Annotated in this window: 84 protein-coding genes and 3 pseudogenes; 45 read left to right on the forward strand and 42 right to left on the reverse strand. The window is 60.0% G+C overall.

Features of this window, described 5'->3' with window-relative positions:
* Together ACIOVB_RS03090 and ACIOVB_RS03095 are read left to right on the forward strand one after the other, a co-directional pair.
* A pseudogene (locus ACIOVB_RS03090) lies at positions 1 to 431 on the forward strand (aminotransferase class III-fold pyridoxal phosphate-dependent enzyme); the annotation flags it as partial.
* Between the two features lie 141 nt (positions 432 to 572).
* Positions 573 to 1,784 (forward strand): HDOD domain-containing protein, encoded by a 1,212-nt coding sequence (locus ACIOVB_RS03095; RefSeq protein WP_401264710.1) that lies wholly within the window; start codon positions 573 to 575, stop codon positions 1,782 to 1,784.
* A gap of 126 nt (positions 1,785 to 1,910) precedes the next feature.
* On the opposite strand, the gene ACIOVB_RS03100 is transcribed toward ACIOVB_RS03095, so the two are convergent.
* Together ACIOVB_RS03100 and desA are read right to left on the reverse strand one after the other, a co-directional pair.
* Positions 1,911 to 2,900 carry a GGDEF domain-containing protein gene (locus ACIOVB_RS03100; protein WP_401264711.1) on the reverse strand — a complete coding sequence of 330 codons (990 nt, stop codon included), beginning with the start codon at positions 2,898 to 2,900 and terminating at the stop codon, positions 1,911 to 1,913.
* Between the two features lie 143 nt (positions 2,901 to 3,043).
* Complete coding sequence (desA, locus tag ACIOVB_RS03105) at positions 3,044 to 4,228, reverse strand: delta-9 fatty acid desaturase DesA (protein WP_401264713.1); 1,185 nt, start codon at positions 4,226 to 4,228, stop codon at positions 3,044 to 3,046.
* 146 nt (positions 4,229 to 4,374) lie between these two features.
* Here desA and dibA point away from each other — a divergent pair, with 146 nt between their 5' ends.
* From dibA to ACIOVB_RS03135, 6 genes are all read left to right on the forward strand, one after another.
* A complete protein-coding gene (gene dibA, locus ACIOVB_RS03110) occupies positions 4,375 to 6,297 on the forward strand; it encodes a phosphodiesterase DibA (protein ID WP_401264716.1) in 1,923 nt (640 codons plus the stop codon).
* A gap of 306 nt (positions 6,298 to 6,603) precedes the next feature.
* Positions 6,604 to 6,786 carry a sulfur starvation response protein OscA gene (oscA, locus tag ACIOVB_RS03115; RefSeq protein WP_022643503.1) on the forward strand — a complete coding sequence of 61 codons (183 nt, stop codon included), beginning with the start codon at positions 6,604 to 6,606 and terminating at the stop codon, positions 6,784 to 6,786.
* A 148-nt stretch (positions 6,787 to 6,934) separates the two neighbouring features.
* On the forward strand, positions 6,935 to 7,948 hold the full coding sequence (locus ACIOVB_RS03120; protein ID WP_401264719.1) for a sulfate ABC transporter substrate-binding protein: 1,014 nt from the start codon (positions 6,935 to 6,937) through the stop codon (positions 7,946 to 7,948).
* Positions 7,949 to 8,018: 70 nt separating this feature from the next.
* A complete protein-coding gene (gene cysT / locus ACIOVB_RS03125) occupies positions 8,019 to 8,837 on the forward strand; it encodes a sulfate ABC transporter permease subunit CysT (protein ID WP_095191636.1) in 819 nt (272 codons plus the stop codon).
* A gap of 12 nt (positions 8,838 to 8,849) precedes the next feature.
* A complete protein-coding gene (gene cysW / locus ACIOVB_RS03130; protein WP_305440789.1) occupies positions 8,850 to 9,722 on the forward strand; it encodes a sulfate ABC transporter permease subunit CysW in 873 nt (290 codons plus the stop codon).
* 3 nt (positions 9,723 to 9,725) lie between these two features.
* Positions 9,726 to 10,715 carry a sulfate/molybdate ABC transporter ATP-binding protein gene (locus ACIOVB_RS03135; protein ID WP_401264721.1) on the forward strand — a complete coding sequence of 330 codons (990 nt, stop codon included), beginning with the start codon at positions 9,726 to 9,728 and terminating at the stop codon, positions 10,713 to 10,715.
* An 81-nt stretch (positions 10,716 to 10,796) separates the two neighbouring features.
* Here the strand turns inward: ACIOVB_RS03135 and ACIOVB_RS03140 are convergent, their stop codons facing one another.
* On the reverse strand, positions 10,797 to 11,321 hold the full coding sequence (locus tag ACIOVB_RS03140; protein ID WP_401264723.1) for a DUF962 domain-containing protein: 525 nt from the start codon (positions 11,319 to 11,321) through the stop codon (positions 10,797 to 10,799).
* Between the two features lie 82 nt (positions 11,322 to 11,403).
* On the opposite strand from ACIOVB_RS03140, the gene ACIOVB_RS03145 reads away from it, so the two are divergent.
* Positions 11,404 to 12,081 (forward strand): Crp/Fnr family transcriptional regulator, encoded by a 678-nt coding sequence (locus ACIOVB_RS03145; protein WP_187681339.1) that lies wholly within the window; start codon positions 11,404 to 11,406, stop codon positions 12,079 to 12,081.
* 172 nt (positions 12,082 to 12,253) lie between these two features.
* On the opposite strand, the gene uraH is transcribed toward ACIOVB_RS03145, so the two are convergent.
* Both uraH and ACIOVB_RS03155 read right to left on the reverse strand, forming a co-directional pair.
* A complete protein-coding gene (uraH, locus tag ACIOVB_RS03150; protein ID WP_401264726.1) occupies positions 12,254 to 12,664 on the reverse strand; it encodes a hydroxyisourate hydrolase in 411 nt (136 codons plus the stop codon).
* An 11-nt stretch (positions 12,665 to 12,675) separates the two neighbouring features.
* Positions 12,676 to 13,161, reverse strand: a complete 486-nt coding sequence (locus ACIOVB_RS03155) for a heme-binding protein (protein WP_401264728.1) — start codon at positions 13,159 to 13,161, stop codon at positions 12,676 to 12,678.
* A 136-nt stretch (positions 13,162 to 13,297) separates the two neighbouring features.
* Here ACIOVB_RS03155 and ACIOVB_RS03160 point away from each other — a divergent pair, with 136 nt between their 5' ends.
* The 4 genes from ACIOVB_RS03160 to ACIOVB_RS03175 all read left to right on the forward strand — a co-directional run bounded on the left by ACIOVB_RS03160 (position 13,298) and on the right by ACIOVB_RS03175 (position 16,933).
* Positions 13,298 to 13,978 carry a heavy metal response regulator transcription factor gene (locus ACIOVB_RS03160; RefSeq protein WP_095191643.1) on the forward strand — a complete coding sequence of 227 codons (681 nt, stop codon included), beginning with the start codon at positions 13,298 to 13,300 and terminating at the stop codon, positions 13,976 to 13,978.
* Positions 13,968 to 15,356 (forward strand): heavy metal sensor histidine kinase, encoded by a 1,389-nt coding sequence (locus ACIOVB_RS03165; protein ID WP_401264731.1) that lies wholly within the window; start codon positions 13,968 to 13,970, stop codon positions 15,354 to 15,356. Before ACIOVB_RS03160 ends, ACIOVB_RS03165 begins: the two co-directional genes overlap by 11 nt.
* 112 nt (positions 15,357 to 15,468) lie before the next feature.
* Positions 15,469 to 15,717 (forward strand): helix-turn-helix domain-containing protein, encoded by a 249-nt coding sequence (locus ACIOVB_RS03170; protein ID WP_187679347.1) that lies wholly within the window; start codon positions 15,469 to 15,471, stop codon positions 15,715 to 15,717.
* Positions 15,710 to 16,933: a type II toxin-antitoxin system HipA family toxin gene (locus ACIOVB_RS03175; RefSeq protein ID WP_401264734.1), complete on the forward strand. Its 1,224-nt coding sequence runs from the start codon at positions 15,710 to 15,712 to the stop codon at positions 16,931 to 16,933. Before ACIOVB_RS03170 ends, ACIOVB_RS03175 begins: the two co-directional genes overlap by 8 nt.
* 3 nt (positions 16,934 to 16,936) lie before the next feature.
* On the opposite strand, the gene ACIOVB_RS03180 is transcribed toward ACIOVB_RS03175, so the two are convergent.
* Entirely contained in the window at positions 16,937 to 17,941 is a 1,005-nt protein-coding gene (locus ACIOVB_RS03180) for an AraC family transcriptional regulator (RefSeq protein ID WP_401264736.1), read from the reverse strand.
* Between the two features lie 100 nt (positions 17,942 to 18,041).
* On the opposite strand from ACIOVB_RS03180, the gene ACIOVB_RS03185 reads away from it, so the two are divergent.
* Complete coding sequence (locus ACIOVB_RS03185; RefSeq protein WP_401264738.1) at positions 18,042 to 19,115, forward strand: fatty acid desaturase; 1,074 nt, start codon at positions 18,042 to 18,044, stop codon at positions 19,113 to 19,115.
* Between the two features lie 113 nt (positions 19,116 to 19,228).
* Here ACIOVB_RS03185 and ACIOVB_RS03190 read toward each other — a convergent pair whose 3' ends face one another.
* From ACIOVB_RS03190 to ACIOVB_RS03200, 3 genes are read right to left on the reverse strand one after another with little or no spacing between them, the layout of a single operon-like run.
* Positions 19,229 to 20,839: an arylsulfatase gene (locus ACIOVB_RS03190; protein WP_401264741.1), complete on the reverse strand. Its 1,611-nt coding sequence runs from the start codon at positions 20,837 to 20,839 to the stop codon at positions 19,229 to 19,231.
* Positions 20,840 to 20,852: 13 nt separating this feature from the next.
* On the reverse strand, positions 20,853 to 21,668 hold the full coding sequence (locus ACIOVB_RS03195) for an ABC transporter ATP-binding protein (RefSeq protein WP_401264744.1): 816 nt from the start codon (positions 21,666 to 21,668) through the stop codon (positions 20,853 to 20,855).
* Positions 21,665 to 23,263, reverse strand: a complete 1,599-nt coding sequence (locus ACIOVB_RS03200; RefSeq protein ID WP_401264746.1) for an ABC transporter permease — start codon at positions 23,261 to 23,263, stop codon at positions 21,665 to 21,667. The genes ACIOVB_RS03195 and ACIOVB_RS03200 overlap by 4 nt, the downstream gene beginning before the upstream one ends.
* Positions 23,264 to 23,558: 295 nt before the next feature.
* On the opposite strand from ACIOVB_RS03200, the gene ACIOVB_RS03205 reads away from it, so the two are divergent.
* Entirely contained in the window at positions 23,559 to 24,572 is a 1,014-nt protein-coding gene (locus tag ACIOVB_RS03205; protein ID WP_401264748.1) for an ABC transporter substrate-binding protein, read from the forward strand.
* An 83-nt stretch (positions 24,573 to 24,655) separates the two neighbouring features.
* Here the strand turns inward: ACIOVB_RS03205 and ACIOVB_RS03210 are convergent, their stop codons facing one another.
* On the reverse strand, positions 24,656 to 25,576 hold the full coding sequence (locus ACIOVB_RS03210; protein ID WP_401264751.1) for a LysR family transcriptional regulator: 921 nt from the start codon (positions 25,574 to 25,576) through the stop codon (positions 24,656 to 24,658).
* A gap of 181 nt (positions 25,577 to 25,757) precedes the next feature.
* Between ACIOVB_RS03210 and ACIOVB_RS03215 the strand changes: the two genes are divergently transcribed.
* A complete protein-coding gene (locus ACIOVB_RS03215) occupies positions 25,758 to 26,666 on the forward strand; it encodes a TauD/TfdA dioxygenase family protein (RefSeq protein WP_401264753.1) in 909 nt (302 codons plus the stop codon).
* Between the two features lie 198 nt (positions 26,667 to 26,864).
* Here ACIOVB_RS03215 and ACIOVB_RS03220 read toward each other — a convergent pair whose 3' ends face one another.
* A complete protein-coding gene (locus tag ACIOVB_RS03220) occupies positions 26,865 to 28,481 on the reverse strand; it encodes an alkaline phosphatase family protein (RefSeq protein ID WP_401264755.1) in 1,617 nt (538 codons plus the stop codon).
* Between the two features lie 107 nt (positions 28,482 to 28,588).
* Positions 28,589 to 29,533 (reverse strand): LysR family transcriptional regulator, encoded by a 945-nt coding sequence (locus ACIOVB_RS03225; protein ID WP_401264757.1) that lies wholly within the window; start codon positions 29,531 to 29,533, stop codon positions 28,589 to 28,591.
* Between the two features lie 165 nt (positions 29,534 to 29,698).
* Between ACIOVB_RS03225 and ACIOVB_RS03230 the strand changes: the two genes are divergently transcribed.
* The 11 genes from ACIOVB_RS03230 (at position 29,699) to ACIOVB_RS03280 (ending at position 40,773) form a co-directional block, all read left to right on the forward strand.
* Entirely contained in the window at positions 29,699 to 32,059 is a 2,361-nt protein-coding gene (locus ACIOVB_RS03230) for a TonB-dependent receptor (protein ID WP_401264760.1), read from the forward strand.
* Between the two features lie 305 nt (positions 32,060 to 32,364).
* Positions 32,365 to 33,177: an energy transducer TonB gene (locus tag ACIOVB_RS03235; RefSeq protein ID WP_401264762.1), complete on the forward strand. Its 813-nt coding sequence runs from the start codon at positions 32,365 to 32,367 to the stop codon at positions 33,175 to 33,177.
* Between the two features lie 45 nt (positions 33,178 to 33,222).
* Complete coding sequence (locus ACIOVB_RS03240) at positions 33,223 to 33,948, forward strand: MotA/TolQ/ExbB proton channel family protein (protein ID WP_401264765.1); 726 nt, start codon at positions 33,223 to 33,225, stop codon at positions 33,946 to 33,948.
* 1 nt (position 33,949) lies between these two features.
* Positions 33,950 to 34,351, forward strand: coding sequence for a biopolymer transporter ExbD (locus tag ACIOVB_RS03245; protein WP_085702758.1), 402 nt, complete (start codon positions 33,950 to 33,952; stop codon positions 34,349 to 34,351).
* 277 nt (positions 34,352 to 34,628) lie between these two features.
* Positions 34,629 to 35,210, forward strand: coding sequence for an alpha/beta hydrolase (locus tag ACIOVB_RS03250; protein ID WP_187679362.1), 582 nt, complete (start codon positions 34,629 to 34,631; stop codon positions 35,208 to 35,210).
* Between the two features lie 56 nt (positions 35,211 to 35,266).
* Entirely contained in the window at positions 35,267 to 36,199 is a 933-nt protein-coding gene (locus tag ACIOVB_RS03255) for a sigma 54-interacting transcriptional regulator (RefSeq protein ID WP_187679363.1), read from the forward strand.
* 167 nt (positions 36,200 to 36,366) lie between these two features.
* On the forward strand, positions 36,367 to 37,164 hold the full coding sequence (locus ACIOVB_RS03260; RefSeq protein WP_401264768.1) for a MetQ/NlpA family ABC transporter substrate-binding protein: 798 nt from the start codon (positions 36,367 to 36,369) through the stop codon (positions 37,162 to 37,164).
* A gap of 655 nt (positions 37,165 to 37,819) precedes the next feature.
* Positions 37,820 to 38,485 carry an amino acid ABC transporter permease gene (locus ACIOVB_RS03265; RefSeq protein WP_401264769.1) on the forward strand — a complete coding sequence of 222 codons (666 nt, stop codon included), beginning with the start codon at positions 37,820 to 37,822 and terminating at the stop codon, positions 38,483 to 38,485.
* Positions 38,466 to 39,125 carry an amino acid ABC transporter permease gene (locus ACIOVB_RS03270; protein WP_401264771.1) on the forward strand — a complete coding sequence of 220 codons (660 nt, stop codon included), beginning with the start codon at positions 38,466 to 38,468 and terminating at the stop codon, positions 39,123 to 39,125. Before ACIOVB_RS03265 ends, ACIOVB_RS03270 begins: the two co-directional genes overlap by 20 nt.
* The gene (locus ACIOVB_RS03275) at positions 39,122 to 39,904 is read left to right on the forward strand and encodes an amino acid ABC transporter ATP-binding protein (RefSeq protein WP_401264774.1); all 783 of its coding nucleotides are present in this window, start codon (positions 39,122 to 39,124) and stop codon (positions 39,902 to 39,904) included. The genes ACIOVB_RS03270 and ACIOVB_RS03275 overlap by 4 nt, the downstream gene beginning before the upstream one ends.
* Positions 39,901 to 40,773, forward strand: coding sequence for a transporter substrate-binding domain-containing protein (locus tag ACIOVB_RS03280; protein WP_401264777.1), 873 nt, complete (start codon positions 39,901 to 39,903; stop codon positions 40,771 to 40,773). The genes ACIOVB_RS03275 and ACIOVB_RS03280 overlap by 4 nt, the downstream gene beginning before the upstream one ends.
* A 226-nt stretch (positions 40,774 to 40,999) precedes the next feature.
* On the opposite strand, the gene ACIOVB_RS03285 is transcribed toward ACIOVB_RS03280, so the two are convergent.
* Positions 41,000 to 42,196 (reverse strand): AAA family ATPase, encoded by a 1,197-nt coding sequence (locus ACIOVB_RS03285; protein WP_401264779.1) that lies wholly within the window; start codon positions 42,194 to 42,196, stop codon positions 41,000 to 41,002.
* Positions 42,197 to 42,303: 107 nt separating this feature from the next.
* Between ACIOVB_RS03285 and ACIOVB_RS03290 the strand changes: the two genes are divergently transcribed.
* From ACIOVB_RS03290 to ACIOVB_RS03305, 4 genes are all read left to right on the forward strand, one after another.
* A complete protein-coding gene (locus ACIOVB_RS03290; protein ID WP_401264782.1) occupies positions 42,304 to 43,407 on the forward strand; it encodes an efflux RND transporter periplasmic adaptor subunit in 1,104 nt (367 codons plus the stop codon).
* Positions 43,404 to 44,468, forward strand: a complete 1,065-nt coding sequence (locus tag ACIOVB_RS03295) for an efflux RND transporter periplasmic adaptor subunit (RefSeq protein WP_401264783.1) — start codon at positions 43,404 to 43,406, stop codon at positions 44,466 to 44,468. The genes ACIOVB_RS03290 and ACIOVB_RS03295 overlap by 4 nt, the downstream gene beginning before the upstream one ends.
* Positions 44,465 to 47,530 (forward strand): efflux RND transporter permease subunit, encoded by a 3,066-nt coding sequence (locus ACIOVB_RS03300; protein WP_401264785.1) that lies wholly within the window; start codon positions 44,465 to 44,467, stop codon positions 47,528 to 47,530. The genes ACIOVB_RS03295 and ACIOVB_RS03300 overlap by 4 nt, the downstream gene beginning before the upstream one ends.
* A gap of 90 nt (positions 47,531 to 47,620) precedes the next feature.
* Positions 47,621 to 49,873 (forward strand): glycoside hydrolase, encoded by a 2,253-nt coding sequence (locus ACIOVB_RS03305; protein WP_401264788.1) that lies wholly within the window; start codon positions 47,621 to 47,623, stop codon positions 49,871 to 49,873.
* Position 49,874: 1 nt separating this feature from the next.
* Here ACIOVB_RS03305 and ACIOVB_RS03310 read toward each other — a convergent pair whose 3' ends face one another.
* Positions 49,875 to 50,501, reverse strand: coding sequence for a class I SAM-dependent methyltransferase (locus tag ACIOVB_RS03310; RefSeq protein ID WP_401264791.1), 627 nt, complete (start codon positions 50,499 to 50,501; stop codon positions 49,875 to 49,877).
* A gap of 142 nt (positions 50,502 to 50,643) precedes the next feature.
* Positions 50,644 to 51,000, reverse strand: a complete 357-nt coding sequence (locus ACIOVB_RS03315; RefSeq protein WP_401264792.1) for a DUF6124 family protein — start codon at positions 50,998 to 51,000, stop codon at positions 50,644 to 50,646.
* Between the two features lie 525 nt (positions 51,001 to 51,525).
* Here ACIOVB_RS03315 and ACIOVB_RS03320 point away from each other — a divergent pair.
* The gene (locus tag ACIOVB_RS03320; protein ID WP_401264794.1) at positions 51,526 to 52,935 is read left to right on the forward strand and encodes a hypothetical protein; all 1,410 of its coding nucleotides are present in this window, start codon (positions 51,526 to 51,528) and stop codon (positions 52,933 to 52,935) included.
* Between the two features lie 52 nt (positions 52,936 to 52,987).
* Here the strand turns inward: ACIOVB_RS03320 and ACIOVB_RS03325 are convergent, their stop codons facing one another.
* The 11 genes from ACIOVB_RS03325 to ACIOVB_RS03375 form a co-directional block, all read right to left on the reverse strand.
* Positions 52,988 to 53,632 carry a methionine ABC transporter permease gene (locus ACIOVB_RS03325; RefSeq protein WP_064116958.1) on the reverse strand — a complete coding sequence of 215 codons (645 nt, stop codon included), beginning with the start codon at positions 53,630 to 53,632 and terminating at the stop codon, positions 52,988 to 52,990.
* Positions 53,622 to 54,743 carry a methionine ABC transporter ATP-binding protein gene (locus ACIOVB_RS03330; RefSeq protein ID WP_401264796.1) on the reverse strand — a complete coding sequence of 374 codons (1,122 nt, stop codon included), beginning with the start codon at positions 54,741 to 54,743 and terminating at the stop codon, positions 53,622 to 53,624. The genes ACIOVB_RS03325 and ACIOVB_RS03330 overlap by 11 nt, the downstream gene beginning before the upstream one ends.
* A gap of 2 nt (positions 54,744 to 54,745) precedes the next feature.
* On the reverse strand, positions 54,746 to 55,555 hold the full coding sequence (locus ACIOVB_RS03335) for a MetQ/NlpA family ABC transporter substrate-binding protein (protein ID WP_401264798.1): 810 nt from the start codon (positions 55,553 to 55,555) through the stop codon (positions 54,746 to 54,748).
* A gap of 119 nt (positions 55,556 to 55,674) precedes the next feature.
* Positions 55,675 to 57,027, reverse strand: coding sequence for an LLM class flavin-dependent oxidoreductase (locus tag ACIOVB_RS03340; protein ID WP_401264799.1), 1,353 nt, complete (start codon positions 57,025 to 57,027; stop codon positions 55,675 to 55,677).
* The gene (locus tag ACIOVB_RS03345) at positions 57,027 to 58,220 is read right to left on the reverse strand and encodes an SfnB family sulfur acquisition oxidoreductase (RefSeq protein ID WP_401264801.1); all 1,194 of its coding nucleotides are present in this window, start codon (positions 58,218 to 58,220) and stop codon (positions 57,027 to 57,029) included. The genes ACIOVB_RS03340 and ACIOVB_RS03345 overlap by 1 nt, the downstream gene beginning before the upstream one ends.
* 20 nt (positions 58,221 to 58,240) lie before the next feature.
* Positions 58,241 to 59,482 carry an SfnB family sulfur acquisition oxidoreductase gene (locus ACIOVB_RS03350; RefSeq protein WP_401264803.1) on the reverse strand — a complete coding sequence of 414 codons (1,242 nt, stop codon included), beginning with the start codon at positions 59,480 to 59,482 and terminating at the stop codon, positions 58,241 to 58,243.
* 267 nt (positions 59,483 to 59,749) lie between these two features.
* Positions 59,750 to 60,514: a hypothetical protein gene (locus tag ACIOVB_RS03355; RefSeq protein WP_401264805.1), complete on the reverse strand. Its 765-nt coding sequence runs from the start codon at positions 60,512 to 60,514 to the stop codon at positions 59,750 to 59,752.
* A gap of 472 nt (positions 60,515 to 60,986) precedes the next feature.
* Positions 60,987 to 61,736, reverse strand: a complete 750-nt coding sequence (gene tcyN / locus ACIOVB_RS03360; protein WP_187679382.1) for an L-cystine ABC transporter ATP-binding protein TcyN — start codon at positions 61,734 to 61,736, stop codon at positions 60,987 to 60,989.
* 4 nt (positions 61,737 to 61,740) lie between these two features.
* Positions 61,741 to 62,406 (reverse strand): cystine ABC transporter permease, encoded by a 666-nt coding sequence (gene tcyL, locus ACIOVB_RS03365; RefSeq protein ID WP_187679423.1) that lies wholly within the window; start codon positions 62,404 to 62,406, stop codon positions 61,741 to 61,743.
* A 50-nt stretch (positions 62,407 to 62,456) separates the two neighbouring features.
* Positions 62,457 to 63,257 (reverse strand): cystine ABC transporter substrate-binding protein, encoded by an 801-nt coding sequence (gene tcyJ / locus ACIOVB_RS03370; protein ID WP_187679383.1) that lies wholly within the window; start codon positions 63,255 to 63,257, stop codon positions 62,457 to 62,459.
* 235 nt (positions 63,258 to 63,492) lie between these two features.
* On the reverse strand, positions 63,493 to 64,485 hold the full coding sequence (locus ACIOVB_RS03375; protein ID WP_401264807.1) for a D-cysteine desulfhydrase: 993 nt from the start codon (positions 64,483 to 64,485) through the stop codon (positions 63,493 to 63,495).
* 190 nt (positions 64,486 to 64,675) lie between these two features.
* Here ACIOVB_RS03375 and epsC point away from each other — a divergent pair, with 190 nt between their 5' ends.
* Positions 64,676 to 65,602 (forward strand): serine O-acetyltransferase EpsC, encoded by a 927-nt coding sequence (epsC, locus tag ACIOVB_RS03380; RefSeq protein WP_187679385.1) that lies wholly within the window; start codon positions 64,676 to 64,678, stop codon positions 65,600 to 65,602.
* 454 nt (positions 65,603 to 66,056) lie between these two features.
* Entirely contained in the window at positions 66,057 to 68,018 is a 1,962-nt protein-coding gene (gene betT, locus ACIOVB_RS03385) for a choline transporter BetT (RefSeq protein ID WP_401264849.1), read from the forward strand.
* A gap of 24 nt (positions 68,019 to 68,042) precedes the next feature.
* Here the strand turns inward: betT and ACIOVB_RS03390 are convergent, their stop codons facing one another.
* The 5 genes from ACIOVB_RS03390 to ACIOVB_RS03410 form a co-directional block, all read right to left on the reverse strand.
* Complete coding sequence (locus ACIOVB_RS03390; protein ID WP_401264810.1) at positions 68,043 to 68,303, reverse strand: hypothetical protein; 261 nt, start codon at positions 68,301 to 68,303, stop codon at positions 68,043 to 68,045.
* A 25-nt stretch (positions 68,304 to 68,328) separates the two neighbouring features.
* Positions 68,329 to 68,796 carry a DoxX family protein gene (locus tag ACIOVB_RS03395; protein ID WP_401264812.1) on the reverse strand — a complete coding sequence of 156 codons (468 nt, stop codon included), beginning with the start codon at positions 68,794 to 68,796 and terminating at the stop codon, positions 68,329 to 68,331.
* 75 nt (positions 68,797 to 68,871) lie between these two features.
* Entirely contained in the window at positions 68,872 to 69,009 is a 138-nt protein-coding gene (locus ACIOVB_RS03400) for a hypothetical protein (protein ID WP_401264813.1), read from the reverse strand.
* A gap of 30 nt (positions 69,010 to 69,039) precedes the next feature.
* Positions 69,040 to 69,546, reverse strand: a complete 507-nt coding sequence (locus ACIOVB_RS03405) for a DUF1097 domain-containing protein (protein WP_401264815.1) — start codon at positions 69,544 to 69,546, stop codon at positions 69,040 to 69,042.
* Positions 69,547 to 69,578: 32 nt separating this feature from the next.
* On the reverse strand, positions 69,579 to 70,319 hold the full coding sequence (locus tag ACIOVB_RS03410; RefSeq protein ID WP_401264816.1) for an SDR family oxidoreductase: 741 nt from the start codon (positions 70,317 to 70,319) through the stop codon (positions 69,579 to 69,581).
* 130 nt (positions 70,320 to 70,449) lie between these two features.
* Between ACIOVB_RS03410 and ACIOVB_RS03415 the strand changes: the two genes are divergently transcribed.
* The 3 genes and pseudogenes from ACIOVB_RS03415 to ACIOVB_RS03425 all read left to right on the forward strand — a co-directional run.
* Complete coding sequence (locus ACIOVB_RS03415; protein ID WP_401264819.1) at positions 70,450 to 71,340, forward strand: LysR family transcriptional regulator; 891 nt, start codon at positions 70,450 to 70,452, stop codon at positions 71,338 to 71,340.
* 129 nt (positions 71,341 to 71,469) lie between these two features.
* Positions 71,470 to 71,553, forward strand: a pseudogene (locus ACIOVB_RS03420) (type II toxin-antitoxin system HicA family toxin); the annotation flags it as partial.
* Between the two features lie 11 nt (positions 71,554 to 71,564).
* A pseudogene (locus ACIOVB_RS03425) lies at positions 71,565 to 71,709 on the forward strand (type II toxin-antitoxin system HicB family antitoxin); the annotation flags it as partial.
* A 42-nt stretch (positions 71,710 to 71,751) separates the two neighbouring features.
* Here the strand turns inward: ACIOVB_RS03425 and ACIOVB_RS03430 are convergent.
* The gene (locus ACIOVB_RS03430) at positions 71,752 to 72,789 is read right to left on the reverse strand and encodes a LacI family DNA-binding transcriptional regulator (protein WP_401264822.1); all 1,038 of its coding nucleotides are present in this window, start codon (positions 72,787 to 72,789) and stop codon (positions 71,752 to 71,754) included.
* Positions 72,790 to 72,994: 205 nt separating this feature from the next.
* Between ACIOVB_RS03430 and ACIOVB_RS03435 the strand changes: the two genes are divergently transcribed.
* The 3 genes from ACIOVB_RS03435 to mgrA all read left to right on the forward strand — a co-directional run bounded on the left by ACIOVB_RS03435 (position 72,995) and on the right by mgrA (position 77,689).
* On the forward strand, positions 72,995 to 75,220 hold the full coding sequence (locus ACIOVB_RS03435) for a TonB-dependent receptor (protein ID WP_401264825.1): 2,226 nt from the start codon (positions 72,995 to 72,997) through the stop codon (positions 75,218 to 75,220).
* Position 75,221: 1 nt separating this feature from the next.
* Positions 75,222 to 76,541: an LLM class flavin-dependent oxidoreductase gene (locus ACIOVB_RS03440; RefSeq protein WP_401264826.1), complete on the forward strand. Its 1,320-nt coding sequence runs from the start codon at positions 75,222 to 75,224 to the stop codon at positions 76,539 to 76,541.
* A gap of 110 nt (positions 76,542 to 76,651) precedes the next feature.
* Complete coding sequence (mgrA, locus tag ACIOVB_RS03445) at positions 76,652 to 77,689, forward strand: L-glyceraldehyde 3-phosphate reductase (protein WP_187679396.1); 1,038 nt, start codon at positions 76,652 to 76,654, stop codon at positions 77,687 to 77,689.
* 209 nt (positions 77,690 to 77,898) lie between these two features.
* On the opposite strand, the gene tauD is transcribed toward mgrA, so the two are convergent.
* From tauD to ACIOVB_RS03480, 7 genes are all read right to left on the reverse strand, one after another.
* Positions 77,899 to 78,741 carry a taurine dioxygenase gene (gene tauD / locus ACIOVB_RS03450; protein WP_401264829.1) on the reverse strand — a complete coding sequence of 281 codons (843 nt, stop codon included), beginning with the start codon at positions 78,739 to 78,741 and terminating at the stop codon, positions 77,899 to 77,901.
* A 143-nt stretch (positions 78,742 to 78,884) separates the two neighbouring features.
* On the reverse strand, positions 78,885 to 79,718 hold the full coding sequence (tauC, locus tag ACIOVB_RS03455) for a taurine ABC transporter permease TauC (protein WP_187679398.1): 834 nt from the start codon (positions 79,716 to 79,718) through the stop codon (positions 78,885 to 78,887).
* Positions 79,715 to 80,509, reverse strand: coding sequence for a taurine ABC transporter ATP-binding subunit (tauB, locus tag ACIOVB_RS03460; RefSeq protein ID WP_187679399.1), 795 nt, complete (start codon positions 80,507 to 80,509; stop codon positions 79,715 to 79,717). Before tauB ends, tauC begins: the two co-directional genes overlap by 4 nt.
* A gap of 16 nt (positions 80,510 to 80,525) precedes the next feature.
* Complete coding sequence (tauA, locus tag ACIOVB_RS03465; RefSeq protein ID WP_401264833.1) at positions 80,526 to 81,503, reverse strand: taurine ABC transporter substrate-binding protein; 978 nt, start codon at positions 81,501 to 81,503, stop codon at positions 80,526 to 80,528.
* A gap of 168 nt (positions 81,504 to 81,671) precedes the next feature.
* Entirely contained in the window at positions 81,672 to 83,255 is a 1,584-nt protein-coding gene (gene gshA, locus ACIOVB_RS03470) for a glutamate--cysteine ligase (protein ID WP_401264835.1), read from the reverse strand.
* Between the two features lie 269 nt (positions 83,256 to 83,524).
* Positions 83,525 to 83,908, reverse strand: coding sequence for a PaaI family thioesterase (locus ACIOVB_RS03475; RefSeq protein ID WP_187679402.1), 384 nt, complete (start codon positions 83,906 to 83,908; stop codon positions 83,525 to 83,527).
* Positions 83,908 to 86,232, reverse strand: coding sequence for a Tex family protein (locus tag ACIOVB_RS03480; RefSeq protein WP_401264837.1), 2,325 nt, complete (start codon positions 86,230 to 86,232; stop codon positions 83,908 to 83,910). Before ACIOVB_RS03480 ends, ACIOVB_RS03475 begins: the two co-directional genes overlap by 1 nt.
* 358 nt (positions 86,233 to 86,590) lie before the next feature.
* On the opposite strand from ACIOVB_RS03480, the gene ompR reads away from it, so the two are divergent.
* Positions 86,591 to 87,331: a two-component system response regulator OmpR gene (gene ompR / locus ACIOVB_RS03485; protein ID WP_016986271.1), complete on the forward strand. Its 741-nt coding sequence runs from the start codon at positions 86,591 to 86,593 to the stop codon at positions 87,329 to 87,331.
* Positions 87,332 to 87,446: 115 nt separating this feature from the next.
* The gene (locus ACIOVB_RS03490; RefSeq protein WP_187679404.1) at positions 87,447 to 88,760 is read left to right on the forward strand and encodes an ATP-binding protein; all 1,314 of its coding nucleotides are present in this window, start codon (positions 87,447 to 87,449) and stop codon (positions 88,758 to 88,760) included.
* An 85-nt stretch (positions 88,761 to 88,845) separates the two neighbouring features.
* Here ACIOVB_RS03490 and rimK read toward each other — a convergent pair whose 3' ends face one another.
* Both rimK and ACIOVB_RS03500 read right to left on the reverse strand, forming a co-directional pair.
* The gene (gene rimK / locus ACIOVB_RS03495) at positions 88,846 to 89,751 is read right to left on the reverse strand and encodes a 30S ribosomal protein S6--L-glutamate ligase (RefSeq protein ID WP_007949201.1); all 906 of its coding nucleotides are present in this window, start codon (positions 89,749 to 89,751) and stop codon (positions 88,846 to 88,848) included.
* Positions 89,748 to 90,209, reverse strand: a complete 462-nt coding sequence (locus ACIOVB_RS03500) for an ATP-dependent zinc protease (protein ID WP_175555634.1) — start codon at positions 90,207 to 90,209, stop codon at positions 89,748 to 89,750. Before ACIOVB_RS03500 ends, rimK begins: the two co-directional genes overlap by 4 nt.
* A gap of 234 nt (positions 90,210 to 90,443) precedes the next feature.
* Between ACIOVB_RS03500 and ACIOVB_RS03505 the strand changes: the two genes are divergently transcribed.
* Entirely contained in the window at positions 90,444 to 90,851 is a 408-nt protein-coding gene (locus tag ACIOVB_RS03505) for an RNA-binding S4 domain-containing protein (RefSeq protein ID WP_187679405.1), read from the forward strand.
* A gap of 113 nt (positions 90,852 to 90,964) precedes the next feature.
* On the opposite strand, the gene ACIOVB_RS03510 is transcribed toward ACIOVB_RS03505, so the two are convergent.
* Positions 90,965 to 91,765: a phosphatase PAP2 family protein gene (locus ACIOVB_RS03510; RefSeq protein ID WP_187679406.1), complete on the reverse strand. Its 801-nt coding sequence runs from the start codon at positions 91,763 to 91,765 to the stop codon at positions 90,965 to 90,967.
* Between the two features lie 105 nt (positions 91,766 to 91,870).
* On the opposite strand from ACIOVB_RS03510, the gene hslO reads away from it, so the two are divergent.
* Positions 91,871 to 92,773 (forward strand): Hsp33 family molecular chaperone HslO, encoded by a 903-nt coding sequence (gene hslO / locus ACIOVB_RS03515; protein ID WP_401264841.1) that lies wholly within the window; start codon positions 91,871 to 91,873, stop codon positions 92,771 to 92,773.
* A gap of 181 nt (positions 92,774 to 92,954) precedes the next feature.
* Positions 92,955 to 93,536: phosphoenolpyruvate carboxykinase (ATP) (locus ACIOVB_RS03520; protein ID WP_401264843.1), on the forward strand; the 582-nt coding region annotated here is incomplete at its 3' end.

Genomic DNA, 93,536 nt, shown 5'->3' on the forward strand with positions numbered 1-93,536 from the left:
AAGGCCGATACATGGACGCCATCGCTCCAGGCGGCCTGGGCGGCACCTACGCCGGTAGCCCGATCGCTTGCGCCGCGGCCCTGGCCGTGATGGAAGTGTTCGAAGAAGAACAACTGCTGGACCGCTGCAAGGCTGTTGGCGAGCGTCTGGTCATTGGCCTCAAAGCCATCCAGGCCAAGTACCCGGTGATCGGCGAAGTCCGTGCCCTGGGCGCGATGATTGCCGTCGAGCTGTTCGAAAACGGCGACAGCCACAAACCGAACGCTGCCGCTGTTGCGTCCGTTGTGGCCAAGGCTCGTGACAAGGGCCTGATCCTGCTGTCCTGCGGCACCTACGGCAACGTTCTGCGCGTACTCGTACCGCTGACCTCGCCGGACGAGCAACTGGACAAAGGTCTGGCGATCATCGAAGAGTGCTTCTCGGAGCTGTAAGGCCCGGCACCGTGTGATCGGATAGACAAAAAACCCGCTTCGGCGGGTTTTTTTCCGCCTCCTGAATCACATCCACAGGTTTAGTGCTGTATCGAATCGCCAGCATTGGCTAAGGTTCAGGCATTGCAAGGGAGAGCGCGCATGACTGCCGTTGTTTTACCCGCCGTACCCCGAGTGCTGATTGCCGAGGCCGACCCATGGTCTCGTGACCTGCTCAAACAAGTGTTGCTGAACGTGCGTTGCGATGCTCGTGTGGATCTGTGTGCCGACGGCCAGCAGGCCCTGGACATGCTGCGTGACGTGCCCTATGACCTGGCCATTGTTGATTGGGAATTGCCCGGTACCGATGGGCTGAACGTGCTGCGTAGCGTGCGTCAGCGTAAACGCAATCCGCCGCTGCCGTTCATTCTGATGAGCAGCCGTACCGATAGCGCCAGCGTGCGCGAAGCCCTGCCGCTGGCGCCGACCGCCTACCTCGCCAAGCCGTTGAACATGGAGAGCCTGACCGAGCGTTTGCAGGGTTTGCTGCTCAATGCCGGTGAAGAGGTGTTCTGTGAAGTGCCGACATTGGCGCCAGGCATGACCTTGTCGGTGTTCCTTGAGCGACGCCGCGAGCTGGCTGACGGCGCGCCATTGATGACCGATGTGCATGTGGCGGTCAAACGCAGCCTGAATCCCAACGGCCTTGATCTGAAGCTGCTGGAAGATGAGATAAAAACCGATCCGCAGATCACCGCCGTGTTGATCGCCGCCGCCAACAGTGCCGCGCAACACCATGGCACGGCGGTGCAGACGCTCGCGCAGGCGCTGCATCGGCTTGGCACTGGGCAGAGCATGAATCTGATTCTGGGTCTGGCGCTCAAGCGCAGCGCCAAGCTCAGTGATCCGTGTCTGGCGGATTACGCCGAGCGCTATTGGGGGTTGTCGCTGCACACCGCCGAGTACGCGCGCACCTTGGCGCGTCTGCTCGATCTGGATCAGGAGCGCTGCTATTGCGCAGGCATGCTGCATTGCTTGGGCGATCTCGCGCTGCTGCGCTGTTTGCAGGAGTGGAAGCAGGCGGGCGGTGAGTTGGATGAGTGGGAGGAAGTCGGCGACGCGTTAGCCGAATTCGGCGCGGCTTACGGTTCGGCGCTACGCACTCGCTGGCGGCTGCCGCTGGAGCTGCGCGAGTTGATTGCCTCGGTCTACCAGCTCGGTGGCGGAGTGTATTCCCGTGAGGCGCTGGTGATGAACATGGCGGCGCAAATGGCTCGCCTGACTGAGCATGAGGGCGTAGAGGAACTGGCGAAGAGTCGCACGGCGCGATTGCTCAAGATCGGGTTGCCGGAGTTGATGCGGATGCGTAAGTAACGTGCCTCGACAAACTCCAATCCTGTAGGAGCTGCGGCACGCTGCGATCTTTTGATCCTGTTTTTTAGAAGCAAGATCAAAAGATCGCAGCGTGCCGCAGCTCCTACATGGGTTATGTGTGGGGGGTCAGGCTGAGATGATCCGGTTCTTGCCCTGGCGCTTGGCTTCATACATCGCCGCATCCGCGCGGGCGAACAGGCTGTCGAGGCTCTCGTCCTCTACCGTGAGACTGGTCAGGCCCTGGCTCACGGTGATGCCAAAGGTCTGGCCTTCATGGCTGAAGTTCAAACGCTGAATCTGCTGTTGTAGCCGCTCGGCTACCTGCATGGCCATGTCTGGCGCGCAACCGGGAAACACCGCCGCAAACTCTTCGCCACCAATGCGCCCGAAAAGATCTCCCCGGCGTAGCGAGCCACGGCCGCACTCGGCGATCTGTTGCAACACGTTGTCGCCCTGCGGATGACCGTAACTGTCGTTGATCACTTTGAAGTCATCGATATCCAGCAGCAGAAAGGCCAGCTGCGCGCCTTGCAGGCGTGCCTGTTCGAATTCGTGATGGGCGCATTCGAAGAAGTGTCGGCGGTTGCTGCTTTGAGTCAGCACGTCGGTGGTGGCCAGGCGTTGCAGTTCGGTTTCCATCTGCTTTTTGTCGGTGATGTCCTCGGCAATGCCGACGATAATCACCGGTTGCCCGGGTTCGTCCTGACGATTGATAAAGCATTTGTCGCTGAGCCAGCGCACCTGGCCGTCGGCGGCGATGATGCGGTACTCGCGATCTTCCACGGCGCCTTGGTGCAGCACTTCGGCGAGGCTGCGTTCGGCGTAGTCCAGATCATCAGGGTAGATGCTGTCGCGCCACTGGTTGTAGTCGGCGAGCAAGAGCCCCGCTGAGCGGCCGAAAATCCGCTCATAGGCCGGGCTGACGTACAGCACCTGACGGGTTTCCCAGTTGAAGGCCCATAGCACGGCGTTGACGCTGACCAGAAGCGAGCTGAACAGTTGTTCGCGCTCACTGAGGCGGGCGACTTCGCCTTGGGCGTGCATCAGCGCCATCAAGGTTTGCGCGGCCTCGGGCCACTGCGGGAGGGATGAGTCTTTTTGGTTGTTATTGACCATCGGCACAGATCTCAGAGAGCGTGCCGTGTCGACAACAACGGCCACGCCTAAACCCGCCGGAATGGCGAAGTCTTTGAGATAGGGGATTTAGGGTGAAGTTCCGAAGGGTGCGCCCGGGAGTTCGGGCGCACCGATCAACGGTCTCAGACTGCCGCAGGACGCAGCGAGTAGGTTTTCAACTGGTCGGCAAATTCGCGCAGGGACTGGATGCCACTGGCTTCGGCCTCGTGAATCCATTCTTTGATGGCGGCGAGCATGTCGTGGCCATTTGCGCTGGTCTTGACCCAGATCTGCTGCAGGGCCAGGCGTTTTTCGTAAATTACTTTCAACGACTGGCTGTGCTCGAGCATGTTCTGGATGCGTGCGTGATGACGATCTTCCAACAGGCTGGTTTCCCGCGACAACAGGCGTTTGGCCCGGTGGAACTGGTGACGCACCGAATGATCCACCTTGGCCAGTTCCTGCTTGACCAGCGGGCCGATGACCAACTTGCGGTATTGGGCCATGATCTGGAAGCGGTTGTTGAGGATCGCCATGGCGGTGTCCATGTCCAGATTGCCCTTGCCTTCGACGCGATGGGCAATCGGCGCTACACGTTGCACCTTGGCCAGACGCAGGAAGCTGAAGACTTTGATCCACGCCCAACCGAGGTCGAACTCCCACTTCTTCACCGACAGCTTGGCCGAGTTAGGGTAGGTGTGATGGTTGTTATGCAGTTCTTCGCCGCCGATCAGGATGCCCCACGGCACCAGATTGGTCGCCGCGTCACGGCATTCGAAATTGCGGTAACCGATGGCATGGCCCAGACCATTGACCACGCCGGCAGCCCATACCGGGATCCACATCATCTGGATCGCCCAGATGGTGATGCCGATGGTGCCGAACAGCAGCAGGTCGATAACGCCCATGATCGCCACGCCCAGCAGCGGATAGCGGCTGTAGACGTTGCGCTCGATCCAGTCTTCCGGGCAATTCTTGCCGTAGATGCGCAGGGTTTCCGGGTTTTCGGCCTCGGCGCGATACAGTTCGGCGCCTTTGCGCAGAACGGTGGACAAACCCTTGACGACCGGACTGTGCGGGTCATCTTCGGTTTCGCATTTGGCATGGTGTTTACGGTGGATGGCGGTCCACTCGCGGGTGTTCTGCGCCGTGGTCAACCACAGCCAGAAGCGGAAAAAGTGTTTCAGGCCAGCATTCAGCTCCAGTGAGCGATGGGCCGAGTAACGGTGCAGATAGACCGTGACGGCGACAATTGTCACATGGGTCATCAGCAGGGTGACTGCGACCAGTGACCAGGCCGACAAGCCAAGAAAACCTTCGTACCACATAGGCTATAGGGCCCTCGATAAAGATAAAAACAGCCGTTGCATTATCACCAAGCACACAGATAAAACCAGTCGCCCTTTCAGATAAGAGTCGCTGGATGTTTCTTGACCTATAATTCCAACCTTTTTGTAGGGACATGGACGGCCGAATGTATGCCACTTATCGCGATGCCTTGCGTGCATCGCTGCTCTATCTCGTACTTGCGGTGGTCTGGCTGCAAGGTACTGATTATTTATTAAACAGTTTCTTCGATAACTCCGTTGATCTGGCGCGATGGCAACTGATCAACGGCTATGTCTTTGCGGCGTTCAGCGCCGGGCTGATCTTCCTGGCGCGGGCGCGGTTATGCGAATTTCTCGGCATTGGTGCGCGTCTGCGTGAGCGTCACGCTGATCGCGAACGCTTGCGTCAAGCGGCTGCGGTGTTCGACTGCACCCGCGAAGGCGTGCTGGTCACTGACCGCCGGGGCCTGATCGTGCACGTCAACCGCGCGTTCATCGAGATCACCGGTTATCAGCGCGATGAAGTCCTCGGCCAGCAACCCAGTCTGTTCAAGTCAGGCCACCATCCGCCGGGTTTCTATCAGGCGATGTTCGCGACGCTGGAAAGCCAGGGCGAGTGGAGTGGCGAGATCTGGAACCGTCGCAAAAGCGGCGAAATCTATCCGCAGTGGCAAACCATCCGCGTCATCCACGATGATCAAAAGAGCCAGGTCAGTCATTACGTCGCGGTGTTTTCCGACATCAGTGCGATCAAGCATTCCGAGCACGAACTCAAGCACCTTGCCCACCACGATCCGCTGACCGACCTGCCCAATCGCCTGCTGTTCGGCGACCGCGCCGAGCAGGCACTGGCTTCGGCGCAGACCCATAAGCGTGGCTGTGCGCTGCTGTTGCTCGATCTGGATCACTTCAAGATGATCAACGACAGCCTCGGGCATAACGTCGGCGACCGCTTGCTTAAAGCTGTGGCGGCGCGTTTGCAGGTGCTGTTCGGCACCGGCATCACGCTGGCGCGACTCGGCGGCGACGAGTTCGCGGTGCTGGCGGAAAGTTGTCCACAGCCCGGTCAGGCAGCGGCGCTGGGCCAGCGCATTCTCGACGCGCTCAAGGAGTCGTTTTGCATCGACGGCCACGAACTGTTCATCAATGCCAGCATCGGCATCAGCCTGTTTCCCAGTGATGCGTTGAGTGCCGATCAACTGTTGCGTAATGCCGATGCGGCATTGTTCAAGGCCAAGGGCAGCGGGCGAAACGGTTACGCGTTGTACACCGAAGAACTCACCGCCCATGCCCAACAGCGAGTTGAGATTGCCTTCGAATTGCGCCGAGCGCTGGAGCAGCAGGAGCTACGGGTTTATTACCAACCGGTGCATGACCTGAAAACCAGTCGCTTGATCGGCGTTGAAGCCTTGGTGCGCTGGGAGCATCCGCAGCGCGGTCTGGTGTCGCCGGCGGAGTTTATTCCGATTGCCGAGCGTACCGGGTTGATCGCCGAAATCGACGCCTGGGTGATGCAGCAGGCTTGCCGACAGATGTGCCAATGGCAGCAGGCCGGGGTGGTACTGGCGTTTGTCGCGGTGAATGTTTCGTCGCGGCTTTTCGCCCGGCGCGAGCTGTATCAGCAGGTGGCGCAGGTGCTGCGCGATACCGGGCTGGATCCGGCGTATCTCGAACTGGAAGTGACCGAAAGCGCGGTGATGGACGATCCGGAAGTGGCGCTTGAGCAGATGCATCGCTTGCGCGAATTGGGCATTCGTCTGGCCATCGATGATTTCGGCACCGGCTATTCTTCGCTGTTGCGACTCAAGCGCTTGCCCGTGCAGAAGCTCAAAATCGATCAGGGTTTCGTCGCTGGATTGCCGTGGGACGAGGATGACGCTGCAATTGTCCGGGTGATCATCGCGCTGGCCCGCAGCATGGGCATGCAGGTGCATGCCGAGGGGATCGAGCAGGCTGAGCAGGCGGCATTTCTGTTGGCGCAGGAGTGCGATCTGGGGCAGGGCTACTGGTTTGGGCGGCCGGTGCCGGCGTTGGATATAGATTGGGCACGCGCCCCGGTGATTGGCTGAACCCCTCTGTGGCTGAAGGAAATTATTGTGGCGAGGGGATTTATCCCCGATGGGTCGCGCAGCGATCCCAAAAAATGGGACTGCTGCGCAGTCCATCGGGGATAAATCCCCTCACCACTAGGTTTCATGCAGGTTTCAAACGCGATGAACACCGTGCAGACCCTTGCCCTCTCTCATAATGTTTTCTAGTTATATAAACATTCTTAAATAGTCTTTTTAAGAATATCTATGCCTCTCTTATATTGCTCCCACGCCGAACGCAGTGCCGCCCACTGCCAGGCAAATCCCATTCAAAGGAGCAGCACCATGAGCGCATCCCTTCGCAGCGTTGACGGTCAGGACGAAGCCACCATCTTGCGTGAAATCCAGAGTGCCCTGCGCGATCTGCGGTTCGGCGCGGTGGAGATCACTGTGCACAACGCTCAAGTCGTCCAGATCGAACGCAAAGAGAAATTCCGTTTGCAGCAGCCGGGCAACAAGCCGAGCTAAAAAGATCGTCCGATCGCGGCCCGAGCCTTCGGCAGCTCCTACAGGGGGCTGTGTGCACGAGCTGGCGAAGGCGGCGATCTTTCAGCGGGACCCGATTCCAGCAGTACATAAGAAAAAGCCACCACCCAGAATTCCAGGAGCTTTCACCATGTCGTCGATTCGCCGTTACGCTTTGGCCGCCCTGGCCAGCGCTGTGTTTGCCGGTTCCGCGGTTGCCAAGGATTACGAGCTGCTCAACGTGTCGTATGACCCGACGCGCGAGCTGTATCAGGACTACAACGCCGAATTCATCAAGTTCTGGCAGAAGGACCATGCCGGCGACACCGTGAAAATCCAGCAGTCCCATGGCGGCTCGGGCAAGCAGGGCCGTGCGGTGATCGATGGCCTGCGTGCCGACGTGGTGACCCTGGCCCTGGCCGGTGACATCGACGAAATCGCCAAACTCGGCAAGACGCTGCCGGCCGACTGGCAGAAGCGTCTGCCGGAAGCGAGCACGCCGTACACCTCGACCATTGTGTTCCTGGTGCGCAAGGGCAACCCGAAAGGCATCAAGGACTGGGGCGATCTGGTCAAGAACGACGTCTCGGTGATCACGCCGAACCCGAAAACCTCCGGCGGTGCGCGCTGGAACTTCCTCGCCGCGTGGGCCTACGGCCTGAAAGCCAACGGCGGCAGCGAAGAAAAAGCCAAAGAGTACGTGCAGACGCTGTTCAAGCACGTGCCGATTCTCGATACCGGCGCTCGCGGCTCGACCATCACCTTCGTCAACAACGGTCAGGGTGACGTGTTGCTGGCTTGGGAGAACGAAGCATTCCTGGCGCTGAAAGAAGATGGCGGCGCGGACAAGTTCGACATCGTCGTGCCTTCACTGTCGATCCTCGCCGAACCACCGGTGGCCGTGGTCGACAAGAACGCAGCGAAGAAGGGTAACGAGCAGATCGCCGAAGCCTATCTAAAGCATCTCTACAGCCCGGCCGGTCAGGAAATCGCGGCGAAGAATTTCTACCGCCCTCGTGATAAGGACGTGGCCGCCAAATACGCCCAGCAGTTCCCGAAACTGGAACTGGTGACCATCGACAAGGACTTCGGCGGCTGGAAAACCGCGCAACCGAAATTCTTCAATGACGGTGGCGTGTTCGACCAGATTTATCAGGCGCAGTAAGTTTTCATAGCCATAAACAAGCCCCGGATTTACCTTCGGGGCTTCGCGCGTTTTTTAACCAGGGACTTTTATGTCGCGTCGTATCTCCCCCGTCATACCCGGCTTCGGGCTGACGCTGGGTTACACCTTGGTGTACCTCAGCCTGATTGTGCTAATCCCGCTGGCGGCGATGTTCATTCACGCCTCGCAGCTCACCTGGGATCAGTTCTGGACGATCATCTCTGCGCCGCGCGTACTGGCTGCACTGAAGCTGAGCTTCGGCACCGCGCTGTGTGCCGCGATCATCAACGGCATCATCGGCACACTGCTGGCCTGGGTGCTGGTGCGCTACACCTTCCCGGGGCGCAAGGTCATCGACGCGATGATCGATCTGCCGTTCGCCCTGCCGACGGCCGTGGCCGGTATCGCGCTGACCGCGCTGTACGCGCCGGCCGGCCTGGTCGGCCAGTTTGCCGCCGACCTCGGCTTCAAGATCGCCTACACCCCGTTGGGTATCACCCTCGCATTGACCTTCGTGACCCTGCCGTTCGTGGTACGCACGGTGCAACCGGTGCTGGCCGATATCCCCCGTGAAGTCGAAGAAGCCGCCGCCTGCCTCGGTGCCAAACCGTGGCAAGTGTTCCGCCACATTCTGGTGCCGGCGCTGCTGCCCGCGTGGCTGACCGGTTTTGCCCTGGCGTTTGCCCGTGGTGTTGGCGAGTACGGTTCGGTGATTTTCATCGCCGGCAACATGCCGATGAAAACCGAGATTCTGCCGCTGCTGATCATGGTCAAACTCGACCAATATGATTACACCGGCGCCACTGCCATCGGCGTGCTGATGCTGGTGGTTTCCTTCGTCCTGTTGCTGCTGATCAACTTGCTGCAGCGGCGCATCGAAACCCCATAAGGAGGCGCGAACATGTCCCAATCGTCTATTGCGGCCGCTTCCTCGGCCAACGCTGCGCGTCGCGGCAGTGCCACGTCGCGGCGCATTCTGATCGGTCTCGGCTGGCTGATCTTTTTCCTGTTTTTGCTGCTGCCGCTGTTCATCGTGGTGTCGCAGGGCTTGAAGAACGGTCTCGGCGCGTTCTTTACCGCGATCTTTGAACCGGATGCTCTTTCGGCACTGAAGCTCACCGTGTTCGCCGTGCTGATTTCGGTGCCGCTGAACCTGGTGTTCGGCGTCAGCGCCGCGTGGTGCGTGAGCAAATACTCGTTCCGCGGCAAGAGCATGCTGGTGACGCTGATCGACCTGCCGTTCTCGGTGTCGCCGGTGATCGCAGGTCTGGTCTACGTGCTGATGTTCGGCGCTCAGGGTCTGTTCGGGCCGTGGTTGCAGGATCACGACATTCAGATCGTCTTTGCGCTGCCGGGCATCGTGCTGGCGACGATTTTCGTCACCGTGCCGTTCGTGGCCCGTGAACTGATCCCGCTGATGCAGGAGCAGGGCACTCAGGAAGAGGAAGCCGCGCGTCTGCTCGGCGCCAATGGCTGGCAGATGTTCTGGTACGTCACCGTCCCCAACATCAAGTGGGGCCTGATCTATGGCGTGGTGCTATGTACCGCGCGGGCCATGGGTGAGTTCGGTGCGGTGTCGGTGGTTTCCGGGCACATTCGCGGGGTGACCAACACCTTGCCGCTGCACGTCGAGATCCTCTACAACGAATACAACCACGTGGCCGCGTTCGCCGTGGCGAGCCTGTTGCTGATCCTGGCGCTCTTTATCCTGCTGGCCAAGCAGTGGAGCGAAAACCGTATCAACCGCCTGCGCGCCAGCGCCGCGGAGGAATAATTCATGTCGATCGAAGTGCGTAACGTCAGCAAGAATTTCAATGCGTTCAAGGCGCTGGACAACATCAGCCTGGACATTCACAGCGGTGAACTGGTCGCGCTGCTCGGCCCGTCGGGCTGCGGCAAGACTACCTTGCTGCGCATTATTGCCGGTCTGGAAACCCCGGATCAGGGCAACATCGTGTTTCACGGTGAAGACGTGTCCGGCCACGACGTGCGGGATCGCAACGTCGGCTTCGTGTTCCAGCACTACGCCTTGTTCCGGCACATGACGGTGTTCGACAACGTCGCGTTCGGCCTGCGCATGAAACCGAAAAACCAGCGCCCGACTGAAAGCCAGATCGCAACCAAGGTTCATGAACTGCTGAACATGGTGCAACTGGACTGGCTGTCGGATCGCTACCCGGAGCAACTGTCCGGTGGTCAGCGTCAGCGGATCGCGCTGGCCCGTGCCTTGGCGGTGGAGCCGAAGGTGCTGCTGCTCGACGAACCCTTCGGCGCCCTCGACGCCAAGGTGCGTAAAGAACTGCGCCGCTGGCTCGCGCGTTTGCACGAAGACATCAACTTGACCTCGGTTTTCGTGACCCACGACCAGGAAGAAGCGATGGAAGTTGCCGACCGTATCGTGGTGATGAACAAAGGTGTGATCGAGCAGATCGGCTCACCGGGCGACGTCTACGAAAACCCGGCCAGTGATTTCGTTTATCACTTCCTCGGTGATTCGAACCGTCTGCACTTGGGCGATGACAACCACGTACTGTTCCGTCCGCATGAAGTGTCGCTGTCGCGGCATGAGCTGGAGGATCACCACGCCGCCGAAGTCCGCGATATCCGGCCGCTGGGCGCGACCACGCGGGTGACGTTGAAGGTGGAAGGGCAGACAGATCTGATCGAGGCCGAAGTGGTGAAGGATCACGACAGCCTGACGGGCCTGGCCAAGGGTGAGACCCTGTTCTTCAAGCCGAAGGTCTGGCAGAAAGTCGCCAGCATTTAAAATCAAAAGCTTCGCGAGCAGGCTCGCTCCCACATTTGGAATGCATTTCCCTGTGGGAGCGAGCCTGCTCGCGAAAGCTATCTAGACAGCCGCCCGATTCGGATTGACCCGCACCGCCCCCGCCCGCGCCTCGATCTGCTCTTTCAACTCCTGCCGCATCCCGAGCAGGAACGCCAACTCGGCCACGACAAACAGCGGCCCGACAATCAGCCCGCTCACATCATCGACAAACGCCGGTTTGCGCCCTTCATAGTGGTGCCCGACAAACTGAATCACCCAGCCAATCACAAACATTGCCAGACCACTGCTCAGCCAGACCATGGTGCTCTGCTGCGCCAGTACATGCCCGGCCCACACCGAAAGCCCCATCAGCACTGTCATCAGCACGCCGAGCTTCACTTCCAGGCGCAGGTAAAACCCCGCCGAAGCGAGCGCCACGATCACGGCCGGTGAAATCCACAACCCGCCCAACGACCATTCCGGACGCGACAGCAAAACCGCCACCGCCACCACAATCAGCGGAATGCCGATAAAGTGGCTGGCAATGTTGCGCGGGTCACGGTGGTAGGCGGCATATTGACTCAAGTGATCGACGAGGCTTTTCATTGTTGTTCCTCCTGTAGGGTGATTGCAGCATGCCCCGGGTTGAGCGTTCGTTCTGTCAGGCAGCCGACAATCAGGAGATTTCATGGATATGCGTTCACGGCTGCTGACCGGGCAGTGGTTCAGTCATTTGCCTGCGTCCTTTCAGGATAGTCTGCTGGCGGCGGCCCGGGAGCGGCGGCTGACGGCGGGGCAGCGCCTGTTTCAGCGTGGCGATCCACCGTGCGGTTTGTACGCCGTGCTCGATGGCGCCGTGCGTATCAGCGCGGTGAGTGAGCAGGGCAAGGAAGCGTTGTTGAGTCTGGTGGAGGCGCCGCACTGGTTCGGCGAAATTTGTCTGTTCGACGGTCAGCCACGCACCCATGACGCCTTCGCCGTCGGGCCGTGCACGTTGCTGAATATTCCGCAGAATACAATGCTGAAATTGCTCGACGAGCAACCGGTGTACTGGCGGCACCTGGCGCTGTTGATGAGCCATAAGCTGCGCCTGACGTTTATCAATCTCGAACAGTTGAGTCTGCTGCCAGCGCCGGCGCGGCTGGCGCATCGCTTGCTGATGATCGCCGAGGGCTATGGCGAGATTGATGCGCCCCGTCGAGTGCTGCAACTGCCGCAGGAGCAGTTGGCGTCGATGCTCTCGCTGTCACGGCAAACCACCAATCAGATTCTCAAGGAGTTGCAGGGGCAGGGGATTATTGGCTTGGCTTACGGTGAGATCGAAATTCTTGATGCGGTGCGATTGCGTGCGCTGGCCACAATCTAATAATTCACATCGATCAATGTAGGAGTGAGCCTTTGTGGTGAGGGGATTTATCCCCGATGGGTGGCGCAGCCGCCCCAAACCTGCAATGAAAAGTTCGGCGACTGCTACGCAGTCGGTCGGGGATAAATCCCCTCACCACAGAGCTCACTCTTACACGGACAAGGTGTGTGGCTCAGGAACCGCGATAGGTCGAGAAACCATATGGGCTCAGCAGCAACGGGATGTGATAGTGCTGATCCGTCTGTTTCACTTCGAAAATCACCGGAATCTCCGGAAAGAACGTTTCGTGTTGGGTCTTTTTGAAGTACTCACCGGTCTTGAACACCACCCGGTATTCACCTGCTTCGAACGGCTGTTTGGCCGGGAACAGTTCGGCGATGCGCCCTTGTTCGTTGGTGGTGCCTTCGGCCAACGGCTGCCAGTTCTGGCCGACGTGTTTTTCCAGCGTCACGTTGACGCCCGGCGAAGGCAGGCCATTTTCCAGGTTGAGCACGTGGACGCTCAGCGGGTTGCCGGCGGCCAGGGCCAGGCTTGAGAAAGCACTCAGGCCGAGTGCGGCGAAGGTCATGCGCAGGGTCGTCATGATGAAACTCCTTATTGGGAACGGGTGATGGACAGGCCGGCCTTGTCGGCGGCGCGGGTGGCACAGGTTTCGTCTTGCTCGCCGCCACCGGAACCGGCCACGCCCATGGCGCCGACCAATTCATTGCCAGCGAACAGCGGAATGCCGCCGCCAAGCAGCAGCAATTCGTCGAGGGTGTTGAGGTTGGCGGTTTCCGGGTTGCTGCGAGCGCGCTCGGCGAACAAGCGGGTTGGGGTTTTCGTCGACAGCGCCGTGTAGGCCTTGCGCTGACTGGCAGCGGTGTTGTGCGGGCCGACACCGTCGCCACGCATCGTCACCAGCAAGTTGCCGCCACGGTCGAGCACCGACACCGTGCCGGTACAATTGCCCATCGCGGTATCGGCCAGCAGGCGTGCGGTTTTCAGGTCGAGATCAGCGTGGCGCGGCAGTTCAGGGGCGGCGAAAACACTGGCGCTGAGGCCGATGGCCAAGCTGGCAACAAGGTATTTGACGGTCATGAGCAGGCTCCTAAAGCGAAGGTCGCCACCTTAGCCGCCGGACTTCGTCAGAACCTCGTCAGTCGGATTACAAGTTTGTAATGGGCAACGCCGCCGAAGGCGCCTAGCCTGTGTGCCTGATCAATCGAGGTGTGCCATGCGTTTGCTGGTCGTAGAAGATGAAGCCAAAACCGCCAATTTCCTTGCCAAAGGGCTGGGCGAGTCCGGATTCGCCGTGGATGTGGCGCTCAATGGCCTCGACGGGCGCTATTTCATCGAGCAGCAGGAATACGACCTGATCATCCTCGACGTGATGTTGCCGGGCCTCAACGGCTGGCAATTGCTGCAACTGATCCGCCAGCGCGGCGCCACGCCGGTGCTGTTCCTGACCGCCAAGGACGCCATCGAAGACCGCGTGCGCGGCCTCGAACTGGGCGCCGACGATTACTTGCTCAAACCCTTCGCCTTCGCCGAATTGCTCGCGCGCGTGCGCACATTGCTGCGGCGCGGGCCGATGCGCGAGGCCGAGTCGTACAGCATCGCCGATCTGGAAATCGACGTGCTGCGCCGCCGCGTCAGTCGTGGCGGCCAGCGCATTTCCTTGACCAACAAGGAATTCGCGCTGCTGCATTTGCTCGCCAGTCGTCAGGGCGAAGTGTTGTCGCGCACGCTGATTGCCTCGCAAGTGTGGAACCTGAATTTCGACAGCGACACCAACATGGTCGAAGTCGCGGTGCGTCGTTTGCGCTCCAAGGTTGACGATCCGTACATGCCGAAACTTATCCACACCGTGCGCGGCGTCGGTTATCAACTGGAAGCGCCTGACGATGCGCTCTAGGTCGATCGCCTGGCGCCTGGCGCTGGCGTTCGCCGTCGTCTGCGCCTTGGTACTGAGCGCGATCGGCGTGTTCCTTTACCGCTCGCTCGCTGCGGAAATCGCCTGGCGCGACGATCTGGCTTTGCTCGGTCGACTGGAGCAGGTACGCGCCTTGCTCGCCGACAGCGACAGCCTCGACGCCTTGCAGGCGCGGCCACGGCTGTACCAGAACATGCTGGGCAATCTCGACAGCCTGTTGCTGGTGCGACGCGCCGACGGCTCCAGCGTGATCAGCATCAACCCGCGCCAGCGCGAATTACCGGCGCTCAACGCCATCCCTCGCGATCAAGCGCCGCAGCGCCGTGACGTGCTGACCTGGCAGGCGCCGGACGGTGCAGAGGTGGCGTTGTTGTCCGGCGAAGCCCAAGGGCCGAGCGGCGAGTCGCTGACCGTGATCGCCGGCAAGGTGTTAAGCGAACGCGAGCAGATGCTCGCCAGTTATCGCATGCGGCTGTACCTGGCGATCGGGCTCGGCGCGCTGCTCGCTTTTGCGTTGGGGTTGCTGTTGCTGCGCCGTGGTCTGCAACCGTTGCGCCAGTTAAGCGAAGCGGTGCGCGGCATCGATCTGCGCAGTCTCGATCAGCGTTTGCCCGCCACTAATACACCCGCCGAATTGCTCGAACCGGTGCAAGCCTTGAACGGCATGCTGGCGCGTCTGGAGGACAGCGTGCAGCGCCTGTCGCAGTTCTCCGCCGACCTCGCCCACGAGATTCGCACGCCGCTGCACACCTTGCTCGCCAGCAACGGCCAGGCACTCAATCACCCGCGCAGCACGGCGGAATATCAGGAAGTGCTGGCGTCGAACATGGAAGAGTTCGAGCGACTCAAGCGCATGGCGGAAAACCTGATGTTCCTCGCCCGCGCCGAACAGGCCGAGCGTGCGCTCGACCTGCGCAGCCTGGATCTGCAGGAAGTGGGTGGCGAACTCTGTGATTACTTCGAAGCGCTGGCCGACGACCGCGACCTTCGGCTCGAAAACCAGTTGCACGGCGAGCTCCGCGCCGACCAGCAACTGCTGCAACGTGCCCTCGGCAATCTGCTCGCCAACGCGGTGCGGCATGCCGATCCAGGCACCACGATCTGCCTGCGTCGCTGCGATGAGCCGGGCGTTTGCTGGTTGCAGGTACACAACCACGGCCCGGCCATTGGCGCCGAGCATCTGGGCAAACTGTTCGACCGCTTCTACCGCGTCGACCCGGCCCGCGCCGAGCCGGGTGATTCGGGCGGATTAGGGTTGGCAATTGTGCAATCGATCATGCAACTGCATGGCGGGCAGGTGCGGGTGAGCAGTGATGCGGCGGGCACTGTTTTTGAGCTGGGGTTTGTGGTGAGCCAGTGATTACTTCTTGATCACTCGGAATTAGGCTAACCTTGTTCAATGAGTGCATCAAATACGATGCAAAGTTAATTAAATAATTCTATTTGCATCGTAAGTAATGCAGGAAATGGCAATGGAACAGCTTGGTGAATTGATTAGAGCCCTGCGCAAGGCGAACAACATGTCTCAACAGGCGTTGGCTCAGCAATACGGTATGAGTCGCGCGACGATCTCGGGAATCGAAAACAACACGGTCTCCGAAATCGGATTGCGCAAAGTAGAAGCGATCCTGAACGGGTTCGGCTATGAGTTGATGGCGGTTCCGCGTCAGTCCCGGCGCCCGACACTCGATACGCTGCAAAAGGTAAATTTCCATGACTGAGTCGACGGATCGATTGAACGTCTGTGTCGGCGGGCAAGCGGCAGGCACTCTGGGGCGCGGGCAAGCGCGAGTTGATAGCGTGTTCAGTTACCGCGAAGAAACCAGTGCCGAAAACGCCGTGTCACTGACAATGCCGTCCCGGCTGGAAAGTTATGGTTGGGAGCATGGCATCCATCCGGTTTTCGAGATGAATCTGCCGGAAGGTGCGCTACGTGATGAGCTGGTTCGGCGCTTCAGTAAAGCGGTTCGCGGATTCGATGATTTTGCATTGCTGGCCATTGTCGGCCCCTATCAGCTCGGTCGGTTATCCATTGCCAGCGCATCGACGACGGATCGCCCACCCGAAACGTCGCTGGCTGATCTGCTGGTGCACGATGGTGCGCAAGACCTGTTCGAGGATTTGTTGCAAACCTATGGTCATTATTCCGGAGTATCAGGTGTGCAGCCCAAAGTGCTGGTACGTGACAGTGCGGCCGCCATTGATCGCCTGACTCATCGAGGGTCTACCCACTTGGTCAAAGCTTTTCGTGCCGATGAATATCCGCAGTTGGCAACCAACGAATACTTTTGCATGCGTGCCGCGCAACACAGCGGGCTTGAAGTGCCGAAGTTCGAGCTCAGCGAGCATGGCAAGTTTCTGGTTATCGAGCGCTTTGACTTGAGCGCTACGGGCTACCTCGGTTTTGAAGACTTCTGCGTGCTCAACGGCTGGCCGTCGAAAGCCAAATACGACGGCTCTTACGAAGGTGCGGCCCGGCAGATCAAAGCGTTTGTTTCACCTGCATTGCTCAATCAGGCACTGGAAGCGTTTTTCAGAATTGTAGCTTTGTCTGCAGGGCTGAAAAATGGCGACGCGCATCTGAAAAATTTCGGTGTGTTGTACGAAAATTGTGGCGAGGAGTCTGCAGTCAGGCTTGCGCCGGCTTACGACATCATCACCACCTCGGTTTACATTAAGAATGACAGTATGGCGTTGCTGTTAGGCGGCTCGAAAGCTTGGCCAAAGCACAAAATGCTGATGCGATTTGGTCGTACGGCCTGCAATTTGACTGAGGCTCGTTGCAATGAATTACTGCAGCAAGTTGCTGACGGCATGCGAGTGGCAATGGATGAAATGTCTGAGTACAGCGTCACTCATCCTGCATTTGCCAATGTGGGTACTGCAATGGTCGAACAATGGTCATCCGGTATGGAGCGCAGCCTGATTAAAGGCTGACGTTCAGCGCAACTGATCGCGAAACTGCCCCGGCGTCATCCCCGTCCAGCGCTTGAACGCGCGGCTGAAGCTGCTGGTGTCGGCAAAGCCCAGCAGATAGCTCACCTCACTCAACGAACACTGCGGATCGCGCAGGTGCAGCAGCGCGAGGTTCTCGCGGCTCTCGTTGAGCAACGTATCGAAACGACAACCTTCATCGGCCAGATGCCGTTGCAGGCTGCGCAGGCTCAGGTGTAAGGCCTGAGCGATGCGTTCGGCGCTTGGCTCACCTTCGGGCAGTTGTTCTTCGATGGCGTCGCGCACCTTGCGCTCCCAGGTCAGCGGTTTGAGCTGTGCCATGGTGCGTTCGAGCACCGCCTCATTGTGTTCGGCCAGTTCCGGGTTGGCGTCGTCGAGGTGGCTGTCGAAGTCCTCGATGGCGAATTCCAGGCGATCTTCGCTGGAGGCGAAATGCACCGGAGCACGAAAGACTTTGTGCCACTGATGCGCATCGACAGGTTCTGTGCGGCGCAGGTATACCGCCAGCGGCGCGTAATCACGGCCGAGGCGATTGCGGCAGGTGCGCACGTAGATCGCGGCAAAGGCATCGATCGCTTCGAAGGCTGGCGCAGGATTGCCTGACGGTATCTTCAGACGGAACAGATAGCGGTCGTCGCTGCGGCTCAGATCCAGTTCCAGCGCATCGCTGACCACCGGGTGATAACGCACGATGCGCTCGAACACCTCACGCAAACTGCCGCTGGCCACCAGCGCATAACCGAGCGCGTGGAACGTAGTCGGGCTGACGAATCGTGACACGCGCAAACCGATTGCCGGATCGCCGCTGACCTGCACGGCAATCTGCCACAGGCGCGTGGTGCCGGACAGCGGATAGCGGGCGTTGGGATCGTCCATCAGCTGTGGATCAAGCCCGGCCTTTTGGCACAGGTCAATACTGTCCAGCCCCAGCGCATCGAGTTGCTTGCGCAAGGCACGGGTCCAACTGGCGAGGGAGGTCGGTTCCTTCATGCTGATTGGCGCTTCCGGTCAACAGGTTGGCGTTCTCGGCTACCGCATTTCGCACCCATGCAAGGCAGGATGCGAACATCAATACCCAGAGGATGGAAGCATGGACGGTACTTCTGCAAGTCCCCCGCGACACAATGCTGCCCAGCGATCAGCGCATATTCGCGAAGTGGTGCTGGCCAAGGGCATCGAACTGCGTGAGCGTTACCCGATTCTCAAGCATCAGGATGCGCTAGGCGCGGGGATTCTGGCCTTCGCGTTGGCCGGGATGATCGGTTCGGCAGCGCTGTACATCACTGGCCACATGGCTTGGTGGGTATGCCTGCTGCTCAACGCGTTTTTTGCGTCGTTGACCCATGAACTTGAGCACGACCTGATCCACAGCATGTATTTCCGCAAACAGCGCGTGCCGCACAACCTGATGATGGGCCTGGTCTGGCTGGCGCGGCCGAGTACGATCAATCCGTGGATTCGCCGTCATCTGCACCTTAATCACCACAAGGTCTCCGGCACTGAAGCCGACATGGAAGAGCGCGCGATCACCAACGGCGAACCATGGGGCTTTGCGCGTCTGCTGATGGTCGGCGACAACATGATGTCGGCCTTCATCCGTTTGCTGCGGGCGCCAACCTGGGCGCACAAGTGGAGCATTCTCAAGCGGGTGTTCAAGGTCTACGCGCCGCTGGCGCTGGTGCATTGGGGTGCGTGGTATGTGTTTTTGGGCTTTCATGCGGCCAATGGCATCGCCTATCTGCTGGGTTCGCCGATCGAATGGTCGATGACCACGCTGGCGGTAATGTCGGTGATTGATATCGCCGCCGTGGTGATCATCGGCCCGAATGTTCTGCGCACGTTTTGCCTGCACTTCATCAGTTCGAACATGCATTACTACGGGGATGTCGAGCCGGGCAATGTGCTGCAGCAATGTCAGGTATTGAACCCGTGGTGGCTGTGGCCGTTGCAGGCGTTCTGCTTCAACTTTGGCAGCAGTCACGGAATTCATCATTTTGTGGTGAAGGAGCCGTTTTACATCCGCCAGATGACCGTGCCGGTGGCGCATAAGGTGATGCGGGAGATGGGGGTTCGGTTTAATGATTTCGGGACGTTCGGGCGGGCGAACCGGTTTGTTCGGCGGGATGACGTTGCGAATGAAAGGGTACGTACAGTCCGGGCTTGATGGGTGATTTTCAACGTCCTCTTCGCGAGCAGGCTCGCTCCCACATTGGATCGGGTTAACGAATCCACATGTGGGAGCGAGCCTGCTCGCGAATGCAATCTGTCAGGCAACATCTAATCCGGCTGAAACGGCGAAGCACTCAAAATCACCCCGGTTTCTTCCACATACTGCTGCCAATGCCCGATCAACGTGCTGAGCTTGTCAGGCTGCTTCAGCGCCAGATCATGAATCTCCCCCGGATCACTGGCCAGATCATAAAGCTGCCACGTCGCCGGCCCCACCGGCCCCGGGATCCACACCGCTTTCCACGACCCTTGGCGAATCGCCCGGCGCCCGAACAATTCCCACCCTGTCACCGTGTGCTCGTCATGCACCTGCGCCGTTTCGCCGGACAAAAAGCCCAGCCACGATTTACCGCGCAACGGCGCGACCGGTTTGCCGCGCCAGTGTTTGCCCGGATGACGCACGCCAGCCAGATCAAGAATGGTCGGGGTGATGTCCATCACCGTGCCGAAGCCATGGCTGATCTGCCCCTTCAAAGGCAATTGCGGATAGTGCAGCAGCGCCGGGACGCGAATCCCACCCTCAGTGGTGAATGCCTTGAACAACCGCGACGGCGCGGTGGCGACTTGCGCCCAGCTCGGCCCGTACCAGACGTAGGAATTGGCCCGGCCAATGTTGTCGAGGCTGTTGTCGTAATGCTGATTCAGATACGTCATCAACTCCGGACCGAATTTCGGAAACGCTTCAAGCAGCGCGCCTTCGGCACCGTTGTCGGACATGAACAGGATGAACGTGTTGTCGAGTTGTCCTTGCTGGCGCAGGTAATCGACGACTCGGCCGATGTTCCAGTCCATGCGCTCAACCATCGCCGCGTAGACCTCCATTGCCCGCGCGGAAATCTGCTTTTGCTCGACGCTTAGGGCGTCCCACTGCGCGGTCAACTCGATCAGTGGATGCGGCTCGACGTCTGGCTCGATCAGCCCCAGTGCCTTGAGTTTTTCCAGGCGTTCGAGGCGCAAGACTTCTGGGCCGGCGTCGTAGCGGCCACGGTATTTCTCGACAATGTCGGCTGGCGCCTGCAACGGCCAGTGCGGTGCGGAAAACGGCAAGTAAGCGAAGAACGGGCGGGTCTGATCGCGCTCCTTGAGGTATTGCAGCAACTTGTCCCCGAAGGCATCGGACGAGTAGAAATCCTTGGGCAGTTCGTCGACGAACGTGTCGTCCTCGATGTACAGCGCCGGGGTGGATTTCAGCAGGCCGGGCGTGTGTTCATCGTAGGTCGGCTCGAAACCGTAATGGTTGGCCGCGCCCGGCAACAGCGAGAACGAACGCTCGAAACCGCGTGCGTGTGGCGCCAGTTCAGCCGTCAGGCCCAGGTGCCATTTGCCGCTCATCAATGTCTGGTAACCAGCCTCGCGCAGCAGTTCGGGCAGCGCGACGACGCGGTCGTTGAGGTAGCCCTCATAGCCCGGTTTGCCGATCAGTTCCGGCGTCAGTGCTTCGGCCATGGTGCCGATGCCGGCGATGTGGTGATCGGTGCCGGTCAGCAGCATCGAACGGGTCGGCGAGCAGGTTGGCGCGGTGTGGAAATCGGTCAGGCGCAGGCCGTTGTTGGCCAGGGCATCAAGGTGCGGCGTGGCGATTTCACCGCCGAACGCACCGAGGTCGGAGAAGCCGAGATCATCGGCCAGAATCACCAGAAAATTGGGACGTTGCGGCATCGAAAACTCCTGTTCAGCAGGCAATGAACGACAGCGGCAGATCGCGGATCTGTGCTGGCGGGGTCGGTTGGTAATGATCGTCGCTGGTCAGCTCGTGGAGCAGCTCTTCGCGCAACTGATGGAAGTCGAAACTGCTGCGCTGACGCGGATGGGGCAGGGCGATGTCGACCACTTGCTTGATCCGCCCCGGACGCGGCTCCATCACCACCACACGATCGGCCAGGAAGATCGCTTCTTCGACGTCGTGGGTGACGAGGATCGTGGTGATTTTTGCCCGGTTGCGGATCGCCAACAGTTCGTCCTGCATCTGTTGACGGGTCAGTGCGTCGAGGGCTCCGAAAGGCTCGTCGAGCAGCAGAATGCGTGGGCTGGCGACCAAACCGCGAGCGATCGCCACGCGCTGCGCCATGCCGCCGGAGAGCTGGTGCGGATAGGCGCGGGTGAAGTCGCGCAGGCCGACCAGATCGATGAAATCGTTGATACGTTGCTGCTTTTGCGCAGCGCTCAGCGGTTCGTTGACCAAGCCGAGGCCGATGTTGTCGGCAACCGTCAGCCACGGGAACAAACGGTGTTCCTGAAAGACGATACCGCGCTCGCCACCGATGCCGCTGACGGCTTTGCCATCGACGGTGATCTGCCCGCGAAACTGCGTATCGAGGCCCACCAGCAAGCGCAGCAACGTGGATTTGCCACAGCCGCTGGAGCCGACGATGGCGACGAATTCGCCCTCGGCGATGTCCAGGTTGAATTCGCGAATTGCCTCCAGTTCGAAACCGTCGACGTCGAAGGATTTGCCTACATGATTGAAGCTGACAATCGTTGCGTTCATGCGTGTCTCCAGCGGGTCGCGCGAATTTCCAGGCGTTGGCCAATGAGGTTGAGCAGGGCGCCGGTCAGGCCGACGAGGAGCATGCCGGCCATGATCAGGTCCATGCGCAGCAGTTGTTGCGCCCCGATCATCTGGCTGCCGATGCCGCCGTTGGATGGCATGAAATATTCGGCGCCGATGGTGCCGAGCCAGGCGTAGATCAGGCTCAGGCGAAGCCCGGCGAAGATCCCCGGTGCGGCGCCCGGAAGCACCAGTCGACGCAAACGCTGGCCAAGGTTCAGGCGCAGTACTTGCGCCGCTTCATTGAGTTGCGGCGAGAGGTTGGTGACGCTGCGTTGGGTGGCGATAAACAGCGGAAAGAATGCGGCGAGGGCGACGAACACCCACTTGGCCAATTCGCCCAGACCGAACCACGCGGTGAGCAGCGGCACCCAGGCGAAAATCGCGATCTGGCGGATCGATGCGAGCGTCGGGCCGAGCAGGCGTTCGCTGATGTGCGACAGGCCCAACAGCAAGCCCAGGGCAAAACCGAGCCCACCGCCCAACAGCAAACCACCGAGGGTGCGGCCCAGGCTGAGTCCCATGCCGCTGATCAGCGTGCCATCGAGCAAGCCGTCCCATGTTGTACTCAACACGGCCAGCGGGCTCACCAGAATGTTCGCGTCGACCCACTGCTGATCGCTCGCCAATTGCCACAGCGCGAACAAGCCCAGCGGTAGCAGCCACGGTTGCACCCGCTGCCAGCCTTCATAGCGTGGGCCGCGACGAATTTCGGCGGTGGCCGGGTGTGGCCAGTGCAGCAGTTTTTTGTCCAGCAGACCGATGCCGCGATCCATCGCCACGCCGATCAGGCCGATGACCACGATGCACACGAAAACGATGTCGAGCATGAACAGCTGGCGCGCCCAGACCATCAGGTACCCGATGCCTTCACTGGAGGCCAGCAGTTCAACCGCCAGCAACGATGTCCAACCGGCGGCCAACGCCAGGCGCACACCGGCCATGAACGCGGGAAGGGCGGCGGGCAGGACCAGGCGGCGGATCAGCAAATGCGCCGGCAGCCGCAACACCGCGGCGGCTTCGCGCAGTTTCGGTTGGGCATCGCGTACGCCGACCAAGGTGTGCAGCGTCACCGGGACCACAATGGCTTTGATCAGCACCACCAGTTTCAGTACTTCGCCGATGCCGAAAAACACCATGAACAGGGGAATCCACGCCAGCGTCGGCACCTGCGCGAGACCGGCGAAAGTAGGGAAGATCAAACGTTCGAGGCGACGGTTGAAGCCCAGCGCGGCACCGAGCACGGCGCCCGCCGAAACCCCGGCGAGCAGTCCCCAGAACAGCCGTTGCAGACTGATCCACAGATGACCCCACAACTCGCCCTGAGACAGTTCGACCGCGCTGTTCCAGACCAATGACGGCGCCGGCAGAATCTGTTCGCTCATCCATTGGTTGCGCGCGGCCAGCCACCACAGCGCGAACAGACTGAGCGGCAGCAGCCACGGCAACAGGCGTTGATTGAGGCTTGGCCCCGTGCGGCGCGTTTTGAGCGGTGGCGCCGGCAGCGGCAGGCTGAGCAAGGAATCACGGGCCATGGGGTGACCTCCGTTGTCGGGTTGCAGACAGACCTGTATGCAAAATTGATCTAACAAAATTCAAATTAATGCTATTGGGAGATAAGCCAGACCATTTAAGGCTTCTGGCCCACACGCATCCAATGCATTCGAAGAATATTTTCGATGCTGTCAATGCATACGCCGCTGCAGGCCTTATCGCTGCTTGCTTAGCGCTAAAAGCTATAAAAATGTGAATTTATAGTATTTAAGCGAAGGTGCTCCTTCAGCCTACTTTCGGCTCCTCAACGCCCGTCGTGATCAAGGAGCCGCACCCATGAACCTTCCCTTCAAACGTGTCATCAGTCTGTTTTTCGCTCCGGCGCTGGCGGGTTTTCTGGCGTTTACCGCCTACGCCGACGACCTCAAGGAAATCAGGATCGCTGTGCCCGATCTGAGTGCGGGCACCCAGCACAGTGGCGGCGGTGTGGTCGACGTGCTGCGCGATCAGCAAATCTTCGAAAAGGCCTTCGCCGAGCAGGGCATCAAGATTCAGTGGAGCTTTTTCAAGGGGGCGGGGCCGGTGATCAACGAGGCGTTCGCCAATGGTCAGGTCGATCTGGCGTACCTGGGCGATCTGGCGGCAATCATCGGCAAGTCCAATGGCCTCGATACGCGGTTGCTCAGCGCCAGCGCCCGTGGCGTGAAGCAGTATCTGGGCGTGGTGCCGGGTTCGGGGATCAAGACCCTGCAGGATCTCAAGGGCAAGCGCGTGGCGATCTTTCGTGGTACCGCGACGCAGTTGTCATTCGATGCGGCGTTGGCCAGCCAAGGCCTGAGCGAAAAAGACCTGAAGGTTATCAACCTTGATTTCAGTGCGGCGGTTGCGGCGCTGGCGGCGAAGCAGATTGATGCGTCGTGGGGCAGTTCAGGCTTGGCCGCTCTGCAAGCCAAAGGCTTGGCCGAACTGCCGCTGAACACCAAGGATCTCGGTGGCGCGGGGAGTGTGCAGTCGGTGCTGGTCGGGACAGGCAAATTCGTCGATGCCCACCCGGAGGCCGTGGCGAAACTGCTCAAGGCTCAGCAGCAAGCGGTGGAGTGGCTGACTCAGGACAGCAACAAGGACGCTTACGTGCAGTTGGTCTCGGGGCTGGCGAGTTATCCGCCGGTGATCCTGACCCAGGATCTACAGGATCAGAAATTGAGCGAGATATTTCCGTCGACGCTGGATCCTGTGTTCCTTGGCAGCTTGCAGGACAAGGTGGATCTGGCAGCGCAGCAACGGCTGATTCGCAAGCCGTTCAAGGTGACCGATTGGGTGGCGCCTGAGTTGGCGGCTGCCAAGCTCTAAAAGCAAAAGATCGCAGCCTTCGGCAGCTCCTACAGAGGTCGGTGTAGGAGCTGCCGAAGGCTGCGATCTTTTGATCTATAACTTCAAACAGCGACGCGGTGTTCCTGCTTATCCACCGCCACCAACGTCTCAATCATCGCCCGCGCCGCCGGCGATAGCCGAAACCCGGTACGACTGACAATCCCGCACCGCGCATTCATGCTCTCCAGGTTCTGCGGCAGATTGCGCCAGTGCAGCAGCACCAGCGAACCCTGGGCAATGTCCTCGCAAAACGCCTCTTCCGTGCCGATGCCGATCGCATTCGATTGCAGCACCACTTTCACCAGCGCCGGGAAATGCTCGGTCTCGATGGTCGGTGAAAAATCGATCCGGCCGCTGAGGTTCGCCAGCAGTTTGCGAATGCCCGGCGGGATCAGCGTGGCCGCCAGCGGATAGTCGAACATGTCGTTGGTCGACAGGCTTTCCTTGGCCAATAACGGGTGCCCCGGCCGGCAGAAAAATACCCCGCGCTTGGGCGTCAGTGGCTGGGTCTGGAAGTTCGGGTCGGCCTCGAAATGGCGGATGTCGGCGATGAAGAATTCGATCTCCTCGCGGCTCAGGGCGCGGCTGAGTTTTTCCCAGTTATCCACCTGAAAGCAGGTGCGTACTTTCGGGTGCGCGTTGATGAACTGCGCCACCGCGTCTGGCACCAGTTTCACCGCTGGCGCCGGCCCGCAGCCGAAGTGAACTTCGCCGGCATCGAGCTTGGTCATCTGCGTCACTTCGGCGCTCAGCAACGCCGCGCCCTGCACCAGCGTCAGGGCGTGTTGCAGCACCACCTGGCCCTCGGGCGTGGGGCGCAAATCCTTGTTGCCGCGATCCACCAGCACGCAGCCGAACTCTTGCTCCAGCCCTTGAATGCTGCGACTGAACGCCGGTTGGGTGATGCCCATCGCGTCCGCCGCGCGGACAAAACTGCGATGTTCATTGAGGGCGATGAAGTAGCGCAACTGGCGAAGATCCATATGCTTTTCCGGCATCCTAAAAATAGCTCGAAGGCATTTGCGACGAGGGTTGCTAGAGGTTTTAAATGCAAGCTCTTATTCCGTCAACGAAGCATGTGAATATCTATTAGATGCAAAAGGAATATAGATAGAGCGATGTTTCGCTGCCGTCCAACCGCAAGCAGTCGATGAGGGTCTACCCATGAGCAATGCCGCACTCGCTGTAAAACCCGCTGTCCACGCGCTGGAAATTCATCCGGTGGCCGGTCGTATCGGCGCCGAGATTCGTGGCGTGCACTTGTCTGGTGAGCTGGACGCCGCCACCGTCGAAGCCATTCAACAGGCACTGATTGACTACAAGGTGGTGTTCTTCCGCGAGCAGACCCAACTCGACGATCAGCGTCAGGAAGCCTTCGCCCATTTGCTCGGTGAGCCGGTGGCGCATCCGACCGTGCCGTCGCGTGAGGGCACTCGTTATCTGCTGGAACTGGACGGTGCCGAGGGTCAGCGCGCCAACTCGTGGCACACCGACGTGACTTTCGTCGATGCCTACCCGAAAGCCTCGATCCTGCGCTCGGTAGTCGCTCCGGCGTTCGGCGGCGACACCCTGTGGGCCAACACCGCCACCGCCTACAACGAACTGCCGTCCGAACTGCGTGAACTGGCCGACAAACTGGTCGCCGTGCACAGCAACGAATACGACTACGCCAGCGCCAAGCCGGACGTCTCGGCGGAGAAGCTTGAGCGCTATCGCAAAATCTTCACGTCGACCGTTTACGAGACTGAGCACCCGGTGGTGCGCGTCCACCCGATCAGCGGCGAGAAGAGCTTGTTGCTGGGGCATTTCGTCAAACGCATCAAGGGTTATTCGCAAGCGGATTCGGCGCATCTGTTCGGGCTGTTGCAGAGCCATGTGATTCGTCAGGAAAACACCGTGCGCTGGCGCTGGAAGGCTGGTGATGTGGCGATCTGGGATAACCGCTCGACCCAGCATTACGCGATTGATGATTACGGCACCCAGGATCGGGTGGTGCGTCGGGTGACGTTGAAGGGCGAGGTTCCGGTTGGCGCGAACGGGCAGCGTAGTCAGACCATCAAGGGGCGTGATTGAAGATCACAAGCTTCCCTCACCCCAGCCCTCTCCCGGAGGGAGAGGGAGCCGACCGAGGTGTCTTGCGAGTTATATCGACCTGAGCAAACCAGTCGATTATGGATTCGATGCAGACATCTCGGGTCGGCGTATTTCTTCAATATCCCACGGTCAGTCCCCTCTCCCTCCGGGAGAGGGCTAGGGTGAGGGGCTCTTCAACTACCAAACGCCAATCTGAACAACCTTTTCGGTCTCCGGCTCGCCATAACGAAACCGCTGCCCACGCCAATCAATCTCCTGATGACTGATCGTCGTACGCCGCTTCAACCCCCGCACCCACTCAAACAGATACCCCACATGCTCCTCGCGCACCGCCGCGTAAGCCGGGTCTTCACCCAAATCACGCAATTCCTGCGGATCATTCAGCAGATCAAACAGCTGTGGCCTGAAGCCGTCGTACGCCAGGTACTTCCAACGCTCGCTACGCACCATGGTCATGCGGCAACGGTCAATCGGTTGACCCAGTCGCTCCCGCGCCGGCGCTTGAAACGCGTAGTCATATTCGCTGATTGCATAGCGGCGCCAATACGGATTCTCGCCGTGTAAAAGCGGTATCAGCGAGCGGCCCTCCAGTCGATGTTCCGCCTGCGGCAGTCCCAACCCCTGAAGAAACGTCGGCAACGCGTCGATGGTTTCCGCCAGTCGATCATCGACTGTTCCGCGAGTGACATCCGCTGCCGCCCGAGGATCACGCACGATCAGTGGCACGCCCACCGCTTGCTCAAGCAAAAACTCCTTCTCGCCCAGCCAGTGATCGCCCAGAAAGTCGCCGTGATCACTGGTGAACACGATCAGCGTGTCATCCCAGCGGCCATTACTTTGCAGAAAATCGAACAGCCGTCCGAGCTGATCATCCACTTGCTTGATCAGGCCCATGTAGGTCGGGATTACATTCAATCGTACTGAATCGCGGGAGAAGTTGAGGCTTTCCTCATGCTGGCGAAAGGCAGCGTATACCGGGTGTTTACTGGCTTCGGAGGGCGTCGCGCGGACCGGCTCGAGAATCGATTTCGTACTGTACAAGGCGTGGTACGGTGCTGGTACGATATAGGGCCAGTGTGGTTTGATGTACGAGAGGTGCAAACACCATGGTTTCTCACCTTGCTCGGTGATGAAGTCGATGGCTCGATTGGTAGTGTAGACAGTCTCTGAGTGTTGCTCGGGAATTCGTGCTGGCAAATGTGCATTACGCATTTTCCAGCCGCTGAGGATTTCGCCGTTCTCGCCTTCGGCAGCGTTGGCCCAGTCGTGCCAGGGATTTCGCCCGTCGAAGCCCTGCTCGCGCAGGTAATGGGTGTAGGGCGCGGATTCGCGTTTGTCGTCGAACAGCGGGTCATCGGGGAAGATCCCGTCGTGGCGAAAGTACGGTTCGAAGCCGACCTCGTTGAGCACTTCGGCCTGTGCGCTTGCGGGGTTGATCGCCAGTCGCTGCAGGGCGTCGACATTAGCTGTGGCGTGGGTCTTGCCGACCAGCGCAGTACGAATGCCGTGGGGGCGCAGGTAATCGCCGATGGTCAGCTCTTCCAGCGGCAGCGGCACGGCGTTCCACGCCACTTGATGGCTGCTGACATAGCGGCCGGTGTAGGCCGACATCCGCGACGGGCCGCAGATCGTGCCTTGGGTGTAAGCGCGGCTGAAACGCACCCCGGCTTCGGCCAGGCGATCGATGTTCGGCGTGTGCAAATGCGGGTGGCCGTAGCAGGACAGGTAATCGCGGCGTAGTTGGTCGCACATGATGTACAGCACGTTGCGCACGGGTTTTTCAGGCAGGGACATGGGGTTCACCGGTCAGAGAGACAGGCGAGGGTTTTCGCTTTCGGTGGGGGTGTTCGGCAAGTGCATTTGGGGAATGGGTTTTATGCAGTGGATGCATCGGCGGCCGATCAGACAGCGAGCCCATCTCGTGAACACACCTCTTCATCCACCGCATCAATCGCCTTGATCTGCTCAATCATCGCCTCAGCCAGCGGCGACAGCCGATACCCCGCCCGACTGACAATCCCATAGCGGGTGTACAACTCTTCCAGATCATCGGCCAGACCTTCGATCTTCAAACACACCAGATCTCCCTTGGCCTGATGCAGCGCATCGGAATACGCACCGACAATCCCGATTGCGTCCGAACGCAGCACCACACTCAACAGGCTGGAACTGTTTTCACACTCCACATTCGGCGTGAAATCCGGCCGGCCGCTGAGGTCGACGATGACCTTGCGCAGGTTCGGCGGACGGATGCTCACCGCCAGCGGGTAGCTCATCAATTGCTCGGCCGAGACCCGATCAAAACCGCTCAGCGGATGTCCGGCGCGGCAGCAGAAATGCCATTTGCGCGGGCGCAGCCGATGCGTCAGGTAATCCGGATCAGCCTCGAAGTGCCGCGTGTCAGCGACAAAGAATTCGAACTCCTCACTGAGCAGGCGCTTGCTCAAGCTCTGCCAGTCATCGACCTGAAACTGCACCCGCGCTTTCGGGTAACGCCCGATGAAACTGCCGATCGCCCGCGGGACCAATCCCGCCGCTGGCGCAGGGCCACAACCGAAACGTAACTCCCCCGCCTCGAGGCCATTGAATTGGCTGATCTCGTTGGCCATCTGCTGCGCGCCGCTGACCAGTCGCCGCGCATGTTCGAGCAGTACCTGGCCTTGTTTGGTCGGTGGCAGTTCCTTGCGCCCGCGATCAACCAACTGACAGCCAACGCTGTGCTCCAGCGCCTGAATGCTGCGACTGAACGCCGACTGCGACAGGTTCACCGCCTGCGCGCCGGCGACGAAGCTGCGTTGTTCAGCCAGGGCGATGAAGTGACGAAGTTGACGCAAATCGATATGCATTTTTCACATAAAAAATATCCGGGAAATGCATTGGATATGCATTAGGTCGACTCCTTATAAAGGCAATCTCTTATGCAGTAAATCTTTGTAAATACATAAATAAATAACTTTAAAGAATATGCAGAGCTGAAGATGTCTGTGTGTTTTTTGACCAGGAGCCGCGCCATGAGTCCGTTGAACCTTGCGTCACCCCTCACACCACGACGGCTCAAACGCCTGCCTCTGGCCCTGTTACTGGCGGGGAGCGCCAGTTGGACTCACAGCTACGCCGCCGATACCGAAACCCCGGCGCCGGTTCCAGCAGGCAAACCTGTGGCTAACAGCTCACAACTGGAAACGGTGACCGTCACCACTCGCCGCCGCGAAGAAAGTTCGCAGGATGTGCCAACGCCGATGAGCGTGGTCAGCGGGCAGAATCTGGAGACGCAACGGGTCTACCGGATTCAGGATTTGCAGCAACTGGTGCCCAGCGTCAACGTCGCCTACATGCATGCGCGCCAGTCCAGCGTGTCGATTCGCGGATTGGGCAACAACCCGGCCAGCGATGGCCTGGAAGGCAGCGTCGGTCTGTACATCGACAACGTCTATCTGGGCCGCCCGGGGATGGCGGTTTTCGATCTGATGGACATCGAACAGCTTGAGGTTTTGCGAGGGCCGCAAGGCACGCTGTTCGGCAAAAACACCACGGCCGGGGTGATCAACATCAGTACCCGCGCACCAACCTTCACCCCTGAGCGCAGTATTGAAACCTCGGTCGGCGAGGACGGCTACTTCCAGACCAAGGGCACGATTTCCGGGCCGCTCAACGATCAGCTCGCCGGGCGCTTTTCGGCTTATCGCACGCGCAGCGACGGCGACATCAAGAACGAATACGACGGCCATGACCTCAACGGCGGTTCACGCGACGGCTTCCGTGCGCAACTGCTGTTCAAACCCAACGAAGACTTCAACCTGCGCTGGATTGGCGACTACAACGAAGAGGACTCCAGCGCCGGCACTCGCGTGCTGTACAACACCGGGCCGACCATCAACGGGGTCAATCTCTACCAAGCGCGCGCCAATGCGGCCGGCGCGACGCTGGTCAATGGCTCGCACCGCAAGGTCAATCTGGACAACGACCAACACGTCACCGTGCATCAGGGCGGCACGTCGGTTGAGGCCAATTGGACGCTGCCGAGCGACTTCACCCTGACCTCGGTCAGTTCCTATCGTTTCTGGAATTTCACCCCGAAAAACGACGATGGTCTGAACGTTCCGGCGAGCTACAACGCCGGGGTGTCGGTGGAAGACAAACAGTATTCGCAGGAATTTCGTCTGGCCTCGCCCAAGGGCGAGTTCTTTGATCACGTCGTCGGTGCGTACTACTTCGGCAACAATCTGGACAACAAATCCTTCGCTTATTACGGCCCGCAAGCGGATATCTGGAACGGCACGCCGGCCGGTGCTTTGGCCAATGTGACCAGCGTCGGTAACGGCCACATCAAGACCGACAGTTTTGCCCTGTTCGCCCAAGGCACATGGCACCTCACCGAGCGCCTGGATTTCACCGCCGGGGTGCGCGGCACCTATGAAGAAAAAAGCGCCTGGGTCACGCGCAATGCCCCGGTCGGTGGCGCGACGGTCACCGGTGCTGCCGCAACGGCGCGACGCGGGCGGGCGGGCGCCTACGATTCCGGCGACTTGAACCAGTACAGCTCCAGCCCGTCCGGGCTGCTCAACCTTAGCTACCGCATCACCGATGACGTACTCACCTATGCGACGTTGTCCCACGGCGAGAAGTCCGGCGGGGTCAACCTTGCGGTGGGTTCGGCTCCGGTGGCCGGCGCCGACTCGTTGCTGATCGGCACCGAGCGCGCCAACAACGCCGAACTCGGTTTCAAAAGCACGCTGTGGGATCACCGGCTGCAACTCAACGCCAATGTGTTCTGGACGCAGGTCAACGCCTACCAGACCAACGCTTACGACGCCGAAAACCGTGTGCAATACCTGACCAACGCCGGTTCCGTGCGTTCGCGCGGCGTCGAGTTCGAAAGCACGGTGATCCCGCTACGTGGACTGACCCTGAACATCAACGGCTCCTATAACGACGTCAGCTACCTCTCGTACAAAGATGCTCCGTGCCCTCCGGAAGTCAGCCAGGCGCCGGCCGCGCCGGCCTCTTGCGACCTCAGCGGCCATCAAGTGGTCGGCGCCTCGAAATGGATCGGCAACGCCAACGGCGAATACAAATGGAATCTGGATAACGGCTTCGAACCCTACGTCACCGCCAGCTATGCGTTCCGCTCAAAAGCGGTGGGCACGGTCGAGGATTCCGACTACGGCCAGATCCCGAGCTACGCGGTGGTCAACTTCTCCACCGGCCTTCGCGGCGATTTCAATCAGGGTCAGTGGGACGTCTCGCTGTGGCTGAAAAACGCCTTCGACAAAACCTACTACACGACCCTGTGGACCGGCGGCAACGGCGGTTATGAAGGCCTGCTCGGCACCCCGCGCACCCTTGGCGTCACCGGTCGCTACGACTTCTGATTGATCCTTCAAGGGGCTGCGTGATGCTGCCCCGACAGGCGAAATCAATGCGCTGTGTGAATACTTTCAATGCCTGAAAAGCATGTGTTTTTCAGTCCATCCCTACAGCCCTTGTGGCGCGTGGCTTTGGCGAAATTTATCAAAACTCATATTCCATAAACGCCTATCCATAACGTTAAAGATTACTTTCGGAGATAAGCGTCTAGCCCCAATGATTCACCCAGCGATTCGCCGTGGGGGATTCAACAAACGGTGAATCAGCAGTTTTTGCAGAGAACGTAAAAAAGACCGCAGGGAGTGTATCAATGGGCAATGTCCAGACCGCCGCCAGCGCACAGGAATTGCTGTGGCGCCAGACGCCGAGTGGCGAATTGGTCGATCTTGGCCGGCTCCATCGCGTGCCGTTGGGGCAGCTGCGTTTGCAGCGTGCGCCCAAAGGCATTCTGAGCCGGCGCGAAACGATCCTGCTCGGCGTGCTGGCCCTGGTGGTGCACGGCGCGGTGATCTACTGGATCAATCAGCATCCAACCCCGGCGCTGCCGATTGTGCCGCCGGAAATTCCACCGATGACCATCGAGTTTTCGCGCCCGGCACCGCCAGCGCCTCCGGTGGTCGAGCCGCCACCTCCCGCGCCTGTGGTCGAGCCGCCGCCGGTGGAGGACGAACTGGCGGTAAAACCCCCGCCACCGAAACCGATCCCGAAACCCAAACCGAAACCCGTGGTGAAACCAGTCGAGAAACCGGCCCCCAAAGCCGTTCAACAGCCCCCCGCACCGCCACAACCGACAGCTCCAGCCGCTGCCCCGGCGCCACCTGCACCACCCGCGCCGGCGCCGGTAACGCCGGCCTCGGCCAACGCCGCATACCTGAAGAACCCGGCGCCAGAATATCCGTCGCTGGCTCAGCGACGCGGTTGGGAAGGCACGGTGTTGCTGCGCGTGCATGTGCTGGCGAGCGGTAAACCGGGTGAGATCCAGATTCAGAAAAGCAGTGGCCGGCAGCAACTCGACGACGCCGCATTAAACGCGGTCAAGCGTTGGAGTTTTGTTCCGGCCAAGCAGGGTGATGTCGCCCAGGACGGCTGGGTCAGCGTGCCCATTGATTTCAAGATTCATTAAACCGAAACCTAATTCGCGCGAAATGTTTACACGAGGGAACACATCATGACGTTACTGGCATCTCCACTGGAATCCATCGAAAGCGCGGTGATCTGGCTGCTGGTGGTTTTTTCCGTCGCGACTTGGGGGCTGGCGCTGCTAAAGGCTGTGCAGTTCGGCCGTCTGAAAGCGCAGGATCGCAAATTTCACAAACGCTTCTGGGCGGCGTCGAGTCTGGATGCCGCCGCCGAGTTGAGCGAAACCCAACCCGGCGCCGCCGCGCGGGTGGCACAGGCCGGTTACGCGGCGATTCAGGTGGGCGAGGCGCCGCAGGCCAATGATTTGAGCCATGCGATCAACCATCAGGATCGTCTGGAGCGAGCGCTGCGTCAGCAGATCGTCCGCGAACGACGTTCGCTGGAGACCGGTCTGGCGGTGGTCGCGAGTATTGGTAGTACGTCGCCGTTCATTGGTTTGTTCGGCACGGTGTGGGGAATCATGGAGGCGTTGAAGGGCATCAGCGCGGCTGGTTCGGCGAGCCTGGAAACGGTGGCCGGCCCGATCGGTGCGGCGTTGGTTGCAACGGGTGTGGGGATCGCCGTCGCAGTCCCGGCAGTGCTGGTTTACAACTACTTTTTGCGGCGTTTGAAACTGACCGCCGCCGATCTGGATGACTTTGCCCACGACTTCTACAGCCTGGCGCAGAAGAGTGCGTTCCGCGTGCTGATCCACCCGACGGCGCACAAGGTTGCCACGCAAGGGAATACAGCAAAAGTGAAGGAGGCGTCCTGATATGGCCTTCTCCACGCAAGACAGTGATGAGGTACTCAGCGAGATCAACGTGACGCCGCTGGTGGACGTAATGCTGGTACTGCTGGTGGTGTTTATCGTCACCGCGCCACTGCTGACCAACGCGATACCGATCAACCTGCCAAAGACCGAAGCGGTCGCGCCCGTGGAGCAGAAAGACCCGCTGGTGGTGAGCATCGACGGCGCCGGCAAACTGTTTATCAACAAGGACGAAATTCAGCCGGACTTGCTGGAGTTCAACCTCAAGTCGGCCAAGGCCAAAGACCCGGAAGTGCGCGTGCAGTTGCAGGCGGATGACGGAGTGAATTACGGGGAAGTGGCGCGGGCCATGGCCTCGATTGAGCGGGCGGGGATTACCAGGTTGTCGGTGATCACGGCGCGGTAGAAGAATTTTCGATTTTCCGGGGCCGTCTCCTTGGCAGGGTGCGGCCCTTTTTTTATCTCCGATTTATCTCCCACCCTTCCTCTGTAGGAGCTGCCGAAGGCTGCGATCCTTTGATCTTGCCTCTAAACATCAAGATCAAAAGATCGCAGCCTTCGGCAGCTCCTACACAAAACAGATATATGCTTTTCAGGTCTTAATAAATAGCTTCTTATTCCTTAACGAATATAAATCCCCTCCCTATACTCGACCAGGAACAGACACGCAGGAGAGCTCCCCCATGCGCAACGAATCAATTCGCTACCTGATTGTGCCGGGCTGGCAAGGATCGCCAGAAGATCATTGGCAAACCCACTGGCAGAACAGCCTGCCGAACAGTGCGCGGGTGGAACAGGCCGACTGGCTGACCCCGCGCCGTGAAGACTGGGTCGCCGCGCTGGCCGAGGCGATTGCCGCCGACAGCACGCCGGTCATCCTCATCGCGCACAGCCTGGGCTGCGTCACCGTTGCCCATTGGGCGGCGACCGCGCCGCTGCAATACCTGCGTCAGGTACGCGGTGCCTTGCTGGTCGCGCCAGCGGATGTCGAGCGTCCGACCTGCGCGCCGGCGCTGCGCAATTTCGCGCCGATCCCGAGCGATCTTTTGCCGTTCCCCAGCCAGGTCGTCAGCTCCGACAACGACGCCGCCGTCAGCGCGCCGCGCGCTCTGGAGCTGGCGCGTAACTGGGGCGCCGAGGCGGGGATTCTGGCCGGTGCCGGACACATCAATGTGAAGTCCGGGCATCAGCGTTGGGAGCAGGGTTTTGCCTATCTCTATCGCCTGCAAAACCGCATGGAACATAACGCTCGACGTCGCGCCTGATTTTCCTGTTTCTTTAAGCGCCCCCGTCTGCCGGCGGTTGTGGGCGGGAGTCTGCCATGAGTTTCGATACTTTCGGTCAGCCGTTGCTGACCTTTCCCGATGCGGAAAAAAGCCCCCTGAGCATTCGCGCCAAAGCGCTGGTGTTCGTCGATCCGCGTTCGCGCCAGTTGCGCGAAGAGCTTGAGCAACTGGCGCCACGCTCGATTTCGGTGTTGATTCGCGGCGAGACCGGCACCGGTAAGGAACTGCTCGCCCGGCACATACACCGCGCCAGTGATCGCAGTGGTCTGTTCGTTTCCGTCAATTGCGGCGCGATCAGCCCGACCTACGCCGATGCCGAGCTGTTCGGTTATGCCGCCGGCAGTTACAGCGGTTCGGCCAGCAGTCGTGCGGGCTGGTTCGGCTCGGCCAATGGCGGCACCTTATACCTTGATGAAATCGGCGACCTGCCGCTGCCGATCCAGATCAAATTGCTCGCGGCGCTGGAAAACCACGAAGTCACCCGCGTCGGTGCGCCTCAGCCGAGCCCGGTGGATGTGCGGCTGGTGGCGGCGACCAGCATTGATCTGGCGCAAGCGGTGGACGCCGGGAAATTCCACGAGCGGCTCTACCATTACCTCAGTGAAGGGCAACTGGAGTTGCCGGCGCTGCGCGCGCGAATCGGCGACATCCTGTCGCTGGCCGAGTATTTCCTCGGCATCTACAGCCAACGTCTGGACCTGCCAGTGCCGCTGATCAGTGAGGCGGCGCAGCATCTGTTGGAGCAACATAGCTGGCCGGGCAACACCCGTGAGCTGGAAAACGTCATTCACTTTGCCTTGCTGGTGAGCACCGGCGACGAGATCTTGCCGGAGCACCTGAACCTGCCCGACGCGTCTGGCCCGCAGGTTCAAATCGAACGGCTGGTGACGCAAATCAACATCGGTGGCAGCGTTGGCGAACGTAAGGCGTTGAAAGAGTTGCTGATTAGTTTGAGCGAGCGTTTGTAACCATTTCGTTCAACATGAACAAAATGGAATATGAAGCTGAATAAACGTTATTGTCCGGGAATAAAAAATCCCGGTATTGTCCGCCTCACGCCAGCGATATCACTTCACTGGCACACGTATTAGATGCCGTCGCCATCAGCGACCGTGATTTTCGATAAGGACACTGCATGAAAAAGGTTCTGTTGTTTACCGCATTGGCGGCTGCTCTGACGGCTTCCCTGGCCCAGGCCGGCGAGAAACTTGTCGTCGCGGCGACCCCGGTGCCGCACGCTGAAATTCTTGAGCTGATCAAGCCGACCCTCGCCAAAGAAGGCGTGGATCTGCAAATCAAAGTCTTCACCGACTACGTGCAGCCGAACGTACAGGTGGGCGAAAAGCGTCTGGATGCCAACTACTTCCAGACCCTGCCGTACCTGAACAGCTTCAACCAGGGCAAATACAAGGACGACAAGTCCAAGTACCTGGTGACTGTGCAAGGCGTGCACGTTGAACCGTTCGGTGGCTACTCGAGCAAGTACAAGACGCTGGCTGAACTGCCGGACGGCGCAACCATCGCCATCCCGAACGAAGGCAGCAACAGCGGCCGCGCTCTGATCCTGCTGCAGAAGGCTGGCCTGATCGAACTGAAAGACCCGAAAAACGCCCTGGCAACGCCGAAAGACATCGCCAAGAACCCGCACAACTTCAAGTTCAAGGAACTGGAATCGGCGCTGCTGCCACGCGTTCTGAAGGAAGTTGATCTGGACATGATCAACACCAACTACGCGCTGGAAGCCGGTTTGAACCCGACCAAGGATGCGCTGGTGATCGAAGGTGCTGATTCGCCTTACGTGAACTTCCTCGTTGCCCGTGAGGACAACAAGAACAGCGACGCCATCCAGAAACTGGCCAAAGCCCTGACCAGCCCGGAAGTCAAAGCGTTCATCGAGAAGAAGTACAACGGCGCAGTACTGCCGGCGTTCTGATCTGACGCTTGAGTGAAGCCCTTCAAGGTGTGAAAACGCCGATGGCCAGCGATGGTCATCGGCGTTTTTGTGTGTGCGTTGGAAAAGCCCCTCACCCTAACCCTCTCCCAGAGGGAGAGGGGACTGATCGGGGGATGCTGTAGAAGTACGCCGACGTGAAAGATTTCTGCTGAATCCATAATCGACTCGATCTTTCAGGTCGATGTAAAACGCCAGACACCTCGGTCGGCCCCCTCTCCCTCCGGGAGAGGGCTGGGGTGAGGGTGCTGTTGATCTTGACCTCAGGCCACCTGAGCCTTCAGCGCGCGGCGCAACGCCATAAGCAATTTCACGATGTCCTGCGGATCCAGTCGCTGCGGCACTTTTACGTCCATGTTCTCTTCCTTGTAATGGTTCGGCCGGGGGAGTCTGGCCAAAAGCTGTTCGTCCTTGGAGGGCTTTCATGAAAAAAAGATCCTTCCTACAGCGAAAGGAAAAATAGCCTTCTTATTCCTTCCCGGCAAACCCACAGGATAGTTTTTTGGGTGATATCAATATGCTTTAACGGTATTTAAATTCTCGTTTTTATACCTATAAAGTCGCTTCCTGCCGGGCAGTTATCCGCTGTCCATGGACTGCACCACCGTCGCTTACCGAGCGGCGTACAGGACGTTTCATGACCTTCGATTACGCTTTTATGCTCAGCACCCTGCCGGCGTTTCTCAAAGCCGTGGGCGTGACGCTGCAGGTCGGTTTGATCGCCATTGGCACCTCGCTGCTGGTGGCGCTGCTCAATGCGACGATTCTGGTGTTCCGCACGCCTTACTTGCAGCGCGCCGTCGGCCTGTATGTGGAGCTGGCGCGCAACACGCCGTTGCTGATCCAGTTGTTCTTCGTTTATTTCGCCTTGCCGGCGCTGGGGATCAAAGTCTCCGGCTTCACCGCCGCGATCATCACCATGACCTTCCTCGGTGGCGCCTATCTCACCGAAGTGCTGCGTGCGGGCGTCGATGCGGTGCCGCAGGCGCAACTGGAATCGGGCCGCTCCATCGGCCTGTCCCACGGCCAGTTGTTGCGCTACGTGATCCTGCCGCAAGCGGGGATCCTCAGCCTGCCGTCGCTGTTCGCCAATTTCATTTTCCTGCTGAAGGAAACCACCGTGGTCTCGGCGGTGGCGGTGCCGGAAATCCTCTACACCACCAAGAGCTACATCGCGCTCTACTACAAAACCTACGAAATGCTCGCCGTGCTGACACTGATTTGCGTGCTGCTGTTTTTGCCGCTGTCGCTGTTGCTCAGCCGTCTGGAAAGGAGGCTCCAGCATGGCCAGTTCGGGTCTTGAATTGCTCTGGGTGTCGTTGCCGCAACTGGCAAAAGGCGCCGGGCAAACCTTGTCGATCTCTTTCTTGAGTATCGCTATCAGCACCGTTGGCGGTGTGCTCTACGGCGTATTGCGCACACTCAATGTGACGTGGCTGAACGCGATTCTGCGGGTGTATCTGGAGCTGTTCCGGGCGATTCCGGTGCTGGTCTGGCTGTACTTGCTGTTTTTTGGTCTGCCGATTTTCTTTGGCGTGACCCTGCCGAGCTTCTGGTGCGCGGTGCTGGTGTTGTCGCTGTGGGGCGCCAGCGAAGTGGGTGAAGTGGCGCGCGGCGCATTGCATTCGTTGCCGCGCGGGCAGCGTGAGGCGGGGTTGTCGATTGGCTTGAGCGCCCCGCAGCTCTTCGGTTACGTGCTGCTGCCGCAAGCGCTGAAACGCATGACGCCGCCGACCATCAACGTCTACACGCGAATCATCAAGACCAGTTCGCTGGCGGTGCTGATCGGCGTGGTCGACGTGATCAAGGTCGGCCAGCAGATCATCGAGCGCACCTACGAATCGGTGCTGATCTACGGCGCGCTGTTCCTGTTTTTCTTTTTCATCTGCTACCCGCTCTCGGCCGCCTCGCGCGTGCTGGAGCGGCGCTGGACGCAAGCATGAGTGCATTGATCGAGTTTCACGGTTTCAACAAATTCTACGGCGAGCAACAGGTGCTCAGCGGCGTCGACCTGCACGTGCAGTCAGGCGAAGTGATCGTCATCCTGGGCCCCAGCGGTTGCGGCAAAAGCACTTTGCTGCGTTGCCTCAACGGTCTGGAAAGCGCTCACAGCGGCAGCCTGAAATTTGCCGGGCGCGAACTGCTGGACAAGACCACCGACTGGCGCGAAGTGCGCCAGCAGATCGGCATGGTGTTCCAGAGTTATCACCTGTTCCCGCACATGAGTGTGCTCGACAACGTGCTGCTCGGCCCGCTCAAAGTGCAGAAGCGTCAGCGCCGCGAAGCGCAGCAACAAGCCGAAGCCTTGCTTGATCGCGTCGGTCTGGCGGACAAGCGTGATGCTTATCCAAGACAGCTCTCCGGTGGTCAGCAACAACGCATCGCCATCATCCGTTCGCTGTGCATGAACCCACGGGTGATGCTCTTCGACGAGGTCACCGCCGCCCTCGATCCAGAGATGGTCAAGGAAGTGCTGCAAGTGATTCAGGGCCTGGCCCGCGAGGGCATGACCCTGTTGATCGTCACCCATGAAATGGCCTTCGCCCGCGCGGTGGCCGACCGCATCGTGTTCATGGATGCCGGGCGCATCCTTGAACAGACCCCGCCCGAGATTTTCTTTACGAACCCGCAAACCGCACGCGCGCAGCAGTTTCTGGAGAAGTTCTCCTTCGTTGCAACACTGCCAAAAACGAATCCGACAAAGGAACTGGAACTGCTATGAAAACTGCCGCTTTTTTACTGCCACTCCTCAGCCTCGCATTGCTCGCCGGCTGCAATAAAACCGAAGAACCGCCAAAGCCCAAAGTCGCCAGCGAAAGCACCGCGCCGGCCGGTTATCTGGACAAGATCAAAGCACGCGACAAACTGATCGTCGGCGTCTTTACCGACAAGCCGCCGTTCGGCTTCGTCGATGAGGCAGGGCGCTATGTGGGTTTCGATACCGACATCGGCCGCCAATTCGCCAAGGATCTGCTCGGCGACGAGAACAAGGTCGAGTTCGTCGCGGTGGAACCGGCGAGCCGCATTCCCTTCCTGCAAAGCGACAAGGTCGACCTGATCCTCGCCAACATGACCGTGACGCCGGAGCGCAAGGAAGCGGTGGAATTCACCAATCCGAACCTCAAGGTGGCGGTGCAGGCACTGGTGCCGCAGAACAGCTCAGTGAAAAACCTCGATGGCCTGGCGACTCGCACCACCATCGTTACCACGGGTACGACGGCGGATATCTGGCTGACCAAGAATCACCCGGACTGGAAGCTGCTGAAGTTCGAGAAAAACTCCGAGTCGCTGCAAGCCCTGGCCAATGGCCGTGGCGACGCCTATGCGCAGGACAATCTGGTGCTGTTCAGCTGGGCCAAGCAGAACCCCGGCTATCGCGTGCTGGAGGAAAAGCTCGGGGCCGAAGCGCCGATTGCGCCGGCGGTGAAGAAGGGCAACATCGAGTTGCGTGACTGGGTGAATACCGAATTGGCCAAACTGGGTGAAGAGAAATATCTGCTCAAGCTGTACGACCAATATGTGCGTAAAGAATTGAGTGATGACACCAAGCCTGAGAGCGTGATTGTTGAGGGTGGCAAGTGGCAGGGGTGAGTGCCTGGTAGATCGGCGGTGAGACTTTCCCCTCACCCCAGCCCTCTCCCGGAGGGAGAGGGGGCCGACCGAGTTGTCTTGCGTCGAACATCGACCTGAAATACCGAGTCGATTCTGGATCCGGTACAGCATGATCAGGTCGGCGTATCTCTGAAGCATCCCCCAATCAGTCCCCTCTCCCCCCGGGAGAGGGTTAGGGTGAGGGGCTTTTGGCCGGACGCCTCACTCAGTCAGGCCAATTCCACGCCGGCTCATCCAGCACCCGCTGGCCGACAATCCCGGTCTGCCCCAGCGTCTTCTCCAGCACGATGCAATTGCACTCCGGGTCTTCCTGCAACGCCGAAATCAAGCGCCGAGCATGGGACACCACCCACACCTGACACTCCTGCGAGGCGCGAATGATCAACCGCGCCAATGCCGGCAACAGATCCGGGTGCAGACTGGTTTCCGGTTCGTTCAGCACCATGAGCGACGGCGGTCGTGGCGTCAGCAGTGCGGCAATCAGCAGCAGATAGCGCAACGTGCCATCCGACAGCTCTGCCGCCGAAAGCGGTCGCAGCAACCCTTCCTGATAAAACTCGATGGCAAAGCGTCCGCCGGATTGCGGTTCGATGCGCAGTCGTGCGCCGGGGAACGCATCGCTGACCGCCGTATGCAACGCTTCGGGGTCACCGATTTCAATGATGGTTTGCAACGCTGCCGCCAGATCCCGCCCATCGTGATGCAACACTGGTGTGCGCGTGCCTAGTTGCGGCTGGCGCACCGGGGCGTCGGCGTCGCTGCGAAAGTGATCGTAGAAGCGCCAGCGGCGGATGAATTCGCGCATCTGGAACACTTCCGGTGAACTGCGCAAGCTGCCGACTTGATCGAACAGGCTGTCGAAGTTCGGCGTGTGTTGCGCCAGCACATCCCATTTGCGCTCGGCGCGAGCGCGGATCATCGGCCCGTCGCGATCCACCAGCAGGCTGGCCGGGCGATAGAGCGGCCCGGCCCAGATGCATTCGCGTTTGACTTGCGGATCAAGGCTGAAAAGCGAGGGCATCGGCTGTGCGTGCTCGGGCAACATGAAATGGCCGTTGGATTCGGGCAACCCCAGGCTGATCGAATAACTGAAATCCTCCCCGGCAAACCCCAGGCGCAAACGCTTCACGCCCTGGCGCACCGTCGGCTCGATCGCCACCTCTCCGTTGCGCATGCGTCGACTGATGGTTTCCGGACCGGCCCAGAAGGTCGAGTCCAGCCCGCCCTCACGAGCGAGCGCATTGACCACGCCGCCCTGTGCGGTCTCCGCCAACAGGCGCAAGGCCCGATAGAGGTTGGACTTGCCGCTGCCGTTGGGGCCGGTGATCAGGTTCAGTCGGCCCAACGGGATTACCAATTTATTGATCGAGCGGTAATTGGCCACCGCGAGGGTCTTGAGCATGAAAATCCTTCTCTTTAATGTCGTGTTCCCCAAGGCGAACGTTGAACCCTGTTCTAAGCTCACAGTCGTATCGTCACTTGCACGTTCGTACAAAGGAAGGAGTCTGCATGGCGAGTCCCGGATTGAAAACAGTGGTCATGCTGGGCCTGTTCACTTTGCTCGCCGCCTGTGGCGAGGAAAAAGCCCCGCAGGAGTACCTGCCACGGGTCTTTGTGCAAGAGGTCAAGCCCGCGGATTACGCGGCTGCCGTGACCCTCACCGGTGACGTGCAGGCCCGCGTGCAGACTGAATTGTCGTTCCGCGTTGGCGGCAAGATCATTCAGCGCATGGTCGATGTCGGTGACCGTGTCACGGCCAGGCAAGTGCTGGCCAAACTCGATCCCAAGGATTTGCAGACCAACGTCGACTCGGCTCAAGCTCAAGTCGTCGCCGAACAGGCGCGGGTCAAGCAGACTGCGGCGGCATTCGTGCGCCAGCAAAAACTGTTGCCCAAGGGTTACACCAGCCAGAGCGAATACGATTCCGCCCAGGCGGCGTTGCGCAGTAGCCAAAGCGCATTGAGCGCCGCTCAGGCGCAACTGGCCAACGCCAAGGATCAGCTCAGCTATACCTCGCTGATTGCCGATGCCCCAGGGATCATCACCGAGCGTCAGGCCGAGGTCGGCCAGGTGGTACAGGCCACCGCACCGATTTTCAGTCTGGCCCGTGACGGCGACCGTGATGCGGTGTTCAACGTGTACGAATCGCTGCTGGCCGAGCGGCCGTCAGATCGCTCGATTGTGGTCAGCCTGCTCGACAACCCCAACATCAAAACCACCGGCACCGTGCGCGAAATCACCCCAGCGGTGTCTGCGCAGTCCGGTACCGTGCAAGTCAAAGTCACCCTCGACAAACTGCCGCCGGGCATGCAGCTCGGTTCGGTAGTCAGCGCCACCGCCAAAGGCACCGGCAAATCAGCGGTCGAGCTGCCATGGTCGGCCCTGACCAAAAACGTCAGCGACCCCGCCGTGTGGATGGTCGATGAGCAGGGGCTGGTGCAATTGCACACGGTCACGGTCGGGCGCTATCTGACCGGCAAAGTCATCATCAGCGAAGGCCTCAAGGGCGGCGAGAAAGTCGTCGTCGCCGGCGGGCAGTTGTTGCACCCGGGCATTAAAGTCGAGATCGCCGAAAACACTTATAAAGATCTGCAACCGGGAGCACAGCCATGAGGCGTCTGGGGCTGTTGTCCGTGACTGTGTTGTTGGCCGCCTGCTCGAAAAACGAACCGCCGCCGGAGCCGGTGCGGCCGGTGCTGTCGATCAAGGTCCAGGCGCTGAACGAGGAAACCCTCGGCCGTTTCGCCGGCAGCATTCAGGCGCGCTACGAGAGCAACACCGGTTTCCGTGTCGGCGGGCGCATCGCCAGCCGCAACGTCGACGTCGGTGCCGAAGTCGAGAAGGGCACGCTGCTCGCCACGCTCGACCCCTCCGACCAACAGAACCAGTTGCGCTCTGCCCAAGGCGATCTGGCCAGGGTTCAGGCGCAACTGATCAATGCACAGGCCAACGCCCGGCGTCAGCAAGCGCTGTTTGATCGCGGGGTTGGCGCGCAGGCACAACTGGACATCGCCACCACTGATTTGAAAACTACCCAGGCCTCGCTGGAGCAGGCGCGGGCGGCGGTCAACCAGAGCAAGGATCAACTCGACTACACCCAGTTGCGTTCCGACCACAAAGCCGTGGTCACCGCGTGGAACGCCGAAGCCGGGCAAGTGGTCACTGCCGGCCAGCAAGTGGTGACGCTGGCGCAACCGGACATCAAGGAAGCCGTGATCGATCTGCCGGACACACTGGTCGATCAGATCCCCAGCGACGTGGTGTTTCTGGTGGCCGCGCAACTCGATCCGAGCATTAACACCACAGCGACCATCCGCGAAATCGAACCGCAGGCGCAAAGTGCGACGCGTACCCGTCGCGCCCGTTTGACCCTGGCCGACACGCCGCCCGGGTTCCGTCTCGGCACGGCGATCAGCGTGACCCTCAGTTCGGCGATCAAGCCGCGCATCGAATTGCCCGCCACGGCGATACAGGAGGTCGACGGTAAAACGCGGATCTGGGTAGTCGATACCCAAAACAAAACCGTCAACCCGCGCGACGTCAGCGTGATCAGCCGCACCGATGGCACTGTGGTGCTGGCCGGCGGTGTGAAGAACGGCGAGCAGGTGGTCAGCGCCGGCGTGAACAGCCTCAAACCCGGACAATCCGTGAAACTTGACGAGGACAGTCAATGAAAGGCTCTTTCAACCTCTCCGAATGGGCCCTCAAGCATCAGTCGTTCGTCTGGTATCTGATGTTCGTTGCACTGCTGATGGGGGTGTTTTCTTACTTCAATCTGGGCCGTGAAGAAGATCCGTCATTCACCATCAAGACCATGGTGATCCAGACCAAGTGGCCGGGCGCGACCCAAGAGGAGACCCTCAAGCAAGTCACTGACCGCATCGAGAAAAAACTCGAAGAACTGGATTCGCTCGACTACGTGAAAAGCTACACCCGCCCCGGCGAATCGACGGTGTATGTGTACCTGCGCGACACCACCAGCGCCAAGGACATCCCGCAAATCTGGTATCAGGTGCGCAAGAAGATCGACGATATTCGCGGGCAGTTTCCCAAGGGCATTCAAGGGCCGGGATTCAATGACGAGTTCGGTGACGTCTACGGCTCGGTGTACGCGTTTACCGCCGACGGCCTGACCATGCGCCAGTTGCGCGACTACGTGGAGCAGGCGCGCGCCGAGATCCGCAATGTGCCGGGGCTGGGCAAGATCGAGATGGTCGGCCAGCAGGACGAAGTGATTTATCTGAACTTCTCCACGCGCAAACTGGCGGCGCTGGGCATCGATCAGCGCCAAGTGGTGCAGAGCCTGCAATCGCAGAACGCGGTGACACCCGCCGGGGTGATCGAGGCCGGGCCGGAGCGGATTTCCGTGCGCACGTCGGGGCAGTTCGCCTCGGAGAAGGATCTGGCCGAGGTCAATCTCAAGCTCAATGACCGCTTCTATCGTCTGGCCGACATTGCCGATATCAGTCGCGGTTACGTCGATCCGGCTACGCCGGAGTTCCGTTTTGATGGCAAACCGGCGATCGGTCTGGCGATTGCCATGCAGAAGGGCGGCAACGTTCAGGAATTCGGTAAAGCGCTGCACGCGCGCATCGATCAACTCACCGCCGACTTGCCGATAGGCGTTGGTGTACACACGGTTTCCGATCAGGCCGTGGTGGTGGAAGAGGCCGTCGGCGGCTTCACCAGCGCCTTGTTCGAGGCGGTGATTATCGTCTTGGTGGTGAGCTTCATCAGCCTCGGCGTACGTGCCGGGCTGGTGGTGGCGTGCTCGATTCCGCTGGTGCTGGCGATGGTGTTTGTGTTCATGGAATACAGCGGCATTACCATGCAGCGGATTTCCCTTGGCGCATTGATCATCGCCCTCGGCCTGTTGGTCGATGACGCGATGATCACCGTGGAGATGATGGTCACACGCCTGGAAATGGGCGAGACCCGGGAGCAGGCGGCGACGTTCGCCTACACCTCGACGGCGTTCCCGATGCTCACCGGTACGCTGGTGACGGTCGCCGGTTTTGTGCCCATCGGCCTCAACGCCAGTTCGGCGGGTGAATACACCTTCACGCTGTTTGCGGTCATCGCCGTGGCGATGTTGGTGTCGTGGGTGGTGGCGGTGTTCTTTGCGCCGGTGATCGGCGTGCACATCCTCAGCGCCAACGTGAAACCCCATGCGGCCGAGCCCGGGCGCGTCGGTCGTGCGTTCAACCATGGTCTGTTGTGGTCGATGCGCAACCGCTGGTGGGCGATTGGCATTACGGTCGTGTGCTTTGTGCTGGCGGTGTTTTGCATGCGCTTTGTGCAGAACCAGTTTTTCCCGTCCTCGGATCGCCCGGAAATTCTGGTCGACCTGAACCTGCCGCAAAACGCTTCCATCGACGAAACCCGCAAGGCCGTCGACAAGCTGGAGGAAACCCTCAAGGGTGATCCGGACATCGTGCGCTGGAGCACTTACATCGGCCAGGGTGCGATCCGTTTCTACCTGCCGCTCGATCAACAATTACAGAACCCGTACTACGCGCAACTGGTCATCGTCAGCAAAGACTTCGAGGCCCGCGAAGCCCTGAGCCAGCGTCTGCGTGAGCGTTTGCACAAGGACTTCGTCGGTATCGGCAGTTACGTGCAGGCGTTGGAAATGGGGCCGCCCGTGGGTCGCCCGATCCAGTACCGGGTCAGCGGCAAGGACATCGATCAGGTGCGTAAACACGCCATCGATCTGGCCACCGAACTGGACAAGAACCCGCACATCGGCGAGATCATTTACGACTGGAACGAGCCGGGCAAAGTCCTGCGCATCGACATCGCCCAGGACAAGGCGCGCCAGCTCGGGCTGTCGTCCGAAGACGTGGCGAACCTGATGAACAGCATCGTCAGCGGCTCGCCGTTGACCCAGGTCGATGACGATATCTACCTGATCAACGTGGTCGGTCGCGCCGTGGATTCGGAGCGCGGTACGCCGGAAACCCTGCAGAACCTGCAAATCGTCACGCCGGGCGGCACGTCGATTCCGCTGCTGGCGTTCGCCACCGTGCGTTATGAACTGGAGCAGCCGCTGGTGTGGCGTCGCGACCGTTTGCCGACCATCACCATCAAGGCGTCGGTGCGCGACGAGATTCAGCCGACCGACCTGGTGAAACTGCTCAAACCGGCGATCGATGCCTTCGCCGAAAAACTGCCGGTCGGCTACAAAGTCGCCACTGGCGGTACGGTCGAGGAGAGCGGCAAGGCTCAGGGGCCGATTGCCAAGGTGCTGCCATTGATGCTGTTTTTGATGGCGACTTTCCTGATGATCCAGTTGCACAGCGTGCAGAAGATGTTTCTGGTGGCGAGTGTCGCGCCGCTGGGGCTGATCGGCGTGGTGCTGGCGCTGGTGCCGACCGGTACGCCCATGGGCTTCGTGGCTATCCTGGGGATTCTGGCGCTGATCGGCATCATCATCCGCAACTCGGTGATCCTCGTGACGCAGATCGATGAGTTCGAGAAGAAGGGGCTGGCGCCGTGGGACGCGGTGGTGGAAGCCACTGAACATCGACGCCGGCCGATTCTGCTGACGGCAGCGGCGGCCAGCATGGGCATGATCCCGATTGCCCGGGAAGTGTTCTGGGGGCCGATGGCTTACGCGATGATTGGCGGGATCGTGATTGCGACGCTGCTGACGCTGTTGTTCCTGCCGGCGCTGTACGTGGCCTGGTACAAGATTCGCGAGCCGAAGAAGGACTCAGCCTCATCGAACCATTGATTGTTCCCGTTACACCTTTGGGAACGGTCTGACTTACAACCCCGGTCGATTGCGTTACCGTCCTTCCTCCATTTGGAGGAGGGACGCCCGATGTCGACTGTCGCTTGCTGGCTGCGCCAACTGCTGCTGATGGTCGGCCTGTGCCTGTCGCCCTCATCGGTGGCCGAAACGCTGCTGGAAAATTCGTTATGGCGGGTGCAGATCGATCCGGCGACCCTCGCGGTGCGTGTGACCCCGGCCGACAGCGCGGCCGTGCAGGCATCGACGGGTGTTGATGCGCACAAGGTCAGCCAGTTGCTCAGGCGCGGCAATCGCCTCGACTGGCAATGGGACGATGGCGCCTGGTCGCTCAGCGTTGAACTCGATCAGCGTGACCTGAGTTTCTCGATCACCGCCCGTGATCCCGCTGAACTGGAGTTCCTGCGCCAACCCGGCAGTGCGATGGGTAAAGGACTGATCTGGCCGCTCGCCGAAGGGCATTACGTGCCCCGAGGCGATCCGCTGTGGCAGGCGTTTCTGGTGGATCAGGGCCAGTTCGACAGCACTCAGGATCTGAGCCTGCCGCTGTGGGGTGTCGAGCACGACGGCTTCAGCCTTAGCTGGTTGCTGAGCAATCCCTACAACAACCAACTGCAGTTCAGCGCTGACGGCGACACGCTGGCGTTGGCGGCGCGGCATCAATTCACTTCACTGGCACCGTCGACGCCGCTGACCTTCAGCCTGTTTCTGGGTGACGCTGATCCATTGGCCGGCGCCAAGCGCTATCGGCAATGGCTGATCGATAATGGCCGTTTCGAAACCCTGAGCAGCAAGCTCGAGAACACCCCGCAGGCGCGCAAGTTGCTGGGCGCCAGTCATGTCTATCTGTGGGGCAATGATCTGCTGGGGCAAAAAGATGTGCGCAACTGGCCGGCGCTGCTCGGCAAACTACGTGGCCAAACCAGACTTGCCAGTGCGCTACGGGCCGGGATGGATCGTGAAGCGTTGCAGATGCTCGCCAGCGAAACCGTGCTCAACAGCTATCAGCAGACCGTGCTGTTGCGCGGGATCAACCGCGCGCTGGCCGCTCAGGCGCGCAAAACCTGGCAGGCTCGAGCGGTGCCGGACATGCAGGCATTGGTCAGCGGCTACGCAGCACTGCGCAGCCAATTGGCCACCGATTTCGCGGGTGTCCTGACTGTCGACTCCGAGCGTTGGGGCAGCAGCCTTTCGCTCGATACCATCGAACGGTTGCAGAACGCAGGACTGCCGCGCTTGTGGCTGGGACTCGGCGATGGATGGGAGGGCGGGCTCTGGCATCCGGAGGCGGTTCGCGCGGGCGTGGCGGCAGGGTATCTGATCGCGCCGTATGACTCTTACGAAACGGCGCTGAGCCGTGCCGAGAACCCGGACTGGACCACCGCGCACCTAGGCGACAAGGCCAATGTGGACTGCGCCATCGTGCTGGAAAGCGGCGTGGCGAAAACCGGCTTTCAGCAGTCCGGTCACTACACCGATCCGCGTTGCGTGCGTCCCTTACTTGAGAAACGCATCAAAGCCATCAGCGCCGCCACCGGTTTCAACAGCTGGTTCCTCGATGCCTATGCGGCGGGCATGGTGTTCGACAGCTACCGGCCCGGCGCGACCATGACCCAGGCGCAAAACGCCGAGGGTAACGTTCAGGCCTCACGCTGGATCAACGAAACGCTGCAACTGCCCAGCGGTTCCGAAGACGGTAACGCGACGACGGCTCAAGGCGTGTTGTTCGCCCATGGCATGCAGACACCGGTGATCGGTTGGGGTGACGCCGATATGAGCAAGAACCCCGACTCCGAATACTTCACGGGCAAGTGGTATCCACCCGAGCAACCGGCGGTGTTCTTCAAACCCGTGTCGATCAAAGAATCGTACCGGCGTATTCACTTTGATCCAGCCAGCCGATTGCCGCTGTACCAGGCGGTGTTTCACGGCTCGGTCATCACCAGCCATCACTGGCTGTTCGACAGCCTGAAGCTGAGCAACGTGCAGGTCGAAAACGAACTCACGCAATTGCTCTACAACGTACCGCCGCTGTATCACCTGAGCGCGGCGACGCTAGCGCAACGCTTGCCACTGATTGCGCGTCAGGATGCGTTCTTCCGCCCGCTGCATGAGCGCCTGGCAACGCAGGCACTCACCGGTTTCCAATGGCTGAGCGAGGATCGACGGGTTCAGCAGACGTCCTTTGAGGACGGCACTCGACTGTTGGCCAACTTCGATCAAGCCGCGCGTGACGTGGATGGCCGAACCTTGCCGGGCGAAAGCATCACCGTGCTAACGCCGGACGATGCGGTCAGCCACTATCGGGTGCAGACCTTGCCCTGACTCAGACCTTGCGCCACACGCTGGCCAGCCAGGGCTGCTGTTCGCGTGGCAACCCTGCCGGACGGAAGTAATGTTCCAGTTCGACAAACCCGGCAGCGGTCAACAGACCGCGCCACGCTTGCAGGTCGTGATACGCGCCAAAACGCGATCCGTTCCAGCCCTCCTGGTTATCCCCGCGCGGGTTGGAGCTGAACAGCACACCACCCGGTTTCAGCGTGCTTCGCAGTTGCCCTAAAACCCGTGGCAGTTCCTGCGACGGCACATGAAACAGCACGGCGTTGGCGAAGATCCCGTCGAAGCGCTCTTCAGGCAGATCCAGCTTGAGGAAATCCTGGCACCACACTTCGCAGCCACTGTCCTCGCGGGCCATCTGCGCAAACTTCTCCGAGCCGTCGAGGCCGACCGCGACGTGGCCCATACGCGTGAACACCTGCAAATCCCGCCCTGGCCCACAGCCGAAATCAAGAATGCTGAACGGTGCCACACCCTGAATATGCCGCAACAGTGCGTCGATGTTCTGGCTGACATCGTGATCGCGGGTGCCCTCACGGAAGTCTTCGGCCACCGAGTTGTAGTGGCCGAGCGTGGTGGCGGTGATCTGTTCGAGGTCGGTGGTGGTCTGTTTCATGGTTGGGCTGCGTGGGCGATTGAGATTGGCCGAATATACGCCATGAAAGGAAATGATTGGGTGGCGGCTGCACGCAGGTAGTAGGCCGGTCAATAGGAAAACCGGTACACCCGAAGGTGCCCCACGCACAGCCGCCAAATTTTCAGCTCTTCTTCATCCCCAGACAATCAATCGAACGATCCACCATCGCCTTGGCAATCTCCAGCAAATGCCAGACTGAAAACACCATGGCCCGATCCGCGCCTTTCAAATGATCGCCACATTGATAGGCCGAGACAGAAGCACAGCGCAGAAGATCAGCGAGATAGAGCTGGGCGTCTTCGAAACTGACGTCTTCGCTGACGTTGTAGAAGCGCAGTTCATCAGGCGGGGAGGGTTGCTTGCCGGTGAGGTAGAAATCGATGGCGCGGTACAGCGCGGAGCGGTCTTTGAACTGCTCGTCGGAGGATTCGTTTTCGGTGGTTTTTTCTGAAGGTGGATCGGGGACGATCTTTTTCATAGGTAAAACTCCTAGTGATGATTGGAGCCAACCAAGATCGCGACTAAACGAGCAGGGGTGGCGGCTGCACACAGGTTAGTCGACCGGTCACCAGGCTACCCGGCGCACCCGAAGGTGCCCTGCGCACAGCCACCATTACGATCAGGCAGGAGAAATCACCTGAGACAAGGTGGCGCTGTGCGCCCGGTAGGACCCGGGCGACTAAACCCGATCACTGATGAGCAGTGACGGGCCGAGACTAGCCACCGGATCCGGCAGGCGCAAGCGCTCGGAATGATCTAGGAAATGTCCTGCAAAGGAAAGAGAACAGGCCTGTAGGCTCTCTGATTTTCCTGTACGAAATTTTCCCTTTTCGGTGTGAATCGCTCCTCACGGCAAAGCATAAAACCCCACCGACTGTGCAATACATATGTACCGCACTCTGCGGTTCGCTCCGGGATGTAATGACGCCTGCGCGATAGACGACTATCGCGATGTCTGCCCTGTTTTTTCTTCAGGGGGACTCACTCAAAAAAAGGATTTTTCATGGGCATTGTTCGCAACCCCGGCTCCACCTCGTCGACCCGCCGTCACTCGACGGATGCAACGCCAACCCGTAAAAGAGCCGGCAGTACGCCATCCGGCGACGGGACGCCGGTGAAGATTCACCGCCCTGACGCGGACCTATCAGGCATGGAGGCGGTTTCGCCTGCTGACCCGTCGCCCTCCGTCATCACGATTACTCCGTTGCATTCTGCCCAGGTCACGCCCCTGCATCCGACGATCAAAACACTTGAGCGCTACAGCTTGAGAGCACCGGCCAACTTGCCCGCAGCCAATGCTCAGGGCCTCAGGGTGTTCAAGAACCGAAACTATGTCGATATCGCTCCCGGCGAGATCGTACTGGTCCGGGAAACCGGCATCGCCGGTGAATATCGGGCAGCGCTGGCCTCTGAATCGGCAGCGCGGGGGCCGGCGCTGTTTTTTGATCCGCGCAGCAAGATCTGGTCACTCGAACGGTCTCGGCCTTTGCCCGATCCGGGCAAAGTGATTGATATCGACATTGATCAGCTCATACGTGAGGTCAGAACCGACTATGCCCAAAAAAACCGGGTTCATACCGGTAGCGATGACACGTTGGAGCGCACCGCGGCACTCGAGGGCACGCTGGTTGCACGCGGGTTGAAGCAGTTCCCGATGGAGCAGGCGGTAATGATTCGCTCGGAGTTGCAAGCGGTCGAAAGCATTTTCTCTGAGGCCAGTCACGCCATCGGCCTGCAATATCCCGACGCCGACGGGGTGTACGAAAGCTTCTTTGGCAGCGCTCACCGCGCCGTTACCCAACAATTCGCCGATTCAGTCGCGCGAGGCCTGGCGCTTTCCAGGGAGTACCAAGGGGCTTGGGGGGATGAGAAATTTCTCGGGGTCGATGCGGACACCAATAGCGGGGCATGGATGTACAAGAATGATTTTCACGGTCGGTTCTTTCTTAATCGCAATTACATGCAGCGCGGGACTTTGAGTATTTCCCTGGGCCATGAAATGTTGCACACCAACAGAATCGACCGGTTCCAGAGCATTGGGCCGAATGCAGCGGATTATTTCTATCTGGACAGCCGTCTGGGCCGTTTGCTGGATGGGGATTCGTTGACCGTTTACGACGTTCCTGAGCGCGGTGTCTCCGAGGCGATCATGCGCGGCGGATTGACGGTCGATTATTTGAAGTCTTTTTCGGATGACCACGATGCCTTTTTGTTCGGTGTCGGTGATTACCTGGGAATCGGCGACGACCTGGACCTTCAGGCGGCGGTTGACCTGTTCAATGCAAACCCGCAGATGCGAGCGCACCTGGCGGTGAACAATGCTGACAGTTTGATTTGTGCGGCGAAAAGCATGCAGGTGCTGCATCAAAGCAAAGCCCAATATGCGTGGCTCGACAGCCTGATCGAGGATTAAGCAATATCGCAGCCTTTGCGCTCCCACGCAGGCTGTGATCCCTTGATGGGCTTCAGCGTTTATTCAAACCTCGCGCCAACCGATCCCCACCCAACTGAATCACCGCCACCAACGCCACCAGCAACACAATCACCGTCAGCATGATCTGGCTATCGAACCGCTGATAGCCGTAGCGGTAAGCGATGTCGCCCAAGCCACCGGCGCCGATTGCGCCGGCCATGGCCGAGGAGTTGATCATCGTCACCAGCGTAATGGTGAAACCGCCGACAATCCCCGGCAGCGCTTCCGGCAACAGCACATGCCAGACGATGTGCCAGCGCCGGCAACCCATGGCTTGCGCGGCTTCGATCAGACCGTGATCGACCTCGCGCAGACTCACTTCGGCGATCCGCGCAAAGAACGGCGTCGCGGCGATAGTCAGCGGCACCACAGCAGCCCACACGCCGTAGGTGGTGCCGACGATCAGGCGGGTGAACGGAATCAGCGCGACCATCAGGATCAGAAACGGGATCGAGCGGAACAGGTTCACGAATGCGCCCAATGCGCGATTCAGCACCGGCGCCTGGTAGATCCCGCCCTTGTCGCTGGTGACCAGAATCACCGCCATGGGAATGCCCACCAGCAGCGCGATCAACGACGACACGCCGACCATCAAAAACGTGTCGATAAAACCTTGCAGCAAGCGATCAAACCACATAACCCAGCACCTCCACCCGTTGCGCCCATTGCCCGGCGCGTTCGCGCAATTGCTCGGCGCTCCACGGCGAACCGCTCACGGCAAGTAGCAATTGCCCGAGCGCGTGCCCCTGAATTCTTTCCACGCCGCCCTGGAGCAATTTCACCCGCCCACCGAGGGCTGCAAACAATGCCGCCAGATCCGGCTCATCACTGGCACTGCCGGTGAACTGCAAACGCAGCACCACCGCCGCCCCGGAGGATGATGACTGCACCTGTAAACGGTTCTGCAATTCTTCTGGCAACGCATGTTGCAGCGGCGCGAGCAGCGTCTGGCTGACCTCGTGCTGCGGATTGCCGAACACTTCCCACACCGGACCTTGCTCGACGACATGGCCGTGTTCCAGCACCACTACGCGGTCACAGATGTCGCGGATCACCGCCATCTCGTGAGTGATCAGGACGATGGTCAGGCCCAGACGTTTGTTGATCTCGCGCAGCAGGCCGAGGATCGACTGAGTCGTCTCCGGATCGAGCGCGGAAGTGGCCTCGTCGCAGAGCAAAATATCCGGGTCATGCACTAAGGCGCGGGCGATGCCGACACGCTGTTTCTGGCCGCCGGAAAGCTGCGCCGGATAGGCCTTGTGCTTGGCCTGCAGGCCGACCAGTTCGAGCAGTTCGCGAACCTTTTTTTCGCGTTGTTCTTTTGGCACACCCGCGACTTTCAGCGGCAGTTCGACGTTCTGCCAAACCGTTTTCGCCGACATCAGATTGAAGTGCTGGAAGATCATGCCGATCCGTCGGCGCAGGGCGACCAAGCGGTCTTCATCGAACTCGCCGATGTCCACCTGATCGATCAGCACCCTTCCTGAGGTCGGTTGTTCCAGACGATTGATCGTGCGGATCAGCGACGACTTGCCCGCACCGCTGCGGCCGATGATGCCGAACACTTCGCCGCGCTGGATCGCCAGGTCGATGCCTTGCAGGGCAGCGACCGGGCCTTGCCGGCCTTCGTAGGTTTTGCCTAGGCCGATGAAGCGCACGTGGGCGCGGTTCAGCTTGGGATGCAATTCTGTACGTTCAGCATTCTTTAGCTCTGGAATATCCAGTCGCCGTTGGGTCGCGGCTGTCATGCTCAACTTTCCCACCCGGCCTGATACAGCTTGCCGTGGGCCTTATCCAGTGCCGCGCGGACGGCTGGCGAATGCTGATAGATGTCGACGAATTTGATCAGGCGCGGATCGGTTTTGCTCTTCGGCTGGATCACGAACTGGATCACGTATTCCTTGTGATCGAGGCCGTCGAACAGCAACGCGGAACCGGCATCGAAGGTTTTCGCCAAGCGAATGTAGGCCGGGTAGCCCTGCACCAGATCGGCGTCGTCGTAGGCGCGCACCAGTTGCACGGCTTCGACCTGAAGGATTTTGATTTTCTTTGGATTGGCGACGATGTCGTCTTCGGTGGCCTTGTAGCCGACGCCCGGCTTCAGGGTGATCAGCCCGGCCTTGGCCAGCAGTTGCAGGCCGCGACCGCTGTTGATCGGGTCGTTGGCGATGGCGACGCTGGCGCCTTCAGGCAACTCGTCGAAGCTTTTGTATTTCTTCGAGTAGAGGCCGACGTTGTTGATGATCCCCGGGGCGAATGGCACCAGATCAAAACCGGCGGCAGCCTTGGCGTTCTCCAGGAACGGGATGTGCTGGAAGTAGTTCACGTCGATGTCGCCAGCGGCGAGGCTGACGTTCGGCGCGATCCAGTCGGTGAACTCCACCAGTTCGACGTTCAGGCCTTGCTTGGAGGCTTCTTCGACGGCGGCTTCCAGCGGAATGGCGAAGGCGGCGGTAGTGCCGATTTTCAGCGCAGCGTCGGCGGCGAAGACGGCCGAGCTGAACAGGCCGAGGGCCAGGGCCAGTGCTTTGACTGGGTGGGACAGGAGTTTCTTGGTCATAGTGGTTTTTCCAGTCAGTGCATGAAATGTGTGGTGTCTGGTCGGGCCTCTTCGCGAGCAGGCTCGCTCCCACATTTGGAATGCTTTCCCCTGTGGGAGCGAGCCTGCTCGCGAAGCTTTTAGCGGCGGTACGAAGATCCGATGTGTTGCTCCGGCAACTGTGCCTCGCCGTGAAACAGCTTCTCGCGCAAGCTGCCGCTGTCATACACGGTCTTGTACGACCCACGCCGCTGCAACTCCGGAATCACCCGCTCAATGAAATCGACATAGCTTTCCGGGGTGACGATGCGGGTCAGGTTGAAGCCGTCCAGACCGGTTTCGGCGATCCAGGATTCCAGTTCGTCCGCCACTTGCTCAGGCGAACCGACGACGGTGATATAGCGGCCACCGAGGGCATGCTGGTCGAGCAATTTGCGCCGGGTCCAGTCGTTGTTTTGCAGGTTCTTGGTCGCGGACTGAATGGCGTTGCTCTTCACGTACTGGATCGGTTCGTCGATTTCATACTGCGAAAAGTCGATGCCAGTGGACGCGGAAAAATGCGCCACGCCGGCCTCGGCGCTGGCGTAGCTCGAGTACTCGGCATGCTTGGCCCATGCGGCTTCTTCAGTCTCGCCGACGATGACGTTAAGGCCCATGAACACCTTGATGTCCTCGGGATTGCGCCCGGCCTCGACGGCACTGGCGCGCACCTTGTCCACCTGCACTTTGGTCGACGGTTTGTTCTGGCCGCTGATAAACACGCACTCGGCGTGACGCCCGGCGAACAGCAAACCACGATCAGAACTACCGGCCTGAAACAGCACCGGAGTGCGCTGCGGCGACGGCTCGCAGAGGTGATAACCCTCGACCTGATAGAACTCGCCCTTGTGTTCGACCTTGTGCACTTTTTCCGGTTGGGCGTAGATACGCTGTTCGCGATCATTGAGCACCGCGCCGTTTTCCCAACTGCCTTCCCAGAGTTTGTAGAGCACCTCCAAATACTCGTCGGCCTGATCGTAGCGACGGTCATGCTCGACTTGCTCGCGCAGGCCCATGGCTTTGGCGGCGCTGTCCAGATAGCCGGTAACGATGTTCCAGCCGACGCGACCACGGCTCAAATGATCGAGGGTCGACATGCGTCGGGCGAACAGATACGGCGGCTCGTAAGTGAGGTTGGCGGTCAGGCCGAAACCGAGGTTTTTGGTGACAGCGGCCATCGCCGAAACCAGCAGCAACGGATCGTTGACCGGCAGCTGGATCGACTCTTTCAGGGTGACATCCACCGAGTTCTGATAGACGTCGTACACGCCAACGATGTCGGCGATGAACAAGCCGTCGAACAGCCCGCGCTCCAGCAACTGCGCCAGCTCGGTCCAGTATTCAATGGTGTTGTAGCGAGTCGAGGTGTCGCGCTGATGCGTCCACAAGCCATGGTTGATGTGGCCGATGCAGTTCATGTTGAACGCATTGAGCAGGATTTTTTTCTTCGCCATCAGATGGTCCCCCGCAGCGGCGGTTTTTCATCGTTGAGGTAGTAATTGCCCACCGCGTGATACTTCCAGCGCACCGGGTCGTGCAGGGTGTGCACCCGGGCGTTGCGCCAGTGGCGGTCGAGGCCGTGCTCGATCAGGGTGGCCTGACTGCCGGCCAGTTCGAACAAGGTGCTACCGGCGGCGAGGGAGATTTCCGTGCTGATCGCGCGTGCCTCGGCCACCGCAATCGAGGCGGCGGCGACCGTTTCGGCGTTGCTCTCGGCCTGAGCCTTGTCGAGGAACTCGCCGGAGCGCTCCAGCAGCGCTTCGGTGGCGTGCAGGCGAATGCTCAAGTGGCCAAAGCTTTTCAGCGTCAGCGGGTCTTCGGTGGCTTTGTCGTTGCCGGAGTCGATCCATGGCCGCGTCTTGCTTCGCACAAAGTGCAATGCATCTTCGTAAGCGGCGCGGGCGATGCCGGTGTCGATGGCGGCGTGCAGGATCTGCGCCAGCGGGCCGACGGTGGTCGGACGTTCGAAAGCGCTCTGGAACGGGATCACGTCTTCGGCGGCGACGTACACGTCCTCGAACACCACCGAACCGCTGCCGGTGGTGCGCTGGCCGAAGCCGCTCCAGTCGTCGATCACGGTCAGGCCTTTGCTTTCGCGCGGCACGAACGCCAGTTGCTGCACGCCGTTTTCATCGACCACGGACGTTGGAATGCGCTGCGCGTAAATCGCGCCGGTCGCATAAAACTTGCGACCGTTGATGCGGTAGCCATCGCCGTCGCGCTTGAGGCTGGTGACACGGTCGTGGGCGGTTTTGGTGCCCAGTTCCGCCAGAGCATTACCGAAACGCTGGCCGGCCAATACCTCGGCGTACAGCCGTTGTTTCTGCGCGTGGCTGCCGTTCACCCGTAGCACTTCGAGGGCGTAGAAATGGTTCTGCGGAATCTGCCCGAGAGAGCCGTCAGCCTGAGCGATCAGGGCGATGACTTTGGCCAGGGTCACGTTCGACACGCCAGCGCCGCCGTATTCTTTGGGCACGCTGATGCCCCACAGGCCGGAGCGGGAAAACACGTCGAGTTCCGGCAGCGGCAGGCGACGTTCACGGTCGCGCAGGGCGCTGTCGCGTTTGAAATCTTCGGCCAGATCGCTGGCGACGATCAGGGCTTGCTCATCGCTGGTGATGACCGCGACGGGATGGAAAAGAGTCATGTGTTTCTCCAGAGGTCTGGTCAAATCCAGGAATGGCGAGCCGGCAAAGTGCCGTTGAGGCGATAGGCGCCGACCGCGTGATATTTCCAGCGCACCGGATCGTGCAGGGTGTGTACCCGGGCGTTGCGCCAGTGGCGGTCGAGGTTGAATTCGGCGAGGGTCGCGCGGCTGCCGGCCAGTTCGAAGAGTTTTTCGCTGGCCAGCAGCGAGATCTCGGTGGTCAGCACTTTGGCTTCGGCCACGGCAATCGAGGCGCGGGCGGCGGATTCGGCGGTCAGCGGCGCGGCGTGTACCTGATCGAGCACTTGCCCGGCCTTGCGCAGCAGCGCTTCGGCGGCGTGCAGTTCGATTTTCAGTTTGCCGATGTCGGCGATCACGTAGAGGTCATCGCTGGCCCGTTCAACTTTGGCGTCGATCCATGGCCGCGCGCGGGTTTTGACGAATTCGATGGCGTCGTCAATGGCGCCACGGGCGATCCCTGCGTCGATGGCAGCCTGGATCAGCTGGGACACGGCGCCTTGGGTGTTTGGGGTTTCGTTGATCTTCCAGTTGTCGACGACGAGGCTCGACTCGACGCGCACGTTGTTCAGCAGAATCGTGCCACTGGCGGTGGTGCGCTGACCGAAGCCCGACCAGTCATCAACGATGCGCAGCCCTGGCGTACCGCGACGGACGAAGGCCAGCACTTGCTTGCCATCATCATTGAGCGCCTTGACTGCGACCCAGTGCGCAAACAGCGCGCCGGTGGAGTAGAACTTCTGGCCACTGATCACGTAGTCATCGCCGTCGGCAGTGATTCGCGCTTTCAGTTCCAGCGTGTTTTTGGTGCCGCGCTCAGGGCCGGCATTGCCGATGCGCCAGCCTTCCAACACGCTCTGGAACAGCTGTTGTTTCTGCTCTCCGGTCGCGCTGCCGAGCACCAGATTGATGATGCCGAACTGGTTCTGCGGGATCTGTCCCAGCGCCGGATCGGCGGCGGAAATGATCGCGAAGACCTCGGCCAATGTGACGAAGGAAACCTGCGGGCCACCGTATTCGCGCGGGATGGCAATGCTGCCCAGACCGCTGCGGGTGAACTGTTCGATTTCCGACCACGGCAACTTGCGCTGGCGGTCGCGTTTGGCGGCCTGCACGCGGGCAACTTGCGCCAGCTCATGGGCGGCCTTGATGGCTTGGGCGTCGTTGCGCAAGACCTGCGCGGGCAACAACAACGGGGCGATGTCCAGATCAGACTGGACGTTTGCGTCTGCCAGACTGGACATCAGTGCCGCTCCTTGGCTGCACGCAATGCCCTGGCGATCTGCACTGGGGTGATTGTGTTCCGGACCATACTACCTACCTCACATCTCATGAAAAACGCCGCGAAAGTGCGGCGAACGAAAGAATGTCCGGTGGTCCGGTGCATATACCCTAAGCGTGTATAAATATTAAATAAACTAACTTTTAGGAATATGTATAGAAGGGGTCATGGTCTGGAGGGTTAAGTGTTTCGTTGTGAGGAGCCCTGGCTCCTCACTTCGTAGAGCGTTTCACTCTTCGTGCGATTCGGCTGCCTTGCACACTGGCTTCAACGGCACCTTCAGATAAGGATTCACACACCCGATCTTCAACGTTCGCGGCGGCGCCCAGCGCGAGTTATTGCCGACCCGGTCGAGGATGCAATAGGTCACGTCCAGCCTCAGATCCTCGCCGGCTTCGACGATGACCGCTGGCGGCACCCAGACCTGAATGGGCAGCCCGATATCCGCTGCCGTGATCGGCGCCAGATCCATGCGCACGTCGCCCCAGCGCAAAGTAATGGCGTCGTCCTCGGCCATGTTCAGGTATGGCTCGATGGTCAGCGGCACACCGCGTTTTATCTGGTTGGGGTTTACGCCCTGACGGCGGATGGTGTCGGGGATCGTCACTGGCGCCAGTTGCTGGTTTTCGTCTGCGCACACTGCCGAAGGTTGGCCACCGGGGCAATCGAGCTTGACCTGCACGCGAGTCGCCGCCGACAGCGCCGGTCCCTGGCCGACCTGCATCACCCGATAGTGGATACGCGCGGTGCCGTCGGCAATAAAACTCTCCGGCACCCGCAGTCTTACCGTTGTGCCGACGTCCTCGGCTGTCAGCACCTTTGATGCGACATAGCATTTGTTCCAGAACAGTTCGATCAGGTCGCCGCAGTCCATGTCGGGGTAGGGCGACACATCGACCAACAGGTGGGCGGCGGCAGCGAGGTTGATGCCGGTTTTTTGCGCGGGTGCCAGGGTCGGCGCTGCGAGTTCGGGGGTGTGCGAAGTGCGGGTCATCGATTTCTCTCCTTGGAGCCTTGCAGCGAAGTCCGTTTCTGGAAGAATAAAGTTGTGAATCAACTGGCAATAAAGCAATGAACATTTGTTCAAGTTATATGCGCGTCGATTTAACTAAGTAGTGCCGGTTGGCGACTAGATAAGAGTGTGCGGGGAGGGGTGTCAATAGACGCTGTTAGTTAATTCGTGAATTACGGGTTAATCAGAATTTTCCTACATTGCCGAAGCCGTATGCCTAGGTGTTATTGTGAATAAGGCCACGGAACTCAGGCTTTTTTGAAGGTTTGTGTACGGACTTATTTAAAGGCAGGCATTCAGCGTTCGGTAGGTAATAGACGAGTTTCATCTGTTGCAGAACATATATATGTAATGCATTGATTATGTTTTGTTTATATATATTGAGCGGGTTGGTGAGGGCGGGGTAAAGGTAACTTCCATCCGTGGAAGTCAGTGTGTCTACTTCTTGAAGTTCTCAGGCGTGATTCAGGAACTTGCTGAGAAATTGTTGAGTGCGTTCTTCTTTCGGGTTGGCAAACAGCGCTTTGGCTTCGCCTTGCTCGACGATCACGCCCTTGTCGAAAAACACCACACGGTTGGCAACGTCACGGGCGAAGCCCATTTCGTGAGTGACGATGACCATGGTGCGTTTCTCTTCGGCGAGACCACGGATGGTCGCCAGCACTTCGCCCACCAGTTCCGGATCGAGGGCCGAGGTCGGCTCGTCGAACAGGATCACTTCCGGCTCCATCGCCAGCGCCCGGGCAATCGCCACGCGCTGTTGCTGACCACCGGACAGACGACGCGGATAGGCGTCCTCTTTACCGGCGAGGCCGACCTTGGCCAACAGCTTCATGCCCAGGGCAATGGCTTGCTCGCGCGGCATCTTCTTGACCACGATCGGGCCTTCGATGATGTTTTCCAGGGCGGTGCGGTGGGGGAAAAGGTTGAAGTTCTGGAACACGAAGCCCACGTGCTGGCGCAGGTTGCGCACCAGGCTTTGCTGCTGGTTCAGCGGGCGGCTGGTATCGATCTCGATATCGCCGACCTTGATCCGGCCGCTGGTGGGTTCCTCAAGGAAGTTCAGGCAGCGCAGGAACGTCGTTTTCCCCGAGCCGCTGGGGCCGATGATCGCGACCACTTCGCCTTCCTTCACCTCGAGGTCGATGCCGTTAAGCACGACCTGACCCTTGAATTGCTTGGTCAGTTTTTCCACGACAATCATGGGGTCAGGACTCCTGGTCGTGCCGATTGACCCGCTCTTCCAACTTGTTCTGGAAGTGCGAAAGCACCGTGGCCAGAATCCAGTAGATCAGCGCGGCGGCAAGATACATGGTGAAGACTTCAAAAGTCCGGGCGGTAATCAGCTGCGCCTGACGGAACAGTTCCGGCACCTGAATGGTGGCGGCCAGTGCCGTGTCCTTGACCAGCGAAATGAAGCTGTTGCCCAGCGGCGGCAATGCCGTGCGCATGGCCTGCGGCAGGATGGCCCGGCGCAGGGTCTGCGCACGGGTCATGCCGATGCTCGCAGCGGCTTCCCACTGACCGCGTTCGATCGAACCGATCGCGGCGCGGAGGATTTCACAGGCGTAAGCGGCCATGTTCAGCGAGAAGCCGATAAGCGCAGCTGGCAGCGGATCAAGCTCGATTCCTAGTTGCGGGAAGCCGTAATAGATCACGAACAGCTGTACCAGTAACGGTGTCCCGCGAAAGAACGACACGTAGACGCGCGCCAGCCAGCTCACTGATTTGAAGCGCGACAGGCGCATCAGCGCCAGGCCGAAGCCCAGCAGCAAGCCGAAGAACATCCCGCCGAGACTGAGGATCACCGTGAAATACGCGCCCTTGAGCAGGAAGGGCGCGGAGTTCAGCAGCAGCTGAGTGGTTTCGGCGATTTGCTGACTCAACTGCGGGAAGTGCGCTTCGAATTGAAATCCAACTTCCATTATTTAGTGACGTCAGCGTTGAAGTACTTCGTGGACAGCTTCTCAAGGGTGCCGTCGGCACGCAGTTCGTCGAGGGCTTTATTCAGGGCTGCCAGCAATTCAGGCTCGCCTTTACGCAGGGCAATACCGGATTCCTGACGGGAGAATGCTTCACCGGCGGCTACGGTCTTCGGGGCTTTCTTGGCGTACTCAAGTGCGGCCAGACGGTCGATCAGGATGGCATCGGTACGGCCGTTGTTCAGGTCGGCGAACTTGGTCGGATCATCATCATAGGTACGCACGTCAGCACCCGGTACGTTGGCGCGGACCCACTGCTCGTAGTTGGTGCCCAGACCTACACCGACTTTCTTGCCGGACAGGTCAGCAGCGGTCTTGATGTTCAGTGCCGCTTCCTTGTTCTTCAGCACCAATGCCTGGATACCGGAGACGGTGTACGGTTCGGAGAAGTCGTACTTCTTCTTGCGCTCGTCGGAGATGGTCACCTGGTTGACCACGACGTCCAGACGCTTGGATTCCAGCGCGGCGAGAATGCCATCCCATTTGGTTGGCTGGATCTTGGCTTTGACCCCGAGTTTTTTCGCCAGCGCTTCGGAAAGCTCGACTTCGAAACCGGACAGCTTGCCGTTCTCGTCGACAAAGCTGAACGGTGGATAAGTGCCTTCCAGGCCGACGTTGATAACGCCTTTGTCCTTGATCTGTTGCAGTTGCTCACCAGCCACTGCCTGGCCAATCAGACCGGCGCTCAGCGCAAGACCCAGCGAACCGACCAGCAGATTGCGACGTAGTGCGGAAAAATTCATGACAAGCCCCTGTGTTTTCTTATGGAAGACGCTTAAGGAATGTAGGCAAATTCGTGATTTGAACGACAGCGCTATCCTGCCTTAAAGCAGCTTATGCGTCTCGCCTGAAATTCGCCTGCGGCGAGACTATAAGATGTCTGCGTTAGACGTGAAAATACTTAATATTTGAAATGTTATTCCTTGTTGGAATATTAGTCGTACCCACGCAGAGCGTGGGAACGATCTCGTCTTCCGCTTACAGGAAATCCTTATAGGCGAACAACGCCGGCGCCCCGCCGGTATGCAGGAAAATGATCGGGCCTTCATCGAAGCGTTGACGACCAATCCCGTCGAGCAACCCGGACATGGCCTTGCCGGTGTACACCGGATCAAGCAACACCGCGTCCTGACTCGCCAACAGCTTCACTGCGGACAGCGTCCCGGCATTCGGTTCGCCATAACGCGGGCCGAAGTATTCGTCCCACAATTCGACCTTGAAGCTTGCCGGCAACGCCACGCCGAGCAGATCGGCCGTGCGTTCGGCGAGGCCCTGCACTTTCGGACGCTGGGCTTCTTCACTGCGCGACACGGTCACGCCGATTACCGGCAATTGCGGCAACGCCTCACTCAACGCCAGCGCCAGACCACTGTGGGTGCCGGCGCTGCCGGAGGCCAATACAACGGCGGCGAATTCCAGGCCGGTGTCCTTGATCTGCTCGGCCAGTTCCAGACCAGCACGCACATAACCCAACGCACCAAGGGCATTGGAGCCGCCAATCGGCACCAGATACGGCTTCTTGCCGTTGCTGCGCAGGCGCACGGCGAGTGCCGCGAGTTGTTCGTCGGCGTTGTCGAGGTTGTCGACCAGTTCGACCTTGGTATCGAACAGATCCAGCAGCAGGCGATTGCCGTTGCCGGTGTAATTGCTGTCGTCGGTGCCCAGCGGATTTTCCAGCAGGGCCACGCAGCCCAGACCCAGTTTGGCTGCCAGTGCGGCGGTCTGGCGCACGTGGTTCGATTGCAGCGCACCGGCAGTGATCAGCGTGTCGGCGCCTTGCGCCAGCGCGTCGGCGGCGAGGTATTCGAGTTTGCGCAGCTTGTTGCCGCCCATGGCCAGTGGCGTCAGATCGTCGCGTTTGATGTACACGTCGCGGCCCAGCCAGGTGGACAGACGCTCGAGTTTTTCCAGTGGAGTCGGTTGGTCGAGAAGGTCGATACGGTTAAAGCGGTCAAGCTGTTGTTTGATCATGAGTCCGTACTGGCGGAGAAAGATGAAGGGACTATAGGCACGCGCTTTTGCAGGGGCAACCGCGAATCGCTTATAGCCAAATGGACTGAGCCCAGCACTATCGGTTCTTAATTCGCGCTTGGGGGCATGCCGTAAAGTAGTCGCCGTTGACGCGGCCAGACAGTCCGGCCGCCCGTGAGGAGTCTTTACCGTGAGCGAGCGTTCCAGCCATTGGCAATTGCAGACCATCGTCAGCCAACTGCGTACCGCGAGGGATCAGTGGCGTGCCCAGAATGGCCGGGCCTCCGGCGAGCAGGGTGGTCGAGAGCTGCCGTCCCGCGCCGCGATGGCGGAGATTCTCGAAGCGCTGTGTGGGGCGTTGTTTCCGATGCGCCTGGGGCCGGTGGATCTGCGCGAAGAAAGTGAAGATTTTTACGTCGGCCACACCCTCGATGTGGCGTTGAACGCCCTGTTGGCGCAGACGCGCCTGGAACTGCGCTACGTCGCCCGCCACAGCGCGCAGGACGACAGCGAAGTCGAGACGCGCGCGATCCAGATCGTGCAGGATTTTGCCTTGGCATTGCCGGGGCTGCGCACGCTGCTCGACACCGATGTGCTGGCGGCCTACCACGGCGATCCGGCGGCGCGCAGCGTCGATGAAGTGTTGCTGTGCTATCCGGGAATTCTGGCGGTGATTCACCATCGTCTGGCCCACCATTTGTATCGCGCGGGGCTGCCGTTGCTGGCACGCATCAGTGCGGAAATCGCCCACTCGGCCACCGGGATTGATATCCACCCGGGCGCGCAGATCGGCCGCAGTTTCTTTATCGATCACGGCACGGGTGTGGTGATCGGCGAGACGGCGATCATTGGCGAGCGCGTGCGGATTTACCAGGCGGTGACCTTGGGTGCCAAGCGCTTCCCGGCGGATGAAGACGGGCAGTTGCAGAAGGGCCATCCACGCCATCCGATTGTCGAGGACGATGTGGTGATTTATGCCGGGGCGACGATTCTCGGGCGGATCACCATCGGCAAGGGTTCGACCATTGGCGGCAATGTCTGGCTGACCCGCAGTGTGCCGGCGGGGTGCAATTTGACTCAGGCCAATTTGCAGCATGATGACGGCACGCAGAAGTAGGGCTTTAGAGGCTTAACCCTCACCCCAGCCCTCTCCCAGAGGGAGAGGGGGCCGATCAAGGTGTCTTGAGTCAAACATCGACCTGAAACACCAAGTCGATTATGGATTCGGTACAGCAGGATCACGTCGGCGTATCTCCCCAATATCCCCCAATCAGTCCCCTCTCCCTTTGGGAGAGGGCTAGGGTGAGGGGCTATTGAACGAATCCACTCAAACCCACGTCATACCCCTCCTTGAGCTAGCGTAGGAAAGCTACCGCTTAGCCGTGCGATTAGTCCTTGGCGCCCTATCCATGTTTAACTTGAACGTTCATTCAAGTTAAACCGGTGGTTCGCTGCCCGCTCACAACAGGAGGCTTGCCTTTGCTGAGTCCGATCATTTCAGCCACGTTTCAAACCCTCGAGGTGCATGTTTCATGAGTGCATCGTCTACCCCCGCCAGCGGCCTGGTACGCATGAATCCGCCGGTGTTCTACTTCGCCGCGACGGTCATTCTGCTGTTTGGTCTCGTGGTCATCGCCATGCCGGAACAGGCTGGTGCCTGGCTGCTGGAAGCGCAAAACTGGGCGGCCAACACGGTCGGCTGGTACTACATGCTCGCGATGACGCTGTATCTGGTCTTCGTGGTGGTCACCGCGTTATCCGGCTACGGCAAGATAAAACTCGGTGCCGACCACGACGAGCCCGAATTCAGTTATCTGTCCTGGGCCGGCATGCTCTTCGCCGCCGGGATCAGCATCACGCTGTTCTTCTTCTGCGTGTCCGAACCGCTGACCCACATGCTCCAGCCGCCGCAAGGCGAGGCCGGCACGGCGGACGCGGCGCGTCAGGCGATGCAGGTGCTGTTTCTGCACTGGGGCCTGCACGGCTGGGGCGTATTCGCTTTCGTCGGCATGGCCCTGGCGTACTTCGCCTACCGGCATAACCTGCCACTGGCCCTGCGTTCGGCGCTGTATCCGCTGATCGGCAAACGCATCAACGGCCCCATCGGCTACGCGGTGGACGGCTTCGGCATCATCGCCACGGTGTTTGGTCTTGGCGCTGACATGGGCTTCGGTGTGCTGCACCTGAACTCGGGTCTGGACTACCTGTTCGGCATCGCTCACACCCAGTGGATTCAGGTCGGCCTGATCACGCTGATGATGGGCGCGGCGATCATCGTTGCTGTATCCGGCGTCGATAAAGGCGTGCGGGTGATGTCCGACATCAACATGCTGCTGGCCTGTGCGCTGCTGCTGTTTGTGTTGTTCGCCGGCCCGACCCAGCACCTGCTCAACACCCTGATCCAGAACGTCGGCGACTACCTCGGCGCCTTGCCGATGAAGAGCTTCGACCTCTACGCCTACGACAAACCGAGTGACTGGCTCGGCGGCTGGACAGTGTTCTATTGGGCCTGGTGGATCGCATGGTCGCCGTTCGTGGGCCTGTTCATCGCACGGATTTCCCGTGGCCGAACCATCCGTGAATTCGTCTTCGGCGTGCTGCTGATCCCGCTCGGTTTCACCCTGGCGTGGATGTCGATCTTCGGCAACAGCGCTCTCGATCAAGTGCTCAATCACGGCATGAGCGCGCTCGGCATGTCGGCCATCGAAAACCCGTCGATGAGTATTTACCTGTTGCTGGAAACCTACCCCTGGAGCAAAACCGTCATCGCCGTGACGGTGTTCATCAGCTTCGTGTTCTTCGTCACCTCCGCCGACTCCGGCACGGTGGTGCTTTCGACGCTGTCGGCCAAGGGCGGCAACCCGGATGAAGACGGGCCGAAATGGCTGCGGGTGTTCTGGGGCGCAATGACCGCGCTGATCACCAGCGCGTTGCTGTTCTCCGGCAGCATCGATGCGCTGAAGTCGGCGGTCGTGCTGACCTCGTTACCGTTCTCGCTGATTCTGCTGTTGATGATGTGGGGCCTGCACAAGGCGTTCTATCTCGAGTCGCAGAAGCAGATCGCGCAACTGCATTCGCTGGCACCGGTGTCCGGTGCGCGGCGTGGCACGGGTGGTTGGCGACAGCGCCTGAGTCAGGCTGTGCACTTCCCGTCGCGTGATGAGGTGTACCGTTTCATGGACACCACCGTGCGCCCGGCGATCGAAGAAGTGACGGCGGTTTTCGTCGAGAAAGGCTTGAACGTCGTCACCCAGCCGGATCCGGCGCATGACAACGTCAGCCTGGAAATCGGTCACGGCGAGCAGCATCCGTTCATCTATCAGGTGCAGATGCGCGGCTACTTCACGCCGTCATTCGCCCGTGGTGGCATGGGCTCCAAGCAGCTCAACAACCGTCGCTATTACCGCGCCGAAGTGCATTTGAGCGAGGGCAGTCAGGACTACGATCTGGTCGGCTACACCAAGGAACAGATCATCAACGACATCCTCGACCAGTACGAACGGCACATGCAGTTCCTGCACTTGGTTCGTTGATCATGAGCTGAGCGCCGCGTCTGTTCAGGACTCGGCGCTCAGCACCATGTACAACACCATCGCCGCCAGCGGCACGCCAAATACCGCACTGCCGATTACCAGTTCCGACCCCACGGACTGGCCGGTATGCACCACGCCCACCGCGCCGTTAATCACCGTCAGCGCCAGCCATAGCGCGGCGAAGCTGTACGCCATCGTCTGGCGACTGAAGCCGATGCGCTCGCCGATGTAGAGCATCAGGGTCAGCAGAACCAGGCCGAAGAAGATGATGATGGTGGTGTGCATGGCGACGTCCTCGCGACTGCAACTTTCAGAGTTCTCGACCTAGAGTGTGGTCGAGTGAGTAGCGTCCTGCTCCGCGAAACAGGATGTACAGCGACAGAAACGCCATCAGCACCGGGTACTCGATGCCACGGTCGATCCAGGGCCACGTTGGTCCGAGAATACTGGCGATCGCCAGCATCTGGATACCCATCAGCGCCGCCAGCAGGCGCGTGCCCAGTCCCAGGGCCAGCAGCAATCCGCCGACACCTTCCAGCAGCGCCACCAGCAGGCCAATCAGGCCCGGCACAGGCAGGTGCAGGACGTTCTGGATCAGGTTGATCGACGCGGCCATCGGATCGGCCATCGAACCGTGCGATTGACCCAGCAGTTTGGGCAAGCCATGGGTCACCATGATCACACCGTACGTGGCGCGTAACAGGGCGTAGGAAACGGGTTCACCGAGGCGATAGAACGGCGCAAGGGCGGGAATAAGCAAGGTCGGGTTCTGACGCATGGGGAGCTCCGAGGCACGGGTCATCAATGATCGTTCCCACGCAGAGCATGGGAACGATCGGTGGCAGGGCAGGCATTAGCGCAGCGTCGGTTTCAGCAGGTCTTCCAGACCGATGCGGCGGAACATCTCGGCGCGTACCCGATCGGCGGGCGAGCGGGCGGTCAGTGCACCAAAACCGCTGGAGGCACCGGTAATCAGAATGACGGATTTCATGGCGTTGATCTCAGCATAGTGAGGGTGGTTTCAGGCGCGACGAGGAAGGCGTTGTTGCGCGAGGTGGGACAACCAGCCGGCGAAGGAACCGAGGGCGCCGGCGCCGCCCAGTTCAACGAAGCTTTCCAGAGAGGGTTCCAAGTGCGAGGCGAAGTAGGCGATCAGGCCGAGAAAGTAAGCGACGAGGTTGTTCATCGTCCGGGTGGCACGCAGCGACACCACGACCATTGCCACGACAAACACCACGACCGGCAGGGCAAACAGGCCCAACGTGGGCGTCAGGGCGCCGATGCTCAGCGCCGCAGCCATGCCGAAGGCGATGCCCATCAGCACACAGCCGAGGTTCACCAGGCCGTCGCGCAAGGTCAGGCCACGACTGAAGAACGCGACCCAACCGACAAACATCGCCCAGACTGGCAGGGTCAGCAACAGGCTGGAACCGGCCGCCAGTGCAGCAGTGGCGGCAGCCACCGCGGTGAACAGCGTAAACATCAGTTTCGATTGCCCGGTGTGGGCGGTATTGGCTGGATGACTCATGATTTTCTTCTCCTTTGCCCGGGTGAGGCCGCTCAGACGAGGCCGCCGTTGACGCGCAGGACTTGCCCGTTGACCCAAGCCGAATCCGGGCCGACCAGGAAGGACACGACGCGGGAAATGTCTTCTGGCTGAGCCAGGCGTTCCAGCGGAGGCATCTTGGCGAAGGTCTGAATCTGCTCTTCACTCTTGCCGTGCAGAAACAACTCAGTAGCGACCGGGCCCGGTGCCACGGCATTGACGGTGATGTTGCGTCCGCGCATTTCCTTGGCGAACACCTGGGTCAGCGACTCCACCGCTGCTTTGCTGGCGATGTACACCGCGTAACCCGGCAGGTTCATGCCGACGGTGCTGCTGGAGAAATTGATGATCCGCCCGCCACTGTTCAAGCGTGTCGCTGCTTCGCGCAGGGTATTGAAAGTGCCGCGAGCGTGGATGTTGAAGTTCTGCTCGAACAGTTCGTCGCTGTGTTGCGCCAAGGGCAACACCTTGAGGATGCCGGCGTTGTTCACCAGTACATCGATCTTGCCCAGTTGCGCCTCGGTCTCATCGAACATGCCCTGCACGTCGCCGGCATTGGCAACATCTGCCTTGACCGCCATGGCCTGATGCCCGGCCTGGCGCAACTCCACCACCAGTTTCGAGGCTTCACTGGCGCTGCTCGCATAGTTGATGGCGACGGCGAATCCTTCACTGGCCAGTTGTTTGGCGATTACCGCGCCGATGCCGCGAGAAGCACCGGTTACGAGGGCGACTTTCGAAGTTTGCTGAGTCATGGCGATGATCCTTGTGCAGGTGTTGATTGGGTGTGGAGTCAATTTCACATGTTTACTCACACCGATAAATGCACGAGAGTTGCCTTGACTGTTCAAAAATCGCCAACAATCAAAAGCCGGGGAAAGCGCCGTGGATCAAGTCAAAGCGATGAAGGTTTTCGTGCGCATATACGAGCGCAGCAGCTTCACCCTGGCGGCCGATGACCTGAACCTGCCACGGGCGACACTGACTCATACCCTCAATCAATTCGAAGCCTGGCTCGGCACTCGCTTGCTGGAGCGCAGCACGCGCAAAGTGCGGCCGACACTGGATGGCGAGGCTTACTACCAACGCTGTGTGCAATTGCTCGCGGAACTGGAGGAGGCCGAATTGGCGTTTCGCGGCGTGGCGCCAAAAGGACGGCTGCGGGTGGATCTGCACGGGACGCTGGCCAAGCATTTTGTGATCCCGGCGCTGCCGCAATTCATGGAGCGTTATCCCGACATCGAACTGTCGATCAGCGAGGCCGACCGCTTCGTCGATCTGATCGCCGAAGGCGTCGATTGCGTGCTGCGCGCCGGGACGCTTGGCGACTCCAACCTGATCGGCAAGCGAGTCGCCAACCTGCGCCAGATCACCTGCGCCAGCCCGGCTTACCTGCGTCAATACGGCGAGCCGAAGAACCTCTCTGAATTGAAAAACCATCGCGCGGTGAACTACGTCTCGCGCACCACGGCCAAGTTGTTTCCCTTCGAATTCATGGTCGACGGCGAACTGCAGGAAGTCGCCATCGATGGCGCGCTGTCGGTGTTCGGCGCCGAAATCTACGCCGCCTCAGCCATCGCCGGGCTAGGTCTGATCCAGTGCCCGCATTACCGGATGGAAACGCTGATTGCTCAGGGAGTGGTGCAGGAAATCCTCATCGACACGCCACCCCCTCCGATGCCGGTATCTGTGCTGTACCCGCACAACCGACACATGTCGCCACGAGTTCGGGTGTTTGTGGATTGGTTGGGGGAGGTGTTTGCTGACGCGGGCTAACCGCTGATCGATGAAGAAATGCACGGCTGCTCAATGCACTGATTTTTATCAGGGTGCGTATGGTGTGTATTGAAATGTCTTTGCCAGTCGTACAGTCAGCAGCCATTGCTGGCGAAAAGGGCGAAGGAGTTGCGCACTCGGGAAATGATCAGGATGATCGAAGAGGATGGTTGGTATCTGGTTGCTGTGAAAGGCAGCCACCATCAATGGAAGGATTCAGCCACATGAAATTTCCGGTCGTTCTGCACAAGGATGCCGATTCGGACTACGGAGTGATTGTCCCGGATGTACCGGGGTGCTTCTGCGCAGGCGTCACGGTAGCCGAAGCGTTGGAAAACACTGGCCCTGCATTACGAGGGATTGGCTGCTGCTGCATTGCGCGAATTGTCTACCTGACGGCGCTCCCACCGATCAGGTGCTTTCGCGTTCGATAACTGTGCATTGCAGCAGATTCAGGCGTTGCACATCGTCGCTCGGCAACACTCCAAGGCTTTCCAATACCCGCGTCGCGGCAAGCACACCGATCTCCAGCGCCGGCGGTTTGATGGTGCTCAGACTCGGCAATAGCATCTCGGCAAATGGGTAATCACCGAAGCCGAGAATGGCGCAGTCTTCGGGGATTTTAATGCCGGCACGTTGGCCCGCCAGCAGGCCGCCGGCGGCGAGGTTGTCGTTGGCGAAGATGATTGCGTCGGGGCGTGAATGGGCGTTCATCAAGGCTTCCATTGCCTGTTTGCCGGCTTCGAACGGCGCGCGGTCGGCGTCCGGGGCGAACACCCATGGTTCCAGTCCGAACTCGCGCACAGTCGCGGCATAACCGTCGCGGCGTTCCAGTGCACTGAGGTCGCCGGGCGCGCTGTTCGGTACGAAAGCGATACGTCGATAACCTTTGTCGTACAGATATCGAGCGGCGCTGACACCCACTTCAAAATGCGAAAAACCGATCTGCATCGGCTGGCGTTCCGGCTGGTAATCCCAGGTTTCAATCACCGGAATCTCCGCCTCGGCAATCATCTTTTCCGTGCCAGCGCTGTGGAAATGACTGGTCAGCACCAGTGCTCCCGGCGACCAGCCAAGAAACGCTCGCACGGCGTTTTCTTCCAGTTCGGTGCTGAAGTAACTCGACGCCAGCAGCAGCTGATAACCGTGACGGCTAAGCGTATCGCTGAAGCCCTGAATGGTGTTGGCGAAGATCGGTCCGGAGATGTTCGGAATCACCATGCCAACGATTTTCCCTCGCGCCGAAGCCAAACCACCGGCCACCAGATTCGGCACATAACCCAACTCGGCCACCACCGCAGCAATCCGCTCGCGGCGCTCCGGCGAGACTTGCTCCGGCTGATTGAAGTAACGCGACACGGTGATCGCTGAAACGCCAGCCTCTCGCGCAACCGCACTCAGGGTCACGCGTCCGGCGCCACGGCGTTTGCGGGGCTTTTCTTCGTTCATGGCGCGATCCTTCTTAAAAACCAAAACGCATATAAAAGTAATTTTTCAGTATTGGACGCTCTATGTCGGGCTTGCCAATACTGGCGATGTTAGCGCTAACAAAGCGCGATGTCTGCTACTCGCTCGAGCGAATGCCCAAGACACCGATACAGGCGCTGTCGTCGCAGAACGGCAGCGGTTCAGGGCCATTTTCGAGCGGGCAAACATGCACAACATTCCTGGGGCGACACACAAACTGGCGCAATCGATTCGCGCTGCGGGCTGGCTGTTCACGGGGCTGGCGGCGTTGCCGCTGGCCGATGCTTTCGCGGCTGAGAGCACTGGTCAGGAGCCGACACTCAAGTCCGTGACGGTCACCGCCACCCGCCGCGAAGAATCGCTACAAAAGGTGCCGGTGGCGGTGTCGGTGATCGACGGCGAACAGCTTGAACGCGACAACCGCAACGGCGTGGCGAGCATCGTCCAGCAAGTGCCGTCGCTGAATTTCCGTACCGGTGCATCGAACAAGGACACCTCACTGTTCGTGCGCGGCGTCGGCACGATTTCCACCTCGCCCGGCGTCGAGCCGACCGTGGCCACGGTGATCGACGGCGTGGTGTATGCACGTCCCGGCCAGTCCACGCTCGACCTGCTGGATCTGGAGCGCGTCGAAGTCCTGCGCGGCCCGCAAGGCACGCTGTTCGGCAAGAACGCCTCGGCCGGTGTGCTCAACATCACCAGCAAGGCGCCGACCACCAAGACCCACGGCTACATCGATCAGTCGTACTACAGCGGCAATGAGAGCCGCACCCGCTTCGGCATTGGCGGCAGCCTGATTCCGGACACGCTCAAGGGCTCGATCAGCACCTTGTTCGGCAGCTACGATGGCAACGTCGACAACCAATACAACGGTCAGGAGGTTAACGGCTACAACCATCGCGGCGTGCGCGGCAAACTCGAATTCACCCCTAACGATGACGTCACCTTCACCCTGATCGCCGATTACATGCAGTCCCACGATGACGGTCCGAATGGCGTGGTGAGCAAATCGCTGACCCCGGCCTTCGCCAATGCGCTGAGCCCGGTCAACGCCACCAGCCACAATCGCGACATCAATACCGACACCCGCAGCCACGTCGAGGACATCAACAAAGGTTTGTCCGGCCAGCTCGACTGGCAACTGGGCGATTACACCCTGACGTCGATTACCGCATGGCGTGGCTGGGATAACACTCAGTATCAGGATGGCGACCGACTCGGCACGGTGACGGCGGCGTTCCCCGGCACAGCGGACAAGGGCGATCTGGCCTTCGACCAATACTCCCAGGAGCTGCGCCTGGCCTCGCCGAAAGGCGAATTCCTCGAATACGTCGGCGGCCTGTTTTACATGCACGGCAAAGACGACGAAACCTATCAGCGCACACTGACCACCACCACGCGCACCGACCGAGGCGTTGCCGACTACAGCACCACCAGCGACAGCTACGCGGCATTCGGTGAAGCGACGTTGAACTTCACCCCGGACTTTCGCGGTATCGCCGGCCTGCGCTACACCCACGATGATCTGGAATACGATCACCGCCGCGTCTCCACCTCGGCGACCACCGTCAGCGGCATTCAACCGGCGACCAGCAGTTCCGGCTCGGTGGACGAGGACGGCTGGTCCGGTCGACTCGGCGTGCAGTACGACTTGAGCGACGCGGTCACCACGTATCTGACCTACTCGCGCGGCTACAAAGGCCCGGCCTACAACGTGTTCTTCAACATGCAGCCGCGCGACACCGAAGCGCTGAAACCGGAAACCTCCAACACTTGGGAGGCGGGGATCAAAGCCACGTCGTGGAACAATCGCCTGACCACCAACCTCGCGGTTTTCCACAGCGACTACGACAACTACCAGGCCAATTTTTTCGACACCGTCGCCGGGCAAGTGGTGACGCGCCTGATCAACGCCGGCAGCGTCAGCACAGAAGGCGTCGAACTCGATTACGCCTTGCAGGCGAGCCAGCAATTGAAATTCTCCGGCGCACTCGCCTACACCCGCGCACGCATCGACGAATTCGCCTGCCCGGCCGGCGCGGCGGCATCGTGCAACGTCAACGGCAAACCGCTGCCGTTCAGCCCGGACTGGAAAAGCTACGTGCGCGCCGACTACACCATCCCGCTCGACAACGGCCTGGATATCGAACTCGGCACTGACTACAGCTGGCAGAGCGAAGTGCAGTACGACATCAGCCAGAACGCCGACACCAAGCAAGGCGCTTACGGCCTCTGGAACGCCAGCATCGCCCTGGCCGATTACAGCAACGGCTGGCGCGTGGCCTTGCTGGGCAAGAACCTTACCGACAAGTCCTATTCGCCACTGCTGGCCAGCGGCGGCAACTACATCTATCGCGCCGTGCCACGGGATGACGAACGCTACTTCGGCGTGCAACTGCGCAAGGATTTTTAAGATGAGCAGACAGCTGAAACTCGGCGCATTTCTTATGGCCACCGGGCACCACGTCGCCGCGTGGCGTCATCCGGAAGTGCCGGCCAACGCCGGGCTGGATTTCGCCCATTACAAACGGCTCGCGCAGATTGCCGAGGCGGCGAAGTTCGATACGCTGTTCGTTGCTGACAGCGTCGCTGCGCCGACCCAGGACATTGCCAGCCGCATGGCAAGGTCTGATCACTTCGAACCGCTCACCTTGCTCTCGGCTCTCAGTGCCGTGACCGAGCACATCGGCCTGATCGCCACCGCCACCACCAGTTACAACGAGCCGTATCACGTTGCGCGCAAATTCGCCTCACTTGATCACCTGTCGGGCGGGCGCGCGGGGTGGAATCTGGTGACCTCCGACAACGCCGCCGAAGCATTGAATTTCGGCCGTGATGAACACATAGGCCATGCCGAACGCTACAGCCGCGCCCGCGAGTTTCATCAGGTGGTCACCGGGCTCTGGGACAGTTGGGCGGACGACGCCTTTCACCGCGACAAGGCCAGTGGCGCGTATTACGACCCTTCGAAACTGCACGTGCTGGATCACGTCGGTGAGCACTTTCGGGTCAAAGGGCCACTGAACGTCGCGCGTTCACCGCAGGGTCAACCGTTGATTGTCCAGGCCGGCTCCTCTGAAACCGGTCGCGAACTGGCGGCGCAAACGGCTGAGGTGGTATTCACCGCGCAAACTTCACTGGCCAGCGCTCAGGCGTTTTACAGCGATCTCAAGGGAAGCTTGAGCAAGTACGGACGCAGCACGGATTCGCTGAAAATCATGCCCGGGGTTTTCGTGGTTGTTGGGCAGACGGAAGCCGATGCGCAGGAAAAATGTGAAACGTTTCAGCAATTAGTCGAACCCGCAGTTGGCGTCGCCTTGCTTGGGCGTATGCTGGGCAACTTCGATTTGTCGAAGTACCCGCTGGACGGGCCGCTGCCGGAGCTGCCGCTGACCGACAGTGGTCAGCAGAGTCGGCAAAAACTGCTGACCGAACTGGCAGGCCGGGAGAACCTGACGCTCGTTGAACTGGGCCGCAAGATTGCCGGTGGGCGAGGGCATTACAGCGTGGTGGGCACGCCTGAACAGATCGCCGACCGTTTGCAGGAATGGTTCGAACAGGGCGCGGCGGACGGTTTCAATGTGCTGGTACCGCATTTGCCTGGCGGGCTCGAAGACTTCGCCAATGGCGTGGTGCCGGAACTGCAACGGCGTGGTCTGTTCAGAACTGAGTACGAGGGCCGGACGTTGCGCGAGAACTTGGGCCTGGCCCGACCCGGCAATCGATTTGTGTAACACCCTTCGCGAGCAGGCTCGCTCCCACATTTGGAATGCATTTACCTGTGGGAGCGAGCCTGCTCGCGAAGCAGTCGACACCCATTTCAAAACAGACAAGAGAGGATTCGATGACTTACACCGCTGCCGAAAACCGCTACGACTCTATCCCATACCGCCGCGTCGGCCGCAGCGGTCTGGTGCTGCCGGCGCTGTCGTTGGGGCTGTGGCATAACTTCGGCGACAGCACGCCGATCGAGACCCAGCGCGCCTTGCTGCGCACCGCGTTCGACCTGGGGATCAACCACTTCGACCTGGCCAACAACTACGGCCCTCCGTACGGCAGTGCCGAGATCAACTTCGGTCGCCTGCTGCGCGAGGACTTCAAGCAATATCGCGATGAACTGATCATCTCCAGCAAGGCCGGTTGGGACATGTGGCCCGGCCCTTACGGTCAGGGCGGCGGCTCGCGCAAATACGTGCTGGCCAGCCTCGACCAGAGCCTGCAACGCCTCGGTCTGGACTATGTGGATATCTTCTATTCGCACCGCTTCGACCCGGACACTCCGCTGGAAGAAACCGCCAGCGCCCTCGCCACGGCGGTGCAGCAGGGCAAGGCGTTGTACATCGGCATCTCCTCGTATTCCGGGGTGAAAACCCGCGAGATCGCCGCGCTGCTCAAAGAATGGAAAGTGCCGCTGCTGATTCACCAACCGGCGTACAACCTGCTCAATCGCTGGGTGGAAAAGGATCTGCTCGATACCACCGATGAACTCGGCACCGGCGTCATCGCCTTCACGCCATTGGCGCAAGGTCTGCTGACCGACAAATACCTCAACGGCGTGCCGGCGGATGCGCGGGTCAATCGTCCGGGCGGTGGTTCGTTGCAGGCTTCGCACTTGTCCGATGCCAACATCGCCCACGTGCGCGCGTTGAACGAGATCGCCAAACGTCGCGGCCAGAGCCTGGCGCAACTGGCGCTGGCGTGGACGCTGCGTGATCCGCGCGTGACCTCGGCCCTGATCGGCGCGAGCCGGCCGGAGCAGATTATCGAGAACGTCGGGGCGTTGAAGAATTTGAGCTTCAGTGCTGAGGAATTGGCGGAGATTGACGGGTTTGCCCAGGAGGGTGGGATCAATCTTTGGGAGAAGCCTTCGACAGCGGAGTGATCACGAGCGGGGTGTGTCATTCGGATCCTACCCCCTCACCCCAGCCCTCTCCCCCAGGGGGGCGAGGGGGGAAAGGGAGCCGATCTTAATGCTTTTTAAGCCTGAGTTCGACTCGGTATATCAGGTCGATGTATAGCGACAAAACTACTCGGTCAGTCCCCTCTCCCTCTGGGAGAGGGTTAGGGTGAGGGGCTTTTGCTGTTTAGGGCTCAGCGAAAAAACGGCACATCCCCCAACACCGTAGCCCGCTGCATCACCCGCCGCGCCGGGCGGTAATCATCCACCGCGTAATGCTGCGTCACGCGGTTATCCCAGAACGCAATATCGTCCTTCTGCCAGCGCCAGCGAATGGTGTACTCCGGCCGCGTCGCATGGGCGAACAGGAGCTTCAGAATCGCCTCGCTCTCGGTCTCCGACAGCTCATTGATCTTCGACGTAAAGCCTTCGTTGACGAACAATGAACGCCGCCCGCTCACCGGGTGCGTGCGAATCACCGGGTGCGACAACGGCGGATTCTTGCGCCGTGCCTCTTCCCACTGTGCCAGCGCTTCAGGTGTGTTGCCGTAACGCTCCAGCGGAAACGAGCGAGTGAAATCGTGGGTGGCGGTCAGTCCTTCAAGCAACGTTTTCATCGGCGCCGAAAGCGCCTCATACGCAGCAATCCCGCTGGCCCACAAAGTGTCGCCACCAAACTCCGGCAGCAACTTGGCGCTGAGCACCGCGCCCATCGCCGGCGTCGGCAGGAAGGTCACGTCCGTGTGCCAGATCGCGTTGTCGCGCACGTCGGTAACGGCGGTATCCAGAATCAGCACTTCTGGCTGTTCCGGCACGTTCGGGTAGATCGGGTGAATGTGCAGATCGCCGAAATAATGAGCGAAGCGCGCCTGTTGCGACGGCTCGATCGGCTGATTGCGGAAGAACAGCACCTGGTACTTGAGCAGCGCCTGCTCGATGTCGTCGCGGTGTTCCAGACTCAACGGCTGGCTGATGTCGATGCCGCTGATCTGTGCGCCGAGGGCCGAGCTTAACGGGGTGATATTCAGGCTGCTCATGGTGGTTCTCTAGAGTTCGGGATTTAGCTTTTGTGGGAGCGAGCCTGCTCGCGAAAGCGGAGTGTCAGGCAGCAAAGATGTCGACAGAAAGTCAGCATTCGCGAGCAGGCTCGCTCCCACAGGGTTCTTTACATAGCAATTATTCAGTGCGCCTGGCCGTGCCACGGCACCAGTTTGCGTTGCAGGGCGCGCAGGCCCATTTCCATGGCGAAGGCAATCAGGGCGATGACCAGAATCCCCAGCACCACCACATCGGTGACCAGAAATTGCGCGGCCGATTGCACCATGAAGCCCAAGCCGCTGGTGGCCGCGATCAGTTCGGCAGCCACCAGCGTTGACCAACCGACGCCCAGACCAATGCGCACACCGGTAAGAATGTCCGGCAGTGCGCTCGGCAAAATCACATGACGAATCAGCTGCGCGCGGGTGGCGCCGAGCGACTGCGCGGCACGCAATTTCGCCGGGTCGACGGTGCGTACGCCGGTCGCGGTGGCAATCGCAATCGGGGCGAAAATCGCCAGGTAGATCAGCAGCACTTTCGACAACTCACCGATGCCGCACCAGATCACGATCAGCGGCAGATAGGCGAGCGGTGGGATAGGGCGGTAGAACTCGATCAGCGGATCGAGCACGCCACGGGCGATGCGATTAGCGCCGATGGCGATGCCCACCGGCACGGCGGTGAGAATCGCAAAACCCAAGCCCAGGCCGATACGACTCAGGCTCGCGCCCAAGTGCTGCCACAGGGTCGAGTCCATATAACCCGCAGTCGCCAGCAACCAGCCTTTTTGCAGCACGGCGGAGGGCGGCGGCAGGAACAGCGGCTCAATCAATCCAGTGGCGGTCACCGCCCACCAGATCACCAGCAAGGCGAACAAAGTCAACAGGCTGATCCAGCGCGTGCTGAGGCGGCGGCGCACCGGGATCGCCACCGAAGAGCTCTTCACCGCAGGGGCAGAAACGTCGTAACTGCTCATGCGCGCTCCTGCCGTTGAACGGCGCTGCGTTGCGAGAACACTTTGCTGAGCACGTGTTCGCGGGTTTCGATAAAACGCGGGTCGGACTTGATCGCGCGGGCAGACTCACCGGCGGCGTAACGCTGGCCGAAATCCAGGTGCAGTCGCTCGACGATCTGCCCCGGATTCGGCGCGAGCAGAATCAAATCAGTGGCAAGGAAAACCGCTTCTTCAATGTCGTGGGTAATCAGGAAAACCGGTTTGGCGGTACGTTGCCAGACTTGCAACAACAGCTCCTGCATCTGTTCGCGGGTGAAGGCGTCGAGGGCGCCGAAGGGTTCGTCCATCAGCAACACGCGGGGGTCGGCAGCGAGGGCGCGGGCGAGGCCGACGCGTTGTTTCTGGCCGCCGGAAAGCTGCCAGACGCGGCGGTTCTCGAAACCTGAGAGATCGACCAGCGCGAGCATCTCGCGGGCGCGCTGTTCGCGTTTGTGCTTGGCGACACCGGCCAGTTCAAGACCGAAAGCCACGTTGGCCAACACATCCTGCCAAGGCAACAGGGCGTCGTCCTGGAACACCACGCCGCGTTCGGCGCTTGGGCCTTTGACCGGCACGCCGTCGAGGGTGATGCGCCCTGCACTCGGTTCGACGAAACCGGCAATCAGGTTCAACAGCGAAGTCTTGCCACTGCCGGACGGGCCGAGGGCCACCAGCAATTGCTGAGGCCCCAGGGTCAGAGAGATATCCGCCAGCACCGGTTCCGGGCTGCCCGGGTACTGTGCGCTGATGCGCTCCAGCTGTAGCAAGGCCATCGCTGTTAACTCCCGATCAGTTGGTGATGTATTTGGCGCTGACGTACGGCGCGTAGTCCGGCAGAACGGCTTCGACCTTGCCCTGTTCCTTGAGGAACGCGGCGGTGTCGGTGATGGCTTTGGTGGTCGGCGCGCCGAGGTCGCTGACCTGATCCGCCGCCAACGGGTAGACGTTGCCTTGCAGCAGCAATGGAATGTCGCTGGCCTTGGCGCCGGAGAGCTTCACCAGCTTGTCGACGTTGGATTGATTGGCGAGCCAGGCTTTCGGGTCTTTGCGGTAATCGGCGTAAGCGTCGAGGGTGACTTTGGCGAACGCGGTGACGATTTCCGGGTGCTTCTCGGCGAAGTCTTTACGCACGATCCACGCATCGAAAGTCGGCGCGCCGAACTTGGCCAGTTCACCGGAAGTGATCAGCACTTTGCCGTTTTCCTTGGCTACGCCCAGAGCTGGGTCCCACACGTAAGTGGCGTAGATATCACCGCGTTTCCATGCGGCAATGATCGCTGGCGGGGCGAGGTTGAGCACGGTGACTTTCGACGGATCGATGTTCCAGTGCTTCAGTGCGGCGAGCAGGCTGTAGTGACCGGTGGACACAAATGGCACGGCGATTTTCTTGCCGATCAGATCTTGCGGGGTCTTGATGCCGGAACCGTCGCGGGCAACCAGCGCTTCGGCGGCGCCGATCTGGGTGGCGATGAGGAACGTTTCCACCGGGACTTTGCGGGTGATCGCCGCCGTCAGCGGGCTCGAACCGAGGTAACCGATCTGCACGTCACCGGAGGCAATGGCCGCGATGATGTCGGCACCGTTGTCGAATTTGCGCCAGCTGATGTCGGCTTTGGTGGCTTTCTCATAAGCGCCGTCAGCCTGGGCGACTTTCGCCGGGTCAACGGTGGTCTGGTAAGCGACAGTGAGGTCGGCAGCCTGCGCCAGGAAGCTCGCGGCAGCCAGAGAGGCCACGGCCAGCAGGCGAAGCGGGAAATTCAGTTTCATTGAAGAGCTCCATATCAGGCGACCGAGCGTCGGCGAGATAGGAGACTAAATGATCTAAGAATCCAAAAATAAATAACTTTTTAGAATGAGCTTATGAGCGGAAAAATCTAAGGCTCGGCGGATATTGATCGTTCCCACGCTCTGCGTGGGAACGATCCAAGGCGACGCTTAGTTGCTGATTGCGAGAATGCTCGCCTGATACGACCCGACAAACACATCAAAATCGCCCACTTCGTTCTGCTCCAGCTCAGCCTGCGCCGCCAGAGAAGAACGCGCCACCTCCTCAAATTTCGCCTGTTCTTCGGGCTTCAAAGGCTCACTGCGGAAGAACTCCGCATGCGCCTGGCTCTGACGCAGGGAGAACTGCGCGAAGCTTTCCTTGTGTTCAGCCATTGCTGCCAGCACTTGCGCCGACGGTGTCAGCGACGGGTCTTTGACCTTGGTCAGCTGCGTATCCAGCGCCTTGCTGTGCGCATCGCCGCCATGGCTCTGATCCAGCAGCGCCGCCAGCGGCGCAATCTGTTCCAACAGCTCGGCCGCCCAAACCTTCAGCTCGACCGGCTGACCGTCGCGCTGCAATTGCAGGCCCGGACGGCGACCTTCCTTGACCACGCTGAGGAAGTTCGCGGTCGCGTTGCCGCAACTGGTGTTAGTCAGCAGCGGGCTGTCATTCAGCGTGCAGTACAGCAGGAACGCATCCAGGAAGCGCGACTCGGTGAGGTCGATGCCCATTGGCAGGAACGGGTTGATGTCCAGGCAACGTACTTCGACGTATTGAATGCCACGGGCCACCAGCGCCTGAATCGGCCGCTCGCCGGTGTACGTCACGCGTTTCGGGCGGATGTTGGAGTAGTACTCGTTTTCGATCTGCAGGATGTTGGTGTTCAACTGAACCCACTCGCCATCCTGATGCGTGCCGACCTCAACGTACGGCGGGTACGGGGTAGCCACGGCTTTGCGCAAGCTGTCGGTGTAGCTCGCCAGATCGTTGTAGCACGGCGTCAGGCCGGCCTGGGCGTTGCTCTGGTAACCGAGGTCGCTCATGCGCAGGCTGGTGGCGTAGGGCAGATACAGGGTGTCCGGGTCCAGTTGTTCCAGTTGATGCGAACGACCGCGCAGGAAACCGGCATCCAGCGCCGGCGAAGCACCAAACAGGTACATCAGCAGCCAGCTGTAGCGACGGAAATTGCGGATCAGCGCGATATAGGACGACGACTGGAAATCCCGGTCGGTGCCGACGAAACCCTCGGCTTCTTTCAGCAGCGGCCAAAGCTTTTCCGGCAGGGAGAAGTTGTAGTGAATCCCGGCGATGCACTGCATGGTCTTGCCGTAACGCAGTGCCAGGCCTTTGCGGTAGACGTACTTGAGCTGACCGATGTTGGACGTGCCGTAGTAGGCGATCGGGATGTCTTCCTCGGCCGGCAACGGGCACGGCATCGATGGGCTCCACAGGTACTCGCTGCCGAGTTTGCTGTAGGCAAAACGATGAATCTTGTCCAGGCTCGCCAGCGTGTCCGCCGGGTCGGGCAGGGCAGGCGTGATGAATTCCAGCAGCGACTCGGAATAGTCGGTGGTGATTTGTTCGTTGGTCAGCGCGGAACCCAAGGCTTCCGGGTGCGGCGTTTGCGCCAGTCGACCTTCGCTGGTCACGCGCAGGCATTCACGTTCGATACCGTGGAGGCACTGTTCGAGCAGAGAGAGGTTGGCGCGCTCACCGAGCAGAGCCAGGCGGCGGTTGAGAAGTTCGCTCAATTTGGATTCCTTCACGCGTCAGTCGCCCCAATATGGGGGTGGGCAGGACGGTCTACAAGGGTGAAGTTGAAACTGGCGTTTTCGCCTGGTTTTGTAGCGGCAGGCCATTTGCCGGTCAGTCAGGAACTGCACAATCCCTGTGGGAGCGAGCCTGCTCGCGAAGGCGGTGTGTCAGCCAACATCTTAAGTGCTGATACACCCACTTCGCGAGCAGGCTCGCTCCCACAGGATTCGTTGCGCCGAAATTAACTCAAATTGATGGCCACAAGCTACAGGACAGCGAACGTGCCTTGCGCTTTTGCGACCAGTTTGTCGCCCTGCATCACATCGGCTTCGACCACCAACGTGCGGCGGCCCGGGTGGATCACCCGCGCCGTACACAGCACCTCACCGTCGGAAACGGCGCGGATGTAGTTGATCTTGCACTCGATGGTCGCGCTCTGCTGATCGAAACCGTGGGTGCTGGAACAGGCCAGCCCCATGGCGATATCGACCAGACTGAACAGCGCTCCGCCATGCAATTTGCCGCCGCGGTTGCGCAATTCGGGTTCCAGCCCCAGGGCGACTTGCGCCACCCCGGTTTCCAGGCTGTGCAGGCGGCAGCCCAACAGCTTGAAAAACGCGCTCTCGACGAGCCCGGCCGGAATCTCCATCAGCGTTTCTTCAACTGCTTGGCGTTGGCGAACAGCGACGCCATCGCGTTGTTCACTGGCGCGGCGGTGGCGGTTTCCTTGCGTGGCGCGTTGTTCGAAGGCTGGCGTTGTGCCGAGCCCGGACGCGAGCCACGGGCGCCATCGATCTTCTCGCCCGGGGTGTCGCCCATGCGCATCGACAGGCCGACGCGTTTGCGCGGGATGTCGACTTCCATGACCTTCACTTTTACCACGTCACCGGCCTTCACCGCTTCGCGCGGATCTTTGATGAACTTCTCCGACAGCGCCGAGATGTGCACCAGACCATCCTGATGCACGCCGATGTCGACGAATGCGCCGAACGCGGTCACGTTGGTCACGACGCCCTCGAGGATCATTCCCAGTTGCAGGTCTTTGAGGTCTTCGACGCCTTCCTGGAACTCGGCCGTCTTGAATTCCGGACGCGGGTCGCGGCCCGGTTTTTCCAGCTCCTGGAGGATGTCGGTCACGGTCGGCAGACCGAAGGTCTCGTCGGTGAACTTCTTTGGGTCCAGGCGCTTTAGGAAACCGGCATCGCCGATCAGCGATCGAATGTCACGGTCGGTTTCAGCGGCAATGCGCTGCACCAGTGGATAGGCTTCCGGGTGAACCGCCGAGGAATCCAGCGGGTTGTCGCCGTTCATCACGCGCAAGAAACCGGCGGCCTGTTCGAAGGTTTTTTCGCCCAGACGCGCGACTTTCTTCAGCGCTGCGCGGGTTTTGAACGCGCCGTGCTCGTCGCGGTGCGCCACGATGTTCTGCGCCAGTGTTGCGTTGAGACCGGAGATCCGTGCCAGCAGGGCCACGGAGGCTGTGTTCACGTCGACGCCGACGGCGTTTACGCAGTCCTCGACCACAGCGTCCAGACCACGTGCCAGTTTCAGTTGGGACACGTCGTGCTGGTACTGGCCGACACCGATGGATTTCGGGTCGATCTTCACCAGCTCGGCCAGTGGATCCTGCAAGCGACGGGCAATCGACACCGCGCCACGGATCGACACGTCCAGATCCGGGAATTCCTTGGCTGCCAGTTCCGACGCCGAGTACACCGATGCGCCGGCCTCGGAGACCATGACCTTGGTCATCTTCATGGCTGGATATTTTTTGATCAGCTCGATCGCCAGTTTGTCGGTTTCGCGGCTGGCGGTGCCGTTGCCGATGGCGATCAGGTCAACCGAGTGCTTGGCGCACAGGGCCGCCAGAATGGCGATGGTCTGATCCCATTTGTTGTGCGGCACGTGCGGGTAAACCGTGGCGTGATCCAGCAGTTTGCCGGTCGAATCGACCACCGCCACCTTGCAACCGGTGCGCAGGCCCGGGTCGAGACCCAGCGTTGCGCGCGGGCCGGCCGGCGCGGCCAGCAGCAGGTCGTGCAGGTTGTGGGCGAACACGTTGATTGCCTCGGTTTCGGCGCCGTCGCGCAACTCGCCCAGCAGGTCGGTTTCCAGGTGGGTGTAGAGCTTGACCTTCCAGGTCCAGCGCACCACTTCACCCAGCCATTTGTCGGCCGGACGGTTCTGGTTCTGGATACCGAATTGCTGGCCGATCATGCCTTCGCACGGGTGCATGGTGCCCGGCAGTTCGTCGCCGACTTTCAGCGCGGAGCTGAGGATGCCTTCGTTGCGGCCACGGAAAATCGCCAGTGCGCGGTGCGATGGCATGCTTTTCAGTGGCTCGTCGTGTTCGAAGTAGTCGCGGAACTTCGAGCCTTCCTCTTCCTTGCCGGCAATCACGCGGGCACTGAGGGTCGCTTCCTGCTTGAGATAGTTACGCAGTTTTTCCAGCAGGCTGGCGTCTTCGGCGAAGCGTTCCATCAGGATGTATTTGGCGCCCTCCAGCGCAGCCTTCACATCGGCCACACCTTTTTCGGCGTCGACAAAGCGTGCGGCTTCGCTTTCCGGGGCCAGGTTCGGGTCGTTGAACAGGCCGTCGGCCAAGTCGCCGAGGCCGGCTTCCAGGGCGATCTGGCCCTTGGTGCGGCGCTTCTGCTTGTACGGCAGGTACAAGTCTTCGAGGCGGGTCTTGGTGTCGGCGAGCTTGATGTCGCGCTCAAGAGCAGGGGTGAGTTTGCCTTGCTCTTCGATGCTGGCGAGGATGCTGATGCGCCGTTCGTCGAGTTCTCGCAGGTAGCGCAGGCGCTCTTCCAGATGACGCAACTGGGTGTCATCGAGGCTGCCGGTGACTTCTTTCCGGTAGCGGGCGATGAAGGGAACGGTAGAGCCTTCATCGAGTAGCGCGACGGCCGCTTCGACCTGTTGTGGGCGTACGCCGAGTTCCTCGGCGATGCGGCTGTTGATGCTGTCCATAAAACCACCTGACATATTGTGAAAGCAGGCTCGCAGGCACGGAAATAAAGGCCCGGAGTCTGGTTGAGCGGCATGAAGATGGCCGCTGCCTGGGTCAAAAGGCAGCCCATTGACCCGTGAAATCGAACAATTACTGCGCTGGCCCGGAAAAAATACCGGCCACTTGCGGTAACGATTCAGACGTTGCCTGGCACAAAACGCCGCGCATTATAACCAGCGTTCTGTCATTCGGGGGCGTTGCAGTCTGTAGGCATAAACCCCGGTTTTGTGGCAGTGAAGGAAAAATCTGCTAACAATGCACACGGTGCGTATAACGGCAGCTACGCCATAATGCGCGCCGAGCTAAAAGGAGCATCCAATGAGCAGCACTGCACAAACTGCTGAAGGCGAAAAAATTCTCATCGTTGACGACGATCCGGGGCTGAGCAGCCTGCTGGAACGTTTTTTCGTCAGCAAGGGCTATCGTGCCCGTACCGTACCGAACACCGAGCAGATGGATCGTCTGCTGTCGCGTGAAGTCTTCAATCTGGTCGTCCTCGATCTGATGCTGCCCGGCGAAGATGGCTTGACCGCATGCCGTCGTCTGCGAGCAGCGAATAACCAGATTCCGATCATCATGCTCACCGCCAAAGGCGATGAGATGAGCCGCATCAAGGGCCTGGAACTGGGCGCCGACGATTATCTGGCCAAGCCGTTCAACCCGGACGAGCTGATGGCCCGGGTCAAGGCTGTTCTGCGTCGTCAGGCCGCCCCGGTACCGGGCGCGCCGGGCAGCGAAGACGAAAACGTCACCTTCGGTGATTACGTGTTGTCGCTGGCTACCCGCGAACTGAAACGCGGCGACGAAGTACACATGCTCACCACCGGTGAGTTTGCGGTGCTCAAGGCCTTGGTCATGAACGCGCGTCAGCCACTGACCCGCGACAAGCTGATGAACCTGGCCCGTGGTCGTGAGTGGGATGCGCTGGAGCGTTCCATCGACGTGCAGATTTCCCGTCTGCGCCGGATGATCGAGCCTGATCCGTCCAAACCGCGCTATATCCAGACTGTCTGGGGCGTGGGCTACGTGTTCGTACCGGATGGCGCCGCCACCAAGTGATCGGTGATTTGTAGGAGCGGGTCTGTCGGGACTTGGCCATAATGGCCATCCCCGCAGACTCGCAATCCGCAATATGCGAGCATTGCTCGCTCCTGCAAGTGTGTAGCGGTTATTGATGAAGACCCCCGTCTGGTTTCCCCAAAGTTTTTTCTCCCGCACCCTCTGGCTGGTGCTTATCGTCGTGCTGTTTTCCAAGGCGCTGACCCTGGTTTATCTGTTGATGAACGAGGACGTGCTGGTGGATCGCCAATACAGCCACGGCGTCGCTCTGACGCTGCGCGCCTATTGGGCTGCTGACGAAGAAAATCGCGCGAAGATCGCTGATGCCTCAACCCTGATCCGGGTGGTGGGTGCCGGTGTGCCGGAAGGCGAACAGCACTGGCCGTACAGCGAGATCTACCAGCGGCAAATGCAGGCAGAGCTGGGCGCGGATACGGAAGTGCGATTGCGCATGCACTCGCCGCCAGCCCTGTGGGTTCGTGCGCCGAGCCTGGGTGATGGCTGGTTGAAAGTTCCGCTGTACCCGCATCCACTGCGCGGCCAGAAAATCTGGAACGTGCTTGGCTGGTTCCTGGCGATTGGTTTGCTGTCGACGGCGTCGGCGTGGATTTTCGTCAGCCAGCTCAACCAACCCTTGAAACGACTGGTCTATGCAGCCCGGCAACTCGGCCAGGGCCGCAGTGTGCGTCTGCCGATCAGTGACACGCCTAGCGAAATGACCGAGGTATATCGCGCCTTCAACCAGATGGCCGAAGACGTCGAACAGGCCGGGCGTGAGCGCGAGCTGATGCTGGCCGGGGTTTCCCATGACTTGCGCACGCCGTTGACTCGATTGCGGCTGTCGCTGGAGTTGATGGGCGATCGCAACGACCTGACAGACGACATGGTGCGCGACATCGAAGACATGGATGCGATTCTCGACCAGTTCCTCGCGTTTATTCGCGATGGTCGCGACGAGTCGGTGGAAGAGGTGGACCTCAGCGATCTGGTGCGTGAGGTGGCGGCACCGTACAACCAGAGCGAAGAAAAGGTTCGCCTGCGTCTGGAGCCGATCCAGCCGTTTCCGTTGCGTCGGGTTTCGATGAAGCGCTTGCTGAACAACTTGATCGGCAACGCCTTGAATCATGCAGGCAGCGGCGTCGAAGTCGCGGCTTATGTGTCTGGTGACACCAGCGCGCCGTATGTGGTGCTGAGTGTGATGGACCGTGGGGCGGGGATTGATCCGTCGGAGCTTGAGGCGATTTTCAACCCGTTTACCCGAGGCGATCGTGCGCGGGGCGGCAAGGGCACGGGGTTGGGTCTGGCGATTGTGAAGCGCATTGCTTCGATGCATGGCGGCAATGTCGAGTTGCGCAACCGGTCCGGGGGCGGATTGGAAGCGCGAGTGCGTTTGCCATTGGGGTTGATGTTGCCGCGGGATGCCGTTTAAACGCTGAAAAAGATCGCAGCTTCCGGCAGCTCCACATGGGAATGCATACCCTGTAGGAGCTGCCGGAGGCTGCGATCTTTTGCTTTTAACCTTTGCCTTTGGTCCGAGTCATGTTCGGCCCGCCATTCTTCTCAAGATGCTCAATGATGATCCCTGCCACATTCTTCCCGGTGGTGGTCTCGATCCCCTCCAGCCCCGGCGATGAGTTCACTTCCATCACCAGCGGCCCGTGATTGGAGCGCAGGATATCCACACCCGCTACCGCCAGGCCCATGACCTTGGCCGCACGTAAAGCGGTCATGCGCTCTTCCGGTGTGATCTTGATCAGACTGGCGCTGCCGCCGCGGTGCAGGTTGGAGCGGAATTCACCCGGTTTGGCCTGACGCTTCATCGCCGCGATCACCTTGTCGCCAACCACGAAGCAGCGGATATCCGCACCACCCGCCTCCTTGATGTATTCCTGAACCATGATGTTCTGCTTCAGGCCCATGAACGCTTCGATCACCGACTCGGCGGCGGTCGCGGTTTCACACAGCACCACACCAATACCCTGAGTGCCTTCCAGCACTTTGATCACCAATGGCGCGCCATTGACCATGTCGATCAGGTCGGGAATGTCATCCGGTGAGTGGGCAAAACCTGTCACCGGCAAACCGATGCCACGACGTGAGAGCAATTGCAGAGAACGCAATTTGTCCCGCGAACGGGCGATGGCCACCGATTCATTCAGCGGAAACACCCCCATCATTTCGAACTGACGCAGCACTGCGCAGCCATAGAACGTCACCGACGCACCGATCCGCGGGATCACCGCATCGAAGCCTTCCAGCGGTTTGCCGCGATAGTGGATCTGCGGCTTGTGGCTGGCGATGTTCATGTAGGCGCGCAAGGTGTCGATCACGACCATTTCATGCCCGCGCTCGGTGCCGGCTTCGACCAGACGACGGGTGGAATACAGACGCGGGTTCCGCGACAGCACAGCGATCTTCATGCAACACCTGTTGAGGAGGTAGATACCGGGAACACCGGCTTGTCTTGTACATATTTGATGCCCGGATTGACCACCAGGTGGCCGTCGATCAAGGCTTTGGAACCGAGCAACAGGCGATAGCGCATGGACTTGCGGCAGGCGAGGGTGAACTCGATCGGCCAGACCCGATCACCCAGAGCCAGCGTCGTGCTGATCACATAGCGTTCCTGGGCATGGCCATTGGAGCTTTTAATGGTTTTGCGCGTCACCAGTGGCGCTTCACAGCGCCGGTGACGCAACTGCACCACCGTGCCCAGGTGCGCGGTGAAACGCACCCACTTCTCGCCGTCGCGTTCGAACGGCTCGATGTCGGTGGCATGCAGGCTGGAGGTACTGGCACCGGTGTCGATTTTTGCTCGCAGGCCCGCGACTCCCAAATCCGGGAGCGCCACCCACTCGCGCAGACCGACAACGGTCAAATGGTCAAATGTCTTCAAAAAAATGCTCAACCGTGACAACCGATCAGCCCGCAGGGGCCGGATTCGCGGTATTCACGCAGAATAAGGGTTAAAAGGCGACAGATTTCTACAGCCCGGAATACCAGCCCCTGAAGCAGGCGCCGGAATGCATGCATTGTAATCCGGGATGCTGCAATTCATGGCACGACAGAAACGGTAGTACAGTTCACCAATATTTCAGAATGAGGACATTCCATGGCACAAAAAAGCGAAGAGGACGACAAGGTCCGTCTCGATAAGTGGCTATGGGCAGCGCGTTTTTATAAAACACGTGCCTTGGCCAAAGCAGCGATCGAGAGTGGCAAGGTGCATTGTCGAGGCGAGCGCTGCAAGCCTGGCAAAGAGCCACGCATCGGCGATGAATTCGAGATCCGCACCGGCTTCGAAGTGCGCACGGTGAGGGTCGAAGCCTTGTCGATCGTGCGTCGTGGCGCGCCTGAGGCACAGACACTATATGCAGAAACCGAGGTGAGTGTTGAAAAGCGCGAAGCGGCTGCGGCGATGCGCAAGGCGGGTGCGTTGGGCGTGAGCACCGACGGCAAGCCGAGCAAGAAACAGCGGCGGGATCTGTTTAAGTTTCGGGGTAACAGCAGCAGCGAGTAGGGCGTTACTGCCTCTTCGCGAGCAGGTTCGCTCCCACAGAAGATTGCATTCCAATGTGGGAGCGAGCTTGCTCGCGAATCGAGTGCGCAGCACCCGCCATGAACAATTCGATATCAGGCGCTACGCATCACACTCATCCGCGAAACAACCGGCAGTTTGCCGAGCAGATTGAAAATCGGCGCCGTCACCTTCAGCCAGAAATTCGCCGCGTGATACGCAAACGGCGTGTAATAACCCCAGCCCAACGCCCACACCGCCAGCAACACACCGCCGATGTAATCGTCCTGACCCCAATGTGCACCGGCCACCAGTCGCGGCAGCATGAACAGCAAGGTCAGACCCCAGATCGTCAGGAACTGGCCAGCCGTGCGGCTGAACACGCCCATGAACAGTGCCCAGATCAGCAACACCGAAGCGTGATCACCTGGGAAGCTCTGGCTCGAGCGATCCTTCAGCTCCCAGGTCTTCTCCAGATGTGGAAAGTAGTCGCTCAGGTGAACGGCGCCTTCAAGCACCATCGACGGGCTGCTGTGCTGCCAGTCCATGTGGTCGGCGAATTTGGAAAACAGTGCGCGGATCACCACCATCAACAGCAGGATCGAGAAAAAACCGAAAAATGCCCGACGTACATCAATCGCCTTGAACACCCAGTCGCCCTTGATCAGCAGCATCAGCAGAATCAGCCCGACCACAATGTCGAACGGGCGCAGACTTGCAATTGCCCAGATGTGGAGCCATATCGTGTTGCTGGCCAGCGGTGCATTGAGCGAGCGGAACAGCCACTCGTCGAAAATCACACACAGCGAGTTGCCCGTAGGCCATAACCAGAAAGCCAGTAGCGCTAATGGCACTACGTTGCACAGAACCAGCCGGCCGAGGTTCCACCTTGATTGGAACAAACCCGGATTGTTCATAAAATGCCTCCCATGGCTAAGCAGTCGGCACCAAAAAGGGTGCCAAGAAACGCAAATTTTCACGTTTTGTAACCATTTTGTCATCAATTTCAGATACCCAGACCTATGACCGACCTGACGGATACCGATTTCACCCAACGCTTCATCTTCGATGACAGCGACACCCGCGGCGAACTGGTTGCGCTTGAGCGCAGCTACGCCGAAGTTCTTGCCAAACACCCGTACCCGGAACCGGTTGCGCAACTGCTGGGCGAATTGATGGCGGCCGCTTCTTTGCTGGTAGGCACCCTGAAGTTCGACGGCTTGCTGATTTTGCAGGCGCGTTCCGAAGGCCCGATCCCGATGTTGATGATCGAGTGCTCCAGCGAGCGTGAGATCCGTGGCCTGGCGCGTTACCACGCCGATCAGATCGCGGCAGATGCGACCCTCAGCGACTTGATGCCCAACGGCGTCCTGGCCCTGACCGTCGACCCGACTGTCGGCCAGCGCTATCAGGGCATCGTCGACCTCGACGGCGAAACCCTGTCCGACTGTTTCACCAACTATTTCGTCATGTCGCAACAGGTTGCCACCCGCTTCAAGCTGTTTGCCGACGGTCGTCGTGCCCGTGGTCTGCTGCTGCAACAACTGCCAGCCGATCGTCTGAAGGACGAAGAAGATCGCGCCGCCAGCTGGCAGCACATCACCGCGCTGGCCAGCACCCTGAGCGCCGATGAATTGTTGAGCCTGGACAACGAAACCGTGCTGCACCGTCTCTACCATGAAGAGCAAGTGCGCCTGTTTGATGTGCAGAACTTGCGCTTCCACTGCAGCTGCTCGCGGGAACGCTCGGGCACTGCGCTGGTCAGTCTGGGTCTGGAAGATGCGCAGGCGCTGGTGGCTGAGCAGGGTGGCAAAGTCGAGATCGATTGCCAGTTCTGCAACGAACGTTACGAGTTTGATGCCGCCGATATCGCTCAATTGTTCGCTGGCGCAGGCGTCGACACCCCGTCAGATACCCGGCACTAAAACGGTTCAGCGCAGGTAAATTCACTGCTCAACGACGTAATTACGCCGTTACGACGGGAGGACCCTACTCTTTTTGGGCTTTTCTGGCATAATCCGGCCCACTTTTTTCGCGGTAGTAGTGCACGACTTTATACTACAAAACGTTTGGAGCACACTCGGCCACTGGCCGACGGGGAACCTCATGACGCACTCCAAAAACGCCGTGAACACCCATCTTAGAGTTGATGATCTGGTAAAAGAAGCCCTGAATCGCGGTGAGGGCGAGCTTGCCGATACCGGCGCTCTGGTAGTCCGCACCGGTCATCGTACCGGCCGTTCGCCAGTCGACCGTTTCATCGTTGAAGAGCCTTCCACCCAGGCCGCTATCGCCTGGGGCCCGATCAACCGCAAGTTCCCGGCCGACAAGTTCGATGCGCTGTGGGCTCGTGTCGAGGCGTTCAACAACGCGCAAGAGCACTTTGTTTCCCACGTTCATGTAGGTGCGGCCGAAGATCACTACCTGGCCGTGAAAATGACCACTCAGACTGCCTGGCAGAACCTGTTCGGTCGTTGCCTGTTCATCAACCCGGCCCAGTACAACCCGGCTGGCCGTGAAGAATGGCAAGTGCTCAACGTGGCCAACTTCGAATGCGTGCCTGAGCGTGACGGCACCAACTCCGACGGTTGCGTGATCCTCAACTTCGCCCAGAAGAAAGTGCTGATCGCCGGCATGCGTTACGCCGGTGAAATGAAGAAAGCCATGTTCTCCGTGCAGAACTTCCTG

It is taken from the genome of Pseudomonas sp. NPDC087639, assembly GCF_044743385.1.
Taxonomy (GTDB): domain Bacteria; phylum Pseudomonadota; class Gammaproteobacteria; order Pseudomonadales; family Pseudomonadaceae; genus Aquipseudomonas.

Bases quoted from the DNA above. Each gene is read 5' to 3' on its own strand.
- ACIOVB_RS03175 (WP_401264734.1), top strand. From the start codon at position 15,710: ATGACTGAGTCGACGGATCGATTGAACGTCTGTGTCGGCGGGCAAGCG.
- ACIOVB_RS03270 (WP_401264771.1), top strand. From the start codon at position 38,466: ATGGCCAGTTCGGGTCTTGAATTGCTCTGGGTGTCGTTGCCGCAACTG.
- ACIOVB_RS03390 (WP_401264810.1), bottom strand. From the start codon at position 68,303: ATGCACACCACCATCATCATCTTCTTCGGCCTGGTTCTGCTGACCCTG.
- ACIOVB_RS03435 (WP_401264825.1), top strand. From the start codon at position 72,995: ATGCACAACATTCCTGGGGCGACACACAAACTGGCGCAATCGATTCGC.
- ACIOVB_RS03405 (WP_401264815.1), bottom strand. From the start codon at position 69,546: ATGAGTCATCCAGCCAATACCGCCCACACCGGGCAATCGAAACTGATG.
- ACIOVB_RS03250 (WP_187679362.1), top strand. From the start codon at position 34,629: ATGCGCAACGAATCAATTCGCTACCTGATTGTGCCGGGCTGGCAAGGA.
- ACIOVB_RS03225 (WP_401264757.1), bottom strand. From the start codon at position 29,533: ATGCATATCGATTTGCGTCAACTTCGTCACTTCATCGCCCTGGCTGAA.
- desA (WP_401264713.1), bottom strand. From the start codon at position 4,228: ATGTGGTACGAAGGTTTTCTTGGCTTGTCGGCCTGGTCACTGGTCGCA.
- ACIOVB_RS03325 (WP_064116958.1), bottom strand. From the start codon at position 53,632: ATGTGGTTTGATCGCTTGCTGCAAGGTTTTATCGACACGTTTTTGATG.
- ACIOVB_RS03155 (WP_401264728.1), bottom strand. From the start codon at position 13,161: ATGACCGTCAAATACCTTGTTGCCAGCTTGGCCATCGGCCTCAGCGCC.
- ACIOVB_RS03205 (WP_401264748.1), top strand. From the start codon at position 23,559: ATGAACCTTCCCTTCAAACGTGTCATCAGTCTGTTTTTCGCTCCGGCG.
- ACIOVB_RS03180 (WP_401264736.1), bottom strand. From the start codon at position 17,941: ATGAAGGAACCGACCTCCCTCGCCAGTTGGACCCGTGCCTTGCGCAAG.
- ACIOVB_RS03480 (WP_401264837.1), bottom strand. From the start codon at position 86,232: ATGGACAGCATCAACAGCCGCATCGCCGAGGAACTCGGCGTACGCCCA.
- ACIOVB_RS03310 (WP_401264791.1), bottom strand. From the start codon at position 50,501: ATGAAACAGACCACCACCGACCTCGAACAGATCACCGCCACCACGCTC.
- ACIOVB_RS03265 (WP_401264769.1), top strand. From the start codon at position 37,820: ATGACCTTCGATTACGCTTTTATGCTCAGCACCCTGCCGGCGTTTCTC.
- ACIOVB_RS03190 (WP_401264741.1), bottom strand. From the start codon at position 20,839: ATGCCGCAACGTCCCAATTTTCTGGTGATTCTGGCCGATGATCTCGGC.
- ACIOVB_RS03260 (WP_401264768.1), top strand. From the start codon at position 36,367: ATGAAAAAGGTTCTGTTGTTTACCGCATTGGCGGCTGCTCTGACGGCT.
- uraH (WP_401264726.1), bottom strand. From the start codon at position 12,664: ATGACGACCCTGCGCATGACCTTCGCCGCACTCGGCCTGAGTGCTTTC.
- ACIOVB_RS03095 (WP_401264710.1), top strand. From the start codon at position 573: ATGACTGCCGTTGTTTTACCCGCCGTACCCCGAGTGCTGATTGCCGAG.
- ACIOVB_RS03185 (WP_401264738.1), top strand. From the start codon at position 18,042: ATGGACGGTACTTCTGCAAGTCCCCCGCGACACAATGCTGCCCAGCGA.
- ACIOVB_RS03195 (WP_401264744.1), bottom strand. From the start codon at position 21,668: ATGAACGCAACGATTGTCAGCTTCAATCATGTAGGCAAATCCTTCGAC.
- hslO (WP_401264841.1), top strand. From the start codon at position 91,871: ATGACCGACCTGACGGATACCGATTTCACCCAACGCTTCATCTTCGAT.
- tauB (WP_187679399.1), bottom strand. From the start codon at position 80,509: ATGGCCTTGCTACAGCTGGAGCGCATCAGCGCACAGTACCCGGGCAGC.
- betT (WP_401264849.1), top strand. From the start codon at position 66,057: ATGAATCCGCCGGTGTTCTACTTCGCCGCGACGGTCATTCTGCTGTTT.
- ACIOVB_RS03210 (WP_401264751.1), bottom strand. From the start codon at position 25,576: ATGGATCTTCGCCAGTTGCGCTACTTCATCGCCCTCAATGAACATCGC.
- ACIOVB_RS03300 (WP_401264785.1), top strand. From the start codon at position 44,465: ATGAAAGGCTCTTTCAACCTCTCCGAATGGGCCCTCAAGCATCAGTCG.
- ACIOVB_RS03320 (WP_401264794.1), top strand. From the start codon at position 51,526: ATGGGCATTGTTCGCAACCCCGGCTCCACCTCGTCGACCCGCCGTCAC.
- ACIOVB_RS03165 (WP_401264731.1), top strand. From the start codon at position 13,968: ATGCGCTCTAGGTCGATCGCCTGGCGCCTGGCGCTGGCGTTCGCCGTC.
- cysT (WP_095191636.1), top strand. From the start codon at position 8,019: ATGTCGCGTCGTATCTCCCCCGTCATACCCGGCTTCGGGCTGACGCTG.
- ACIOVB_RS03160 (WP_095191643.1), top strand. From the start codon at position 13,298: ATGCGTTTGCTGGTCGTAGAAGATGAAGCCAAAACCGCCAATTTCCTT.
- ACIOVB_RS03100 (WP_401264711.1), bottom strand. From the start codon at position 2,900: ATGGTCAATAACAACCAAAAAGACTCATCCCTCCCGCAGTGGCCCGAG.
- ACIOVB_RS03230 (WP_401264760.1), top strand. From the start codon at position 29,699: ATGAGTCCGTTGAACCTTGCGTCACCCCTCACACCACGACGGCTCAAA.
- ACIOVB_RS03120 (WP_401264719.1), top strand. From the start codon at position 6,935: ATGTCGTCGATTCGCCGTTACGCTTTGGCCGCCCTGGCCAGCGCTGTG.
- tauC (WP_187679398.1), bottom strand. From the start codon at position 79,718: ATGAGCAGTTACGACGTTTCTGCCCCTGCGGTGAAGAGCTCTTCGGTG.
- tauD (WP_401264829.1), bottom strand. From the start codon at position 78,741: ATGAGCAGCCTGAATATCACCCCGTTAAGCTCGGCCCTCGGCGCACAG.
- ACIOVB_RS03280 (WP_401264777.1), top strand. From the start codon at position 39,901: ATGAAAACTGCCGCTTTTTTACTGCCACTCCTCAGCCTCGCATTGCTC.
- ACIOVB_RS03510 (WP_187679406.1), bottom strand. From the start codon at position 91,765: ATGAACAATCCGGGTTTGTTCCAATCAAGGTGGAACCTCGGCCGGCTG.
- ACIOVB_RS03135 (WP_401264721.1), top strand. From the start codon at position 9,726: ATGTCGATCGAAGTGCGTAACGTCAGCAAGAATTTCAATGCGTTCAAG.
- ACIOVB_RS03330 (WP_401264796.1), bottom strand. From the start codon at position 54,743: ATGACAGCCGCGACCCAACGGCGACTGGATATTCCAGAGCTAAAGAAT.
- ACIOVB_RS03285 (WP_401264779.1), bottom strand. From the start codon at position 42,196: ATGCTCAAGACCCTCGCGGTGGCCAATTACCGCTCGATCAATAAATTG.
- ACIOVB_RS03235 (WP_401264762.1), top strand. From the start codon at position 32,365: ATGGGCAATGTCCAGACCGCCGCCAGCGCACAGGAATTGCTGTGGCGC.
- ACIOVB_RS03200 (WP_401264746.1), bottom strand. From the start codon at position 23,263: ATGGCCCGTGATTCCTTGCTCAGCCTGCCGCTGCCGGCGCCACCGCTC.
- ACIOVB_RS03340 (WP_401264799.1), bottom strand. From the start codon at position 57,027: ATGGCGAAGAAAAAAATCCTGCTCAATGCGTTCAACATGAACTGCATC.
- ACIOVB_RS03275 (WP_401264774.1), top strand. From the start codon at position 39,122: ATGAGTGCATTGATCGAGTTTCACGGTTTCAACAAATTCTACGGCGAG.
- ACIOVB_RS03440 (WP_401264826.1), top strand. From the start codon at position 75,222: ATGAGCAGACAGCTGAAACTCGGCGCATTTCTTATGGCCACCGGGCAC.
- ACIOVB_RS03375 (WP_401264807.1), bottom strand. From the start codon at position 64,485: ATGATCAAACAACAGCTTGACCGCTTTAACCGTATCGACCTTCTCGAC.
- ACIOVB_RS03295 (WP_401264783.1), top strand. From the start codon at position 43,404: ATGAGGCGTCTGGGGCTGTTGTCCGTGACTGTGTTGTTGGCCGCCTGC.
- ompR (WP_016986271.1), top strand. From the start codon at position 86,591: ATGAGCAGCACTGCACAAACTGCTGAAGGCGAAAAAATTCTCATCGTT.
- dibA (WP_401264716.1), top strand. From the start codon at position 4,375: ATGTATGCCACTTATCGCGATGCCTTGCGTGCATCGCTGCTCTATCTC.
- ACIOVB_RS03240 (WP_401264765.1), top strand. From the start codon at position 33,223: ATGACGTTACTGGCATCTCCACTGGAATCCATCGAAAGCGCGGTGATC.
- ACIOVB_RS03345 (WP_401264801.1), bottom strand. From the start codon at position 58,220: ATGACTCTTTTCCATCCCGTCGCGGTCATCACCAGCGATGAGCAAGCC.
- tcyN (WP_187679382.1), bottom strand. From the start codon at position 61,736: ATGATTGTCGTGGAAAAACTGACCAAGCAATTCAAGGGTCAGGTCGTG.
- ACIOVB_RS03220 (WP_401264755.1), bottom strand. From the start codon at position 28,481: ATGTCCCTGCCTGAAAAACCCGTGCGCAACGTGCTGTACATCATGTGC.
- ACIOVB_RS03410 (WP_401264816.1), bottom strand. From the start codon at position 70,319: ATGACTCAGCAAACTTCGAAAGTCGCCCTCGTAACCGGTGCTTCTCGC.
- ACIOVB_RS03245 (WP_085702758.1), top strand. From the start codon at position 33,950: ATGGCCTTCTCCACGCAAGACAGTGATGAGGTACTCAGCGAGATCAAC.
- ACIOVB_RS03335 (WP_401264798.1), bottom strand. From the start codon at position 55,555: ATGACCAAGAAACTCCTGTCCCACCCAGTCAAAGCACTGGCCCTGGCC.
- ACIOVB_RS03170 (WP_187679347.1), top strand. From the start codon at position 15,469: ATGGAACAGCTTGGTGAATTGATTAGAGCCCTGCGCAAGGCGAACAAC.
- ACIOVB_RS03140 (WP_401264723.1), bottom strand. From the start codon at position 11,321: ATGAAAAGCCTCGTCGATCACTTGAGTCAATATGCCGCCTACCACCGT.
- ACIOVB_RS03395 (WP_401264812.1), bottom strand. From the start codon at position 68,796: ATGCGTCAGAACCCGACCTTGCTTATTCCCGCCCTTGCGCCGTTCTAT.
- ACIOVB_RS03400 (WP_401264813.1), bottom strand. From the start codon at position 69,009: ATGAAATCCGTCATTCTGATTACCGGTGCCTCCAGCGGTTTTGGTGCA.
- ACIOVB_RS03145 (WP_187681339.1), top strand. From the start codon at position 11,404: ATGGATATGCGTTCACGGCTGCTGACCGGGCAGTGGTTCAGTCATTTG.
- ACIOVB_RS03215 (WP_401264753.1), top strand. From the start codon at position 25,758: ATGAGCAATGCCGCACTCGCTGTAAAACCCGCTGTCCACGCGCTGGAA.
- ACIOVB_RS03505 (WP_187679405.1), top strand. From the start codon at position 90,444: ATGGCACAAAAAAGCGAAGAGGACGACAAGGTCCGTCTCGATAAGTGG.
- ACIOVB_RS03475 (WP_187679402.1), bottom strand. From the start codon at position 83,908: ATGGAGATTCCGGCCGGGCTCGTCGAGAGCGCGTTTTTCAAGCTGTTG.
- mgrA (WP_187679396.1), top strand. From the start codon at position 76,652: ATGACTTACACCGCTGCCGAAAACCGCTACGACTCTATCCCATACCGC.
- ACIOVB_RS03290 (WP_401264782.1), top strand. From the start codon at position 42,304: ATGGCGAGTCCCGGATTGAAAACAGTGGTCATGCTGGGCCTGTTCACT.
- ACIOVB_RS03305 (WP_401264788.1), top strand. From the start codon at position 47,621: ATGTCGACTGTCGCTTGCTGGCTGCGCCAACTGCTGCTGATGGTCGGC.
- tcyJ (WP_187679383.1), bottom strand. From the start codon at position 63,257: ATGAATTTTTCCGCACTACGTCGCAATCTGCTGGTCGGTTCGCTGGGT.
- cysW (WP_305440789.1), top strand. From the start codon at position 8,850: ATGTCCCAATCGTCTATTGCGGCCGCTTCCTCGGCCAACGCTGCGCGT.
- oscA (WP_022643503.1), top strand. From the start codon at position 6,604: ATGAGCGCATCCCTTCGCAGCGTTGACGGTCAGGACGAAGCCACCATC.
- ACIOVB_RS03315 (WP_401264792.1), bottom strand. From the start codon at position 51,000: ATGAAAAAGATCGTCCCCGATCCACCTTCAGAAAAAACCACCGAAAAC.
- rimK (WP_007949201.1), bottom strand. From the start codon at position 89,751: ATGAAGATCGCTGTGCTGTCGCGGAACCCGCGTCTGTATTCCACCCGT.
- ACIOVB_RS03255 (WP_187679363.1), top strand. From the start codon at position 35,267: ATGAGTTTCGATACTTTCGGTCAGCCGTTGCTGACCTTTCCCGATGCG.
- ACIOVB_RS03490 (WP_187679404.1), top strand. From the start codon at position 87,447: ATGAAGACCCCCGTCTGGTTTCCCCAAAGTTTTTTCTCCCGCACCCTC.
- ACIOVB_RS03430 (WP_401264822.1), bottom strand. From the start codon at position 72,789: ATGAACGAAGAAAAGCCCCGCAAACGCCGTGGCGCCGGACGCGTGACC.
- ACIOVB_RS03355 (WP_401264805.1), bottom strand. From the start codon at position 60,514: ATGACCCGCACTTCGCACACCCCCGAACTCGCAGCGCCGACCCTGGCA.
- ACIOVB_RS03350 (WP_401264803.1), bottom strand. From the start codon at position 59,482: ATGTCCAGTCTGGCAGACGCAAACGTCCAGTCTGATCTGGACATCGCC.
- tauA (WP_401264833.1), bottom strand. From the start codon at position 81,503: ATGAAACTGAATTTCCCGCTTCGCCTGCTGGCCGTGGCCTCTCTGGCT.